This is a genomic window from Arthrobacter sp. P1_B11, assembly GCF_056406715.1.
Genome location: NZ_JBFTZQ010000002.1, coordinates 115,344 through 230,686, shown reverse-complemented (window position 1 = coordinate 230,686; position 115,343 = coordinate 115,344). Strand labels below are relative to the sequence as shown.

The following is a 115,343-nucleotide window of genomic DNA, read 5'->3' as shown; positions in this document are numbered from 1 at the left end:
ACCTCAGCGACACGGGCCGGGCGCTCAGCAGCAGGGCCTCCCGCATTCCCCAGCGCCTCGCGGAGGCTGCCGGCCTGACTCCCGATGAGCTGGATCAACTCCGGGAAACTCTCGGCAAGCTCACCGCTGCCCTCCATGACTCGCGCTGACACCCAAGACCACCGTCTCCGAAACGACCAGAACGGAACTACTTTGAAGACTCTTTACACTGCCGAGGCACTCGCTTCAGGCGAGGGCCGCGACGGCTCAGCCCGCTCCAAGGACGGCAGGCTCGACGTGAACCTGGCCAGTCCGGTGGAGCTCGGCGGAAGCGGCGAGGGCACCAACCCGGAGCAGCTCTTCGCCGCCGGCTATGCTGCCTGCTTCCACTCTGCCCTCCGCGTCGTCGGCCGCAAGGAACGGGCCGATCTCACTGACTCCGCCGTTGCGGCGAAGATCCACTTCGGTGCCCTCGACGGCGGTGAAGGCTACGGCCTGGCCGCCGAACTCGAGGTCGCCCTGCCCGCCCTGGACCGCGCCGCAGCCGAATCGCTCATGGAAAAGGCCCACCGGATCTGCCCCTATTCGAACGTGACCCGCGGCAACATGGACGTGGCCCTGACCCTGGTGGAGTTTGCAGCATGAGCACCAACGACGAGCGGGCTCTGCCCGTCACCACCCGTGAGATCCAGCTGGCATCCCGCCCGGTGGGACGTCCGGTTCCGGAGAACTTCCGCCTGGCTGAAACGCCGCTTCCCGAGCTTCAGGACGGCCAGGTCCTGGTCCGCAACCTGTTCATCTCGGTTGATCCGTACATGCGCGGCCGGATGAACGACGTCAAGTCCTACTCACCGCCGTTTGCCCTTGATAAAGCGCTCGACGGCGGGGCGGTGGGTGAGGTGATCGCGTCCAGGGCCGAAGACCGCAAGGTGGGGGACGCCGTCGTACATCCACTGGGCTGGCGGGAGTACGCCGTGCTGGACGCCGGCGCAACGACTCCCGCGCGCACGGAGCTGGCACCGGCATCCGCGTTCCTTGGTGCGCTCGGCATGACCGGGCTCACGGCGTACGCCGGACTGCTGAAGGTTGCCGAGTTCAAGGCGGGGGATGCCGTATTCGTCTCCGGCGCCGCCGGCGCCGTGGGCTCGCTGGTGGGTCAGATCGCAAAGGCCATGGGCGCCTCCCGGGTGATCGGCAGTGCGGGAAGCCCGGAAAAAGTTGCACGCCTGCTAGAGCTCGGCTTTGACGCGGCGTTCAATTACCGTGATGCGCCGGTCCGGGACCAGCTGAGGGAAGCTGCCGGCGAGGGCGGGATCGATGTGTACTTCGACAACGTGGGCGGGGACCACCTCGAAGCTGCGCTGTCCGTCCTCAACGTCGGGGGCAGGGTTGCCCTGTGCGGCGCCATCGCGCAGTACAACGCCACGGAACCGACCGCCGCTCCCCGGAACCTTGCGGTGGCCATCGGAAAACAGCTGACGCTGCGCGGCTTCCTCGTGGGCGGCCAGAGGCAGCATGCGGCGGAGTTCGCCGAGCGGATGTCCGGCTGGCTGGCAAACGGCACCGTCAGGTATGACGAGACGGTGGTGGACGGTCTCGAGAACGCTCCGCAGGCGTTCATGGATCTCCTCGACGGCGGCAACACCGGAAAGATGCTGGTGCGGATCTAGCTCCGAAAGCGCGAGCCCAACCACTGCGGGACGCTCCGACGGAGTGCGTGCACACCGGCGGGCTACTCATAGGTAACAAGTTCTCAACAATCTTCATTTTTCGCCTCGGATGTGTTATCCGGACGTGGCGCAGGCCACTACAGTGGCTTCATAAGTGCGCTTCGGCGCAGTGCTGCGAAACCATCAGTGAAAACAGAATTTCAGTGTGGAGCATTAGAAACGGACACTCATTGAATCTCCGTCGTGGCGCCTATCTCGTTCTTCCTGGAGGAAATTTGAAGATCTCACTGCGTGCAAACGTCAAGCGCGGTTCACTCGCCGGCGTGGCTTCCGTTGGTGCGGCGGCCCTGCTTCTGACCGGCTGCGGCCCGGCACCCCAAGCGGGCAGTCCGTCTGCCACGGCCAGCGACTACACCGGCTGCATCGTGTCCGACTCCGGCGGATTCGATGACCAGTCGTTCAACCAGTCGTCCTACGAAGGGCTCAAAAAGTCCGAGAAGGACCTTGGCATCAAGGTCAACCAGGTCGAGTCCAAGACCAACAACGACTTCGAGCCCAACCTTCGCGCCATGGTCTCGGCAGGCTGCAACCTGACCATCACGGTCGGCTTCCTCCTCGGTGACGCCACGAAGGCTCAGGCCGCGGCTAACGCTGACAAGCACTTCGCCATCATCGACGTCGGGTACGACAAGCCGATCGCCAACGTCAAGCCGATCATCTATGACACGGCGCAGGCTGCATTCATGGCCGGCTACCTCGCCGCCGCCTCCACGAAGACCGGCACCGTCGCCACCTTCGGCGGCATCAAGCTCCCCACCGTCACGATCTTCATGGACGGCTACGCCGACGGCGTGAAGTACTACAACGAGAAGAAGGGCAAGAGTGTCAAGCTTCTCGGCTGGGACAAGGCCAAGCAGGACGGCAGCTTTACCGACGACTTCGAAAAGCAGGACAAGGGAAAGCAGCTGACCCAGAACTTCCTGGACCAGGGCGCGGACATTGTCATGCCCGTGGCCGGCCCGGTGGGCAAGGGCGCCGGCGCTGCGCTGAAGGAAGCAAAGGCCGCAGGCAAGGACGTCAAGCTCATCTGGGTTGACTCCGACGGCTTCCTCACCGCCCCCGACTACAAGGACATCATGCTGTCGTCCGTCATGAAGCAGATGGGCTCCGCCGTTGAGACCGTCGTGAAGGAAGACAAGGACGGCAAGTTCACCAGCGAGCCGTATGTCGGCACGCTCGCGAACGACGGCGTGCAGCTGGCCCCGTTCCACGACTTCGATTCGGCCGTCCCCGCCGACGTGAAGTCCGAGCTGGACCAGATCAAGAAGGACATTGTGGACGGCAAGCTGAAGGTTGAGTCCGCAGCCAGCCCCAAGGCGTAACTTCCTCCGCTAAGCGCCACCGCCCGGATGGTCATTGACTGCACGGGAGGTGGCGCTTTTCGTTGGGCGTACCCGCTCAACCCATGACTGCAGGCACTAGGCTGGTGCTGCAGCCACATATCCCGTCCGGCCTTCACTACCGGACGCAACGAGATTGGTCAGAGTTTTGAAACTTGAACTCAAGGGGATCACCAAGCGCTTCGGCTCCCTGCTCGCCAATGATCACATAGATGTGGTTGTTGAACCCGGACAGATCCACTGTCTGCTGGGCGAAAACGGGGCCGGCAAGTCCACCCTGATGAACGTTCTTTACGGGCTGTACGAGCCCACCGACGGCGAAATCCTCATCGACGACGAGCCCGTCAGCTTCCGCGGCCCCGGAGACGCCATGGCTGCCGGCATCGGCATGGTGCACCAGCACTTCATGCTGGTGCCCGTGTTCACGGTCGCCGAAAACGTGGCGCTCGGCGCCGAATCCACCAAGGCAGGCGGCTTCCTGAACCTGGAGGACACCCGCCGCAAAATCCAGGAGATCTCGGACCGCTACGGGTTCGACGTCGACCCCGACGCCCTCGTGGAGGACCTCCCGGTGGGCGTCCAGCAGCGCGTGGAAATCATTAAGGCACTCGTGCGGGACGCCAGAGTACTGATTCTGGATGAACCGACGGCGGTGCTGACGCCCCAGGAGACCGACGAGCTGCTGGACATCATGCGCCAGCTCAAGGGCGGCGGCACCTCCATCGTCTTCATTTCGCACAAGCTGCGTGAGGTCAAAGCCGTTTCGGACATCATCACCGTGATCCGCCGCGGCCAGGTGGTCGGATCCGCGGATTCCGGTGCCTCAACCACGGAACTGGCGTCCATGATGGTGGGGCGCGCCGTGAACCTCACCCTGGACAAGGCCCCCGCGCAGCCGCAGGAGACCACCTTCGAGGTCAAAGACCTGACCGTGGTCGCGCCGAACGGCCACCACACCGTGGACGGCATCAGCTTCAGCATCGCCCGTGGCGAAATCCTCGCCGTCGCCGGTGTCCAGGGCAACGGGCAGACCGAGCTCACCGAGGCGATCCTTGGCCTGCAGGAGCGGGTCAGTGGCTCGATCCTGCTCGACGGCAAGGAACTCGTGGGGCGCAGCGTCAAGGACGTGCTGGATGCCGGCGTCGGCTTCGTGCCTGAAGACCGCAAGGTTGACGGCCTGGTGGGCACATTCTCCGTGGCCGAAAACCTGGTCCTCGACCTGTATGACAAAGCTCCCTTCGCCAGGGGCATCAGCATGAGCCCGGCCAAGGTCCTGGAGAACGCCAACTCCCGGATCGGCGAATTCGATGTCCGCACACCGTCCGCCGCAGCCGCTGCCGGAACGCTGTCGGGCGGCAACCAGCAGAAAGTGGTGATGGCCCGGGAGCTCTCGCGGCCGCTGCGGCTGTTTATCGCCTCGCAGCCCACCCGCGGTGTGGACGTCGGCTCCATCGAATTCCTGCACCGCCGCATCGTGGCCGAACGAGACACCGGCACCCCGGTCATGATCGTCTCCACCGAACTTGATGAAGTCATGGAGCTCGCGGACAGGATCGCCGTGCTTTACAAGGGCAAGCTCGTAGGAATCGTCCCCGCGGGAACAGGGCGCGACGTCCTGGGGCTCATGATGGCGGGACTTTCACCCGATGAGGCACACGCGGACAAGCTCCACCACCGCGACCCCGCCCTAGGAAACGACCCGGTACCCGGCAACAGCCCAGCCCTCGGCAACAGCCCTACGCCGACGTCCGCCTCCCGCGCCGAAGGAGGCGACCATGACTGACCAGACCCAGCCACACCACCCCGACGGCAATCCCTCGGGCCCCGACGCTGACAAACACGAAGCTGACAAGCACGACACCGACAAGCACCACACCGACAAGCACGCCGCTGACAAGCACGACGCCGGCAGGCCGCACACAGACAAGCCCCACGCGGACAGGCACCATGCGCCGAAGCCCGCGGACGAGGAGACCGCCGCCGTCGTGTCACTGGACACTGCCGGCGGAGCCATGGGACCCTCCGCCGTTCCGGCCACCGCCCAGAGCGGCAAGATCCCAGGCGGCCCGGAAACACTCGTCCGCAGGATCTTCACCGGCAGCGGCACCGTATCGGTCCTGGCCGTCCTGCTCGCCCTGATCCTCGGCGGCCTGCTGATCGCGCTCACCGACAAGCAGGTCGGCGCCACGGCAAGCTATCTGCTGGCACGTCCCACCGACTTCCTGTCGGCGGTCTGGAACGCCGCCACTCGTTCATATGTGGCACTGTTCCAGGGCTCGGTGTTCAATCCGCGCGGAGGAGGCATAGGCGGGCAGTTCGCCCCGCTCATGGAAACACTCACCATCGCCACGCCCCTGATCACCGCCGGCCTGGGCGTGGCCCTGGCCTTCCGCGCCGGGCTGTTCAACATCGGCGCCCAGGGCCAGATCATCATTGCCGGCATCCTGGCGGCATGGACCGGTTTCGCCCTGCACCTCCCGGTGGGCCTGCACCTGCTGCTGGTCCTCGTGGCCGGCATCATCGGCGGTGCCTTCTGGGGCGGACTGGTGGGTTACCTCAAGGCCCGGACCGGAGCCCACGAGGTCATCCTCACCATCATGTTCAACTACATCGCGCTGTACCTGCTGAGGTATCTGCTCAACACCCCCGCGTTCCGGCGGCCGGGGGAGTCCAACCCCATCTCCCCGATCCTGGACCCCAGCGCCGTCTACCCGCAGATCTTCGGCAGCCAGTACCGGCTCCACCTCGGCTTCCTCCTGGCCATCGCCATCACGGTCTTCGTGTGGTGGCTCCTGAACCGCTCCACCGTGGGCTTCGAGTTCCGGGCGGTCGGCGCCAACCCCAAGGCAGCGCAGACCGCGGGCATCAATGTCTCCCGCTCAACGATTCTGGTAATGGCCATTGCCGGCGCCCTCGCAGGCCTCTCCGGCGTGGCGCAGGTAGCCGGCACGGAAAAGGTCCTCACCGACGGCGTCGCCGCCACGTACGGCTTTGACGCCATCACCGTGGCACTCCTGGGACGTTCGACGCCGTGGGGGACGTTCGCTGCCGGCCTGCTGTTCGGCGCCTTCCGCGCCGGAGCGGTCCAGATGCAGATCCAGACCGGAACGCCGATCGACATCGTCCTGGTGGTCCAGTCGCTGATCGTTCTCTTCATCGCGGCTCCGCCGCTGGTGCGGGCAGTGTTCGGGCTGAACCCGCGGCGCAAGAAGCCGGTAACCGCCGGCAAGTCCAAGACCGCAGCCACCACGGGAGGTGCAGCATGAGCACAACAGCAACCTCGCCCCAACCGGGAAAACCGCAGGCGGGAACCCCGCCGCGGGCTGAAGAGCGCCAGCAGGCAACGTCTGAGAAGCCGGTGACCTGGAAGGTTCCCGTCCTCTTGTCGGCACTGGGCATCGTGGCCTTCATCTTCTTTGGCCTTATGGGACCCAACCAGACGGCACGGTTCGGCCTGTCCTCCAGCGGGGATTTCTTCCAGCTGCCCGCGCTGGAGGTCCCGGGCTTTCTGGGCGGCATCGTGCTGTCGGTCATCATGCTGGGCCTGGCCGGCTACGCCGTTTACCTCAAGACGAAGGACCAGGCTGCACCCCGCTGGCTGCCCATCGCCTTCATCGTCCTCTTCGTCGCTGCCTTCCTCATCTGGGTGGTGGGCGGTGCCCGCACCCCGAGCATCTCCCTTGCCGGCCTCATCGCCGGCTCCGTGACGCTGGCGGTTCCCCTCGTGTTCGGCTCGCTCTCCGGAGTGCTGTGCGAGCGGGTGGGCGTCGTGAACATCGCGATCGAAGGCCAGCTGCTGGGCGGGGCCTTCACGGCAGCCATGGTGGCCAGCATGACCAGGAACCCGTTCATCGGACTGCTGGCAGCAGCGGTGGCAGGCGCCGTCGTCTCCATGGTGCTGGCGCTGTTCAGCATCAAATACCTCGTGAACCAGATCATTGTGGGCGTGGTCCTGAACGTCCTGGTCTCCGGCGTCACCGGCTTCCTGTTCAGCACAGTGATGCAGGCTGACAAGGCGACGTTCAATTCTCCGGGGCGGCTCCCGATCATCGACATCCCCGTGCTGTCCGGCATTCCCGTGCTCGGGCCCATCCTCTTCAAGCAGTCCCTGGTGGGCTACCTGATGTACATCGCGGTGATCGTGGTGTGGATCGGACTGTTCAAGACCAAATGGGGCCTGCGCGTCCGTGCCGTCGGGGAACACCCGCAGGCCGCGGATACCATGGGCATCCGGGTGAACGCCACACGGTTCTGGAACGTCACACTGGGCGGTGCCATCGCCGGCATCGGAGGTTCGTTCTTCACGCTGGTGGCGATCGACAGCTTCACCAAGGAGATTTCCGGCGGGCGCGGGTTTATTGCCTTGGCAGCCCTGATCTTCGGACGCTGGAACCCGATTGGCGCGTTCTTCGCGGCCCTGCTGTTCGGCTTCGCAGACAACCTGCAAAGCATTGTGACCATCATCGGCACCCCGGTCCCCAGCCAGTTCATGGCCATGCTGCCGTATCTCGTGACCGTTTTGGCGGTGGCCGGCCTGGTCGGCCGTTCCCGGCCCCCGGCCGCCAGCGGCATCCCTTACGTCAAGGGCTGACCGCGGTGGACAAGAGCGTCTCGACAAGCTCGACCACCCGGGGCGAAAAGTCCGACGTCGACTGGCCGGCTTTGGAGGCCGCCGCCGTCGCGGCGATGAAGAACGCCTACGCGCCGTATTCCAGGTTCCCGGTGGGTGCGGCCGCCCTCACCGGGGACGGCCGGGTCGTGAGCGGCTGCAACGTTGAAAACGCAAGCTACGGCCTGACGCTGTGCGCCGAGTGCGCGCTCGTGGGCAACCTGCAGATGACCGGCGGCGGGCTGCTGCGCGCCTTCTATTGCGTTGACGGCGGCGGCAACGTGCTCATGCCCTGCGGGCGTTGCCGCCAGCTGCTGTACGAATTCCGGGCTCCCGGCATGGAGCTCATGACCACGCAGGGAATCAAGACCATGGACCAGGTGCTCCCCGACGCATTCGGCCCCCAACACCTGGAGGAAACACGGTGACCCAGAAGACCGAGGCGTTTGACGCCGTCGACATCATCCGCACCAAGCGTGACAAGGGCATCCTGAGCCCTGCACAGATCGACTGGACCATCGACGCCTACACCCGCGGCGTCATCGCCGAAGAGCAGATGGCCGCGCTGAACATGGCCATCCTGCTCAACGGCATGGACCGTGCCGAGATCTCCCGCTGGACCGCCGCGATGATCGCCTCGGGCGAGCGGATGGACTTTTCGAGTCTCCAGCGTCCCGACGGCGGCGTGAAGGTTACGTCCGACAAGCACTCCACCGGAGGCGTGGGCGACAAGATCACCCTGCCGCTGGCACCCCTCGTGGCCGTATTCGGGGTGGCCGTGCCCCAGTTGTCCGGACGCGGCCTGGGGCACACGGGCGGCACACTGGACAAACTGGAGTCCATTCCGGGCTGGCGCGCCGCGCTGAGCAACGAGGAAATGCTGGCTCAGCTTCAGAACGTCGGGGCGGTGATCTGCGCTGCCGGTGCTGGCCTGGCCCCGGCGGACAAGAAGCTCTACGCGCTCCGTGACGTCACGGGCACCGTCGAAGCCATCCCGCTGATCGCGTCGTCGATCATGAGCAAGAAAATAGCGGAGGGCACGGGATCGCTGGTGCTCGATGTGAAGGTGGGCAGCGGCGCCTTCATGAAAGATGAGGCCCGTGCCCGAGAGCTTGCCGAGACCATGGTGGCCCTCGGCAAGGACGCCGGAGTGAACACGGTGGCACTGCTCACCAACATGAGCACGCCCCTCGGCCTGACGGCCGGCAACGCCATCGAAGTGGAGGAGTCCGTGGAGGTGCTGGCTGGCGGAGGGCCCGAGGACGTGGTGGAACTGACGGTCCGGCTGGCTGAGGAAATGCTGGCCTGTGCCGGCGTGAAGGACGCCGATCCTGCCGCGGCACTGAAAGACGGCCGCGCCATGGATGTCTGGAACCGGATGATCAAGGGGCAGGGCGGGGATCCCCAGGCAAAGCTGCCGGTCGCGAAGGAGTCCGAAACCATCTACGCCCCGGCGGACGGGGTCCTCGTGGAACTGGACGCACTGGCCGTGGGCGTTGCGGCCTGGCGGCTTGGAGCCGGCCGCGCCCGCAAGGAGGACGTGGTACAGGCCGGCGCCGGCGTCCGGCTGCACGCCAAGCCTGGAGCCACTGTGCGGGCGGGGGAGCCGCTCATGACGTTGCTGACGGACACCCCGGAGAAATTCGCCCGCGCCAAGGAGGCACTCGAAAGCGCTGTCACCATCGCGCCGGAAGGATCGCGTCCGGCACAGCAGCTGATCATCGACCGCATCGCCTGACCCAATGCAGGCCATCAACGACTTCATCCTTGCTGCCGCCGGGCAGCCCTGGGTCCTGATCCTTGTCCTGGCCTGCTGCATCATTGACGGTTTCTTCCCACCCATCCCCAGCGAGTCCGTCGTGGTGGGGCTGGCGGCGGTCGCGGCCACCGCGGATGTCCCCAATCCGTGGTTGCTCATAGCCACCGCGGCGCTGGGGGCGTTCACCGGGGACAACACCGCGTACCTGATCGGCCGGGGCGTCGGCACGCGGCGCTGGCGCTGGATGCGGGGGCCCCGCATGCAGCGGGCCTTCCGCTGGGCAGGGCGTGAGCTCAGGAAGCGCGCGGCGTCGCTGATCCTCGTGGCGCGGTTTATCCCGATCGGCCGGGTGGCCGTGAACCTGACCGCCGGGGCCACGCACTATTCCCACGCCCGGTTCGTCGGGCTGACAGTGCTGTCCGCGTCACTGTGGGCAGCATATTCAGTGGGGATTGGGCTGTTCTTTGGCCAGTGGTTCGAGAACAATCATCTGCTCGGCGCCGCCATCGCGATCGCCTGCGCGATTGTGCTGGGCATCGTGGTGGACATCGTAATCAGCCGGATCCGGGGGCGCCTTCCGGACCCGGCAGGGGAGGGCGAGTTTTCCTGAACGGGCGTAGCGGACTATGCTCCGGCCATGGGACACTAAAGAGCGATTTGCGTCACTAATTGTTTTGGTCATTTTCCGCTAGGAGCAACACCCGCGTGGAGTTTATTAATGAGGCCGTGCTCCATGCAGCGGGTCAGTGGTGGATTTACCCCATCTTGCTCGTGTTCTTTTTCGTGGACGGCTTCGCCATGGTTGTTCCCAGCGAGACACTCATCGTGGCGCTGGCGGCGTTCTCCCGGCAAAGCGGCAATCCAAACCTTTGGATACTGGGGTTCACTGCGCTCGTCGGGGCGATGGCCGGCGACAACATGGCATATCTCCTCGGCCGGAAAATCGGACTGAACCGCTGGAAATGGATGCGCCGGCCAAAAGTGCAAAAGGTCTTCGGCTGGGCGCGGTATGAGCTGGAGAAGCGCGGCGCCGTGCTGATCTTCACGGCCCGCTACATCCCCTGGGGGCGAGTGGCCGTCAATTACGTTGCCGGAACCACAGGGTTTCCGCACCGCCGGTTTTTCGTCCTGGACGGGCTGGCCTGCTTTACCTGGGTTGGGTATTCGATCGGCATCGGTATCGTTGCCAGTTCGTTCCCCTGGCTGCACAGCAACCCTCTTCTCGGGGCGGGCATCGCCGTGGTGTTCGCCATCATCCTCGGCATCGCCATTGACCATTTGCTGCGCTGGTGGCACAAGCGGCTCGGCCGCCACGACGCCGTGCATGCGCCGGGAAGCACAACCGAACATCGGCCGGCACCGGAGGGTGCCCCGAAAGGACCCGACGCCGAAAGCCTCGCCGCCGAGCGGCCGGCCGCGGTGGCCGCCGACGTCGAATCGGCCCGCTGAGCTTAGCCCGCCAAACGCGGCCTCCGCATTGCCGTTGGCATTGCGCGCGGTCCAACCCTAGAGTTGGTACGTGACTGAGCCAATCGTTGACGCCGCCCCTGCCCTTGACTTCGACCTGAAGAGCCTTCCAAAGGTATCCCTTCACGACCACCTGGACGGGGGTCTGCGACCGGCCACCATCATCGACCTGGCGGAGGCCGTTGGCCACACCCTCCCTTCAACAGACCCCACCGCACTCGGGGAATGGTTCCGTGAGTCCGCCAATTCCGGTTCTCTGGTCCGCTACCTCGAGACCTTTGACCACACTATTGCCGTGATGCAGACCAAGGAAGGGCTGTTCCGGGTGGCGAAGGAATTCGTGGAAGACCTCGGGGACGACGGTGTGGTGTACGGAGAGGTCCGCTGGGCTCCGGAGCAGCACCTCCAGAAGGGCCTGACGCTCGACGAAGTGGTTGAGGCCGTCCAGGAAGGTCTTGAGGCTGGTGTGGACGCCGTGGCCGAGTCCGGGCGCGAGATCCAGGTGGGCCAGCTGATCACGGCCATGCGGCACGCCGACCGCGGCCTGGAGATCGCGGAGCTGGCCGTCCGCCACCGCGACAACGGCGCCGTCGGCTTCGACATTGCAGGTGCCGAAGACGGCTTCCTGCCGTCGCGCTTCCGCGACGCCTTCACTTACCTTGCGGAAAACAATTTCCCCGCCACGGTTCACGCGGGCGAGGCCGCAGGCCTTGACAGCATCCAGTCCGCCCTGGTGGACGGACGGGCACTGCGCCTCGGCCACGGCGTCCGCATCGCCGAGGACATCATGGTCGAGTTCGACAGCGACGACGCCGACGAAGACGATGACAACATCGGCCTCGTGACGCTCGGAAACCTCGCCAGCTGGGTCCGGGACCGCGGCATCCCCCTGGAGATCTGCCCGTCCTCAAACCTGCAGACCGGAGCCATCGCAGGCTTTGGGGAGGGCATCGAAAGCCACCCGCTGGACATGCTCTACCAGCTCGGCTTCAACGTGACCATCAACACGGACAACCGCCTCATGAGCGGCGTAAGCCTCACCGACGAGTTCGAGCTTCTGGTAGAGACGTTCGACTATGACCTCGACGACCTGCTTGAACTGACGCTCAACGCCGCCGAGGCGTCCTTCCTTCCGCTGGAGGAAAGGGAAGCCCTGGTGGAGTACATTAACGACGCCTACGGCGACCTTGGCTGAAAGCAGCGCCGGGGAGGTCTCCAGACTGCTCGAAATAATTGCAGCACTCCGCGAGCACTGCCCGTGGATGGGGGCCCTCACGCATGAGTCGCTCGTGGAGTACCTCCTCGAGGAGGCCTACGAGGTGGCGGAGACGATCGAGACCGGCGCCGACGAAGCCGAGCTGAAGGGCGAACTGGGCGATGTGCTGCTGCAAGTGGTGCTGCACGCCCGGCTCGCCGAAGAGCGCGGCACCTTCGCTTTCGGCGACGTCGCCCACGGCCTCACCGCCAAGATGATCCGGCGCAATCCGCACGTCTTCCGGCCGGACGGCTCCCTGCAAGACTCCTTTCCGGCAACTGTGGAGGAGATAGTGCTCAAGTGGGACGCCGTCAAAAAGGCCGAACGGCCGGAACGGGCCACCCACTTTGAGGGCATCCCCGAAGCGCTGCCGGCCTTGGCCCGTGCCCAGAAAACCCTCGACCGGGCCGCCCGGGCGGGTCTGACACCTCAAGTTGGGCATGCCCATCCGCTGGTTGAGCTTGTCGAAACCTGTGACTCCGAGAACCAGCTCGGTGACCTTCTGTTCGCGGTGGTCCGTGCTGCCCGCGGCAAGGGGTTTGATGCCGAACGCGCCCTCCGGGGCGCAGTCCGGCGGTACCAGAACTCAGCTCCGCCGGGATCATGACGTCCGGGTTCTGGATAGGTTTCCGTAACGTGCACCACTCTCGACTACGCTAGTCCCTGACGAGGACGTCGAGATTTTCCGCTAGTTTCCCAGTAAATCGCTTCACCATAAGGAGCATATTCATGGCGCTTATCGATGCCATCCACGCCCGCGAGATCCTCGATTCCCGTGGCAACCCGACCGTAGAAGTAGAAGTTCTGCTCTCCGACGGCCAGATCGGCCGCGCAGCGGTTCCCTCCGGCGCCTCCACGGGCGAGCACGAGGCCGTTGAACTCCGCGACGGCGACAAGGGCCGGTACCTCGGCAAGGGTGTCCAGAAGGCCGTTGACGCGGTCATCGACCAGATCGCCCCGGCCCTGATTGGCTTCGACGCCACCGACCAGCGCAGCATCGACCAGGCCATGATCGACCTGGACGGCACTGCCAACAAGGGCAAGCTTGGCGCCAACTCCATCCTGGGCGTGTCCCTGGCTGTTGCCAACGCCGCAGCGGCCTCCGCGGACCTGCCGCTCTACAAGTACCTGGGCGGCCCCAACGCCCACGTCCTTCCGGTGCCGCTGATGAACATCCTCAACGGCGGCTCGCACGCCGACTCCGACGTGGACATCCAGGAATTCATGATTGTCCCGATCGGCGCCGAGACCTTCTCCGAGGGCCTGCGCTGGGGTGTCGAGGTCTACCACAACCTCAAGTCAGTCCTGCAGGCCAAGGGCCTGTCCACCGGTCTGGGCGATGAGGGCGGCTTCGCGCCGAACCTGCCGTCCAACCGTGCCGCTTTGGACCTGATCCAGGAAGCCATCAAGAACGCCGGCTACACCCCGGGCAAGGACATCGCCCTGGCCTTGGACGTCGCCTCCTCCGAGTTCTTCACGGACGGCGCCTACCAGTTCGAAGGCAAGGCACTTTCCGCCACCGAGATGAGCGCCTACTACGCCGAGCTGGTAGCCGACTACCCGCTGGTTTCCATTGAGGACCCGCTCGACGAGAACGACTGGGAAGGCTGGAAGACCCTCACCGACGCCATCGGCGACAAGGTCCAGCTCGTGGGCGATGACCTCTTCGTCACCAACCCGGCCATCCTGCAGCGCGGCATCGACACCAAGACCGCGAATTCGCTGCTCGTCAAGGTCAACCAGATCGGTTCCCTGACCGAGACGCTGGACGCCGTGTCACTGGCCCAGCGTGCCGGTTACACCACCATCACCTCGCACCGTTCCGGTGAGACCGAGGACACCACCATCGCCGACATCTCCGTCGCCACCAACGCCGGCCAGATCAAGACCGGCGCCCCGGCCCGCTCGGAGCGTGTAGCCAAGTACAACCAGCTGCTGCGCATCGAAGAGGAACTCGACGACGCCGCACGCTACGCCGGACGCAGCGCCTTCCCGCGTTTCAACGGCTAGTAGCCGGATAAACAACTGACCGGTGGCTATGGTGGAAAGACCATAGCCACCGGTTTTTGTTTGAGGCCGTTGCCCGCTACGGCCGCTGCTCGTCAGGCCGGCCACCGTCCAGCGTTACCGTCCAGCGTTACAGCCCAGCGTCACGCGTTTACAGGAGTGTCATGGCTACCCGCCGTCCCAAAGTTCCCCGGGTGACCCCAGCATCCCGGCACCCCGAGACCGGATCCCCCGGGGGAGACGTCATCCAGGCGGACTTCGGCGGCCACCGTCCTGCTGACGCCGTCAGGGAAACGGGCACACGGGAAAGCGGTGCAGCGGGCGCCAGGGAATCGGCTGCGTCGAAAGCAAACGGCACCCACGGGCAGCCAGCCAAGGGAACGGCACCTGCTGGCGGACCCGCGCCCGCAAAGGGATCCGCCCCCGGCAAGGAAGCAGCCGGGAAAAACCGCGGCACATCCGGATCCTCAGCGGTTCAGGCGGCCGACGAAGCCCTCGACCCCGTTCCCGCCAAAGCCTTTTCCGGCCGCATGCTGGCACTGGCCGTCGTTATGATTGCCATCACCATCATGCTGGCGCCCACCGTAAAGATCTTCATCGACAAACGGGCGGAGATCGCGGCGCTGGAAGCGGACATCGCCGCCAGCAAGTCGAACCAGGACAACCTCAAGCGCCAGGTCTCGCGCTGGCAGGACCCGAACTATGTCAAGCAGCAGGCCCGGGACCGCATTAACATGGTTATGCCGGGAGAGACCGGCTACTGGGTGTTCGGCAGCGACCTGCCGGCCGGCGCGTCAGGCAGCCAGCCCGGTGCAGCAGCAGCACAAGACCCCGCCAACCTGCCGTGGGTGGATTCCCTCTGGGAGTCCATCAGGCGTTCGGCAACAGACTAAGAGCGGCGCCCGCCGCGGGACTGTCTCACACGCCTTTGAGACAGCCAGATCCGGGCAGGAAGGACGGCCGCGCCAGTGGACGAGAACACGGCAACAGTGCCGGAGGAATCCCGCCAGCCATCGGCACACGATCTTGAGGTGCTGAGCCGCCAACTGGGCAGGCCGGTCCGTGACGTCGTCGAGATCCCCGCGCGCTGCGTCTGCGGCAACCCGCTCGTGGCGGCCACGGCTCCCCGGCTCAGCAACGGCACGCCGTTCCCCACCACCTTCTACCTCACGCATCCGGTGATCACGTCAGCCGTGTCACGCCTTGAGGCGGCCGGGCTCATGAACGAAATGAACGACCGCCTCACCGCGGATGAAGCGCTGGCGGCAAGCTACCGCGGCGCCCACGAGGCATACCTCGCATCCCGTGCCGAAATCGGGGCCCGCTCCGGCATTGGCGGCGTGCCCGAAATTGACGGCATCTCGGCCGGCGGCATGCCCACCCGGGTCAAATGCCTGCATGTGCTCGTCGGCCAGTCGCTCGCCGCCGGCCGCGGCGTGAATCCCCTCGGCGACGAAGCCATCGACGCCATCGCCGAGTGGTGGACCGCCGACCGCTGCTACTGCGACGGCGCCTGGGACACCGACGGTGAAGCGCCGTCGAGGGACCTCAGCCGCCACGGTCCGCAGGGCCTGCCGGAAATCGTCGGGCGGCCCGCACCCGTCCGGAAGTCCAAGCAGGAGGCCGGCGAATGACCAGGGTTGCAGCCATTGACTGCGGTACCAACTCCATCCGACTGCTTATCGCCGACGTCGACCGCGGCAACGGCGCCACCAAACTCACCGACATCGTGCGGGAGATGCGCGTGGTGAGGCTCGGGCAGGGCGTTGACGCCACCGGCGAGCTCGCGCCCGAAGCGCTGGAGCGCACGTTCGCGGCCACCGCGGATTACGCCGCAATGATCCGTGAATACCGGGCTGAGAAGGTCCGCTTCGTGGCTACCTCCGCGAGCCGCGACGCCCGCAACCGCCAGGTGTTCGTGGATGGCATCCACGGCCTCCTCGGCGTGGAGCCGGAGGTCATCTCCGGCGATGAGGAAGCCGCGCTGTCCTTCGCCGGGGCCAGCAGCGTGCTGCCGCTCTCCGGCAGTGACCGGGTACTGGTGGTGGACCTGGGCGGCGGCAGCACGGAATTCGTGCTGGGTGACACCGGCGGCGTGATCGCCGCGAAATCCGTGGACATCGGCTGCGTCAGGCTGACCGAACGCCACCTCAAGAGCGATCCGCCCACGGCCGAACAGATCGCCGCGGCTGAGGCTGACGTAGATGCCGCGATCACCGAAGCGGGCCTGGACGTTCCGCTGGAACGCAGCACCGCCGTCGTCGGGGTTGCCGGTTCCATCACCACCATCACCGCGCATGCGCTGAAACTGCCGGAGTACCTGCCGGCCGCCATCCACGGTGCCGAGCTGTCCATCGAAACCATCCAGGCTGCGGCAAGCGACCTGCTGAGGATGACCAAGGCGCAGCGGGCCGAACTGCCGTACATGCACCCCGGCCGGGTTGACGTCATCGGCGCCGGAGCTCTGGTCTGGCGGCAGATCCTCACCAGGATGGGCGAGCTCACGGGCGGAGCGGTCATTACAGCCACCGCCAGCGAGCACGATATTCTTGACGGAATTGCCCTGAGTGTCAGTTAACTGAGTGTCAGCTAACGAGGCACCAGCCAACCGAGTATTGGATCTTGAATGACCAGAGCAACAGCCCGGTTCCGCCGGACGGTCTCCGCTCTGCTGTCTGCGGCGCTTGCCGGCGGCGTCGCTGCGGCAGCGATCGCAACAGCCCCCGCGGCGCAGGCAGACACCTGGCGCGACAAGGAATACTGGCTCAAGGAAGCAGGCATCACCAAGGCCTGGGAGATCTCCAAGGGCGCCAACGTCAAAGTGGCCGTGATCGACAGCGGCGTGGACGGCGACCACCCGGACCTGAAGGGCGCCATCGCCGGCGGCCATGACGTCTCGGGAGCGGGTACATCCGACGGGCAGAAAAGCATCGGTGCAAAGCCCGAGCACGGCACCCTCGTGGCCACCATGCTGGCGGGCCGCGGACACCAGCCGCCGCCGAAGAAGTCCAAGGCCGGCGCCAAGTCGACGCCCAGCCCGTCACCGTCGAAGACGTTGCCGGACGGGATCATGGGGGTCGCACCCGAAGCCGAGATCCTCTCCGTATCCACATGGCTGGGTTCAGCCAACCCTGGCGGGAAGAGCGATCAGGACCAGATCCCTGAGGCTGTCCGCTGGGCCGTGGACAACGGGGCCAAGGTAATCAACATTTCGCTGGGCAGCACATCGCCGGAATGGCCGCAGAGCTGGGACGCCGCCTTCCTGTACGCGGAACAGAAGGACGTGGTCATTGTGGCCGCGGCCGGCAACCGGGTCGGTGGAAACGTCCAGGTGGGGGCACCCGCCACCATCCCGGGCGTTCTCACCGTGGCGGGACTGGACCGTAACGGCAACGCCAGCACGGACTCCTCGTCGCAGGGCATCAGCATCGGCGTGGCAGCGCCCGCCGAGAAGCTTGCCGGAGGGCTCCCCGGCGGGAGCTACGCGGAATGGGCCGGCACCTCCGGCGCCACCCCGATCGTTTCAGGCGTGGCCGCGCTGATCCGCTCCAAATGGCCGCAGATGAGCGCGGAGCAGGTCATCAACAGAATTGTCACCACTGCCAAGGATGCGGGGGCGCCGGGCAAGGACCCGCTGTACGGTTTCGGGGTGCTCAATGCCGAGGCGGCATTGAAGGACAACGTCGCAGAGACGCAGACCAATCCGCTGGGGTCCATCTCGGACTGGATCCGCGTCCACCGCCGCGGAAACCTGGCAACGCCGTCCCCGGTTCCGCCTGCCGAATCCCACGTGGCCCAGCCCACCCTTCCCAAGGCCACGGTGCCGGTGGCGCAGCCGCCGTCGCAGCTGGACAGCGCCCTTCCTGCCGCCGTCGTCATCGGTTTCGGAGGCCTCTTCCTGGCCATCATCGCCGGCGCAGCCATTCAGCTGCGCCGCGCCTACCGGGCGTCCGGCGGAAGCGGCGAGGAGCCCGATACGGGTGTGCTGAACCGGGTGGATTCCGGCGATCCGCCTAGTTAGTGAAGATTTTCACAAACTACTGTATTCTGGATGCATGGCAACCACCCCTCAGCTCCAGGACCGTCCCCGGGTGCTCGTCGTCGGCGGCGGGTACGTCGGCCTGTACGTAGCACTCAAACTGCAGAAGAAGATCGCGAACGCCGGCGGCATCGTCACTGTCGTGGATCCGCTGCCCTACATGACCTACCAGCCCTTCCTGCCCGAGGTCGCCGGCGGCAACATCGAGGCGCGCCACGCTGTGGTCTCCCACCGCCAACACCTCAAGCAGACCGAACTTATCCAGGGCCGCGTCACCTCGATTGACCATGCCAACCGCACTGCCGTGGTTGCTCCGGCAGACGGCGGCGACAACTTCGAGATTCCGTACTTCGACGTTGTCCTGGCGGCCGGTGCGATTACCCGCACCTTCCCCATCAAGGGCCTGGGGGACAAGGGCATCGGGCTCAAGACCATTGAGGAAGCCGTTGCACTTCGCAACAAGGTCCTCGAGCGGATTGAGACCGGCTCGCTCATGACGGATCCCGCAGAGCGTGCCCGCGCCCTGACGTTCGTCGTCGTCGGCGGCGGCTTCGCCGGCATTGAGTGCATTACCGAGATGGAAGACCTCGCCCGCGCGGCGGTCAAGAACAATCCTCGCGTCAAGCAGGAGGAAGTCCGCTTCGTCCTCGTCGAAGCCATGGGCCGCATCATGCCCGAGGTCACGGCCAAGCAGGCCGAATGGGTCGTGGAGCACCTCCGCAGCCGCGGCATCGAGGTGCTGCTCAACACTTCGCTTGACAGCGCCGAAGGCTCCCTGAAGCTCATCAACCTCCCGGACAAGACCCCGGCGCAGGAATTCGAGTCGGACACCCTGGTGTGGACCGCCGGTGTGCAGGCCAACCCGATGGTCCGGTCCACCGACTTCCCGCTCGAGCCGCGCGGACGTGTGCGCACGCTCCCGGACCTGCGCATCGCAGGCGACGAAGGCATTGTCGACAATGCCTGGGCTGCCGGCGACGTCGCTGCCGTGCCTGACCTCACCGGAAGTGGACTGCCGGACGGTACCTGCGTCCCGAACGCCCAGCACGCACTTCGCCAGGCGAAGCGCCTCGCCAAGAACCTGTGGGCTTCCCGCTGGAACAAGCCGCTGGTGGACTACAAGCACAAGAACCTTGGCGCTGTTGCCGGCTTCGGCGAGTGGAAGGGTGTTGCCAACATCAATCTCCTCGGCCGCATCGGTCTCAAGGGCGGCCTCGCCTGGCTGGCACACCGCGGCTACCACGGCATGGCCATCCCCACGGTTGAGCGCAAGGTCCGCGTAATCTTTGGCTGGATCCTGAGCTTCTTCATGGGCCGCGACACCACGCCGCTCATGGACCTCGACAACCCCCGCGGTGCCTTTGTTGCGGCCGCCACCCCGGCTCCGAAGCCGGCCGCCGCTCCGGCTGCCCCGGTTGCCGGCAAGACCGCCGACGCCCCGCTGGGTGGTTCAAAGGACCCTGTTGTGGCGGAAGCCAAGTAAAGAGCTACAGCTGACGACGGCGGCCGTTCCCCCTGGGGGAGCGGCCGCTTTCGTCGTTGGCCTGTTTTCTTCAGTGCGGCTTCCGACGCAGCCGCGTCCCGGGAAGCGGCTGCGGTGAAGTCTAGACTGGCTGCATGACGGGTGAAAAGAACCTCCAGACGCTCCTGGCCGCCATGCATCCGGTGCTCCGCGAAGGCGAGTACGTGTATGTGCTCTGGCCGCACGGAAGGCCCTTGGCAGCCGGCATCGAGGCTGCTGTCCGTGAAGCCGAAGGGCTGACCGTGGTGCTGCCGCGCGCCGAGGCGGACGCCCTGGGACTCGATTACGACTTCGTGGCCGCCTGGATCACTCTGGAGGTCCATTCGGATCTGGAGGCCGTGGGCTTGACTGCCGCCGTGAGCCGGGCCCTGACAGACGCCAAAATCAGCTGCAACGTGCTGGCAGGCTTTCACCATGACCACTTGCTGGTCCCCGTGGGAGACTCTGCCCGCGCCCTCGAGGCGCTGGCCGAGCTTGCAGCGACGAACGCATCTGATCCTGAACCCGTGCGCGAGGTGAGGCTGCGCAACGAGAAACCCGAAGACCGCGAAGCCATCCTCGCTTTGGCGGCGGAGGCATTCTCGGTGTCTCCGGTCACAGGGCTGCCGGTCGAGGGCGAGCCCGTGGAGGTGGACATCCTGCGCCGGCTTTTCGAAGCGCGGGAGTACCTGCCGGAGCTCAGCGTTGTGGCTGAGCTGGACGGCGAAATCGTGGGACACGTGATCAGCACGCGGGCGTGGGTGGACGGCCTTGAGCTGCTGGGGCTGGGGCCCATCGGTGTGGCGCCCAGGCTACAACGCCACGGCATCGGCTCGGCGCTCATGCGTGAAACGGTAATCCGGGCCAACGCGGCAGGGGAGCGGGGCATTGCCTTGCTCGGCAGCACCGAATATTACCCGCGGTTCGGCTTCGTGCCTTCGGCGTCCATGGGCATAGAGGCGCCCGATAAAAAGTGGGGAGACAACTTCCAGTTCCTTCCGCTCGCAGTCTGGCCCGGAGGCGTGCACGGAACCTTCCGGTACGCGGAACCTTTCGCTGCCGTGGAAGGCGATACCATTGACCGGGCGCCCCAGTAGCCCAATTGGCAGAGGCAGCGGACTTAAAATCCGCGTGTTGTGGGTTCGAGTCCCACCTGGGGTACAAGTTTCCCGGTTCGTGAGGTGCCGTATGAACGGCCCGTATTCGGGCGCGGATAATGTCATTCCTTCAGGTGTCCCATATGCAACGAGTGTTATAAGGATGTGACCTTACTCACTTATGTTCGGGGCCCAATTGCACTAGCTTGAAGTTAGCTCAGGAACACCTGACCAATCGCATCAAAGGCCGTTCGCACCTTTCGATCGAGGAGACATTAAATGATTTCACTCCCCCAGACGGCGCCCCGAGTAGCTAAGCTCACAGCGCTTAGCATCGGCGTCGCCCTTCTGGCTACGGCTTGTGGTGGCAGCTCCACTCCAACCGCGACCACCTCAGCGGCCGGCGGGGCCGGCGGCATCGCGTGCCCTGCTGCCAGCGCGACAGCCGGAGGCTCCAGCTCAGCAGCCGCAGAAGCCTCCGTGCCCGCTTCGACGACGACCACCCCCACTCCGCTGAAAATCGGATCGCTCCTGCCGACAACGGGGTCGCTGGCGTTCCTCGGCCCACCCGAAATTGCCGGCGTTAACCTTGGCATCAAGGAGATCAACGCCGCTGGCGGCGTTCTGGGCAAGCCGGTGCAGGTTGTCCACCGCGACTCGGGCGACACGAAGACGGACATTGCGACGCAGTCGACTACGGCCCTGCTGGGCCAGGGTGTCAGCGCCATCATCGGAGCGGCTTCCTCCGGCGTCTCGAAGACCGTCATCAACCAGATCACCGGAGCCGGCGTCCTGGAATTCTCTCCGGCCAACACTTCCCCGGACTTCACCACCTGGGACGACAAGGGCCTGTACTGGCGTACGGCTCCCTCTGACGTCCTTCAGGGCAAGGTTCTCGGTAACTACATGGCCACTTGTGGAGCCCAGACCCTGGGCATGATGGTCCTCAACGACGCTTACGGCACCGGCCTGCAGAAAAACGTGAAGGAAGCCTTCACCTCCGCCGGCGGCCAGGTTGTGGCTGAGCAGCTCTACAACACCGGCGATTCGCAGTTCAGCAGCCAGGTCGATGCGCTGGTCGCCGCCAAGCCCGACGCCATTGCGCTGATCACGTTCGACGAAGCCAAGAGCATCATTCCGCTGCTGACCGGCAAGGGAATCAAGCCGGAACAGCTGTTCCTAGTTGACGGCAACCTCTTCGATTACAGCAAGGACTTCAAAGCAGGAACCCTTAAGGGCGCTCGCGGCACGCAGCCGGGAACCTTTGCTAAGGAGGACTTCAAGAAGTCGCTTCTCGCGATTGATCCCGCCCTGCGGACGTTCAACTATGCAGGCGAGGCGTACGATGCAACCAACATGACCGCGCTTGCGGCAGAGGCAGCAAAGAGCACCAAGGGCACGGACATTGCCAAGCAGCTCAAGGCAGTCTCTGAAGGCGGCGAGAAGTGCAACACCTTCCCGTCGTGTGTCACCCTGCTCCGGAACGGCAAGGACATCGACTACGACGGCCAGTCCGGTCCGATCACGTTCTCTGACGCCGGTGACCCCACGGAAGCCTACATCGGCATCTACGAGTACGACGACACCAACAAGCCGCAGCCTGCGAAGGAAGAATTCGGCAAGCTGTAGCCCCTTTCCTAGCCAGACCAGTAGCCCCCGTCCCACGAGGACGGGGGCTTCTGCGTGCCAGACCATTGGCTTGGCGCTGCGAAACGACCGGTGACGCGACAGTCTGCGCCGCGTGACGCCGTCGTGCGCCTCCAGTCGTGCGCCTCCAGTCGTGCGCCTCGCTGAGCGAGTGGTACGCCCGGGGCTAGACAAGAACCACGGGCACGCAGAAAGGGCCGCCACCGGAGGTGACAGCCCTTCTGGCGGTCCAGCGAAGCTTAGGCTTCGTCGGCGAGCGTTCCCAGGTACAGCTGGATGACCTTCGGGTCCTTCATCAGCTCCCGGCCTGTTCCTGTGTACGCGTCCTTGCCCTGGTCCAGGACGTAGCCGCGGTCGCAGATCTGCAGGCAGCGGCGGGCGTTCTGCTCCACCATGATCACGGACACGCCAGCGCGGTTGATCTCATGCACGCGAAGGAACGTTTCGTCCTGTTTCACGGGGGAGAGGCCTGCCGACGGCTCGTCCAGCAGCAGCACCGCGGGGTCCATCATGAGGGCCCGGCCCATGGCCACCATCTGGCGCTCCCCGCCGGACAGCGAACCGGCGCGCTGGGCCCTGCGCTTGCCAAGCTCAGGGAAAAGGTCGGTGACAAAGTCGAACCTCTCGGCGAAGTCCTTGGGGCGCTGGAACATGCCCATCTGCATGTTTTCCTCGATGGTGAGGGTGGCGAACACGTTGTTGTTCTGCGGCACGAAGCCGACGCCCTGCGTGACGAGCTTGTTCGCCTTGAGACCGGTCAGGTCCTGGCCGCGGACCACCACTGAGCCCGAGTGCACCTTCACGAGGCCAAACATGGCCTTGAGGAGTGTGGACTTCCCGGCGCCGTTCGGCCCGATGATGCCGATCAGCTCGCCTTTGCGGGCCTCGATGCTGCAGCCATTGAGGATGTTCACACCGGGCAGATATCCGGCCACGAGGTTCGTGACCTTGACGACGGAGTCGTCCGCTGCTGCGCTCTTTGCGGCCGGTGCCGCGCTCGTGGCACTCATGCTTTGTCCTTGTCTGTGCGGATGGTCTCCTGCATATCTGGCGCCACAACGTCCACGGCGATGATGCCGGCGTTTTCCGTGCCGACGATCGACTCCTCGTCGGCGACGAGTTCCTGCTCCAGGGCCTTGATGCCTTCAGAATCGCCCAGGTCGACGTCGTGGTGGGCACCCAGGTAGGCATCGATCACCGCCGGGTTCTTCATGACCTCGCCCGGGGGACCCTCGGCCACGATCTTGCCTTCAGCCATGACAACTACCCAGTCAGCGATGTGGCGCACCATGTTCATGTCATGTTCCACGAAGAGGACCGTCATGCCCTCTGCCTTGAGGTTCTTGATGTGGTCCAGCAGGGACTGGGTCAGCGCAGGGTTGACGCCCGCCATGGGCTCATCGAGCATGACGAGCTTGGGCCGGACCATGAGCGAGCGTGCCATTTCGAGCAGCTTGCGCTGGCCGCCGGACAGCGAGGCCGCGTAGTCGTCCTTCTTCGTGTCCAGCTTGAATTTCTCCAGCAGGACGTTCGCCTGATCCGTGATTTCCTTTTCCCGGCTGCCCCACATGCCCTTGAACAGGGCCTTGGAAAGCCGTTCGCCGGGCTGGTCAGAACCGCCCAGGCGCATGTTCTCCATGACCGTCAGCTTGCCCATGACCTTGGTCAGCTGGAAGGTGCGGACCATGCCCATGCGAGCCACCTTGTAGGAGGAGACGCCGGCAATGCTCTGCCCTTCAAACTGCCACTTGCCGGAGTTCGGGGTGTCGAAGCCGGTGAGCAGATTGAAGAGGGTGGTCTTGCCCGCACCGTTCGGACCGATCAGGGCCGTGATCTTGTGCCGAGGGATCTCCAGGTATTCGACGTCGACGGCGTTGATGCCCCCAAACGTGCGGGTCACGTTTTCGGCGACGACGATGGGGTCCCGCTTCTTGCAGCCGGGGGTGTTCTCTCCGACGGCGATCGCGCGGGCGTCCGTCATGTAGTCGACGCCGGCTTCCATTGATTCTTCGCTGTGCTTGCTCATGCGAACGCCAGCTCCTTCTTGTTGCCGAAGACTCCCTGGGGCCTGAAGATCATCAGCAGCATCAGGGCTACACCCACGAGGATGTAGCGCAGCTGCCCGGCCTGGACTGTGGTCAGCCAGGTCACCGCGCCCGATTCGATGAGGCCGTAGAGAATGCCCTGTGTCAGCGACAGGACCACCCAGAAGATCATGGCGCCGATGACCGGCCCCAAAACGGTGGCCATGCCGCCAAGCAGGAGGCAGGTCCACAGGAAGAACGTCAGCTCCGTGCCGTAGTTGGCAGGCTGGACTGCGCCGCGGGGGAGCGTGAAGACCATGCCGGCCAAGGCGCCCAGCACACCACCGATGACCAGCGCCTGCATCTTGTAGGCGTACACGTTCTTGCCCAGGGAGCGCACCGCGTTCTCATCCTCGCGGATGCCCTTCAATACGCGCCCCCAAGGGCTCCGCATCAGAAGCCAGATAATAACGCAGCAGATCACCGCGAGGCCCCAACCGATGACCCGGATGAAGAAGTCCCTGTTGTTCATGCCGAGGTAGTCGCCCTCGGGGAACGGGTTCATCGAGTAGAACCCGCCTTCGAAGGCTGCGAGTCCGTTGGCCGAGCCAGTCACCGACGTGAGCTGGTTGGTGGTGACGACGTAGCGGATAATCTCCGCCGCCGCAATGGTGACGATGGCCAGGTAGTCCGCCCGCAGGCGGAGGGTGGGGATACCCAGAACCAGCGCGAACAGCACAGAGCAGATGACAGCGATCAGCAATCCCACGAAGAAGGGGGCGCCGAAGCTAAGGGTGGAGATGGCGAAGCCGTAGGCTCCCACCGCCATGAAGCCGGCCTGGCCGAAGTTCAGCAGGCCCGAGTAGCCGAAGTGGACAGCAAGGCCCAGGGCGGCTAGGGCGTAAGCGGCAGTCGTCGGGCTGAAAAGCTCTCCGGCGGCGCTTGCAAGGATGAATCCGAAGTCCATGGCTGTCTCCTAACCCACGCGCTCGCGACGGCCCAGGATGCCCTGCGGCCGGAACAAGAGGACAACAATCATGATGAACAGCGCTCCCACGTATTTGAGGTCGGCCGCGAGGCCGAAGACGGTGGTCAACTCGACGAAGATGCCGACGATGACGGATCCGATCAGGGCGCCGAAGACGGTGCCGAGGCCACCGAGCGTCACGCCCGCGAAGATGAGCAGCAGGATCTGCGAGCCCATGTCGAACGTGACGCCGGGACGGTAGTAGGCCCAGAGGATGCCGCCGAGGGAGGCCAGCACGCCGCCGACAATCCAGACGAGACGGATGACGGAGTCCACGTCAATGCCTGAGGCGGCTGCCAAGGCGGGGTTGTCCGCCACTGCCCGGGTGGCCTTGCCCAGCCGGGTCTTGAGTAGGACGATGCCGATCAGGCCGATCACGATTGCGCTGATCACCAGCGACCACAGGTTGTTGGGTGAGATGGAGACCGGCCCGATCTGGATTTCCGCGCTCTGGGCAAAGGGCAGCTGCTGGGTGGCACCGCCAAAGTAGAACTGGATGACGTATCGGATGGCGAGGGCCAGGCCGATGCTGACGATCATCATGGGGACCAGACCGGTGCCGCGGCGCCGCAGCGGCCGCCAGAGGCCGGCGTCCTGGGCGTAGCCGAAGAGTCCTCCACCCAGGAGGGCCAGGAGGATGGCGAGCCAGAACGGCAGGTTCATGGCATTAAAGACGAATACGAGAACGGCGCCAAGCGTCACCATCTCACCGTGGGCGAAGTTGGTCAGCCCGGTGGTGCCGAAAATCAGGGACAGCCCCACGGATGCGAGGGCGAGCAGGAGCCCGAAGCTCAGGCCGGCGACCAGCCGGTTGAGCAGGTTCTGGCCGAAGTCCTGCTGTTGGACGACGATGCCTTTGCCGAAGGCGAAGATCACCGAGACGTTAGACGTCTGGCTGAACGTGATGCTGCGGGGGTTGGCCTGGCCCGCCGCGAGCTTGATGCCCTGCGGCAGGGTGGACTCGTCCAGCTGGACCTCGTAGGTGCCCTGGGACGGTACGCCTATGTTCCAGGCCCCGTTGGCACTCGAGGTTGCTGTTCCAGTGAAGTCACCGTTTTTGGCCGTGATCTTCACACCTTGGATGGGGGCGCGTGCATCATCGCGGAGGAAGCCGCTGATGTTGTTCTGGAACTGCTGGTTCGACGGGGATGGCGTCGGTGATGGCGTGGCCGCCAGCGATGCTGGTGCGGCGACGAGCAGGATTGCCACGGTGGCGGCGGCAATTGCCCCCATGACCTTCAGCAATCCGGCTGGCCGTCTGCGCGGCAGGCCTCTCGGTGTGCGTCTCAAATTCAAAACCTCCACATGGGGGTGGCGTGGGTTGCGATTGCTTCATTGCAGCCGCTGCGAACGGAGAAGGTGACAGGGGTGGTGCAATTTTTGGTGTAGCTGTTTACTGGATACTTGTGATGTTTGTCACCCTTCTTCGCTCATGTTACAGCGCAGGCAGTACAAACTTTGCGGGCAAACATGCTGCCTAGATCGCGATCAGGTAACAACTGTGAAGCTGGGTCCAATCCACAATTCAGTGTCGCTAATGAAAACTTTTGGTGTATCGGAGTATTCCTAAACAGTCCCTTCTGCGGCGGTGAAAACGCCGGGGTGCAGCCCGGGCAGGTCACGATTCCGTGTCGGCCGTGGCCGGGGCGGAACTTTACCCGCCGCCGGCGCGTGGGAATTGGTAGCTTGAATAGAAGAAACCACTAGCACCCCTCTGGAGGACACCCGCAATGGCACTTGGCGGAAACCCGATCTTCAACGGAAAGAACTTCCGTGGAGCCACCCAGGCGCCGCCTGTACCGCAGGCGTTCGGCCAAAACCACTACGGCCAGGCTCCCGGTCGTGCACCGGGCCAGGTCATCGACGCCCAGGGCGGCTGGATGGCCCAGCAGCAGAACATGACGCAGGACCAGCTGCAGCAGATGTACAACCGGCCGGCCGCCGGCCCCGCCGAGACCGGCCGGATGACCTATGACGACGTCATTGTCAAGACCGCTGTCTGCCTCGGCGTCGTGATGGCCGGAGCTGCCGTCACCCTGTTTGTCGGCCTTTCGCTGGCAGGCATGCTGATGATCGTTGGTGCACTGGGCGGCTTTGTCCTGGGCCTCGTCAACTCATTCAAGAAGCAGCCCTCGCCCGCCCTGATCCTGGCGTATGCCGGGCTTGAGGGCCTGTTCCTCGGCGGCCTGACCCGCATCCTTGACGGCTTCTACCCGGGTGTCGGGCTCCAGGCTGTCATCGGCACGCTCTCGGTGTTCGGTGTGACCCTTCTGCTCTTCAAGAGCGGAAAGGTCCGCGCCACCCCGAAGGCCATGCGTTTCTTCATGATCGCAATGATCGGCTACGCCGTGTTTGCCCTCGTCAACATGGTGCTGGTCTGGACCGGTGCGGTTAAGACGCCGTTCGGGCTCAGCACCAGCGTTGAGATCTTCGGCATTCCGCTGGGGGTCTTCATCGGGATCCTGGCCATCGGTCTGGCCGCCTTCTCGCTGATCATGGACTTCACCAGCATCGAGGCCGGCGTGCGCAGCGGCGCTCCCGAGCGCTTCTCCTGGACCGCGGCCTTCGGCCTTACCGTCACGCTGGTCTGGCTCTACGTGGAAATCATCCGCCTGCTGGCCATCCTCCGCGGCGACGACTAGAACGCCAGGCGGCCGCCGCCGTCGTGCTTAATCAGGAAGAGGGTCCCGCTCCGGCGGGGCCCTCTTCCGTCATTAAGCCTGTTCTTCCATACAGGTGGAGGGGCGTAGTCAGCTAAGGCGCTCCAGCACCAGTGCCATGCCTTGCCCGCCGCCCACGCAGAGCGTGGCCAGGCCCAGGGTTCCGTCCGTCGCGCGCAGGCCGTTGAGCAGCGTGCTGGTGATCCGGGCACCGGTCATGCCGAAGGGGTGGCCCAGGGCAATGGCGCCCCCGTGGACGTTGAGCTTCGCCGAATCGATCCCGAGTTCGCGGGCGCTGGCGATCACCTGGACCGCGAAGGCCTCGTTGAGCTCTACGAGATCGATGTCCCCGATGCCCAGCCCGGCAGAGGCCAGGGCCCGCCGGGTGGATTCCACCGGGCCCATTCCCATCAGTTCGGGTGACAGCGCGCTGACGCCTGTCGCTACAATGCGCGCCAGCGGCTCCAGTCCCAGTTCCCTGGCCCGGGCATCGCTCATGATGACCATCGCGGCCGCGCCGTCGTTGAGGGGGCAGGCGTTGCCGGCGGTGACCGTGCCCTCGCGACGGAACACGGGCTGCAGGGCACTGACGGCTTCGAGGGTGACGCCGGCGCGCGGCGAGTCGTCCCGGTCCACTACCGTGCCGTCGCGCCGTTCATAGGGTGTGATTTCCCTGGCGTAGAACCCGGAAGCGATGGCGGCCTCGGTCCGGTTCTGGCTCAGCACTGCCCACGCGTCCTGCTCTTCGCGGCTGATGCCGTAGGACGTGGCCACGTTCTCGGCCGTCTGGCCCATGGCGACGTAGATGTCCGGCATACGCCCGCCCAGCCGCGGGTCCGTCCAGGGCGTGTTGGACTCGGCCCGTGCTGCGGTGCGCTGGCGGGCCGGCCCGAACCGGGGGTTGTGGTTGCCGGCGTCGGTTTCTCCGGCCCCGGCCCAGCTCTGGTACCGGGACACGGCCTCGACGCCGGCCGACACGAACGCCTGCCCCTCGCCGGCCTTGATGGCGTGGTAAGCCATGCGGATGGTCTGCAGGCTCGAGGCGCAGAACCGGTTGATGGTCGCCGCAGGGACGGTGTCCAGGCCCGCCAGTATGGTGACCACCCGTGCCATGTTCGAGCCGGCTTCTCCACTGGGTTCGGCACACCCCAGATAGAGGTCGTCGAGCCCGGGACCGCTGTCCCCGGACGGGTCGAATGACGGCAGCTTCGCAAGCGCCGCGGCCACCATGGCCGCGGCGAGGTCGTCCGGCCGCTCGTCTTTCAAGGACCCCTTGAAGGCGCGGCCGATCGGGCTTCTGGCGGTTGAAACAATGACTGCTTCCGGCATGCGCCCAGCCTACGCCCGCGGCTACGCCAGCCGCATCGCCCCGGCGGCCGGGGTGACAGTGAAGATGTCCGGCGCGGTGTATCCCGCCTCGGCAAAGGCCCGTTCGACGGCGGTGCGCACCCGCTGTTCCTCCGCCACCGGGGTCAGGGCGATGGCCGCGCCGCCAAACCCGCCGCCCGTCATCCGGGCGCCGATGGCCCCGTTCGACCGGGAGGCTTCGACAGCAAGGTCCAGCTCGGCGCAGGAGATTTCGAAATCATCGCGCATGGAGGCGTGGCTGGCATCCAGGAGTCCGCCGATCGACGAAGGACCCTCCAGACCAAGAAGTTCCACGGTCTGCAGGACGCGGTCGTTTTCGGTGACGACGTGGCGGACCCGGCGGAATGTGACTTCGTCCAGGAGTCCGCTGGCCTCGTCGAGGTCGCCCGGTGCAACATCCCGCAGGGCCTTGACGCCAAGCACTTCTGCCCCCAGCTCGCAGGATGCCCGGCGGGACGCGTAACCGCCGTCGGCATGGGAGTGGGAAACCTTGGTGTCGATCACGAGCATGACCAGGCCGGCGGCCTCTGCCTCAAAAGGCACCAGCTCCACGCTTTGGTCGCGGCAGTCGAGGAACACGGCATGCCCTGCTGAGCCCCGCAACGAGGCGGACTGGTCCATGATGCCTGTGGGTGCGCCGACGAAGTCGTTCTCGGCACGCTGCGTTGCCAGGACCATTTCCTCGGGGCTGAGCCCGGCGCCGGTGATGTCATTCAGGGCGGAGACAACGGCGCATTCGATGGAATGGGACGAGGAGAGTCCTGCACCGAGAGGAACGTTGGAATCCAGGAGCAGGTCAAGGCCGGGAACGTCGATGCCGCGCTGCTGCAGCGACCAGATGACGCCCAGGGGGTACTTGGTCCAGCCCTTGGCCGTCCGGCCGTCCAGCGTGGCGGTGTCCGCCGTCGTCAGGCCCTGGTCCCCGTAGGTGGACAAGAGCCGCACCGTTGAGTCGGAACGGACGCCGACGGCGACACGCGCCGTCTTGTCGATCGCGAACGGAAGGACGAAGCCTTCGTTGTAGTCGGTGTGTTCGCCGATCAGGTTCACCCGGCCCGGGGCCTGCCAGACGCCGTCCGGTTCGCTGCCGAAGGCGGCTCGGAACTGTTCCGCGAGCTGGGTGGTGCTGGCGGCGGTCATGCGTGGGCTCCTTCGGTGAGTCCGGAGGCGGACGGGGCGAGTGCTTCAGCCGTCGAGGCTGGAACAGTGACAGCGCGGAGCCTCTCAGCCACAAGCTCGGGTGTGGTGTCGTTGATGAACGCGCCCATGGCGGCCTCCGATCCTGCCAGGAACTTGAGCTTGTCCGCAGCGCGGCGGGGGGAGGTGAGCTGCAGGTGCAGGTAGCCCGCCGGGCGGAGCAGGGTGTCCACCGGTGCCTGGTGCCAGGCCGAGATGTAGGGGGTCGGTGTGGGATACAGGGCGTCGAGGCGTTTGAGCAGGTCCAGGTAAACGTGCGCCAGTTCGTCCTTCTCTTCGCCGGTCAGTGCCGCCAGGTCGGGAACCTGGCGGTGGGGAACGAGGTGGATCTCAAGGGGCCAGCGGGCGGCGAACGGAACGTAGGCGCTGAAGCTGTCGCTTTCCATGACCATCCGGCTGCCGTCCTCCCGTTCTGCCCTCAGAAGCGAGCCGGTCAGCGTTTGCCGGCCGTCGGCGTCGTCATAGAACTTGCGGGCGGCGGCCCCCATGACGGCGGCCCGGGGTGTCACGTAAGGGTAGGCATAAATCTGGCCGTGCGGGTGGTGCAGGGTCACGCCGATGTCCGCTCCGCGGTTTTCGAACGGGAAAACCTGCTTGATGCCCGGCAGGGCGCTGAGGGCGGCGGTGCGGTGGGCCCAGGCTTCAACCACGGTCCGCGAGCGGGTTTCGGTCAGGCCGCTGAAGGATCCGGTGTGCTCGGGCGTAAACGTCACCACCTCGCACCTGCCGAACGCGGGTCCAGTAGTTCCCCAGCCTGGGTTGTCCGGAACCGGCCCTACCGCCGGGCCCAGGGAGGGGAAGCGGTTTTCGAATACGGCGACGTCGTAGTCCGGCGCCGGGATCTCGGAGGGGTTGGCGTCGGTGGTGGGGCAGATCGGGCATTGGTCCGCCGGCGGGAGGTGCGTGCGGGCCTGCCGGTGCGCGGCCACGGCCACCCATTCCCCGGTGAGGGCGTCGAAGCGGACCTCGCCCGGTTCCCCGCGGGCCGGGAGGTCCCGGCGGTCCTGCGTGGTTTCCACGGAACGGGGCCGGGCCGATCCGGCGTCGTCGAAATAGAGCAGTTCCCGGCCGTCGGCAAGGTGGGTGCTGGTGATGTGGGTCATGCGTCATGTCCTTTGAACGCGGTAACCGGCCGGTTCGGGCCGGCCGGGAGGTAGGGGTGGAGTTCGGCAGCAGAAGCGTGGAGTGCTCCGCGTGCGGGCCGTTCGTGATGGGGGCCGGCGGGCACGATGCGCACATCGCGGACCGTCTCCCGCAGCAGGTCCAGTGCGGAGCGGCCGCCGTAGCCCGTGCCGATTCTGGTGTCGGTGACCAGCGTGACGACGGCCGAAAGCGGCGCTATTCCGGCCAGCCCGACGAGTCCGTACTTTGTGGCATCCGCGAGCACGACCAGCTCGCCCGACGCAGCAATCATGGCGGCGTTCACCTCGGCTTCGAGGAGGTTGGGCGACGTGATTCCGGCATGCGGGTCGATGCCGTGCACTCCCATGAAGCAAAGGTCTGCGTGAAGGTTTTTCATGGCATGCATGGTGACCGGGCCGACGAGTGCTTCGGAGGGCGTCCGCTGGCCGCCAAGCACCAGGGTGCGGATGCCGCCGGGTTCACCGCCTGGGTGTTCCCGGTCTGACTGTCCCTGCCCTGACTGGGGCGACGGGGCCGGACCCGCCAGGGCATTGGCCACCATGATGGAATTCGTGGCAACCGTCAGACCGAGGCCGCGGGGGAGGAGCCGGGCGAACTCATACGTTGTGGTGCCGCCGGAGATGAGGAGCGTCATGTCCGGCCGCAGCAGGTTCAGCGCTTCGGCTGCGATGGCCCGTTTCGCCTCGGTTTCCTGGGCCAACTTGCTGACAAACTCCGGTTCGACGGCGCCAAAGGTTCCGGTCTTCGTGGCACCGCCGTGAACCCGCAGCAGCAGGCCTTCGGCGTCCAGGGCGTCGATGTCCCGCCGGATTGTCATTTCCGAGACGCTGAGCAGACCGGCGAGTGAGGTGACGCGGACGGTGCCTTGGGCTTCGAGTTCCTGGAGGATCCGGTGCTGGCGCTGGGTTGCAAGCAAAGGGTCCCTCCTTTCCGGCCTCTTCGGCGCCTGTGGTCCGGAGCGCCGCTCACCGGTGCTCCGTCTGCCCCGTATGCGGCATATCACCATTGTGGCATAAAACGATCAAAAACAAATACTTTCTAACAAAAGATAACAATCGGATCGGCTGACGACGGAAGGCCCGCACGTTGTACGGTAAGTTTCATGACTTCCGGCGCCCTTCCTGAACCCCGTGATGACCAGCACGAACGCAGGCGTTATGCCTCCGGCCGGCAGTACGAGCTGAGGCGCGGCGACGCGCTCGCAGTGGTGACCGAGCTGGCCGCGGGTCTGCGCTGGTACAGCCGCGGCGGCGTCCAGCTCACCGAGTCGTATGGCGACGCCGATATCCCGCCGGGAGCAACGGGCATAACCCTGGCGCCCTGGGCAAACCGGGTGGAGGGCGGGACGTGGCACCTCAACGGCACGAAGCAGCAGCTGGACATCACCGAGGTGTCGCGGAATAACGCCAGCCATGGACTCCTGCGCAACGCGTCGTACGCCCTCGTCTCCGAGTCGGAGTTTTCGGTGACCCTCGAAGCCCCCGTCTTCCCCCAGCATGGCTACCCGTTCCTGGTGCGGCACCGTGTGGAGTACTCCCTGGCCGAGGACCTGGGGCTGGTGGTGCGCCAAACCCTGATCAATGATTCGGAGGGTGACGCGCCGTTCGTCCTGGGGGCGCATCCGTACCTTCGGCTGGGCGACGTCCCCAGCGAGGACCTCACCCTGACCGTTCACGCAGATACGCGACTTGTGGCGGACAACAGGCTCATTCCCCGCAGTTCTGAACCTGTCAGCGAAGACACCGATCTGCGCCCGGGCCGGAAAGTGGGGGACCTCGACATCGACGTCGCCCTCACTGACCTGGAGTTCGACGGCGGGATTGCCCGTCACACGCTGTCGGCGGCAGACGGCCGCACCGTGAGCCTGTGGCAGGACGCCACGTGCCCGTTCGTGCATGTGTTTGTGACCCGCGAATTTCCCGGCCGGCCCAAGGCGGTGGCCATAGAACCGATGACCGGGCCGGCGAACGCCTTCAACTCCGGCCACGGCCTCGGGTGGCTGGCCCCCGATGAGTCTTTCACCATGACGTGGGGCATCAGCGGGAGCACCACCTGACTCTGTGCTTCGCTCCCGTTTCCCATAGCCGCGCAGCTAGGGAATTATGGGGCTATGACGCCAGCTAAGGACGCCACGCCCGAAGAACCTGTCAAGACAACCATCCTTCCGCCCCCGCGCCCACGGACGGAGCATGACCTCGAGCACGACATTCCTTACGGCGTGCGCATCGCGGCGGCGTGGGCATGGCGGCTGGGGCTGATCCTGCTGGTCATCGGCGGGCTCGTATGGCTGCTCAGCAAGGTCAGCTTCCTCATCATCCCGGTCATGGTGGCGGCGCTGCTGGCCGGCCTGCTCAGCCCCGTGGTGGGGTGGCTGCGCTCGCAGCGCCTTCCGAACGGAGCTGCCGTCGCCCTCACGGTCCTGGCGTTCGTCGGACTGATCGTCGGGGCGCTGGCACTGGTGGGGCGCCAGCTGGCTTTGGGCTTCCAGGAGCTGTGGAGCGAGGCACTGACGGGTGTCCAGCAGGTCCAGGACTGGCTGGCGGTGGGACCGCTGCACCTGACGGCCGCGCAGATTGACCAATACATTCAGGAAGCAACGGCTGCGCTGCAGAACAACAGCAGCAGCATACTCAGCGGTGCGCTTTCCTTCGGGAGCACTGCAGGACACTTTGCCGCCGGGATGGTGCTGGCGCTGTTCATCCTCATCTTCTTCCTCCTGGAGGGGGAGCGGATCTGGGGCTTCATGGTCCGGCTTCTCCCGCGGCGGGCACGCATTCCCGCCGATGGTGCCGGGCGGCGCGGCTGGACGTCGATGGTCAGCTACGCCCGGATCCAGATGTTTGTGGCCTTTGTGGACGCGGTGGGCATCGGAGTGGGTGCGGCCATCATCGGCGTCCCGCTGGCACTCCCGCTCGGCGTGCTCGTGTTCATCGGCTCCTTCATTCCGGTGGTCGGTGCCCTGGTGACGGGTGCCATCGCGGTGCTGCTGGCCCTTGTGGCCAACGGCCCCGTAAACGCGCTGGTCATGCTGGGCATCGTATTGCTGGTGCAGCAGCTGGAAAGCCACATCCTGCAGCCGCTCGTCATGGGCAAGGCCGTGGCCCTGCACCCGGTGGCAGTGATCCTGTCTGTCGCCGCCGGTTCCTACCTCGCAGGCATCCCCGGAGCCCTCTTCTCCGTGCCGATCCTTGCCGTAGCAAACTCGGCGATTCGGTATATTGCCGGCAGAACGTGGGAACATGATCAAGTGCTGGCTGCCGCGCGCGGCAGTGTCGCGGCGGGCTCAGCCGGCGCAGACCAGGACAACACCTTCAAAGACGTCCGTTTGCCGGGTGCGAATCCCGGCCACGGCAAGGACGCCGATCGTGCAACAGGTGCCCCGGGCGGCAAGGCCGCTCCGGGCTCCGAAGCTGAATTTCCCAAAGGAGAATAGTTCGTGAATACCCCTGAAAGCCTTCCCGTCACGCTGGACGATGTCCTTGAGGCGCAGAAGTTGCTTGACGGGATTATTACCCGGACGCCCGTGGAGTCCTCCCGGGCGCTGGGCAGCATGGTCGGCGGCCAGGTCTTCTTCAAGTGTGAAAACCTCCAGCGTGCCGGTTCCTTCAAGGTGCGCGGCGCCTACGTCAGGATGGCCCGCCTCTCTGAGTCGGACAAAAAGCGAGGAGTTGTGGCGGCCTCAGCCGGCAACCACGCGCAGGGTGTGGCAGTGGCTGCCAAGAGCCTGGGTATCAAGGCACGGATCTACATGCCGCTCGGCGTGGCCCTTCCTAAGCTGGCCGCCACGCGCAGCCACGGCGCCGAGGTGATACTGCACGGGCATAACGTGGACGAGGCACTCGCCGAGGCGCAGCGCTACGCCGACGATACCGGCGCGGTCTTTGTCCACCCCTTCGACAACGTTGACGTGGTGGCCGGCCAGGGTACCGTGGGCCTGGAAATCCTCGAACAGATACCCGACGTCGACACCATCCTCATGGGCGTCGGTGGCGGCGGCCTGCTGGCCGGCGTGGCCGTGGCCGTCAAGGCCAGAGCCAAGGAACTTGGCCGGGAAATCCGTATCATCGGCGTGCAGGCCGAAAATGCGGCCGCCTACCCGCCGTCGCTGGCGGCCGATGCCCTGGTGCCCTTGAAAAAGGTTTCGACCATGGCCGACGGCATCGCCGTGGGCCGACCCGGGCAGCTGCCCTTCAGCATCATCCGTGAACTCGTGGATGACGTGGTCACGGTCAGCGAGGACTCCCTGGCAAGGGCGCTGATCTTCCTCCTGGAACGGGCCAAGATGGTGGTGGAGCCGGCCGGGGCAGTGGGCGTGGCGGCCCTTATGGACGGCAAGATCGAAAACCCCGGCACAACGGCAGTCATCCTGTCCGGCGGCAACATCGACCCGATGCTGATGCTCAAGGTCATTCAGCGCGGTCTTTCCGCCGCCGGCCGCTACATGACCGTGCGCATGATGCTCGACGACCGCCCGGGTTCGCTGGCCACTATCGCGCGGATCATTGCGGAGAACGATGCCAACGTGACGGGTCTTGACCACACCCGGGTGGGCGGATCCATCAGCATGGGGGACGTTTCCATCACGGTGAACCTCGAGACCAAGGGCCACGAGCACGGTGAACAGGTCCTCGGTGCGCTGCGCGCCGAGGGTTTCCAGCCGATCGTGGTGCACTAGGAGCAGGCATGCTGGACACCCCTGGCGACTCTCCGGCCACGAGGGACACGCCGGCGTCGCGCGCCAAGGGCGGGCTGCTGGTGGTGGGGTCATTCGTGGCGCTCCTCTTTGCCATCGAGCTGGTGAACATGCTCACGCTCCACGCCCTGAACGGCATCTTCGGACTCCGGCCGCGCAGCGCGGACGGAATCCTGGACATCTTCACCTTCCCTCTGCTCCACGCCAACCTGAACCACGTCCTGTCCAATGCGCTGCCCCTGATCATCTTTGGCTTCCTGGTCTTCATGTCCGGGTTGCGGATCTTCCTTACGGCCGTGGCCTGCAGCTGGCTGGGCTCCGGCGCGGCAGTCTGGCTGATCGGCGGCGGCGGGATCACCGTGGGGGCGTCCGGCCTGGTCTTCGGGCTGTTCGCCTTCCTCCTGGTCCGGGGCTTTTTCAACCGCAACTGGTGGCAGATTCTGCTGTCTGTGGTGCTCTTCATGGCTTACGGCAGCATCCTCTTCGGGCTCATTCCAAGCGTGGCGGGCTACGTCTCGTGGCAAGCACACCTCGGCGGCGCCGCCGGCGGCGTCCTGGCGGCGGTCGTGCTACGGGCAAGAAGCGCGGCCCGCAGCGGCTAAGGCGAGTTAAAGCACGACGCCGGCCCTCCCGCAATGGGGGAGGGCCGGCGTCGTTCGTGGACGGTCGTGCGTTTTAGCACGACCAGCCGAAGCGAAGGGCGCGCCGCTTAGCCTGCGTAGGGCTTGGCGGACAGGATCTCCACGGGGATTTCCTTGCCGTTGGGGGCAGTGTAGCTGAGCTTGTCGCCCTCTTTGTGGCCCATGATGGCCGCGCCGAGCGGGGACTTCTCGCTGAAGACATCCAGATCGGAGTCGCCGGCGATTTCACGCGAACCAAGCAGGAACTTCTCCTCGTCCCCGGCGATCCGGGCAACGACGAGCATGCCGGGCTCGACGATTCCGTCATCTGCCGGGGCTTCGCCGACGTGGGCGTCGCGGAGCAGCGCGGTGAGCTGGCGGATGCGGGCCTCAATCTTGCCCTGCTCTTCCTTGGCTGCGTGGTAGCCGCCGTTTTCCTTGAGGTCTCCCTCTTGGCGCGCAGCTTCAATTTTCTGGACGATATCCGCCCGGCCGGCGCTGGAAAGGTGGTCCAGCTCTGCCTTCAGGCGGTCAAAAGCTTCCTGGGTAAGCCAAGCTGCAGGCGCGCTGTTGGTGGTAGACACGGACTTCTCCTCTAGTGGTTAAACAAGCAGGTCATACAAGCAAAGACCCCGCCACGGTGGCCACTTGTGGAACTCAGCAACCAACTCAGCGGGGTAAAGGTATTGGTCCATTGTAGTCAATCCTGTGGATAAAACCCAACGAGCAAGCGGTGTGGGTCACATACCTACTTGGCGGCGCCCGGGATCCAGCAGCCGTCCACGACCGCAGAGACGGACTGCGATTCTGTGCGCAGCACTTCGCGCCGGGAGATGGTGCGGCCGCCGTCAGCACCCTGTGCCTGCTGGGAATCCGGCTGGTCCGGCGGAATATCCACCACTTTCCAGCCCACGACGGCGAACTTGGAATCGAGCGCCTTGACCGCGCACTTCACGGCGGTGCCGGGCTCCCGTGTGACCTGGAAATCCAGCTCGGCCCGGGTTGCGTCGGTGGTGCTGTAGCCGAGGTCCTTGAACATGACAGACGACATGGCCGAGGACGTGGACACCCAGGCCAGGAATCCGATCCCGGCCACCAGGGCTGCAATCACTGCGCCCCGTTTGGCTTTTCCGGACAGCCCGCGCTTTGGACCGCCATAGCGATTGGCTAGGCTAATGTCTGCAGGCTGGGGAGTGCCCGACTTGTCCTCGGTAGTCACCCCTCCAGTTTAGTGGGGATCCGCCGGTGAAAAATCCGGAGCCAGCCGCCGCAACCGGCAACAGTAGAAAGAGGGGCAGTCCCAGATGACCGCGTCCACCAGCCAGTCACCTTCGCTTCGCCTGCTGACCGTCCATGCCCACCCGGATGACGAGTCGAGCAAGGGCGCCGCGACCATGGCCATGTACGCCGCTGCCGGTGTGGACGTCATGGTGGCCACCTGCACCGACGGCTCGCGGGGGGACATCCAGAACCCCGCCATGGAGGGGGAGCCCCACCCCAAGCGGGACATGGCCGGAGCGCGCAGGCTCGAAATGAGTGAGGCCGCGCGGATCCTGGGCGTAAGGCAGCGGTGGCTCGGCTTCGTCGATTCAGGGCTGCCGGAGGGCGATCCGCTCCCGCCCCTGCCCGCCGGATCATTTGCACTGCAGCCGCTTGAACGCGCCGCCGCACCGCTGGTACGTCTTGTCCGGGACTTCAAGCCGCAGGTGATCGTCAGCTACGACGAAAAGGGCGGTTACCCGCACCCGGACCACATCATGGCCCACCGCGTGGCGGTGGAGGCCTTTGAGGCTGCCGGGGACCCGGCCAGGTACCAGGGAATCGGCGAGCCCTGGGAGCCGAGCAAGCTTTACTACGACCGCGCCTTCAGTCCCGACCGGTTCCGCGCCCTCCACTTCGCGCTCGAAGAGGCCGGGCTCCAGTCGMCCTATGCCGAGCGCTTGGCTGCCTGGCTTGAGACCGACGCCGAAGGGCACACCCCTCCGCAGCCCACCCATGCGACCACCACCCAGGTGGACTGCGGTGACTTCTTCGAAGCGCGCGACGATGCCCTCCGCGCCCACCGCACCCAGGTTGATCCGCTGGGCTTCTTTTTCGCTGTCTCTCCCGATATGCAGCGCCGGGCCTGGCCGTGGGAGGACTACACGCTGATCCAATCGCGGGTGCCTGCCGAGCTCCCGGAGAAGGACCTTTTTGCGGGGCTAAGATAGAGACAACAGATCATTTCTATCCCGCGTAGAAAATGACGCGGTAGAAAATAACGCAGCCGAGAACGGCCAGGCGTCCTGCGCCCCAGTCCACCGAGAAGGTTCCAACCGTGCACCACTTGCTCATCGCCCTGGCATCGTCCCCGGCTCCCTCGCCTTCATTGCGCCCGGGCCTCTCGCAGGACCAGGTAACCCCCGGCCTGCTGGGGTTCCTGTTGACGGCGTTCATCGTCGTGCTGACGGCGCTGCTGATTGTGGACATGGTGCGCCGCATCCGGCGCGTGCGCTACCGCGCCCAGGTCGAAGAGGAGCGCATGGCTGCTGCTGAAGCTGCAGACATCGCCCACGACGATGCCGCTGACGGCAATGCAGGCAGAACAGACGCCTGACGCCGGCCCCGATGGCGGCACCACGGAGCCCGGGACAACGGAGCAGCCGGCCACCCAGCCGGTGGCCACGCAGCCGGGGGCGCACAACGCCCTGGGCGGGGAACCGTCCGCCTACTTGCGCCAGCACGCCGGCAACCCGGTGCACTGGCAGCCCTTCGGCGACCAGGCGTTTGCGTACGCGGCCGCCCGGAACGTTCCGGTGTTCCTGTCCATCGGCTATGCCGCATGTCACTGGTGCCACGTCATGGCCCATGAATCCTTCGAGGACCAGGCCACCGCGGACTATCTGAACGCGCATTTTGTCGCGGTAAAAGTGGACCGTGAAGAGCGGCCGGACGTCGACGCCGTCTACATGGCGGCCACGCAGGCCATCAGTGGCGAGGGTGGATGGCCCATGTCCGTTTTCCTGACGTCGGACGGACTCCCGTTCCATGCCGGAACCTACTTCCCGCCCCGGCCGATGCCCGGCCGGCCGTCGTTCCTGCAGCTGCTCGAGGCCGTGCGGGATGCGTGGGACGAGCGCCGCGACGCGGTGGAACAGAATGCCCGCTCCCTTTCGCAGAACATGGGCCACGCCCAGCTCTCCGCCGCTGTGGACCTATCAGGTCCGCCCGAGCTGCTCGATGCGGAGCTACTTCCCGCCGCGGTCCTGTCGCTGGCCCGGTCGGAAGACCCCGACGACGGCGGTTTCGGCGACGCCCCCAAGTTCCCGCCGTCGGCGGTACTTGAGTTCCTGATACGGCACGCGGCCGTGCCCTCAGAGACGGCCGGGGCGGCCCGGGACATGGCGGGGCGTACCCTGGCGGCCATGGCGCGTTCGGCGTTGTTCGACCAGCTCGACGGCGGTTTCGCGCGGTATTCCGTGACCCGCGACTGGTCCGTTCCGCACTTTGAAAAGATGCTCTACGACAACGCCCAGCTGCTCAGGGTTTACGTGCACTGGATCCGGCTTGGCGGCACGCCCGGCTTTCCCGCGGCGGAAGCGGCCGAAGTGTCGGGGCGCACCGCCGAATGGATGCTTGCGTCCCTGGGGCTCCCTGCGGCAGACGGCGGGCGGACGGCGCCGAGTGACGCCGTCGCGCTGGCGTCCTCGCTCGACGCCGACTCGGTGGTCGATGGAGAACACCATGAAGGCGCCAGCTACCTCTGGACCGTCGGCGATCTCGACCAGCTGCTGGATGCCGACGACGCTGCCGCCGTTGCCCGGATGATGAACGTGGGCGCCCAGGGTACGGTCTCGGAGTTCGGTTCGCCGCTGCATCCCGCCCGGGCCCTGACAGGCGAGGAGGCGGCGCTGTGGGCGGAGGTGCGGGCTCCGCTGCAGGCGGCCAGGGCTGCCCGGCCGCAGCCGGCGCGCGATGACAAGGTGGTGGCCGGCTGGAACGGGCTTGCGGTGGCGGCCCTGGCCGAGGCCGGCGCGGTGCTGGACCGGCCCGAACTGTTGGACGCGGCCGTGCGGATCGCTGGCTATCTGGAAGAAGTCCACTGGCGCGCTGCCACCGGGGAGCTGGTTCGCGTTTCACACTCCGGGACCGCACGGGGGATCGGCGGCCTGCTGGAGGACTACGCGTTCTGCGCAGAGGGCTTTCTGGCGCTGTTCTCGGTCACCGGCAGTGCCCACTGGTACCGGCTGGCGGAGTCGGTGATTTCTGCCGCCTGCGCGAGATTCATCGTGGACGGCAAACTGGCGGACTCAACCGGGGAATCCGAGCAGGTGTTCAATGCCCAGGGCCGCCAGCCGGGACTGGACCCCTTCGATAACGCCACGCCCAGCGGCGCAGCCGCGTTTGCAGGCGTCCTGCTGGGCTACGCGGCCCTGTCCGGCTCCGCGGAGCACCGGATCACGGCAGGCAACATCATGTCCCTGTTGCCGCCGATTGCCCCGCGGGCCCCGCGGGTGGCGGGCTGGCTGCTGGCCACCGCGCAGGCGGCGGCTGCAGGCCCGGTGGAGGCCGCCGTCGTCGGACCCCCAGGTCCGGCAAGGGACGCGCTGCACCGGGCACTGCTGGGGTCACCCAGCCCCGGACTGGTCGTGGCACTGGGCGATGACCCTGATTCTGGTGCCGGTGCTGCGGAGCATGCCCAGGGAGTGCCGCTGCTGCGCGGCAGGACGGCCGCCGCCGACGGGGTTCCGCTCGTCTACTTGTGCCGCGACATGGTGTGTGAGCGGCCGGTGGCATCCGTGGCCGAGGTTCTGGAAAGCCTCAGCCCGGACCGCATTAGCTGAGGACAGCTATGAGGATTGCCGCGAAGTGGGCGGCAAATGCGAGCACAGTGAACGCATGGAACAGTTCGTGGAAGCCGAAGTGTTGGTAGCTGAAGTTCGGCTTCTTGAGCGCGTAGAAGACAGCGCCCGCGATATACAGGGCTCCGCCGATGCAGATGAGCAAGGCGGCCGGCACGCTTGCCGCGAAGAAGTCCGGAAGGTAGAACAGCGAGCCGCAGCCCAGGGCGATGTAGATCGGGACGTAGAGCCAGCGGGGCGCGTTGGTCCACAGGAGCCGGAACAGCACGCCCAGGATGGCACCGGACCAGACCAGCCACAGCAGCAGCACCGCGGTGGGCCGCTCCAGCAGGCTCCAGGCCAGAGGCGTGTAGCTGCCGGCGATGACCAGCATGATGTTGGTGTGGTCGAGGCGTTTCAGGACAATCTTCACGCCGGGGGACCAGTTGCCGCGGTGGTACACGGCGCTGATACCGAACAGCAGGACGCCCGTGAGGGCGTAGATGGCGGACGTGACCTTGCGGTCCGGCGTGGGGGCCAGCACTACCAGCACGATCCCCGCGGCCAGGGCCAGGGGCGCGGTGACTGTATGGATCCAGCCGCGCCATTTTGGTTTGATCGTCAGCAGTTCGGCGATGCGGACGGCGGCGCTGTCCATGGCGTTCGGCTGACGCTCGGGCGCGCCCGAAGTCCCCTCCGGGGTATTGCTCGTCATGCCTCAAGAATAACCTACGCTTCAGTAAGTTACTTGCCGGTAACGGGAGGTGGCGTGACCTGCTGCAGGAGAAGACCGCGTCCACGGGCGCTGCTCCTGTGCGCGGGGGCCTCCTCCGGACGGTAGCCTAGGGTTTGCACGAAGTCACACAGCCAGGAAGTCAGGTGAATCTCCGGATGGAATTGCCCGGGTTCCTGTATGGCTTCTACGAGCGCAAACTCCAGCGGTCGCTGGATCCAGCACGCATTCCCAGGCACATCGGCGTCATGGTGGACGGCAACCGGCGCTGGGCCCGGCAGTTCAACGCCCCCACGAGCCAGGGACACCAGGCCGGTGCGGACAAGATCCACGAGTTCCTGGGCTGGTGCCAGGAACTGGGGATCAGGGTAGTCACCCTCTACATGCTCTCCACCGACAACATGAGCCGCTCCGGTGAGGAACTGGACCTGCTCATGGGCATCATCGCGAACACACTCGACCGCCTGGATGAGGCCGCCGACATTTCGGTGCACGCCATGGGTGCGCCCGAACTCCTCCCGGACTACCTTGCAGACCGGCTGACCAAACTGACCACGCGGACTCCGGTGCGCGAGAAGCTGCACGTCAATGTAGCGGTCGGCTATGGCGGACGTCGGGAAATCGTCGATGCCGTGCGGGAGTTGCTTCACGATGCCGTGGCCCGCAAGGCCGACATCAGCGAACTCGCCGACACCCTGTCCGTGGACGACATCTCACGTTTCCTCTACACCCGCGGCCAGCCGGACCCGGACCTGGTCATCAGGACCTCCGGCGAACAGCGGCTGTCAGGCTTCCTGATGTGGCAGAGCGCCTACAGCGAGTTCTACTTCTGCGAGGCGCTCTGGCCCGCGTTCCGAAAGGTCGATTTTCTCCGCGCCCTGCGGGACTACGCCGGCAGGCAGCGGCGGTTTGGCTCCTAGCCTTCCTTGGGCCGGTCCCGGCGTGACCGCGGACTGTCCGCGCCGTTCATCTTGAATTCACAAGATGGCAACAGGAATCGCCGGTCCAAGACTTTGGAAATTAGTCGGAGGAGATTTACGTTAAAACCATCAGCAGGCAAACCGCCGGCTGATCGGGGAGGCCAGTACATGGAGCGGAATTTTCGCACCGGTTGTATGGGAGGCCGAGCCGGCCTCTTTTGGCCGAGCCGCCTCACCAATAACAATTCCGGGCATGTGCCCCGGGGCTGGAGTCGATGTGGCTAATTCTGAACAACTGCCCGAAGTCATCACGGACCAGGGTGAGAAGGCTACCTCTCGCGCCAAGCGAGCAATTTCAAAGACCGGTGCGGCCACGAAAGACGCCGCGGCCGGTCTTGCTGTTTCCGGCCCAAGGTCAGAATCCCAGCCCGCCGTCTCGACGTTCGTCATTGACACCTCGGTGTTGCTGTCCGATCCCCGCGCCCTGCTCCGCTTTGCGGAGCACGAGGTCATTGTGCCCATCGTGGTCATCACCGAGCTGGAAGGGAAGCGGCACGATCCCGAGCTGGGCTACTTTGCCCGGACAGCCCTCCGTCTCCTTGATGACCTGCGCGTCCAGCATGGCGGGCTCGACCGGCCCATCCCGCTGGGAGACGCCGGCGGGATACTCATGGTGGAGCTGAATCACATCTCGTCCGAAGTGCTGCCGGCCGGTTTCCGCGGCGGTGACAACGACAGCCGCATCCTCGCCGTCGCCAAGAACCTCGCCAACGAGGGCCGCAACGTCACCGTGGTGTCCAAGGACCTTCCCATGCGGGTCAAGGCTTCGGCCATGGGTCTTCTCGCCGATGAGTACCGCAACGAGCTGGTCAAGGATTCCGGCTGGACCGGCGTCGCGGAAGTTGACGCCAGCGAGGAGGAGATTTCCACGCTCTACGGCCACGAGCCGGTCTTCATTCCCGCCGCCGCCGAGATGCCGGTCAACACCGGTCTCGTGTTGCTCTCCAACAGGGGCTCGGCACTGGGACGGGTAGGCCCGGACAAGCAGGTCCGCCTCGTGAAAGGCGACCGGGACGTCTTCGGCCTCCACGGACGCTCCGCCGAACAGCGGCTCGCCATCGACCTGCTGATGGACCCGGCGGTAGGCATTGTGTCGATCGGCGGCCGCGCCGGCACCGGCAAGTCAGCCCTCGCCCTGTGCGCAGGACTGGAGGCCGTGCTGGAGCGCCGGGAGCACCGCAAAGTGATTGTCTTCCGCCCGCTCTACGCCGTCGGTGGCCAGGAACTGGGCTACCTGCCGGGCTCTGAGGCGGAGAAGATGAACCCGTGGGCACAGGCTGTCTTCGATACCCTCGGTGCCCTCGTCAGCCAGGAAGTCGTGGAGGAAGTCATGGACCGCGGCATGCTGGAGGTCATGCCGCTAACCCACATCCGCGGCCGTTCCCTGCATGACGCCTTCGTGATCGTGGACGAGGCACAGTCCCTGGAGAAGAACGTGCTGCTCACCGTGATGAGCCGCATCGGGCAGAACTCGAAGATCGTCCTCACCCACGACGTCGCCCAGCGTGACAACCTGCGGGTCGGCCGGCACGACGGCGTTGCCGCCGTCGTCGAGATCCTCAAGGGCCACCCGCTCTTCGGCCACATCACCCTCACCCGTTCCGAGCGCTCGCCCATCGCCGCGCTGGTGACGGAGCTGCTGGAAGGGGCTGAGATCTAACCTGCGTGCCCGAGGGCCGTGGCCGGGTTCGCCGGGCCACGGCCCTTCGCCGTCGCTTAGACACGACGCATATGGACCCGCTCTGGTCGCTGGGCGACCTCCGCGGGTCCGATGCGCCGCGATGCGCTCCTACGCGAAGGACCGCGTCCCGGCGAGGGCCGCTGGTTGGGCTTGTTGAAACCTGGGATGCCGCTGGTTGAGCTTGTCGAAACCTGGAGTTCCGCTGGTTGGGCTTGGCGAAACCCGGGATGCCGCTGGTTGAGCTTGTCGAAACCTGGAGTTCCGCTGGTTGGGCTTGGCGAAACCTGGGCGGTCTCGGCCGGTCAGAGGCCCAGGAACTTGGCCGTGGGGGCGTGGCCTTCTACCTTGAGCTGCCAGTCGGGGCGCTTGAAGGATTCAGGGGTGAGGCGGACGCGCTGGACTGCCTCGGGCTTGCCGCCCCAGGACATCCGCGTGACGCCGTTCAGCTCGTAGCCGAGGGACCGGGAAACTCCCAAGGACGCGGCGTTCCACTCCGCCGCTTCGGATTCCGCGGCGTCGGCGTTCAGCCAGTCAAAGGCGTAAAGCGCGACGGCGGCACGCATCTCCTTGCCGAAGCCGCGGCCGTGCGCGCTCCTCCTCAGCCACGAGCCGGTGGTCACGGTCTTGAGGATGGCAAAATCCTTGGCGCCGACGTCCTGGCATCCCAGGAAGGTGCCGCCGTGYCAGATGCCCAGGATCAGGGCCCAGGACTGCGGCGTGGTGCCGGCCCGGCACTGCCAGTACCACTGGGCCATGTTCTGGCCCAGCTCGTCCGGAGGAGATTCGGCCCAGGGCGTGCTGAACGGGCTGCGTCCGCGGTCGTGGATGCCGCTGGCCGCAGCCTCCACGGCGGCGGGGATGTCGTCGTCCCGGAGAGGACGAAGGATGAGCCTGGGAGTGGTCAGGGCGAGGGCGAAGGGCGGCCAAACGGAGATCAGCTCGGTCATGAGGGAAGCCTAGCCGATGGGACGTTACAGCGGCCGGACGAGAACGCCGGTCGAACGGGACGACCGAACCGGCGACGGCCCGAGCGTGGGTTAGCTGCCGGTGTGGTGCGACAGCCCCAGGGACAGCCGCGTTCCGCCGGGTCCCTTCAGGACCAGGGCGATGGACTTGTCCGGCAGCTCGAAGACCATGGTCGCGTTGAGTGAGTCGCCCTGGCGAACTTCAGCCCGGGGGTTTGACGTCCACAGCGGCTTTACGTCACTGCCGCCCAGGCCGGTGACCACATACTGGGACGAATCCAGCGTGATGCCGGCGCCTTCCAGGGCGGTGAACTGCACCAGTACGCGGACCCGGTGGGTGCCCGCGGACGCGCCCTCCTCCAGGGCCTGCACATGCTCCGGCGGCAGCCAGCCGTCCTTCTCGAGCGGGACAACTCCGTTCACCCTCGCCATTCCGCCAGGGACAGCGGCACTCGCGCCCAACGGCACGCTTGGCTCCGGCTTCGCACTCAGGAACACATAGCCGAAGAACAATGCCAAGGCAGCGATGAGGGCCAGCGGTATCAGCATCATGCGTCTGCGCCTGCGTTTGGACGTCATTGCGGCGGGCGGCTGTTCGGTGGCAATCGAGGACATGCCCCGAGTCTGCGATGCCCAGCTTGGGAAAACCCTGCACGGGCCCCCGCATCCGGGCGGCTCCGGAGCGTTCCCTACCGGGCCGGTGGCTGCTCAGGCCCGGTTGGGGCGCGGCGGCCACTGGATATGCTCGCGCACATCCGTCAGGTTCACGGGCTCGGCCACGAAGAGATCATCGAGCATGTATTCGTCGACGGCCAGGATACGGATCCAGTGGCCGGGCTGCTGCGCCCCGCCGTCGAGGGCTTCGCTGGCCACGCAGACGCCGGTTCCGGCGTCCACCCGGATCCTTGTCCGGCCCGGTCCGCACAACGGCCGCGCCGGATCCAGCGGGCGGTAGCTGGCGTTTGGCGAAACCACAGTCTCCAGCGCGCTGCGGCCCTCGTGCTCCACCTCGCGCACGGGCTCAAGCAATTCCACGGCATTGGCACGGGGGAATTCCAGGGGAACGGGCGCATTTCCCGCGAGCTCCACCGGGTCGAGGGCCGCTCCGAAGCGGCTGTTGCCGAACGACGGTTCACCGTATGCCGCTTCCGGGCGGCGCCTGACCAGCCCGCCGTCGTCGTAAACGGGGGTGACCAGATGCGCCGGCAGAAGCCATGACCGCCTGGTGGCGCTGACGTACAGGCCGTCGCGCGAGTCGTTGATGCCGGTGGTGCTGTGCAGAAGGGTTCCGTCCGTGGACTCAAGACGAAGGGCGCCAGGGCGGCGCAGCCAGGCGCGCACAGGGACCGTGCCGCCGCCCTCGGGCGTTTCGCGGTATTCGAACCTGAGGGACTGCCACTTCCAGGGGGACGAGCGGCAGAGGTTCCGGAAGGATGCGACGGAATCCGAGGGCGTCGAGGCCCCGCCGTGTTCCTGCCGGTGCTTGGCGTCCCAGGTCCCCATATCCACAGTTTACCCACGGGTCCAGCGGCGGACCGGGCAAATCCAGTAGCATCCGAGAGTGATCCAACGACTTGGCGAACTCTGGGAAGCAGCACCGCCGGCCTTCTGGCTGGTCCTGGCCGCGTGCGCTTATTTCGCTGTGATGGCCGCCCGGCTCACGGTGATCGATGTCCGCCACCATCTTTTGCCGAACCGGATCGTCTTCCCGTCGTATGCGGTGGCGGGCGCGCTCCTGCTCGGGGCCGTGATCAGTCTGGCCGTGTCGGCTCAGGGCAGCGGGAGCGTTCCGGCCGCCGCCGCGCAGCTGTTCGGCGTGCCTGCGCTCCGGATCCTGGCCGGGGGAGCGGTGCTGTGGCTGTTCTACTTTGTCCTGCGGCTGGTGTATCCGCCGGGGATGGGATTCGGTGACGTTAAGCTGGCGGGGGTGCTGGGCATGTACCTGGGGTATCTGGGCTGGCCGCACATTTTCGCCGGCACCTTCGCCGCCTTCCTGCTCGGGGGTTTGTGGAGCATCGGCCTGCTGGCGTCGCGGCGCGGAACGCTCAAGTCGGCCATTCCGTTCGGGCCCTTCATGCTCGGAGGAGCGGCCGCCGCAATGGTGCTGCTGCCGGCTTGAGCAGCCCCTGGGAGGGAACGCACATTTGAGCACCCCCTCCTCGCGACAAGCGGGACTAAAAGGCAGGGCCGCCGCAACCCCAAAAGACTGCGACGACCCCGCAACTTCCCCCGGACTATTGCCCGGCGGAGGGTCGGCTGCGCTGGCCGGCCAGCTCGCCGTCGTCGTTCTTGGCGTTGCCGGCCGGCTCACTGTCAGCGGGAGCGTCCAGCGCCTCCGCGGATGCCGCGATGCCGACGACGGCGGCTCCACCGGCACCGTGCCGTGCAGTCTCCAGCCGCGCAGCTTCCAGCCGCTCGGCCTCCTCGCCGCCCACAGCTTCGCCGCGGGCCACCATGCCGGCCGTGTCCGAGAGCGGGATCTGCTTCAGGGTCAGTGCCAGGATCAGCGCGATGCCCAGGAACGGCAGCAGGTACCAGAACACCGGTGCCAGCGAATCGGCGTAGGCGTTCACGATGGCGTCCCGGAGCTGCTCCGGGAGCCGGCTGAGGGCCTGCGGGTCCAGCGTCCGGGTGGACTGCGTGGCCTGCTCGGCTGAGGCGCCGGCACCGGTGAAGGCCTTGCCAAGGGACTCAGACAACCGGGACGTGAAGATGGAACCGAACACGGCCACGCCCAGGGACGCGCCCACTTCGCGGAAGTAGTTGTTGGTGCTGGTGGCGGTTCCGATCTGGTCCGCCGGGACGGAGTTCTGGACCACCAGGACGATGACCTGCATGATGGAGCCCAGGCCGGCGCCGAACACGAACAGCTGGACGCAGATGACCCAGATCGGGGTGTCTGCCGTCAGGGTCGTCAGCCAGAGCATGGCACCCATGGTCAGGACAGCTCCCAGGATGGGGAACATCTTGTACCTGCCGGTCTTGGAGATCCGGATCCCCGAATAGATGGCCATGCCCATGAGGCCCACCATCATCGGAAGCATCAGCAGCCCGGACTCGGCGGCCGAGGTCCCTGAGGACATTTGCAGGAACGTGGGCACGAACGCGATGGCGGCGAACATGCCCAGGCCCAGCGTAAAGCCGATGGCCGTCGAGTTGACGAAGATCCGGTTCCTGAACAGGCTCATCGGGATAATGGGGTCCTCAGCCCGGCGTTCCACCATGACGAACGCGGCAGCAGCCACAACCAGGCCGGCACCGAACGCCCACGTGAGGGGCGAATCCCAGCCTTCGTCCTTCTTGCCGCCGAAGTCGGTGAAGAAGATCAGGCAGGTCGTGGCTGCGGAGAGCAGCAGGACGCCCAGGACGTCGATCCGCTTCTCGGCCTTCTTGTTCGGCAGGGTCAGGGTGAACCAGGCGATGGTGAACGCGGCGATTCCGACGGGGATGTTGATGTAGAAAGCCCATTCCCACGTGAGGTGGTCCACGAAGTAGCCGCCCAGGAGGGGCCCGGCAACGGCTGAGAGACCGAAGATGGCGCCCAGCGGGCCCATGTACTTGCCGCGTTCCTTGGCCGGGACGATGTCGGCGATGATGGCCTGCGAGAGGATCATCAGGCCGCCGCCGCCGAGGCCCTGGACGGCACGGAACACCACGAAGCCCCAGAAATCGGTGGCGAATGCGCAGCCGACCGAGGCGAGCGTGAACAGCGCGATGGCCACGAGGAACAGGTTCCGGCGGCCAAGAACGTCACCAAACTTGCCATAGATGGGCATCACGATGGTGGTGGCGAGCAGGTACGCGGTGGTGATCCAGGCCTGGTGCTCCACGCCGCCGAGTTTACCAACGATGGTGGGCATGGCGGTGGACACGATGGTCTGGTCCAGGCTGGAGAGCAGCATGCCGGCGATGAGCGCGGAGAAGATGATCCAGATGCGCTTCTGGGTCAGGAGCAGCGGTTCGGCTGCTGCCTTGGGTATGACGGCGGTGCTCATTTGCTTCCTTCTGTGGAGGGTGATGGGGTGTCCGCGGACGGGGATGCGGGGCGGGAAAACGGCTGGGACAGCAGTAGCCTCGCACCCTCGAGATTTTCGATCAGGAGGTCCCGGTAGGGGCGGGTGTTGCCCTCGGAGAAATAGGCCATGCTGGCGTGCCTGGCGATGCTGCCCATCACCACAACAGCCATCCTGACCACCGGATGGTCCGGGGCTACGCCTTCCCTGGCGGCGACGACGCGGGCGAAATGGGCCTCCCGTTCCTCGGTGGCGCCGATGATTTTCAGCATCAGCTGGGGTTCTTTCTTGATGACGCCGATCAGCTGCCGGGTCTCTTCTTCGGAGGCGCTCATCCTTTCAGACAGGTGCAGCGACAACTCCGCAAGATCCTGAAGCAGGCTGGCCGAGATCTCTCCCGCGGGGGACGTGCTACCGCCCCGGATGAAGTCTTCGAAGAATTCCTCGGGGTGTTCATCGTCAACATGCCCCAGGATCGCGTCTTCCTTGGTGGGGAAGTAGTTGAAGAACGTGCGCCGGGAGATGCCCGCCTGTTCGCAGACGTCCTCCACGGTGTAGCCGTTCAGGCCGCGTTCCGCAGTCAGGGAACGCGCGACGGCGGTAATCGCCGCCCGGGTTGCCGCGCGCTTCCGCTCGCGAAGGCCGCCCTCAATAATTGCACTCTTGGTCACATAGTAAATTTTTGCACTACTTCATCTAGAGTGCAACTTTTGCGATATTATCGGTGGCCGTACCTAGCCTGTTCCTGCCCAGCACTATCGCTGGCACCAGGTGGCACCGGCGGGACCGGGGCCGGAAATGGGGAAGCATGACAGACACAGGGCTTACACACGTTTACGTGCTCAGGCCGGTGCCGGCTGTCCCTCGCCCAGTTCGACGACCCCTACGAGCGGGTGTACGAATCTGTGGACATCCAGGATGTCCCGCCGCTTGTTCTTCAGCCCAGGGGATCCACTGCCCTGCACGATGTCATGGTGCGCCTGATCGGTGAAGCCGGGGCGGAGCTTGCGGCAATGCCGGCACACGAGCGTCCGGGGACTGTGCTGGTGGCTGTCCTGACCGACGGCCATGAGAACGCCTCCCGGGAAGCGAACGGAGCCATGGTCAAGGGCCTTGTGGAACGGCAGCAGATGCAGTGGGGATGGCAGTTTACCTACCTCGGCGCGAACCAGGATGCCGTTCTGACGGCCCAGGGCCTGGGGATCAGGGCCGAGGACGCGCTGACCTATGCAGCTGGAAATGTGGACGCCGCCTTCAGCGTCCAGTCTGCCAAGACGCGCAGGCTGCGGGAGGCACGGGTCTCCGGAGCCACGCTGGAGCAGGCAGCTGCCGCGGCGTCCTACACTCCGGAGGAGCGGAGAGCGGCAGGAGGGCCGGGGGCAGACGCATAGCCGGACTGCGTGGGCCGGGGGAGAACGACGCCGGCCGGCACCTTCCACTGGAAGGCACCGGCCGGCGTCGGATGCGTGGCTCTGGTAGCGGAGACTATGCCTTGTGCGGCGGGCGGGTCATGGACATGACGTCCAGGGCGGTGTCGAGCTGCTCTTCCGTCAGCTCGCCACGCTCCAGGAAGCCCATGGCTACAACGGTCTCGCGGATGGTCAGTCCCTCGGCGACGGCCTTCTTGGCGATCTTCGCTGCGTTCTCGTAGCCGATGTACTTGTTCAGCGGAGTAACGATGGACGGCGATGCCTCGGCGAGGAAGCGGGCCCGGTCGACGTTGGCGGTAATGCCGTCGATCATCTTGTCGGCCATGACGCGGCTGGTGTTGGCCAGAAGGCGGACAGATTCGAGCAGGTTCGCGGCCATGACGGGGATGCCCACGTTCAGTTCGAAGGCGCCGTTCGTTCCCGACCAGGCGATGGCCGTGTCGTTTCCGATCACCTGCGCGCACACCATGATGGAGGCTTCACAGATGACGGGATTGACCTTGCCCGGCATGATCGACGAACCCGGCTGCAGGTCCGGAATGGCGATTTCGCCGAGTCCGGTGTTGGGGCCGGAGCCCATCCAGCGCAGGTCATTGTTGATCTTCATGAAGGAGATGGCAATGTTGCGCAGCTGGCTGGAGGCTTCGATGAGGCCGTCGCGGTTGGCCTGCGCCTCGAAGTGGTCGCGGGCCTCGGTCAGCGGCAGGCCGGTGTCGGTGGCGAGCAGTTCAATGACGCGCTCCGGGAAGCCAGCCGGCGTGTTGATGCCGGTGCCCACGGCGGTGCCGCCGAGCGGGACTTCGGCAACCCGGGGGAGGGAGGCATTGATGCGCTCGATGCCGTAACGGACCTGTGCGGCGTAGCCGCCGAATTCCTGGCCCAAGGTGACCGGAGTGGCATCCATGAGGTGCGTGCGGCCGGACTTGACCACGTCCTTGAACTCCACGGCCTTGCGCTCCAGCGACTCGGCGAGGTAGCCGAGGGCGGGAATGAGGTCGTTGATCAGGGCCGAGGTGGCGGCCACGTGCACCGACGTGGGGAACACGTCGTTGGAGGACTGCGAGGCGTTGACGTGGTCGTTGGGGTGGACCACCTTGTCGCTGCCGGCAGCCTTGAGGGCCCTGGAGGCAAGCTCGGCAATAACCTCGTTGGTGTTCATGTTCGAGGACGTGCCGGAGCCGGTCTGGAAAACGTCGATGGGGAAGTCGCCGTCGTACTTGCCCGCGGCCACCTCATCGGCAGCTTCGGCGATCGCCTTGGCCAGCTCGCCGTCGAGCACGCCCAGTTCTGCGTTGGCCTGGGCAGCGGCCTTCTTTACCCGCGCCAGAGCCTCGATGTGGGCACGTTCAAGGGTTTTGCCGGAGATCGGGAAGTTCTCGACTGCACGTTGCGTCTGCGCGCGGTACAGGGCGTTCACGGGGACGCGGACTTCGCCCATCGTGTCATGTTCAATGCGGAACTCTTCAGTGGAAGTCATGGGGCTAGCTTAGGGCGATCAGGGGCCGCACCGAAAACCGTGAACTGCTTGCTACGGGCCTGCTGACCGGGCGCTCCCGGCGGGGTTTTAGAGCTCGCCGATTCCGGAAACAAGGTCCGCGCGGCCCTCCGCGAGGCTGTAAGAGAGGCCGATGACCGCCGCCCGCCCCGTTTCGATTGCGTCGGAAATCACACGGGAGCTGTCCACGAGCCGCTGCGAGGTCTGCTTGACGTGTTCCACCACCATGTCGTTGACCTCGGTTTCGCCATTGCGCAGGGACGTCAGGACGGACGGCGTGATGCGCTCGACGAGGTCCCGCATGAAGCCCACGGGCATCTGGCCGGTTTCCACGGCCGACTTCGTGGCACTGACCGCGCCGCAGCTGTCATGGCCCAGCACCACGATCAAGGGCACGCTCAGCACGCTGATGCTGTATTCAAGCGATCCGAGCACGGCGTCATCAATGACCTCGCCGGCGGTGCGCACCACGAAGGCGTCGCCGAGGCCCAGATCGAAGATGATTTCTGCCGCGAGCCGGGAATCGGAGCACCCGAAGATCACCGCGAAGGGGTGCTGGTTTTCCACCAGGGAGGACCGCCGCGAGGCGTCCTGGTTAGGGTGCGAGGATTCACCGTTAACAAAGCGCTCGTTGCCTTCGCGCAGACGGCGCCAGGCCAGGGCGGGAGTCAGGTAGGTTGCCACGGCCCCTACCTTACGGCTTGGGGCTCGGTGACGGTGAAACTGTGACAACCGGGTTACTGTCGAGGGACTTTACGACGGCGGCGGCCAGTACCGAAAACTCGTCCAGTTGCGCACTCCCACTGAGGACAACGGTGGTCCCCCGGTGGTTCAGCACCATACTCCGCTCACCCTTGCCGGTGTCCCGCAGTTCCCATTCCTGCCCGCCGGCATTCCGGTTTCCGGTCACTGGGGCATTCTTCGTCTGCTGCAGGAGCCAGGTCGGGTTGGCCTTCCGCGTCTGGACCAGCCCGATGAACGCTTCTTTCGGGGTGAGGTATCCAACCTCCCAGGTGGGGACGCCTGTTCCGGTGCCGGCTTCCCAGCGGGCGTAATTTGGCTTGAATGTGTCGCCCGTTTCTGGGGCGACGGGTGTGAATCCCGCCACATCCACCGCGTGTGTGGCGACCGCGCTCACATCGATGTTGGGGCGGTAGCCGTCAGTCTTGGGTGACGGGTTCATGAGGACGATCGGCAGGAAGGCGGCGATGCTGACCACCAGCGCGACAATCATTCCGATGACGGACGCATTGGCCCGCTTGGCCGCGGCGGCGGGGATTACCGGCTTGACCGCCTGGGTAGCCGGAGCCGGGGAAGAGCCGTGGCCGGCTGCCGGGCTGGTGGGGGCGGACTGGTCCTGCGTTTCACTCACCCCTCTATAGTCGCCCATGCGGGCGCCGAACTCACATTCCCCGTGCCCGGCGGTGAGGAGTAACACGTGTTTCGCGTGGTGGTCATCCCATGACCTGGGACGCATAGCCCGACTATGATCAGTAGCAGAGGAATCACCGCAGAAGCCTCCTTCGGCACTGCGGGTCCAATGATCGCCACTCGAAGAAGAGGTTCACGTGTCACCAGCGTCAATGACCCAGAAGTATTCCACGCTTTCCCCGTCGCTCGCCGTCGGGATCGACGAGCCGGACCGCAACCTCGCACTTGAGCTTGTCCGCGTCACCGAAGCCGCCGCGATCGCCGGCGGCCACTGGGTTGGATTCGGCGACAAGAACAAGGCAGACGGCGCGGCCGTCGACGCCATGCGTTCCTTCCTCCAGACCGTCCACTTCAACGGCGTTGTGGTCATCGGTGAGGGCGAAAAAGACGAAGCTCCCATGCTTTTCAACGGTGAGCGGGTTGGGGACGGCACAGGCCCAGAGTGCGACGTCGCCGTCGACCCCATCGACGGTACGCGGCTGACCGCCCTCGGCATCAACAATGCACTGGCCGTCCTGGCCGTCGCCGAACGCGGCTCCATGTTCGATCCCTCCGCCGTGTTCTACATGGAGAAGCTCGTCACCGGTCCCGAGGCCGCCGACATGGTGGATCTGCGTTTACCCGTCAAGCAGAACCTGCACCTGATCGCCAAGGCCAAGGGCGTCAAGGTCAACCAGCTCAACGTCATGATCCTCGACCGTGACCGCCACCGTCCGCTGGTGGAGGAAATCCGCGAGGCCGGCGCGCGCACCAAATTCATCATGGACGGCGACGTCGCCGGCGCCATCGCAGCTGCCCGTTCCGGAACCGGCGTTGACGCGCTCATGGGCATCGGCGGAACGCCGGAAGGCATTGTTGCCGCCTGCGCCATCAAATCGCTCGGCGGCGTCATCCAGGGCAGGCTGTGGCCCACCAGCGACGACGAAAAGCAGAAGGCCATCGACGCCGGCCACGACCTTGAGCGGGTGCTGTCCACGAACGACCTCGTCTCCAGCGACAACTGCTACTTCGCTGCCACGGGCATCACCGACGGCGACCTCCTCAAGGGTGTGCGCTACTCCAAAGACAAGGTCCTGACGCAGTCGATCGTCATGCGCTCCAAGTCCGGCACGATCCGCTTCGTGGACGGCGAGCACCAGGCCAGCAAGTGGGAAGGCTACGCCCGCAAGAGCTAGTCCACCGACTCCATAGCGCGAAGCCTAAGTGTTCGTCCGCGCGAGGGTTTTGCGGAGTCTTTCGCGGAGCTTGCGGGCCACCTGGTAAGCCGCGTAGCGGGGCTTGTTGACGGGCAGGTCCCACGTTCCCGGGTAGGCGATTTCCCGGCCCCCGAAGGACTTCTTGAAGGCGGTGAAGCCGGCCCACTTGTGATCCGGCTGGTCAGCCGGCGCCACGCCCCAGAGGTCCACGTGCTTGAGGCCCTTGTCCTTGGCATCGGCCATCAGCGTGACCAGGAGCGGAATGCCGGCGCTGAGCTTGCGGTGGGTGTCGTCCATGGCAGCGTGGGCGTAGGTGCGCGTGTCTGCGGAATCATAGGCCAGCGCCGCCGCAATGGGGCCGCCGTGCAATTCGGCGACGAACAGGGTGGCCGCCCCGGCAGGCATCAGCGACGCCGCGACCCGGGTCAGGTACTCGTCGCTTTGCGGTTTGAAGCCATTGCGCCTGGCCGTCATGTGCAGGAAGTTCAGCAGGATGCGGATGTCGTCGGGATCCTGCGAGGCGTGGAACGTCACACCCTTCTTGTGGATGTTCCGGTAGAGGTTCCGGTTGACGGGCTTCATATCGGCCAGCACGTCCTTGAAGTCCCTGTCCAGATCCACGATCCAGCTCAGCTCGGGCTGCTGGTTGACGGGCGCAGGCTGCAGCCCGCGGCTCTTCAGTGCACCTGCGGCGGTCCCCGGTTCCAGGCCAGCCGTCACCGGCTCGATCCGGACGAAAACGGCACCGCAGGATTTCGCCACGTCCACGAGCTCAGCCAGCGCGGCGTCAAACGCGTCGACGGACTCAGCCACGGGACCATAGGGCGCATACAGCACTTTCCCGGACGGGTTTTTCTCCTCAACGGCCAGGAAGCTCCAGCCCTCGCCGGACCGCCGGTGAACCGTACGGCCGAGGGACCGCTGGAAGTCGGCCCACGCCTGGCTCTGCAGGAAGTATTCCACGGCGGTCAGGCTTTCATCGACGTGGTCACGGCGAAGGCCACGGCGGTGTCCGCGGCGCCCGAAACGGGGTGGACGTTGACAGGGGCGTGGGCTGCCGGAAGGAAGGCACTCGCGCCGCGGTTCAGCCGAAGGTCGCCCTTCGGCGAGTCCAGATAGACGGAGCCGGCAGTGACGATGATCACCGCGGCCCCCGATTGCGCCAGTGGCACCGGGCTTCCGTCCGGGAGCAGCTCGATCCTTTGGAGCTGGAATTCCCGGAAGGGCGGCTGGTACAGCTCCTGGCCGAGTTCTGAGACTTCGGCGCGGAGCATGGGCACACCCACCGACTCGAACGCGATGGTCTTCAGCAGCTCCGGCACATCGACGAACTTCGGCGTCAGGCCCCCGCGCAGCACGTTGTCCGAGGAGGCCATGACCTCCACACCCAGGCCGTGGAGGTAGGCATGCACATTGCCGGCGGGGAGGTACACGGCCTCGCCAGGCTCCAGCGAGAGCCGGTTGAGCAGCAGGGAAATCAGCACGCCGGGATCGCCCGGGTATTCGCTGTTCAGGCTCAGCACCGTGGACAGTTCCGGCTGGTACGGCGCCATGGGCGCGCCGGAGGTCAGCGCCGCGACGACCCTTAAGGTCGCCTCCGTGACGCCATCACCGCCCGCGATCAGCCGCTCGAACGCCGACCGGAGCGCCGCACGCTCCTCGGGCTGCGACAGGTCATCGATGACCTCGGTCAGGATTTCCGGAACGCCTGATCCGGAGAGCTCCAAGCACCCCGCCAGGTGAAGGAAAACGTCCCGGGACTTGGCCGGCTCGCGGAATCCGCACAGCGCGTCGAACGGCGTCAGCGCGAAGATCATCTCCGGTTTGTGGTTGTCATCCCGGTAATTCCGGTTGGCCGCGCCGGCGGGGACGCCGTCGGCATTCTCGCGGGCAAAACCGGCCCTGGCCTGCGCAAGGCTGGGGTGGACCTGCAACGAAAGGGGCTTTGCTGCGGCGAGCACCTTGGCGAGGAACGGGAGCCGGGGCCCGAATTCCGCCACCGAGGCGTCGCCCAGGAAATGAGCGGGGTCCTCGGCGATAAGTTCATTCAGGGCCACGGCCGTGCCGTCGGGCCTGCTGGCCAGGGAAGGTGAGTCCGGGTGCGCGCCGATCCACAGCTCCGCTTCCGGGCCGCCCGACTCCGGCCTGCCCAGCAGGCCGGCGATCGCCGTCGTAGATCCCCAGGGGTAAGGCCTGAGGACGTTATCGATTTCGTACACAGCCGGGTGTCCTTCTTTCTTGAAGCAGGTGTTTGTCACAAGGGTGCGCATTGGCCGTTGGTGGCCACGAGATCGCGGATAGCCTGCTCGTTTCCCTCGCGCTTGAGCTGGTTCAGCATCTTTTCGGTGATGGGCTCACCTTCCGGCGTGGTGGTCACCGGAGTGAAGTCCGACGACGACGACGACGGCGACGACGGCGACGGTTTGGTGACCGGTACGGCCGGTCCGGCTGCCGTCAGCCCGCTGCCGCCAACTGCGTATTGCAGCTGCAGCGCGTCGTCGGGCGCCGCGGCAGGTGACGGCTCTGAGCTCTGGTCGCTGAGCAGCTTCTTGACCCGCTGATGGATAACGTCAAAGTCTGGCACGGTGGAGAAGGATGCGGCAAAGTCCGGCGGCCCAATGGTGAGGCGGCTAACGTCMTTGCCTTTGGCTTTCATGGCAAGATCCACAAAACTGCCCAGCTGGCTTGAGGAAATGTTGGATTCCACCACCTTGGTTCCGGCGTTGGCGATGTCCTCGAACTTCGAGAGGAGGGTCGCAGGATCCAGCTGTTTGAGCATGGCCTGCTGGACGCACTGCTGCCGCTGGATCCGCGCGTAGTCGTCGACGAACTCCCGGGATCGCCCGTACCACAGCGCATGGAAGCCATCCAGCTTCTGGTCGCCGGCCGGAATCCAACCCAGCGGCATGCCGTGGATGCCGTTGGCCTCATCGATCATGTCGCCGCTGATCGGCACCCAGCCGCCGGCCTTGATCCTGATTCCGCCCATCGCATCAATGAGTTTCGCGAAGCCGTCCATGTCCACGAGCACGTAGGCCTGAACGGTGATGCCAAGGGTCCCCGATACCGCTTCCAAGGTGGCCTGGGCACCAGGGTCGGCAACGTCCGGATAAAGATCCTTGTACTTGTTGGTGACCTCGGTATTGATGGCGTTGATAAGGCATTCATCGCCGCAGTTGTAGCCCTCGGGGTAGATCTTCAGCATGGGGGAGCCCTCGCTGAACCGGGCGTTCTGCAGGTTGCGGGGGACCGAGATGATGGCCGTCTTGCCGGTCGTGGCATCAACGCTGAGGACAGACAGGCTGTCGGGGCGACGGCCCGTGCGGTCCGCGCCCGCGTCGCCGCCCATCATCAGGAAGTTGTAGCGGCCGTCCACGGGGTCGATGGCCGGGCCGTTGGCGTTGAAAATGCTGCCGATGGCGTTGCGGCTGACGTTGAGCAGGTACGCCGCGTAGCCGAGGGAGCCGCTGCTGGCAACCATTGCGAGAGCCAGCGCGACGCCGACCACGGGCCTCATGCGCGGCCGCAACAGCACGGGCCGGATCAGCCGCAGGGTGTTGATGAACAGCACCGCCCAGCCCACCGCCAGGGCGGTCAGGACCAGGACGATCAGCAGGGATGCCACGGGATTGGTGACAATGTTGATGAGCAGTGTCCGGTTGGTGAACAGCAACACCAGGGCGAGGATGACCAGTGCCCACACAGTCAGCGTGACCCGCAGGGCAATGCGGCCCAGCTTGCGGTCCCCGGCGGCGATCTGGGCGCTCCCCGGAACGAACAGGGTGAGGAGGATCAGCAGAAAGGCGCGCTTGGTACGGACGGGCGCAGGCGCGCTCGCCGGATGCCGGACGGGGTCCGTCAGGAGCCCCTGGGATGGCAGATCAGTGTTGGACATGAGAGTTCCTTAACGGCTGCCCCGGAGAACCACGTTTCCTTCGGAGAAGACTTCATTGACCTTCTGCCGGAGGTTGGCGCCTTTCCGGCTGGCCACGTCATTGAGTTCCTGTGCGAAGTCCAGAAGATCGGTGCGGAGGCGGACGGCGAGATCGTCCGTTCCCGAGGCCAGCATCCGCACGGCGAGCAGGCCCGCGTTCCGGGCACCGGCGATGGCGACGGTGGCGACCGGTACGCCCGCCGGCATCTGCACGATGGACAGCAGCGAATCCATGCCGTCCAGGGTCTTGAGCGGGACCGGAACCCCGATGACGGGTAGCGGCGTGACCGAGGCGAGCATCCCCGGAAGGTGGGCGGCGCCGCCGGCTCCTGCAATGATGACGCGAAGACCGCGCTCATGCGCCGTCTGGCCGTACCGGATCATCTCGGTGGGCATGCGGTGGGCCGAGACGACGTCGGCCTCGAAGGCGATGCCGAACTCCGCAAGGGCATCGGCGGCGGCCTCCATGACGGGCCAGTCCGAATCCGACCCCATGACGAGGCCGACCAGTGGGGACGGGCTGTCCGTTCCGGGCGTGGCGGCGGGTTCGGGGCTCATGCGTTCTCCTCGGTGTTGCCTGGTCCCGCGTCGGCAGGCAGCCTGCCGTCACGGATGATGTTTGCCACGGTGGTGGCCCGTTGCCTCAGGGACTGCACATCCGCCACGGAGGCGCCCACGAGATTGACGTGGCCGATTTTCCGGCCTGGCCGCACCGATTTCCCGTAGCAGTGGACTTTCGCGGCGGGTTCCGCGGCCAGCGCTACTGGATAGGCGGAAAACAGGTCCTGGTTCTCGCCGCCCAGGAAGTTCTTCATCACCACGACCGTGCCGAGCATGTCGGTGGCTCCCAGCGGCAGGTTCAGGACTGCGCGGAGGTGCTGCTCAAACTGGCTCGTGACGGAGCCGTCCTGCGTCCAGTGGCCGGTGTTGTGCGGGCGCATGGCAAGTTCGTTGATGAGGAACCCGGCCCCGGACCCCGGTGTTTCGAAGAGCTCCACGGCCATGACGCCGGTGACGCCCAGTTCGTTGGCGATCCGCAAGGCCGCATCTTCGGCGGCCGCGGCGACCTCGAGGGGGATGCCTTGCGCCGGAGCGATCACTTCGTCGCACACGCCGTCAACCTGGATGGTGTGGACCACGGGCCAGGCCCGGGATGCGCCGTCCGGCGTGCGCGCCACAAGCGCAGAGAGCTCACGGCTGAACTCCACCTTGGCTTCCGCCAGCAGAGGGCTCATGGCCTCGAACCAGTCGGCGCTGTCCGCAGCCTCTTGGGGCGATCCGACGATCCGCACGCCCTTGCCGTCATAGCCGCCCCGGGGCGTCTTGAGCACCACGGGCCACCCGGTCTCGTCGCCGAAGCGGACCAGGGCGTCCACGTTGTCCACGGACGCCCATGCCGGGTTCGGCAGTTCGAGGCGGTCGATGGCGGCGCGCATCACAAGCTTGTCCTGGGCATTGATCAGCGCGTCCGGGCCGGGCTGGACGTTCACTCCCGCCGCAATGAGGGCGTGCAGGTGGTCAGCCGGCACGTGCTCGTGGTCGAAGGTCATGACGTCAAGGCCCTCGGAGAACTCCAGCAGGGCAGCCAGATCCTTGTAGTCGCCGACGGGCGCGTTGGGCACGGCCGATACTGCGGAGACGTCTTCACCTTCGGCGAGGACGCGGAGTTCGAAGCCTAATGCTGTGGCGGCGGGGGCCATCATGCGCGCAAGCTGGCCGCCGCCAACCACGCCGATTACTGGAAAAGTCACAAGTCTCAGCCTACAGAAAAGGAACGGGGTTACCGGCTTTCATGGCAGTGAAGCCCGGGAAAGTCCCGAAATTCTACGGCGGGACAGGGCAAGGGGGAGCCGCTGGCTGCAGCCCGGTTGGGGCCGCTCCCAGCAATCCGGGCTAAAATGGGACTTTGGCCCATCGGCCCCACTATTCATACGGCCACGGAGGGTCATGATTAACACACTTGCAGAGCGCATCCGGGGACTAGCCTCGCTTTTCTGGCGCGAGGTGGCGAAATTCGGTGCCGTCGGCGGTGTGGCGTTCGTCATTGACAACGGCCTGACCTTCTACCTGATGCACGGTCCCATGACGGACAGCGAGGCCAAAGCCCGGTTCGTGGGTGCCACCGTTGCCACAATCTTTTCCTGGATTGCCAACCGCCTGTGGACTTTCCGCCACCGCCGCCAGGCCAATGTCCTCCGGGAATTCCTGATGTTCATCCTCATTAACGGCATCGGCATCGGCATCTCCACCGGCTTTACTGCCTTGGCCAAGTATTCGATGGGCGTCACCGACAAGAACATGCTGTTCGCGGCCGGTGTGGTCGGAATCCTGGTGGCAACTGTGGTCCGGTTCTTCGCCTACAGGTTCCTTGTGTTCAACCAGGAGCTGGACCAGGAGCCGGAGTTCTCGCACGACCACGAGCTCATCGAAGGCCACCACCATGCCAACCATCCGGCTGCGGGGCAGCCCGAGCCGGCGGCAGAGGATCCGGAAGTCTCCGCCCGGCAGGATTAAGCAGCGGGGGATTAGACGGCGCCGGACCAGACGGCCGGCGCTTTTCCCTCAGTCCCCGTGGACCCGTTCCGCGGCGAGCAGTTTGTCAGTGAGTTCCACGTCCCCGTGCACCAGCACCACTGAGCCGTCGTTCTTCCATGCACCGAGCGCGTTGGCCAGGGCCGCCTCCAGCCCGTCGTTTGCGCGGACGAGCAGTCTGGTGCCGGACTCGTGGCCGGCCGCGAAACTGTCCAGTAGTTCCGCGTGGCGCACGGCCGCCCCGCTCGAGCTCCGGACTGCCGGATGCCCCGGATCGGGGTCGTTGTGCGCCATGAAGACGTCACCGTGTGACCGGACCTCCGCCGCGTAGTCGATCACACCGGAGGGCAAATCACCGGGCCACCTCATTGCCAGGGCGGGAAGCGGCACAGCAACCACGGCGTCGAACCCTTCTCCGGCCTGTGCCGGATCGTCAGTTGCGAGCAGGTCCGCGCCGTTGTCGTCCAGAACGACCTCCATCCCCAGCTGCCAAGCGGCGAGGGCCCAGATGATGGATTTCCAGTGCGCCGGGAGGTCCAGCCGGAGACGCATGCCGGGTTCGGCGTCGAGGTCGTCCTGCAGCAGGTTGCTCGTCTTGGCCACCCAGTTATCCAGAACACGGCCGGAGAGTTCCACGCGTTCCGCGTCCGGGCCGTACCAGGTCAGGCGGGGTGACGTTGAGTGGCCCGAGCGCAGGGCCGTCATCAGATCAGTGGCCGGGATATTCATGGCTTCATCTTGCCACGCACGTCGCCCGTGTCCACCGGGTGCGCGGTGCTTTCCGGGCACCACCGAAGACGTCAGGTTCAAGACGATCTATGATCTGCGACACATAAGACTTTCTAACGTCATTTGCGTTAACCCGTATTCATCTCCCGTTTTCCGCGGAATTGCGCAGATTTTATGCCAGGTAGTAAGCTCGCTGTCAAATTTCAGGCGTGTCGGCCATGGACTGCGGAAAAAATTCCCGGGCGTGGCGCGGCACCTGATCGGGTCCGGAGTTGATTATTATTCCTCGCGGCTTGACTCCCCCTAGTTACACGCGTGTAATTAGTTATCGAAAGCCACCGCGAAGTCTCGGGCACACAAACCTAGTGCCCTGAGTGTCCGGCAGGCTGCACAATTCAGGAGGGGACGCCATGGGGCAAGAGCGTATCCATGAAGATGCCGTTGTGGCCGGCCAGGCCACGGCAAAATACCGTTCACGCGGCGTGCCAAGCGATTGGTACGTAGATCCGGCTGATCCGGACGCCGCCGAGCGGTATAACCTGGACACCGCCTCGTCCCTGCAGGACCAGGCCACCGCCTTCCTTGCGGCGCACGAGGCGCTGCTGGGTGGAAGCCCGGAGCAGGATGAGGATCTCAACGATCCGCCCATGGAGCTCCGGAACCCCGGCGCCGGCACGCTCGCACAGCCCGTGTGGATCGGTCTGCCCCTTCAGCAGGACTTCGACGACGAAGGCGAGCTCGGCTGGCAGACGGATGCGCTGTGCGCGCAGACTGATCCTGAAGCGTTTTTTCCGGAGAAGGGCGGCTCCACGAGGGACGCGAAGAAGGTTTGCGGCGCCTGCAACGTGCGGTCGCAGTGCCTTGAATACGCTTTGGCGAATGATGAGCGTTTCGGTATTTGGGGAGGCCTCTCCGAGCGTGAGCGCCGTCGGCTGAGGAAGCGGGCAGTCTAATTCTTCAGGAAGTACACGTCACTGCCGTTGTGGTTGCCCACAACGGCAGTGCCTATCTCCCCAGGACCCTGGCGGCACTGGCAGGTCAGACCCGGCCGGCAGATCTGGCCATCGGCGTTGATACCGGTTCGCAGGACAATTCGGCTGCCCTCCTTGAACGGGCGCTCGGCGCCCCCAACGTCACCGGCATCAGTGCGGGCAAGACGGGAATGGGCGTCGCCGTCACGGCCGGGCTGGCCGCCCTGGCGCCGTGGAACGCGGAAGCCCCGGATGCGGCCTCAGAATGGATCTGGCTGCTGCACGACGACGCCGCACCCGCCCCCGAGGCGCTGGCCGAGCTGCTCCACGCCGTGGAGCGTGCGCCGTCAGTCACCGTGGCCGGCTGTAAGCAGCTGGACTGGGACGCAAAACGCAGGCTGATCGACGTCGGCCTTTCCACGAGCCGTTGGGCCGAACGCCTCACCCTGATCGAGGCCGATGAGCTCGACCAGGGCCAATACGACGGCCGTTCTGACACTTTCGCTGTCAACTCTGCCGGCATGCTGGTCCGGCGCGACGTCTGGGAGCTCCTGAAGGGGTTTGATCCCGCCCTGCCCGGTACCGGCGACGACGTCGACTTCTGCTGGCGTAACCGCCTTGCCGGTCACCGGGTGGTAGTGGTTCCGAGCGCGAAAATGTTCCACGTGTCGCACCGCCCCCACGCTCTGGGCAATGCCTCGGCTGCGCGCCGGGCGCAGGTTCATCTCCGGCTCAAGCACGCCCCGCTGTGGCTGGTTCCCGTGCATGCGGTGGCCGCACTCCTCGGCAGCATCTTCAAACTGGTCTTCAGTATCGCGGTCAAGGACCCAGGGCACGGTTTCTCCCAGCTCGTGGCCACGGCCGCCGCGCTGGGCCGTCCGGCAGCTGTTTTCCGCGGCCGCCGGAATGCCGCACGCACGCGCCGTGTCCCGCGGTCTCTGGTGAACAAACTGCAGACGGAACGGCGCGAGGTGTGGAGCCACCGGCGCTCCCTCATGGAGGCGTTTGGCGCTGACGACGCACAGGCTGAGGGAAACGTAGCCGATTCGCTGGCGGAGCAGCCCACCGGCGACTCGACCGACGACTTCGCCGCACTCTCCACCAACGAACGGGGCTGGATAGGCAACGGGGCCCTCGCCGCCGTCATCCTCGCCAGCGCCGCGTCCTTTGCAGGTTTGGCAGGGCTCTTCCGGGCCGACGCCGTGGCCGGCGGCGCCCTGCTGCCGGTTTCATCCCGGCTCGAAGACATCTGGCACCGGGCATCCGGCTGGTGGATCGGGCTGGGGGCCGGGCTGCCCGGCCACGGCGACCCGTTCGGCTACGTCCTCTGGGTTTTGGGCGTGCTGGGCGGCGGCAACGCCAACGGCGCCATCGTCTGGCTGCTCCTGCTGGCCATGCCACTGTCCGGGCTCACTGCCTGGTTCGCCGCCGGCGCCCTGACCTCACTCCGCAGGTTCCGGCTGGCGGCCGCCTTGGTATGGGCAGGCGCCCCGGCCCTACAGATTGCACTGAACCAGGGGCGCATCGGGGCCCTCCTCGCTCACCTCATGCTGCCGCTGCTTGTCCTCGCGCTGCTGCGAGCCACGGGGACGGCCCTTGGACGCGGCCGCTTTTCCCTGCCCGCCCCAACCGACCGGCGTTTCATGGAGAAGCCTCCGCTGAAGCCGGGCATCAACGGGACGCCGTCGTGGACGGCGGCGGCAGCGGCCGGACTTTCCCTGGCGGTAGTTACCGCTGCGGCGCCGTCCCTGCTGGTGCCGGCCGTCGTCGTCATTGTCCTTGCGGGCTTCCTGCTGCGGGGGAGGGGTCGTACCCTGTGGTGGGCTCTCCTGCCCAGCGCCGCGCTCTTCATACCCTTTGCCCTGTCCACGCTGGACCGTCCCCGCGCCCTCCTTGCGGATCCCGGACTTCCGCTGGGCTTCGATGCTGCTCCGCTCTGGCAGCAGGTTCTTGGCCAGCCGCTGAGCTTTGAGGCAGCGGACGGGCTGTCAGGGCTTGGACTTTTCGCGGATGGCCCCGTGCCGTGGGCCCTGTTGCTCGCCCTCCTGGTCGGGGCTCCCGTGCTGGYGCTGGCCGTGGCCGCACTGGTTATTCCGTCCCGGCGCACCCGCGTTGCCCGCGCCCTGTGGGTGGCTGCCCTGATCGTGCTGGCGGGCGGCTGGCTGTCCGCCCACGTGGCCACGGGCGCCACCGCGGAGGCACTCGTGGCGCCGTTCCCCGGTCCGGCGGTCTCGGCCGCCATGTTCGCCTTCCTGGGCGCTGCGCTCATCGGCGGGGAAGGGCTCTTCTCCGTCTCTGCGCATTCCAGTCCAGCCGCGGGCTTCACGGCCGGCCAGGCTGCTCAAGGCCGCGGAAGACGCGCAGTCCTGGCGCGTTCCGCAACCGCACTGGCCATGGTTCTCCTGCTGGCCGGACCGCTGGCCGGACTCGCCGCGTGGACAGCCCAGAACGTGCTCCAGCCTGCGGCCACGGCCACGGCCGCGGGCGTGGCGGAGACGCCCGGCCTGGGAACTCCCCGGAGGGTGGATGCTGCCGATCCGCGGACGCTGCCGGCCACGGCGATTGACCGGGGCGAGGGGCCGGAGCAGACACGTACATTGCTGATCAGCATCGGCGAGGACGAAAGCTACGACGCCTCGCTCATGCGGGGCGGAGGCACCACCCTCGATGGCCTGTCCGCCATCGCGTCGGCCCGCAACATCCGGGGCAACCCGGGCGAAGAATCGGTCCGCGATGATGACGAGGTGACCGCCGCGCTGCGCACCACCGTGGCCACAGTGGTTGCCGGCCACGGAGTGGATCCGCGGCCCGAACTCGAACAACTCGGTGTGGGATTCGTGGTCCTGCGGTCTGCCGACACCGCAGCCCAGCTGACAGCGAGCCGCATGGACGCCGTTCCCGGCCTCGTGGCTGTGGGCCCGACGGACTCCGGCTGGCTGTGGCGGGTAAGTCCGCTGAACCAGGCCGTCCTGCAGCCAGCCGACGTTGCACACCGCGTGCGCGTCGTTGACGGCAAGGGCGCCACCACCAACCTTCTTCCGTCCGGGCTGACCGGCGTGGACACGGCCGTGCCGAAGGGGCCGGAAGGCAGGCTGCTGGTCCTCGCCGAACGCGCGGATCCCGGCTGGACCGCCTGGCTCGACGGGCGGAAACTGACCTCCACAACATCCGGCTGGTCGCAGGCCTTTACGCTGCCCCCGCAAGCCGGTCACGTGACGGTCCGCTACGACAACCCCTGGGCGCTCTGGGCGGGTATCATCCAGGCCGGGGTGATCGGCCTGACCGTCCTGCTGGCGCTGCCCATGCCGGCCCGGCGCCCCCACACCGGCCTGTCCAGGGACGAAGGCTCCCTGCGTAAGGAAAACCAGAATGCTTAACACAGAGAACGACGGCGGCACACCGGCAGCGCCGGCACCTGCACCTGAGTTCACAGAAGGTTCCGTAGCCCGAACCGGGGAGAGGCCCGCGCCGGCGAAAAAGGGCGAACCCAAACCGGCGAAGGGCGGGCCCCAGCAAGCGAAAAAGGGCGGGCCCAAACAAGCGAAAAAGGGCGGTCCCAAACAAGCGAAAAAGGGCGGCCGGCCCGCCCGCCGGGGAATGGTGGCCGGCTTGCTGTCGGCGGCAGCGATTGTTGCGGCCGGGGGCGGCATGGTGGCGGCAGCCTCGCTTGCGCCGCAGCCTGCAGGCAACCGGCAGCTGGAAGTTCCACTGGCGTCCGTTCCGGCCGGAAGCAGCCAGGACGTTTGCCCCGGCCCGGCGAAGCTGCTCGAGGGGACGCCTGTGGGTACCGACCCGCAGTTCAGGCCCGAGTCCGCTACGGCAAGGAGCAGTGTATCCGCGGCGGTTGTCGGTGCGGCGGGGGCACTGCTCCCGGGCAGCAGACTGTCGGCACTGGATGGCTCCGAGCTGGTGCGGATCGCGAAAGACCCCGGCTCCGCAACGGCTCCCGCCGGAGCCTCGGCGCAGCTTGCCGGAACCATCGCCCAGCGGAGCGTGAAGGACGTCAGTGTCCTGAGCGCCGACGCCCTGGGCAACCGGCAGGCAGCTGCCGCCGGAGTGATGAGCTACTCGGCAACGGACGGCGATCTCCAGGGGCTGGCCGCCGCCGCGTGCCAGGCGCCGCTGAATGACCTTTGGCTGGCAGGCGCCAATACGGCGGTGGGTCGCAGCAGCGTCCTCCATCTCACCAACGCGTCAACGACTCCGGCCACGGTCAGCCTGGAACTCTACGGCAAGGACGGGCAGATCAAGGCTCCCGGCAGCCGCGGGCTCCTGGTCGCACCGGGAACCACGCGGTCCATTGTGCTCGCCGGCCTCGCTCCCGGCCAGGAGCGGCTGAGCATCCACGCCCGCAGCACCGGCGGCCCCGTGAGCGCCTTCATCCAGCAGAGTGTGTTGCGGGGGCTGACGCCTGGCGGGGTCGATTTCATAGCTCCGGGTGCGGCACCCTCATCCCTCCAGGTCATGACGGGAATCGACATCCAGGATCCTGGCGGACTGGAATCGCTCACGAAGTCCCGTGGCTTCGGCGACGCCGCACCGTCCCTGCAGATCACGGTGCCGGGACCCGTGGACGCCGTGGTTGAAGTCAAGCTCTTCGGCCGCGGCGGACAGAAAGCGCTGCCTGGCGGCGGAGTTGTCACCGCCAAGGCAGGCACCGTGACTGAGGTCCCGCTGGCCGGCGTTCCGGCGGGGCAGTACACGGTCTCCGCGAGTTCGGATGTGGCCATCGCGGCCGCGGCGCGCGTCAGCCGCGGGCTGAAGACCGCCCAGACGTTGGATTTCGCGTGGGCTCCGTCAACCGGCAGGCTCGGCAGTCAGCACATAGTCCCGGTTCCCGGTGGCGGCGAGCGGTTCCTGGTCTTCGGTGCGCTGGAAGACCGCGCCACCATCTCCTACACACCCATTACGGCCGACGGTAAAGTCCGTCCGGCGGCTACCGCGGATATCGCCGGCGGAACCACCACGTCCCTGACGGTGCCGGACCGGATTGGGAAGTCGCCGGTCGTCGCCTACGTGGTTTCGGCAGCCGGCGGTGCAGCCTACGGCACCGTGCTCCTCGAACAGGAAGACAGGAACGACGTCGCCACTGTCGCCATAACGCCAGGTGCAGAGGGCCAGGAAAAGGTGCCGGTCAAGCTGGGATACTAGTCGGAACGGGGCCGGGCCGCGTGCCTGCGCCGTTAAGGGTCAGTAGCGCCGCCGGTAGACGGGGTCCAGGGTTTCCGGCGCCACACCCAGCATTTCGGCGGTGTGTTCCACCACGACATCGTGCACCAGGTCCTGCAGCTCCTCCCGGACCGGGCACCCCTGCTCGACAACCCGGCGGTACAGCGTGATGACCGGCCCTTCGTCCTCCGTGGCGGGCGTGTAGCAGCCCATCGGAGCGGGCGAACCGTCGGCCACCAGCTGCTCCAGGTTCGGCGGGATTTCGTCGACCGCAAACCGCACGCCGTCGAGCGTCTTTCCCCAGATGTCGTGGAGCCGCTGGGCGGAGTCCATGACGAGTTCGTCGAACCGGTCAGAGCGCGTCCGGTAGGCGGGAAGCGTGGGCAGCAACAGCTCGCCGCGAAGTCCCCGTCCATGGCGGTTGCGCCTCCGCCGCGCAAAGCTCCGCCCGGCGGCCGGGCCGGCGGCTTCCTTGGGAGCCCCGGGGTCAGCCAACCGGACCGTAAAACCCGAATCATGGTGCGATGACTGCATATACCGACTCTAAACCCGCCGGATGATTTGCGCGACATAATCCACGCCGGGCGGCACGGCCGTGGCGCGTCCGCCGTCAATGTCGGAATTCGCGCCGCACCCGGAGTAGTCTGTGATGTCGTGGGTGCTATCCGTCAATGTTCCAGGTCAGCCTGCCGCCAGTCCGCGGTGGCCACTTTGACGTACGTATACGCGGATTCCACGGCGGTCCTTGGACCGCTTGCCACCTACGCCGAGCCGCACTGTTACGACCTCTGCGCGCAGCACGCGGGTTCACTGACCGTTCCGCGGGGCTGGGAAGTCCTGCGCCTTGCCATGCCGTCCCAGCCGCCGCAGCCCGGGCCCGACGACCTGCTTGCCCTGGCCGACGCCGTGCGTGAGGCGGCATCCCGGCCGGCTGCCTCCGGAACCTCGCAGGGGCAGCGCGGCGCCCATTCCGCGCTCGAGGCGCCCGCCGGGGCGGAGGGCGTGCGCCGCGGCCACCTCCGCATACTGCGCGAACCGTCCTGAACCGCAACTGGCGGTAGGCTGGAAGCTGCAAATCCGTCAGCCACAGCGCGCCTTCGCCCAGCAGGGAGCATCAACCATGCCAAAGATCAGTCCCGAACTGTTGTCCGTCCTGCGGTGCCCGGTCACAGGCTCGGCCCTGACGCAGGAGGGCGAGGAACTCGTGTCGACGGCGGCGGCAGAGGGCGGCGAAAAGCTGCGCTACGCCATCGAGGACGGCATTCCGCTGCTTCTTCCCCCGGAACTGCTCGCCGCGGCGAACGCCGCCCGGTCAGACCAGCATGACGGCCCCGCCCCCAGCCCCGAAACCGCCAGCCCCGAAACCGCCAGCCCCGAAACTGCCAGCCCCGAAACTGCCGGCCTCAAGACTCCGGCCGCGCCCCCAGCCTGAAACTCCAGCCCGCACCGCAGAAGGCAAGACGCCGGATACAGCAAAGGACTCCCATGACTCTCGATTACAAGGTTGCCGACATCTCCCTGGCAGAGGCCGGCCGCCACCAGATCCGCCTCGCCGAGCACGAAATGCCGGGGCTCATGTCGCTCCGCAGGGAATTCGGGCCGAGCCAGCCGCTGAAGGGTGCGCGGATCGCCGGCTCGCTCCACATGACCGTTCAGACCGCCGTCCTCATCGAGACCCTCACCGCACTCGGGGCAGAGGTCCGCTGGGCATCCTGCAACATCTTCTCCACCCAGGACGAGGCCGCCGCCGCCGTAGTCGTGGGCACGGGGACCGTCGAAGCCCCCCAGGGTGTTCCGGTCTTTGCCTGGAAGGGCGAAACCCTTGAGGAATACTGGTGGACGGCCGAGCAGATCCTCACCTGGCCGGGCGCCGACACGAACCCCGAGCTGGGTCCGAACATGATTCTCGACGACGGCGGCGACGCCACGCTGCTGGTGCACCGCGGCGTCGAGTTCGAGGCAGCCGGCGCCGTTCCGGCCGCCGCAGCGAACGACCCCGAGGAATACGCCATCGTCCTGGATGTCCTGCGCAGGACCCTTGCCGAGGACCCGAAGAAGTGGACCCGGCTCGCCGCCGGCATCCACGGCGTCAGCGAGGAGACCACCACTGGCGTGCACCGTCTCTACCAGCTGGCGGAACAGGGCAAGCTGCTCTTCCCGGCCATCAACGTCAACGACTCCGTGACCAAGAGCAAGTTCGACAACAAGTACGGCATCCGCCACTCCCTGCCGGACGGCCTCAATAGGGCCACCGACGTCCTCATCGGTGGCAAGGTCGCCGTCGTCTGCGGTTATGGCGACGTCGGCAAGGGCGCCGCCGAGGCGCTCCGCGGCCAGGGAGCCCGGGTGATCGTCACCGAGATCGACCCCATCTGCGCTTTGCAGGCCGCCATGGACGGCTACCAGGTGGCCAAGCTCGAGTCCGTCCTGGCTCAGGGAGACATTTTCATCACCACCACGGGCAACAAAGACGTCATCATGGCCGAACACATGATCGGAATGAAGAACAAGGCCATTGTTGGCAACATCGGCCACTTCGACAACGAGATCGACATGGCCGGCCTCGGCCGGGTGCCCGGAATCAAAAAAGTTGAGATCAAGCCGCAGGTCCACGAGTGGGTGTTCGAAGGCGACGCCCCGGCAGGTTCCGATGCCAGGTCCATCATCGTCCTTTCAGAAGGCCGGCTCCTGAACCTGGGCAATGCCACAGGCCACCCGTCGTTTGTCATGAGCAACTCGTTCGCCAACCAGACGATCGCCCAGATTGAGCTGTTCACCAAGAAGGACCAGCCTGAGGGGGAGCGGGAGTACGCAAACAAGGTTTACGTCCTGCCGAAGATCCTTGACGAGAAGGTGGCACGACTGCACCTCTATGCCCTGGGCGTCGAACTGACGGAACTGTCCAAGGACCAGGCGGACTACCTCGACGTGGACGTGGCCGGCCCGTTCAAGCCGGAGCACTACCGGTACTGAGACTCGAACCGGTTCTGATTGCCCGGTCGTTCTGATTGCTGGACCTTCGTGCCGGGAGCCCTGAGCGGGCCTCCCGGCACGAAGGCCTGCCGCGCCGCCCGGACGGGCGCGGCCCTCCTGTGCGATAAAATTGACTGGTCAGCGTTTCTGCTGGGCACAGGGATGGACGCCGATTGGCGGCCCGGCGGGGGACATGGAGAACCAGTCATGACGGAAAAGAGCACCCGTAAGATCGGCAAGATCCTCGCGGTCGCTGCGATTTGCGCTGCTGTCGCGGCCGGCGGAATCGGCGTCGCCACCGCGCCAGGGTGGGCCAACCCCGCGCCGGAATCCGAGGCCTCCACCCCGGTCCGCAACGAGCCGGGCCTCGCTGCCCCTGTGGTCAAGGCCGTGGAACTTGGTGTGACCCCCACCGACGGCGCGAAGAGCGTCAATCCCGCCGTGGCACCCTCAGTCAAAGCCGTAAACGGCAAGGTCAAGGACGTTGTCCTGGCCGCGACGGCGGGAGGCGCGCCGGTCAAAGGAAGCGTGAGCGCCGATGGCACCACCTGGACCACCCTGGATCCCCTCCAGTTCAACACGGCGTACAGCTACAGCTTCACGATCGTTGACCAGGCGGGCCGGGAGACCAGGAAGGCGCAGACGTTCACCACCGTCGAAAGCGCCAACGAGGCGGATGCCGCCGTGTACCCGGAGAACGGCACCACCGTCGGATCGGGGCAGCCCATCGACATCGTCTTCAGCGAGCCAGTTGCCAACAAGGCGGCCGTGGAGAAGGCCGTCAAGATCACTGTTTCGTCCAAGCAGCCCGTGGCCTGGCACTGGTACTCGGACCAGCGCGTGCGCATCCGCCCCGAAAAGTTCTGGGCGTCCAACAGCCGGGTCGCCCTGGACATGAAGCTCTTCGGCGTTGATTTCGGCAACCACATGATTGGCAACTTCAATGCCAAAGTGCAGTTCAAGGTGGGACCCCAGAGGCTGGCCGTGGTGGACGACAACACGAAAACCATGAAGGTGTACTTCGACGGGAAGCTCGTGAAGACAGCTCCCGTCACCCTGGGCGGTTCCGACTGGCTGTCACCTTCCGGCTTCGCGGTGATCATGGAGCAGGAACGCCGCTCCAAGTTCAACGCCGGGAGCATCGGCCTCAAACCCGGCGACAAAGGCTACTACCCGCCCCTCACCGTGGAGTACGCCAACAGGCTCACATCCTCCGGGGTGTACGTCCACCAGGCCCTCGAATCTGCGTGGGGTTACGTGGGAGTGTCCAACGTGTCGCACGGCTGCGTGGGCCTGCTGCCCGCAGACGCCGTGTGGTTCTTCAACAACATGAAGACAGGGGACGTGGTCCAGGTACTCAACACCGGCGCGGCACCCGTTGAACCGCTCGAGGGTTACGGGGACTGGAACATTCCCTGGGCGCAGTACTCCAAGCGCTAGCCGACGGCATCCGCCGCCAGGCAGCCTCGCGGGTTATAACGAAATAGCGGCATGATTCCGGCTGCGCGGGTGTCACCTCGCCGTGCCGGAGTGCCTGACGGTAGGCTCTTCAGGAGATACACAGCGTTGCCTGGTCTCGACCCGGAGCGCGGACGCCTACGGAAGTGAAGCTGCAGTGAACGACAATACTCCGACCCCGTCCGGACGGCTCGATCCGCAGCTGGATCCGCAGCCGGGAGCCGACGATCCTGCGATTGATCCTGCCAACGATTCAGACGAGCCGGCGTTCGAATGGATGACGGCTGCCCCGTCGTCCCGGCCGGCCGACGGGCGCGGCCTCTCGGACCGCGGGAATGAAACCCGCAACGACGCAGTCCCCGCGAACGCAGCCATGGACGACGCAGCCACCGAAGGCAGCAGCCGCCGTGAAGACCAGGCGCGGGACGAACCAGCCCAGCCAGGCAGCAGGGCCGACCGCAAAGCAGCCGAGGCTGCCGCTGCGGACAATGCCACGGCTGAGGCGCCGGACACCGCCCCACCAGCATCCGGGCCCGCCTCAGGCGCCCACTTCAGCGAACCGCTGCCAACCTCGGCCCTCCAGATCCGCCCTCCGCGCGAAGACGTGGAGCGGCGCAACGCGGAGCGCGAGCAGGCGGCGAACGCCAAGCCGGTGCTGCCGCGCGTCATGCAGGTCCTGCTGGCTGTTTTCTACCCCGTGATCCTCCTGGTCCTTGCCGTGCGCGCAGTGACAAGTCCTCTCTTTCTCTGGGCGGAGTACCACCGCCCGGGCTTTCCGGGCGACGGCTATGGCTTCAATTCCGACGACCGCATGACCTACGGATCCTACGCCGTGGATTACCTGAGTAACTGGTCGGGGCCCCGGTACCTGGGCGAGCTGGTGAACCGCAGCGGGGAGAAGCTCTTCAAGGACGGCGAAGTCAGCCACATGGCCGACGTCAAGCTCGTCATCCTATCGGCGTTCGGCGCCGGAGCGCTCCTGGCGCTGGTCAGCATCGCAGCCATCATTTACCTTCGCCGCCGCAGCACGGGCGGGGTTCGGCGCGGCCTGTTCGCCGGTTCCATCGTCACGCTGGCGATCATCATCGGCCTCGGCGTGCTGGCCGTGCTGGGGTGGGAACAGTTCTTCACCGAATTCCACCGGATTTTCTTCGCCAACGGTACCTGGACGTTTGCCTTGGAGGACACGCTTATCCGGCTGTTCCCCGGACAGTTCTGGGTCGACGCCGGCATCGTCATCGCGGGGCTTGTCCTGGTCGCTGCGGTGGTTACGCTGATCCTGACGTGGCCCACGCGGCGCCGCCGCGGCCTGCCGAAGGCCGTCAAAAAGTCCCGGAAAAACGATGCCGCGGACCCGGAAACAGACGCCGAAACGCCATCAGGTGAAGACCGGCCAGTTCGACTCTAAGGCTTTCAGCAGCGAGGCCAGTCAGCCGTACAGCTGCTCGAAGCAATCGTGCCTCAGATCCAGGAAGGCATCCACATCCTGATCCGCCAGTCCTGGTACGAGATGATCTCGGCAGTCCACACGGGATAGAAGAAGGCCGAGAGCAGCACCGCCCCGACGACAAACAGGACCACCCCGTAGAGTCCTGACCGCCTGCGCCACAGCGGGTCAGTCCTTCGGCCCAGGACCAGGCCGAGGCAGTACACGAGGGCGAGGATCAGGAACGGCTCGAAGGACACGGCGTAGAAGAAGAACATGGTGCGTTCCGGATACAGGAACCACGGGAGGTAGCCGGACCCCACCGCCGCCAGCACGGCGCCGGCCCGCCAGTCCCTGCGGCCTGCCCACCAGAAGAGCAGTACCGCCAGGGAAACGGTGGCAGCCCACCAGATCAGCGGGTTTCCCACCGAAAGGATGGCCGATGTGCAGTGGGCAATATCGCAGCCGGGGGAGCCTTGCTTGGGGGATTCATAGTAGAACGACGTTGGCCTGCCCATCACCAGCCAGCTCCACGCGCTCGCCTCGTAGGGATGCTCCGAGCTGAGCCCCTGATGGAACTTGTAGGCCTCCAGGTGGTAGTGCGCGAGGGACCGCACGGAGTCCGGGAGCCAGCCCCATTCAGCGCTGGGATTCGTTCTGGCCCATTGCCGGTAGTATGCATCTGTAGACCGGAACCATCCCGTCCAGGTGGCGGCGTAGGTCACCGCGGCCACCGGGACGATGCTGAGGAACGCAAAGAGGCCGTCCTTGATGATTCCCGCGCTGATCCAGCTCCGGATGCCCGCGGTCCGGCGCGCACTCAGGTCCCAGAAGACGGTCAGGAGGCCGAAGCCGGCGATGAAGAAGAGCGCCGACCACTTGGTGCCGACGGCGAGGCCGAGGCAGACACCCGCGAGGACACGCCACCACCGGATACCAAGCCAGGGCCCGCTCAGGAGCTGCAGCCGGGACGGTCTCCCGAAGGGAGAGGCGGCCGCCTGCCGGGCCAGGCGGACCGCCAGCCGGCGGCGGCCGTCGTCGCGGTCCATCAGCAGCGCCCCGAAGGCAGCCAGGATCCAGAACATGAGGAAGATGTCCAGCAGCGATGTGCGTGACATGACCAGGTGGTGGCCGTCGACGGCGAGCAGCAGCCCCGCTGCTGCCCCCAGCACCACGGACCGGAAGAGTTTTTGGGCGATCAGCGCGAGCAGCGCAACGGACAGCGTGCCCGTCAGCGCCGCTGAAAAGCGCCAGCCCAAAGGGTTGTCCGGGCCGAACAGCCACATGCCCGCGGCGATCATCCACTTGCCCACAGGCGGGTGGACCACGTATTCCGGGGTAGTCAGGAGCACCCCCGGGTTGCCCGCGACGAATGAGTCGTTGGCTTTGTCCGGCCAGCTCCGCTCGTAGCCGCTGACCAGGAGCGAGTAGGCGTCCTTGACGTAGTACGTCTCATCGAAGACCAGGCTCCGCGGCATGTCCAGGCGGTCGAACCGCAGGACTCCGCCCACCGCGGCGGTCAGTGCCGGGACCAGCCAGAACCAGAGCCTGAGGGACGGCGGGTAATCGCGCCAGCTGCGGATGCCGCCGATAAGCCGTTGGCTCAGGGCTTCGACGTTAAACGCCTCCGAGGGCCGGCTGATCCAGCCGTGACCCTCGAGGCCGCGGCCCTCGGGTGCGGCGGAAGCCGGTGTACTGGCTGAACCGGCCGCGTCAGGCCGCACGGAGGTCTGCGTCACGTGCCCATGCTACCTTTTGCTGCCTTCTGCCGCCGTGCGTCTTCTGCAGGGGTCATTTTGCCAAGTCGTTCTGCAGGGTCTTCCTTCCGCGGGGACTTGTGCCGCGGGGCCGCTGGCCGGCAGTAGGCTGGACATGTGGACCACGAACCGAGCAAGCCGCAGACCAGCACCTCCGAACCGGCCGCGGACTCGGGGCCGGACATTTCCAGCGACCGTCACGGGCGCATCATCCTGGCGGCCACGCCCATCGGCAACGTGGGCGACGCTTCGGCCAGGCTCATCGAACTGCTGGGCTCCGCCGACATCGTTGCCGCCGAGGACACCCGGCGCCTGCACCGGCTGGTGCAGAGCCTTGACGTCACCGTGAGCGGACGGGTCGTCAGCTACCACGAGCACAACGAGGCCACCAAGACAGCAGAGCTACTGGACCAGGTCCGTTCGGGCAAGACGATTGTCATGGTGACGGACGCCGGCATGCCGGCGGTTTCCGATCCCGGGTTCCGCCTGGTTGAGGGCGCCGTGGCGGCGGGGCTCACGGTCACCGCCGTTCCCGGCCCCTCCGCGGTGCTCACCGCGCTGGCACTCTCCGGCCTCCCCACCGACCGCTTCTGCTTTGAGGGGTTCCTCCCGCGCAAGGCAGGGGAGCGGGCATCGCGGCTGGCGGATCTCGACGCCGAACGCCGCACCATGGTCTTCTTCGAAGCACCCCACCGGCTGGAACCCATGCTCCGGGCGCTGCATGAACGGTTCGGGCCGGACCGTAAAGCAGCCGTGTGCCGCGAGCTGACGAAGACGTATGAGGAAGTCATTCGCGGATCCTTGCGTGAACTGCTCCAGTGGGCGGAGACCAACGAGGTCCGCGGTGAAATCGCCGTGGTTGTGGGTGGCGCGCCGGAGCAGGCTCCGGGAACACCGGAGGATAATGTGGCCGCCGTCAACGAGCTGGTTTCGCAGGGCCTCCGGCTCAAGGACGCCGTGGCCGCCGTGGCCGAGGAGGCTCGAGTCAGCAAGCGGGAGCTTTACGCAGCGGTGCTCGCAGCGCGCTAATTCCAAGGCGGCTTGGGCTGTGCAGGTGCACAGCGGATGGGCTCACCTGTAGTGCGCGCATGCGTAGACATTGGAGAGACGCGGGCAGTACCGTGGCATTAAACCAGCCAAGAAAGCCGAAGGCAGCGGGCACCACGTCCGCTGCAGGAGCTGAACAACCCGCAACCCCAATTGCTGACGAGGGAGTCACCGTGTCTGTTATTGCACAGTCCACTGTTACCGCAGAGCGCGAAAGCGAACTGCTCGCATCTGTTCCCACTGGCCTGCTCATCAACGGCGAGTGGCGTCCCGCGGCGTCGGGCAAGACCTTCGACGTCGAGGATCCTTCCACGGGCAAGGTCCTGCTGAGCATCGCTGACGCGGGCCCCGAGGACGGCATGGCCGCCCTTGACGCGGCCGCCGCCGCGCAGGATTCCTGGGCGAAGGTCCCTGCCCGTGAACGCGGCGAGATCCTGCGCCGGGCGTTTGAGCTAGTTACCGAGCGGGCCGAGGACTTCGCGCTGCTGATGACCTTGGAAATGGGCAAGCCGCTGGCCGAGGCCCGTGGCGAGGTCACCTACGGCGCCGAATTCCTGCGCTGGTTCTCCGAGGAAGCCGTCCGTGCGTTCGGCCGATACTCGGTGTCCCCGGACGGGAAGTCCCGTCTGCTGGTCACCAAGAAGCCTGTGGGTCCGTGCCTGCTGATCACCCCGTGGAACTTCCCGCTCGCCATGGCCACGCGCAAGATCGCCCCGGCCGTTGCCGCCGGCTGCACCATGGTCCTGAAGTCCGCGAACCTCACCCCGCTGACGTCCCAGCTGTTCGCCGCCGTCATGCAGGAGGCCGGCCTGCCCGCCGGTGTCCTGAACGTGATCCCCACGTCCACGGCCGGTGCCACCACGGGCCCGCTGGTCAAGGATGCCCGGCTGCGCAAGCTGTCCTTCACGGGCTCCACCGAAGTTGGCCGCCGCCTGCTCTCGGACGCCTCCGAGACGGTGCTGCGGACCTCGATGGAGCTCGGCGGCAACGCCCCGTTCGTGGTGTTCGAGGACGCCGACGTGGATGCCGCCGTCGCCGGGGCCATGCTGGCGAAGCTACGCAACATGGGTGAGGCCTGCACGGCAGCGAACCGCTTCATCGTGCACGAATCCGTCGCGGACGAGTTCGCCGAGAAATTCGCCGCGAAGATGGCGGACATGACCACCGCCCGCGGCACCGAGGCGGACTCCAAGGTGGGCCCGCTGATCGACGCCAAGAGCCGGGACAAGGTCCACGAACTCGTCACCGATGCCCTCGCCTCCGGAGCCACTGCCGTCGTCGGCGGAGCTCCCGTCGACGGGCCCGGCTACTTCTACCAGCCCACCCTCCTCAAGGGCGTCACCGAAGGCACCCGGATCCTGTCCGAGGAAATCTTCGGACCAGTGGCCCCCATCATCACCTTCGGCACCGAAGACGAGGCCATCCGACTGGCCAACAACACCGAGTACGGACTCGTTGCCTACGTTTTCACCAAGGACCTGAACCGCGGTATCCGGATGGGCGAACGCCTTGAGACCGGCATGCTCGGCCTGAACGCCGGCGTCGTATCCAACGCAGCGGCACCGTTTGGCGGCGTCAAGCAGTCCGGCTTGGGACGCGAGGGCGGCCTCGAGGGCATCGAGGAATACCTCTACACCCAGTACATCGGCATCGCCGACCCCTACGCCGGCTAGCCTTCGCGCAACCGCCGCAGGCCGTCGCGGGCCCTGTTCCAGGAGCCCGCGGCGGCGCGTCCGGCTTTTGCCGCGACGCGGCCTGCGGCCCGGAAGGGCGCACCCGCGATTCTGCCGAAGCGGGACATGACCGACGGCGGCAGCCAGTCCGCGCGAAGCCGGCCGGGAAGGCCGGCGTTGCGGCGCAACGCCTTTCGCACCGCACGGATCTTGTCTGCCGCGGAGGGGTCCGGCAGCCGGACGGTCTCAGCGGGACCGGCCGTCTCAACCGGGCTGCCCGGCCGTCCGTACTGATGGCGTTCGAAGGCGCCAGTGAGGTCCGTCACCGCTGCCTCAGCCGCGCGATGCACCAAATCCTCCGAGGCTTCGGGCCCCGCTTTGTCGGACCGGATCAGTGCCGGTGAACCCCGGAAGCGGGCAGAAAAGGTGCGGGGCGTTTCACTGGGTACTGGCCGTACGCCATAGTCCGTGGCGAGGTCCTGAAGCTCAGCCCACGCGAGCGGTGCCATTGCCTGCCCCTTCTGCGCTGCCTGCCCGTTCCTCGCAGCCTGCCCGTTCCGGGCCGGTCCCCTCAGGCGCCGCCGCCGCAGGCTGGTTCGGAAGAGCCGCGGGGTAGCGGCAACCAGGACCAGCAGGAGCGCGGCTGCCGTACCGTAGAGCGCCGGAACCAGTTGGCTCCCGGAAGTGGTTCCCCCCGTCCCTGGAAGGGGGAGGGGTGCCGGTCCGGGCGCGGGAGCGGCAGTGGCACCACTGGTGGGCAGCAGGCCGTCGTTGTTCCCATCATTCGTGCTGGCCCCCCCGGAGGACGAAGAGTCCTGGGCATACGGCGGCACCACACCGCGCGACGGAGTGGGCTCGAACGGAACCCAGCCGAGTCCCTGGAAATACAGTTCCGGCCAGGCATGTGCGTCGCGGGCGTCCACCTCGAACTCGGGAAGTGCTCCCTGGCCCGCGACGGACACCGTGGCCCCGGTCAGTCTGCCCGGGGCATAGCCCACCGCGATCCGGCTGGGGATCCCCTCGACCCTGGCCATCACGGCCATGGCAGACGCGAAGTGGATGCAGTAGCCGCTCTTTTGTGTCAGGAAGTCCGCAAGCACGGACAAGCCGTTGCCGTCATAGCCGCCCTGGACCGGCGATTCCAGGGAATAGGTGAAGTCTCCGGCACGCAGGTACCTCTGGATTGCCATCGCCTTTTCATACGCGGTTCTGCCGTTTTGCGTTATGGAGTCGGCGGTTGTCCTGACGATGTCCGGCACGTTGGCGGGTGGTCTGATGAACTCGTCGGGGATCCCCCGCACGGGGGCCGAAGACTGGTCCAGAAGCTCCGTCGTCAGTTTCGGGGCCGAGGACCGGACCAAGTACTGCTGGTTTCTCGAGTTGGTGTCCGTGCCCTTGATGCTCAGTGTGGCAGGATCCCAGCTCCACCTGCCGGTCAGGCCGTTAACCGCCTCAGGGGCGTAGGGCACCGGAAGGTAAGGGCTGGTGAAATCCCCGGTATTGACAGCCGTGACCTCGCGGACCTGTTCCGGCGCCAGGATCTCATGGCCCACCTCCATGCGGCCGGCGCCCGCCCGTCGGGTCGAATCGCGGTCATCGGGTGACCAGGCATCGCCGTCGAACCGGTCCACGGTCACGGAGCGCAGATAGAGCGGGGTGGTCGCATTGGTGGCATACGTGATCCGGCCGTCGCCTGTCGGCTGGCGCAGGCTGTTCCCCAGGCTGATCATGGGGTTAAGGCCATTGGATGAGGCCCACGGATTCAGCCGTGAACCCTGGGGGAAGGTGCCCTCGTCGAAGCCCGGGATGACCAGCTGCAGCAGCAGTGTGGCCACCAGCGCAACGGCGCCGGTCATTGCGGCGCGCTTGACCTGGCCGGGATTCCGGGCGGTGTCAGCCTGGATGCGTGAATCCGGAGCGAACCACTGGCTGCAGGCGAGAATGAGCAGGAACCCGGCACCCGTTGCGAGGAATCCCGCCAGACCGACGCTTTGCGGCTTGATCATGGCCGGCACCACGAGTACGGCCAGCAGGCCCAGGCCGCTTGTGGCCGGCATGCCCAGTGGCAGGGCAAGCGCGTCCACGAGAATGACCACCAGCCCCAGGGCGGCGCAGGTGACGAGAACGATGCCGGCGTTCGGAGCCACCGGCGAGCTCTCGGACAGCACCGTCTCGCTGGCCCGGCGGAGATACCTGCCCAGCGCGGCCATGGTGGCGTCGGACGGGATGAAGCCCACAATGCTGTCCCGCCGGAAAAACGTGAAGGTCAGGATGAACACCAGCGAAACGAAGGCCCCCAGGGTGACCAGCAACGGCTGGGACCTCAGGGCGCGGAGTCCGGCCACGGCCAGGGAAACCACCACGATGGTCGTGAGCACGGGCAGGTACCAACCCCAGCCCCTGAGCACGCCGTTGAGGGACAGTGCCGCCCCGGCCACGGCGAACGCCACGGCTCCTGACATGGCCCACGGGTAGGCGCCGGCACCGGGCCGCCGCGGGCTCCGGCCGGGCGAGACTGGGGACGGCCGGGAACTGGCGTCCGTCTGGCGCTGGGGGGCAAGCGTCACCGCGCCACCCCCGCACCCCGGCGTACGTCGGCAGCCGCGGCTGAAAGGGCCCCTCCGCCTTCATCGAAGAAGGTCCACGCGGCGGGCAGTGATGTGGAGGCATCCACTGCGACGGCTCGCCAGCCGCCGAGGCGCAGGGCCTCAAGTGCATCGTGGGACTCCGCGGGCCTGTCGCTGATCACGATGGCGAAAGCGTTTGCGGCGTAGCCCGCGGCGGGCGCCAACGACCGGGCCTCGGCCAGCGTAATTTTGCCGAGGACCGCCAGAACCGGACCGCGCATTCGGTGGGCTGCGAGCTTGTCAATGAGCCGGTCGTCGAAGACAGCCTGCCCGTATTCGGTGCTCCCGGCATGCTCCCTGCGGGCCGTGTCATGGTCCCGGCGCATGTGGTGCGGGCCGGACAGCTGGATGGCGGCCAGGCTTTCGGCGATGGACTGGAGTCCGCCTGCTCCGCTGTATTCCTCATTGTCGGGTTCGGGTGCGGAGGGTGAGCGGTGAAAGGCAGGTTCCCCCGCGGCGTCCAGGAACCGGAGGGCGTAATTGCGCTCGGCGAGGTGCGCGCTGACGGACATGGTGGCCGTGACAGCCCACTCGAAGGTGTCACTTGTGATGAGGTCGTGGCCGTCATCACCGCCGGCACCGCTGAATACCGACCCGAAGCCGGTGGAGTACGCGATGAACCGCTGGTCCAGGATGATCGTCGCCTCCGGCGTGGTGACCGATTCCTCCTGCCTGACCATCAGAACGCCGTGGCGTGCGGTCGCGGGCCAATGGACCCGCCGCATCGGATCACCGTGCCGGTACTCCCTGGTCATGACGTCGTCGTCACTGGGATTGGCCCGGATCCGGGTTGCCGTGATGCCGTCGTTTCCCCGGGCCCCGGCCAGTCCCGTCGCAGGAAGTTCGACGGCGGCCGGCGTCACGGTAAGTGTGTCGCCGTCGTCAATGGTGTGCCTGTGCAGCGACAGCCCGAACGGATCTGTGAACTCGGCCGTCACCGGGCCGATCAGGAACTGCCCCCGCTTCCCGGAGCGGAGCCGGTACTCGTAGCGGCTCGTTCCGCCGCTGGCGGACCTGGCGGGAAACCGGAACGCCGGCGATTCCCCAAATCTCGTCGGAAGTCGTTCCTCCATGATCACCCTGCCAACTCCCGGGCCTGTCCTGGCAACGGCCAGCCGCACGGTGGTGATGGAGGCTGTTTCGACAGTGGACGGGCTGAACTCGCGGTACACGCGGAACCGGGGCTTGACCAGCCTGATGCCGGCGAGGGAAATAAGGGGCAGCACCACCAGCAGCACGCCCAGGGCGAGGAGATCCCGGCGGCCCATGAGTTGGGCGTAGAGCAGGGAAATGACACCGGCGGCGAGGAGTCCCCAGCCGCGGGAGCTGAAAAGGTGGCGGGGGAGGCTGTCGAGCAGTGCCACGGCGAATCCTGACTAGCGGCTGGGCCGCAGTTCGGGGGACGGCCGCGCGGTAGGCGCGCCCGGGGATCCGGCCGCCCTGGCTTGCCGGGAGGCGTGGGCGGACTCGGTCATCTCCTGACTGACGGGAAGCTTGGCGAGTACTCCGCGGATCACGCTCTGCGGCGTCTCGCCGGTGCTGGCTGCTTTGCGGTCGAGGATGATCCGGTGCGCCAGCACCGATTCTGCAACGGCGACGACGTCGTCCGGCAGCACGAAGTCCCTGCCGTCCAGCGCCGACGTGGCCTTGGCCGCGCGAAGCAGCTGAAGCATGGAACGCGGGCTGGCCCCAAGGCGCAGCATGGCGCTGTCCCGGGTTGCCCGCCCCACTGCAACGGTGTACTCCTTGACGGACTGCGAAACGTACACCCGCTGGACCGTGGCAATCATCGCGGCGACGTCCGCGGACGTAACCACGGAAGACACACGGGCCAGCGGGGACGTGGCCTGGTGCGTTTCCAGCATTTCGATTTCGGAGTCCTTGTCCGGGTAACCCATGGAGATCCTGGCCATGAAGCGGTCCCGCTGGGCTTCCGGAAGGGGATAGGTCCCTTCCATCTCGATCGGATTCTGGGTGGCCACCACCATGAATGGTTCAGCGAGTTTGTATGACTTTCCGTCCACCGTCACCTGGTGCTCCTCCATGCATTCGAGCAGGGCGGACTGCGTCTTTGCCGAGGCGCGGTTGATTTCGTCACCGATGACGATATTCGCGAAGACCGCGCCGGGACGGAACTCAAACTGGCGCGACGACTGGTTATAGATGGACACGCCGGTAACGTCGGAGGGAAGAAGGTCCGGAGTGAACTGGATCCGGCTGACTGAGCAGTCGATCGTGCGCGCCAGCGTCTTGGCGAGGAGCGTCTTGCCCACGCCGGGCACGTCCTCCAGGAGCAGGTGGCCCTGGGCGAGCAGGACCGTGAGTGCGAGCTTCGCTGCCTCGGCTTTGCCGTCGATCACCGTATTAATGGCGTCCAGGATGCGTTCGGTCGCGGCGCGGAAGGCCGCGGCGTCCAGGGCTGACTGTTTGTGGCCGTTAAGCTGGTTTCCGCCCTGCGCAGCAGTTCCTGCGAAGCCTTGCCCGCCCGGGAGTACTTCATCCATCGTGGTGCGTCGGTGCGGTTCCATCGGCAACCTTTCATCCCTGGGTGGCGCGCGGAACGGAGCGGCGGAAGTCTGCCGTTGCCCGTCTTGGGCGTTAACATCTGTCCGTACCAGCGTACTAACACAACTGCCGTACCTGACAGAGAGTTCCGGGTAAATCTGCACCCGCTGCCTGGACGGCCCGGGGCCGCCTCGGCTCTTCCGCGGGCTTACGTCCGCCGCAGCTAGGCTGGAGGGATGTGTAACTCCCTGACTCCCCGCCCCTATCGCGAGCCCGGCAGCGACGGTTCCGGCAAGCAGGGCTACCCGCCTGCGCCCGCGCCCCTGCCCGTTCCCGTGATGGACAACCACACGCATCTCGACTTCCCAGGCGCCGACATCCAGGTAGAGGTCGGCGCTGCCCTGGACGCCGCCGAGGCGGTAGGGGTCCGCGGTGCCGTGCAGGTTGGCACCGACCTGGAATCCTCCAGGTTCACGGTTCGTGCCGTTGACATGGATGCCCGGTTGCTCGGTGCCGTGGCGATCCACCCTAACGATGCCCCCGAGTATGCCCGGCGGGGTGAGTTGGAGGCTGCGCTGCGGGAGATCGAGGATCTCGCCTCCCATCCCCGGATCCGGGCGATTGGGGAAACCGGTCTGGACTTCTTCCGCACCGAGGGAGAGGGGCTGGTCCACCAGCGCTATTCGTTCCGGCGGCATATCGACATTGCCAAACGGCTGGACCTGACCCTGCAGATCCATGACAGGGACGCCCACGAGGACGTCGTGCAGGTCCTGCGGGAAGAGGGCACCCCGGACCGGGTGGTGTTCCACTGTTACTCCGGCGACGAAGACCTGGCCAGGATCTGCAACACGGAAGGGTGGTTCATGTCCTTCGCCGGAACGCTCACCTTTAAGAATGCGGGAAACCTCAGGGCTTCACTGGCTGCTGCGGATCCCGAACTCGTCCTGGTCGAAACCGACTCGCCCTTCCTCACCCCGCACCCGCACCGGGGACGGCCCAACGCGAGCTACATGGTCCCCTACACAGTGCGGGCCATGGCCGAATTGACAGATTCGGACCTCGCCGGCCTGTGCAGTCAAATCAGCGCCAATACCCTGAGGGCATATGGATCCTGGGACTGACCGCTCGGCCTGAAGAAGCCCCCTTCTGCATACGCGGTATGTGATAATTTGGCCGCTTTATAACGGATCGATTACAGTGAAGAACTATTAGCCGGGGTCGGGGAAGGCCTCCGGATGATGTCACTCACTTTTCAGGCAGGGCGCCTCTGGTGCCCTGCCCTGTGAGTGTGGCGGCGCACATGCCTGCTGCAGACCTCCGGCCTGTCCGGATCCACCCTTGGGGTGACTGCCGCGGAGAGCTCTGTGCGTTTTTCCCCGTGCCCGGATGGTTCAAAAGATACGGGCAATCGTGATCAAGTTCTTCACGTCGGACGGCAAGTTCAGTTTCGTCAAGGTAGCCGCCCAAATGGTGGTGCTCTCGGCGCTCGTGCTGGGGCTGGTTGCCTTTGTGGGCAACAACAAAACAGTCACCCTGAACGTTGACGGCAAAGTGAGTTCCGTTCAGACGTTTGGCGGCACCGTGGCCCAGGTGGTCAGGGGCGCCCAGGTGGAGCTGCACGCCGCCGACCGCGTGTCACCGTCGCCGGAGGCGCACGTTGAGAACGGCTCGGTGATCAACGTCAACCTGGCCAAGGCAGTGAAAGTGAGCCTGGACGGCGCTGAAAAGACTGTCAGCACCACTGCCCCGGACGTTGCCGGACTCGTAACCCAGCTCGGGGTGGCCAGTGCTTCCGAACTTTCGGTTCCGAAGAGCGCCCACCTGTCCGTTGACGGCTCCTTTGTCGCCATCTCCACGCCGAAGACGGTGAGTATCCTTGCCGACGGCAAGGCCGCCAAGACCACCACCACGGCCACTAACGTTGGAGAGGTGCTCAAGGACGCCGGCGTGAGGCTGGCAGCCGCAGACCGCACCTCCCAGCCGGCCAACGCGCACGTGGTCAACAACATGGTGATTAAGGTTTCCAGAGTGGACACCAGCAAGACCGCCACCGTCACCGAAGAAGTTGCCTTCAAGACGCTGACCGTGGAAAGCGCCGACGTTCTCAAGGGCGAAGAGGAAGTCACGCAGGAGGGCGTTCCCGGGACCGTGACGAAGAAGTTCAAGCTCGTGCTGGTCGATGGCCGCGAAGCCTCCCGCACGCTTGTCTCCACGACGGCAACTCTTGAGCCGGTAACGGAAAAGATCACCGTGGGCACCAAGGAGAAGCCCAAGCCCGCAGCCGCCGCGAAGACGGAAGCCGCCAACTCTGGTGCGGCGGCCCCCGCCATGATGAATGAAGCCATGTGGGACAAGATCGCGCAGTGCGAATCGACCGGCAACTGGTCGATCAACAACGGCAACGGTTACTACGGCGGCCTGCAGTTCGACATCCAGACCTGGATCGGCGCCGGCGGCGGAGCCTACGCCCCGAACGCCAGCCAGGCCTCGAAGGCGCAGCAGATCGACGTCGCCAACCGCGTCTATGCAGAGCGCGGCCTCTCGCCGTGGGGCTGCGGCTGGGCAGCCGGCAGCTGACCACGGCCGCTGAGGCCACGAAAGGCCGGGTCCGGAGTCTCCGGGCCCGGCCTTTCGTGGCCTGCCAGCTGCCGAACCGCGGCGGCACCCGCCGCGGGATAGGATACCTAGGTGACTGACCCGACTCCTTCCGCCCCCGGTACCGCGCCTGCTCCTCTGTTTGGTGCGTCAGATATCCGCAGGCTGGCCGAGGAAATCGGCGTCCGTCCCACGAAGACGCTGGGCCAGAACTTTGTCATCGACGGCAACACGATCCGCAGGATTGTGGCGGCAGCGGGCGTCGGGCCGGACGAAACGGTCCTCGAAATCGGGCCTGGTCTCGGTTCGCTGACGCTGGGGCTGCTGGATGCCGCGAAGTCCGTTGTCGCCGTCGAAATTGATCCTGTGCTGGCGGCCAAGCTGCCTGAAACTGTCAGGCAGTGGAGGCCGGAGGCTGCCAGCGAATTCCACCTCGTGCGCGCCGACGCCATGAAGGTCACCGAGCTCCCGGTGGAGCCCACGTCGCTCGTGGCGAACCTTCCGTACAACGTCGCTGTTCCCGTAGTCCTTCACCTCCTGCAGCATTTCCCATCGATCCGTCATGGTCTGGTAATGGTTCAGGACGAGGTGGCGGACCGTCTTGCCGCCGGTCCCGGTTCCAAAATTTACGGTGTGCCGTCCGTCAAGGCCGCGTGGTACAGCACCATGCGCAAGGCCGGAGTGATCGGCATGAACGTGTTCTGGCCGGCCCCCAAGATCCAGTCGGGGCTCGTGGCCTTTACCCGCCGGGAGCCACCGGCCACCACCGCCAGCCGGGAGCGCGTCTTTGCCGTGATCGATGCGGCCTTTGCCCAGCGCAGGAAAACCCTTCGCGCGGCCCTGGCCGGGTGGGCCGGCAGTGCGGCCGAGGCGGAGCGCTGCCTCGTCGCGGCCGGGGTGGACCCCACGGCCCGCGGTGAGGTCATCGACATTGCCGCTTTCGCCCGGATCGCCGAGGCCCGCCAGGCCGCGGACGCTTGACCGGCCGGGGCAAGCGGCCGGCGACAGCGTCCCTGGGTGACGCCAGGAGGCCGCGTCCTTCTTGGAGCCGGGCGTCGCCATGCCCTAGCTTGGAGTCATGAACGCAGTGAGAGGGCGCTTTGCGGCAAGGACCGTCCGGGTCAAAGCTCCGGGCAAAGTGAACGTCTCGCTGGACGTGGGGCCCTTACGGGCGGACGGGTATCATTCCGTGGCCAGCGTGTACCTGGCCGTCTCGCTGTATGAGGAAGTGGCCGCCACCAGCACCGCCAATGACGGCATCACCGTGAGCATCAGCCCCGCCAGCACACTTGACCTCGACGGCGTGGACATCCCGCTCGACGAACACAATCTGGCCTACAAGGCTGCCGCCATCATGGCCGAAGTGTCCGAGCACTCCACCGGAGTGCACCTGGAAATCACCAAGCGCGTGCCGGTTGCCGGCGGCATGGGCGGCGGATCCGCCGACGCCGCGGCCACGCTGCTGGCCTGCGACGCGCTGTGGAACAGCGGACTGTCCCGGGATGAGCTTGCCCATCTGGCCGCGGAGCTGGGGGCGGACGTCCCCTTTGCGCTGCTCGGAGGCACGGCCGTGGGACTTGGCGTGGGAGACGACCTCTCCCCGGCCCTGGCCAGGGCGCAGATGGACTGGGTCCTGGTCACTGCAGAGTTCGGGCTTTCGACGCCGGAGGTGTTCCGGACACTGGACCGGTTGCGGGACGCCGAAGGGGTGGAGATCGATGAACCCACGGCGGTGGATCCGAAGATCCTGCAGGCCCTGCGCAGCGGTGACCCCGATGCACTGAGCCGGGTGCTTGTCAACGACCTCCAGCGGGCCTCCATCGAACTCGCGCCCAGCCTCCGCGACACCCTCGGCCTGGGGGAGTCCTGCGGAGCCATCGCAGGGATCGTTTCGGGCTCCGGCCCCACCATCGCCCTCCTGGCGCACAACCCGGAGGCTGCCGAGGGACTCGCCGAGGAGCTGCAGCACAAGGGCCTCACGGCGTTGGCCGTCCATGGACCCGTTCCCGGTGCCCGCATCATCTCCGATACCCTCCTTTAATACCCTTCCAACTTTCTGACCCCCCCGTTTGCAGAAGAAAGCAGTTCCCAGTGGCACACCTGCTCGGCGGCGAGAACCTCATGGTCTCGTACGCAACCCGCACCGTTCTCGATGGCGTAACTCTCGGACTCGAGGAGGGCGACCGGATCGGCATGGTGGGCCGGAACGGCGACGGCAAGTCCACGCTCATGCGCCTGCTGGCGCTGCGGTCCACGCCTGATTCCGGCCGGGTCACCAAGCGTGGGGACGTCAACATCGGCTACCTGGATCAAAGCGACGTGCTCGACGGCGACCTCACGGTCGGTGCCGCCATCGTCGGCGACCAGGCGGACTACGAATGGGCCCGCAACCCGCAGATCCGCGAGGTCATGGGCGGGCTCGTGTCGGACGTCGACTGGCACGCCAACGTCCACGCGCTCTCCGGCGGCCAGAAACGGCGCGTGGCGCTGGCGAAGCTCCTCATCGAGGACCACGACGTCATCATGCTTGACGAGCCCACGAACCACCTCGACGTCGAAGGCGTCGCATGGCTGTCCCGGCACCTGAAGACCCGGTGGCGGGCGAACCAGGGCGCGTTCCTCGTGGTCACCCACGACCGCTGGTTCCTCGACGAAGTCTGCACCAAGACGTGGGAAATCCACGACGGCATCATGGACCCGTTCGACGGCGGTTACGCCGCCTACGTGCTGGCCCGCGCCGAGCGCGACCGCTCCGCATCGGTGGTGGAAAGCAAACGCCAGCAGCTCGTCAAGAAGGAACTGGCCTGGCTCCGCAGGGGCGCCCCGGCCCGCACGGCCAAGCCCAAGTTCCGGATCGAGGCCGCCAACGCCCTGATTGCGGACGTGCCCGAACCGCGTGATTCGACGGCGCTGAGTAAGATGGCCACGGCGCGCCTTGGCAAGGACGTCCTGGACCTTGAACACGTGTCACTGGATTTTCTGGGCGGCGACGCCGGCCAGAAGCTGTTCGACAACATCACCCTCCGCCTCGCGCCGGGTGAGCGGCTGGGGCTCGTGGGCGTCAACGGGGCCGGCAAGACCACCCTGCTGAAACTGCTCAACGGCGAGATCCAGCCCAGCTCCGGGAAGGTCAAACGCGGCAAGACGGTCGTCACCGCGGTCCTCACCCAGGAAGTCAAGGAGCTCGACGACGTCTCGGACCTGCGCGTGATCGAAGTGATCGAGCGCGAAAAACGCTCCTTCAACGTCGGCGGCAAGGAATTCACCGCCGGCCAGCTTGTGGAGCAGCTCGGTTTCACCAACGAGAAGCAATGGACCCCGGTCAAGGACCTCTCCGGTGGCGAACGCCGGCGCCTCCAGCTCCTGCGGCTGCTGGTGGGGGAGCCGAACGTGCTGATGCTGGACGAACCGACCAACGACCTCGACACCGACACCCTCGCCGCCGTCGAAGACGTGCTCGACGGCTGGCCCGGCACGCTCGTCGTCGTCAGCCACGACCGCTACCTGCTGGAGCGAGTCACGGACCACCAGATGGCCCTGCTGGGCGACGGCAAGATCCGTGCCCTGCCGCGCGGAGTGGACCAGTACCTCGAACTCCGCGAGTCCGCCCTCGCCGGTTCCACGGTCACCGGCGGCGGAAACCCTGTCACGTCGGCCAGCTCCGCCCCGGCCCAGGCCGTCTCGGGAGCTTCGGAAGCCGAAAAGCGCGACGCCCGCAAGGCCAAGAACCGCATCGAACGGCAGCTGGGCAAGATCACCCAGCAGGAAGAAAAAATCCACGCCCAGATGACGACGGCTTCCGCGGACCCCTCCGCCGTCGGTCAGCTCGCGGAACTGAACAAAAAGCTCAAAGACCTCTCCGCAGACCGCGAAGCCCTGGAGCTCGAATGGCTCGAGGCGCTCGAAGTCCTGGGGGAGTAGCTCCGGGCGGGGTGCAGCTTGGGCGCCGGACGGCGGCCCTTCCGCGTCGCTTAGACACAGGGCAAAAGGGACGCTTCGGTCGCTGGGCGACCTCCACGTCCCGATGCCCTGCGATGCGCTCCTTTCGGAAGAACCGCCGTTCGGCCGTTAAGCGTCCAACTCACCGGACGTCCCCGAACGGAACGATCGGCAATAGTGGTGCGGGGGACCTTCGCGTAGGAGCGCATCGCGAGCCATCGGGCCCTCAAGGTCGCTCAGCGACCGTTGGGCCCCTATGGCTCGTGTCTAAGCGACGGCGAAGGGCCGCTGCAGCGCGGAGGTGACCACGGCGAAGGCTCACGGCTCGCTGCGCAGCTCGGGTTCCTTCTTGAGGCCGGTCAGGCCGTTCCAAGCGAGGTTCACGAGGTGCGCAGCCACAGCGTGTTTGTCGGGCCGCCGGCCGTCCTGCCACCATTGGCCGGTCATGGCGACCATGCCCACCAGCATCTGGGCGTACATGGCGCCGTCGGCGGCGCTGAATCCGCGGCGGGCGAATTCGTCGGACAGGATGTGCTCCACGCGCTCCGTAATGTGGGACAGCAGGGTGGAAAAGGCGCCTTCCGGCTGCGACGGGGGAGCGTCGCGCATGAGGATGCGGAAGCCGTCGGTGCGGTCCTCGATGTACGTCAGCAACGCCAAGGCAGCACGTTCCACCAGGACCCGGGGCTTGGCTTCGTCGGCGAGGGCGTCGTTGATGGAGGCCAGCAGGATCCTGAACTCAAACTCCACCACCTGGGTGTACAGACCTTCCTTCGAGCCGAAGTGCTCATAGATCACCGGCTTGGAGACACCTGCGGCAGCGGCGATTTCCTCGATCGTGGTGCCGTCGAGGCCACGCAGCGCGAACAGTCCGCGCCCCACGTCGACCAGCTGGGAACGCCGTTGGGGTCCGGTCATCCGGGACCGCGGGATGCGCGCCGGAGCGGCATCCGCCTTCGCCATCGGGTTCCCCGCGCCCTCGGCTGTCACTGTGCTGTTGCTCACCGTCCAATCATGCCTTACGCCAACACGGACGCTGGTGGTCCTGGGCGGGTGCTGCCCGCTGTGCAGGCCGCCTCTTTGACGGGGCTGGCGGCACGCGTTGGCCGAGGTCGCACGAGCCTCGGCGTTCGTGGCAGAATTGGTTCTCGTGCCTTGGCTTCGTGCCTGGCATGATCCGCCCTGGTGTAATGGCAGCACCCCGGCCTTTGGAGCCGTGGAGTATAGGTTCGAATCCTATGGGCGGAACTGCTGCATCAGAGGTGTCCAGTAGGATAAGCCTGTTGCCGGCTCCGGGCACAGGCTCGGACGACGCCGCGCATGTAGTACCGCGCAATCGACCAAGGAGAGCCTGTACGTGAGCCCCGAGAAGTCCGGCCCAGCCGCCGTAATCGTCTTAGCTGCAGGTGCCGGTACCCGGATGAAGTCCCGTACCCCCAAGATTCTCCACGAAATCGGCGGCCGTTCGATGGTGGGACACGCACTGCTGGCCGCGCGCAGCATCAGCCCGCAGCGGCTGGCCCTCGTGGTCCGTCACGAGCGGGACCGTGTGGCCGCCCACCTCGCAGAGCTGGACCCGAGCGCCCTGATCGTCGACCAGGACGAGGTTCCCGGCACCGGACGGGCCGTCGAAGTCGCGCTGGAGGCCCTGGATGCTGCCGCCCCTGTCGCGGGAACCGTTGTGGTGACCTACGGCGACGTGCCGCTGCTTACCGGCGAGATGCTCGCCGAACTTGTTTCAACCCACGAGTCCGAAGGCAACGCCATCACGGTCCTGACCGCGCTGCTCGATGATGCCACGGGCTACGGCCGCATCCTGCGCGGAGCCGACGGAACGGTGACCGGCATCCGCGAGCACAAGGATGCCTCCGACTCCGAGCGCGAAATCCGTGAAATTAACTCCGGAATCTACGCCTTCGACGCAGCAGTGCTGCGGGACGCCCTCCGGCACGTCACTACCGACAACTCGCAGGGCGAGAAGTACCTGACCGACGTCCTCGGGCTGGCCCGCAAGGCCGGCGGCAGGGTTGCCGCGGTGGTCACCGCCGATCGCTGGCAGGTCGAAGGCGCCAATGACCGTGTGCAGCTTGCGGCCCTCGGCGCAGAGCACAACCGCCGCATCGTGGAAGCATGGATGCGCTCCGGCGTCACGGTGGTGGATCCCGCCACAACCTGGATCGATTCCACCGTCACCCTGGCTGAGGACGTCCGGATCCTGCCCAACACGCAGCTGCACGGCAGCACCACCGTGGCGAGGGACGCCGTCGTCGGCCCAGACTCCACGCTGACCGATGTCCGCATCGGCGAGGGAGCCAAAGTGACCCGCACGCACGGTTCCGGTGCGGTCATCGGCGCGGCGGCCACTGTGGGTCCGTTCACTTACCTGCGCCCCGGCACTGTCCTGGGGGAGACCGGCAAGATCGGCGCCTTCTACGAGACGAAAAACGTCACCATTGGCCGCGGCTCCAAGCTGTCCCACCTGGGCTACGCCGGTGACGCCGAAATCGGCGAGGACACCAACATCGGCTGCGGCAACATCACTGCCAACTACGACGGCGAGAAGAAGCACCGCACGGTGATCGGCTCGGGCGTCCGCACCGGTTCCAATACAGTATTCGTCGCTCCTGTCACGGTGGGGGACGGCGCCTACAGCGGCGCCGGTGCCGTGATTCGCAAGGACGTTCCCGCAGGCGCCCTGGCGCTGTCCATGGCCGCGCAGCGCAATGCCGAGGGTTGGGTTACCGCCAACCGTCCTGGCTCGCTCTCCGCGGACCTGGCGGCGGCAGCCGGCAAAGCCAGTAACGACTCCTCAATTTCCCCGGCATCTACAGAAGAGGGCAAGCAACCATGACCGAAATTACGGCTCGCGGCGAAAAGAAGCTGGTGCTCGCCGCAGGGCGTGCGCACCCGGAGCTTGCCCGGGAAATCGCCAAGGAGCTGGGCACGGAGCTGCTGCCCGTGGACGCCTACGATTTCGCCAACGGTGAGATCTACGTCCGCGCCGGTGAAAGCGTCCGCGGAACCGACGCCTTCGTCATCCAGGCACACCCGGCACCCCTGAACAACCACCTCATGGAACAGCTGATCATGATCGATTCGCTGAAGCGGGCGTCCGCCAAACGGATCACAGTGGTTTCGCCGTTTTACCCGTACTCCCGCCAGGACAAGAAGGGTCGCGGCCGGGAACCGATCTCGGCCCGTCTGGTGGCGGACCTGTACAAGACGGCCGGCGCTGACCGCATCATGAGTGTGGACCTGCACACCTCGCAGATCCAGGGCTTCTTCGACGGACCGGTGGACCACCTCATGGCCATCCCGCTCCTTGCGGACTACATCCGTACGCGGGTCGCCGCGGACAACATCACAGTTGTCTCGCCGGACACCGGCCGCGTCCGCGTGGCCGAACAGTGGGCTGAGCGCCTCGGCGGTGCGCCGCTCGCGTTCGTGCACAAGAGCCGTGACCTCACTGTTCCGAACCAGGCCGTGTCCAAGACAGTGGTGGGGCAGATCGAAGGACGCACGTGCGTCCTGATCGACGACATGATCGACACCGGCGGAACCATCTCCGGCGCTGTCCAGGTGCTGAAGAACGCGGGGGCCAAGGACGTCATCATCGCGGCGACCCACGCTGTGTTCTCCGATCCCGCGGCCCGCCGTCTGTCCGAGTCGGGCGCCCGCGAAGTGGTAGTCACCGACACGCTGCCCATCCCGGCCGACAAGCGCTTCCCTGAGCTCACCGTACTGTCCATCGCACCCTTGATTGCCCGCGCCATCCGTGAAGTGTTCGACGACGGTTCCGTCACCAGCCTGTTCGACGGCAACGCCTGACTTCCCGCCTTAGGGCGCTGGTGGGGCCGGCGTTGGGCCCGTTTTCAGGAATCGGGCCCAACGCTGGTAGGATTTTCCCGATACCTTGGCGAGGGAGAGCACCTCCGGACATCCGGACTGCTGGTCTCCGTTATCGACTGGGTCTGTACCTCCCTTCTGGAAGGGCCGCCGACAGGCGCCCGGCGTTGAAGGTCGCTTCAGACCTCCGCCCTTGCTGAACACCGAAAAGCCTCCAGGAGATGCACATGTCTGAGCAGAAGCTCGCAGCAGAAGTACGTACCGAATTCGGCAAGGGTTTTGCCCGCCGCGCCCGCATGGCCGGCCTGATTCCCGCCGTCATCTACGGCCACGGCGCCGAGCCCATCCACATCACGCTTCCGGCCAAGGCCACCACGCTGGCCGTGCGCACCGCCAACGCCCTGCTGTCCCTGGACATCAACGGTGAAGGCCACCTCGCCCTCGTCAAGGACATCCAGCGCGACCCCATCAGGCAGATCATCGAGCACATCGACCTCCTGACCGTCCGCCAGGGCGAGAAGGTTACCGTTGACGTTCCCGTTCACCTCGTCGGCGAACTGGCTCCGGGCAACGCTTACAACCAGGAGATGACCGTCATCTCCCTCGAGGCCGAGGCAACCCACCTGCCCACCGGCATCGAGGTCGACATCGAAGGCCGTTCCGCCGGTCAGCACATCCACGCGTCCGACCTCGTGCTGCCCAAGGGCTCGGTTCTGCTTGCGGACGCTGACGCTCTCGTCGTCCACATCTCCGAGGCCACCGAAGTTACCTCGGAAGAGGCCTCCGAGGAAGCCACCGCCCAGGCTTCCGTGGCCGCAGCCGAGTAATTACGGTTCCTTATTCGCGTACCGCGTTTACCGCATCGCACCAGTGGCCGGGCCCCGTTTGGGCCCGGCCACTGGTGTTCCCGCTCACTAGGATTGATCCATGACTGATACCTGGCTCATCGCAGGCCTTGGAAACCCCGGGCCCGAGTACAGCCGCAACCGGCACAACGTGGGCCAGATGGTCCTCGATGAACTCGCCGCGCGCATCGGCGGAAACTTCAAGGCCTCCAAATCCCGCGCCCAGGTCCTCGAGGGGCGGTTGGGAATCGGTGGACCGCGCCTCGTGCTGGCCAAACCTGCCACCTACATGAACGTTTCCGGCGGACCGGTGTCTGCCCTGGCCAGGTTTTACGACGTTGACCTGTCCCGGGTTGTGGCGGTCCACGACGAAATCGACATTCCCTTTAATACTGTGAAGCTCAAGATCGGGGGTGGCGAAGGCGGCCACAACGGACTCCGGGACATCTCCAAGGCGCTCGCCACCAAAGACTACCTTCGGGTCCGGGTTGGGGTCGGCCGGCCGCCCGGACGGATGGACACCGCGGACTACGTGCTCCGCGACTTCACCCCGGCGGAAAAGAAGGAACTGCCCTTCCTGCTCGACGATGCTGCGGATGCAGTGGAGCTGCTGGTCCGGGAGGGACTGACCGCTGCCCAGCAGCGCTTCCACTCGGCCAACGCCTGACGGCGGGTGCCGAGCATACTGCTGCAGACGCGCTTTCACGCCTCTTTCCGCCGCGCGTGTCGGGAATTAATCCAAACAATTTGATAATCCGCCAGCCAATTAAGGATCTCGACGAAATGTGAATGGTTTGCCCTGTTTCAGGGCCGGGGTGACGGGGTAGTCTTTCACCTAAGCGGGGGAGGCGATGGGGCCTTGATCCTGCAAAGCGGGATGTAAGGAAAAGTTCATGTCAAATGAGCCACTGAGCTGGGGACGTGGGTCTACAGCGGGCGTGCTGGCCGGGCCCGCGGCTGCCACTGGCGGAACGGACCTTCAACGATGGTCCGTTCCGGCGCGCAGCGCAGACCTTGAAGCCATCCGCAATGGTCTGACGGATCCTGATTCCCTGGGCGTAGTTATTACCGGCTCCCGCGGCGTGGGCAAATCGTCGCTGGCCCGGACCGCGGTGGCAGAACTCGGACCTGATGTCTGGGCGCTCCAGCTTCGCAGTCCCCTGACCGGCTCGCAGACCTCCTACGGGTGTCTGGCGTTCCTCTTGGCGCGGCTTCCCCAATCGGCGATGGGATCGCCAACCGCCATCCTCCAGGGCATCACGTCCCTCATCCGAAGCGACGCCGCCGGCAGGGACTGCATCATCACCCTGGACACCACGGGCATGATCGACGACATGAGTGCCGGTGTCCTCCTGAACATCATGCTGACCCGCACCGCACGCGTTATCGCGATCGCCCCAGGTACAAGCGACCTGCCGGCAGACTTCCATTGGCTGCTCACAGACCGCCGTCTCACTGAGGTGCGGCTGGAAAACCTGAACGAACTGCAGACCCGGCAGGTGCTGCTGACCCTGCTGGGCCACCGCGTATCGGCCTCACTGGTGAGCACATACCACAGCATCGTGGGCGGCAATCCGCTGCTGCTCAAAGCACTTGTTACGGAGCAGCAGCAGTCCGGAAACCTCGTGCTGTCTGACTCTGTATGGACATTGCGGGACAAGGTCGTCCTCGACGGTGCAACGGGACTGGACGATATTGTCCGCTCGCGCTGGTCCCGGGAATCTCCGGAAAGCCGCGAGGTCATGGAGATGCTGGCCTGCGCGCGCAGAGTGTCCCTCTCGCGGTTGACCGACATCTACGGCACTGAAATCGTGGCCGATATGGAGGATGCCGGACTGCTCAAGGTGGGTGACACCGAGGCCCGCTGGGTGTCCCTGCGGGAGCAATACCTTGGGGACGTTGTCCGGTCCTGGTTGAGCATCGCGCGGAGGCGGGAGCTCCGGAGCCAACTGCTGGGCGAAGCGGAACCCGAGCTTTCGAAGCTAAGTCTGGAAGAGCGCATTGAGTTTGCCGCTTGGACTCGTGAGTGCCAGGCCGAGCTTAGCCCTGCCATGGCTGTGGCCGCCGCCGAAGCGGCCATACAGATGTTCGATCCCCGCTTTGCGCTCAGCTGTGTCGACGGGCTTAAGAGGACTGACGCGGAGTGGGTGGTGGGACAGCAGCACAAGGGGACGGCCTACCTGCTGCTGGATCTGCCCGTGCAGGCCATGGACGCCCTGGACGACATTTCCCAGGCGCAGCTGGACCAGCTCGGTGCAGAGGACTTCGCCAGGATTGTAGCCGCCAAGTGCAGGGTCATGGTGTGGCTGCCTGAGCAGTGCGACAAAGTCCCGGATGAGATTGCCAAGGCGCGCCAGCGTCTGGGTGTCGCTCCGGGCGCCGCGAGCACTTGGCCTGATGCCCTGGGCGCTGCCGCGAACGTCATCACGCTGGCGGAATTCGAGTACCGCTCCTTCATCGGCGACTATGCACCTATGGTTGCGGCTCTGGAGGAAGCGGCCGATCCGGCGCTCAACAAAGACACCGGGTTCCGCATCCAGGCTGCCCTGATCCTGATGCCTGTTCTTTCGGCTGTCGGCAGGGAAATGGACGCGCTTCAGCTGATGAGGAGGGTAGGCGGCCAGCTCTCGGATTCGGGCCACATGACCGGTCTGCGGGAGCGGTTCGCCATGACGGCGGTCAACGTGCTGCTGCAGGCTGGCCAGTGGCGGAGGTGCCTGGACCTCGTCGGGCCGCCGAAAGGGCATGAGGAACGACGCCTGGCTCACCGGACGTCCGCCATGGAGCTGGTTACCGGCATCGCGTACGTCTACTCGGGCCGCGGCGCCGTCGCCCTGGATTCGCTGCTGTCCGCCGTGGCCCAGCTGGAACTCCGTCCGGTCGTGAACATGCTCCAGGCGGCCTATGCCGCCACGGCGTTCGCCTACGCACAAATCGGCAACGCAGGCCAGGCGCACAAGTACCTTGACAAGCTGCGTGGGGCGCGCGGGCACTGTAATTTCCGCACCCAGAACATCACGGATTTCTGCGCCGACATGGCAGGGAGATGGCTGGGAGACACCGATGCCGTGAGGCGGCTCCTGGACTCAGCCCGCGTCGACATTGCGGCAGGGCGATACACCCTCGCCGGGATCAGTCTGCTGGGTGCCACCGTGAACGGTACGGACGACGACTTCCGCCTGATGGAGGAGGTCGCGGGCCACCGGCAGGGAAAGCTGGCCGAGATTTCCCGCCTCGTCGCTGTCGGTAGCCGCACCAAGGACGCAAAGGTGCTTTTGGAAGGCGCGCATCTGGCCGCAGAGCTCGAACTGGATGCCGTGGAAGCCCGGTGCGTAGCGCTCGCGGTGGACTTTGCGAGGCATTCCGGGGACTCCGCGTCGGCCCGCGTCGCCCAGGCCCGGCTGGACACCCTCACGGCCACCGTTCCCAGTCTCCCGATCGTCCCGAGCAGCGGCAGCCCGCTGCTGACCGCACGGGAGCGCCAGATCTCCCGCCTGGCCGGGCGGGGAGTATCCAACCGGGACATCGCCCTGGAAATGGGTGTTTCCGTGCGGACAGTGGAAGGGCACCTGTACCAGGTCTTCACGAAGCTTGGTGTGACGTCCAGGGGTGATCTGCCTGGACTCGTCTAACGGCCGCCCACAGACACCGGAACCGGAGACTGACGACCGGCAGCTTACGGGGCGGCGTGAAGTAATAGACCACGTCTGCAGCATCATCCGCAGCCGTGCGAGCCAGGCTGTGTTCCTCATGGCCGGCCCGGGGATCGGGAAGTCTTCCGTGACGGACGCCGTCAGCGAGGAGATGAGCACTGAGATGACAATCCTTCGGATCCACGGGAGCTCATCGCTGGCCAAGGTCCCCTACGGCGTGCTCGCCCCGTACACGGCGGACCTCCCTCCAGAAGAAGCAGACTCGCCCGTCGCAGTGCTCAGGGCGGTCTGGACCTATTTCCAGGAACTCAAGGCCGGCAAGGACGTGCCCTTGCTCCTGGTAGTCGATGACGCCCACCACCTCGATGAAGCCACCGCGAACATGGTGGTCGACATGATGTCGGCGGGATGGGCCCGCGTGCTGGCATCCGGGCGCCCGCGGCCCGGACTGCCGCAGGCACTGAACCAGCTGTGGTACGACGGCCAGGCCGAGCGGATCGATCTGCGGCCGCTCAACGGAGACCAGGTGACGGAGGTCGTGGAGCACACACTCCACGGGACAGTCCCCGCCAGCACGGTGCAGTCTTTGTGGTCTGCCTCCGGCGGCAACCCCCTGCTCCTGAACTGCCTGCTGGGTGATGCGGTCGAAGCGGGCATACTGGCGAAGCGAAACGGGATCTGGCTGCTCCTGGGCCTCCTTCCGGCTGACGGCCCCAGGCTTTCCGACGTTGTTATCAAAGACCTCCTCCGCAGGACCACGGAAGAGCAGGACGCGTTGAGGCTCATCGCCTTGGCTGAGCCCGTCCACCGCAGCCTCATCGAAGATGTGTGCGGGGGCGCGGTGGTCCGGTCCCTCCTGGACCACCAGATGGTCCGCGAATCCACCGGACGGCACACGGAATTGCGGATTTGGCACCCCATCCTCGGCGAATCCATGAGGCACCAGGTGTCTGTCTCCCGGAGCCTGCAGCTCCGGCAAAAACTGGACAACTACCTCGACACGCGGACGGCAGGCGCCGAGGGCAGGCTGCGGATGGTGGAGTGGTCGCTGGAATGCGGTTTGGAAGTGCCTGATCTCGAACTGCTTGACGCTGCCCTGCTGGCAGTGACGATGTTCAACAACTCAGGTGCGCGGCTCATGGCCGGGCATGTCCGGGCGCCGGAACTGCAGGCCCATGCACAGTCGATCACCGCGAGGGCGCTCTTCAACGAAGGCAAGTACCGGGAGGCTGCGACTCTCCTGGACGGTTGCTGGCTGGAACTGGCCGGGGAACCCGAAGCCCCGCACATTCTCATGCTCAGGGCGTCGGCGCATCTCGCGCTGGGGAAATCCACCGGGTTGCTGCGGGCCGAATCCCGCCACCAGCTCGCGGACGCCGGGAAAGAGGTCGCGGCTTCCTGGCAGGACAGGATCCACCATTTGCTTGAGATGGCCGATGCCGGCGATCACGAGGGGATAAGGACTCTTATAGCCTCAACCGGAGAAGCGATGGCCGGGGCAGCCGAACAGGGTGAGACGGTCCTGCAGCGCGCCCGGGCAGACCCCAGCACGGCAACTGTGGCCGAAGCCACTCACGCCGTGGCACACGCGTTGCTCGCCCAGACCCTGGTGTCTGCAGGTCAGGCCCACCAGGCGCACACCGCCGCCCTGGGCGCAGCGCCGTCCTTGCCGGCGCTCCAGGACGGTCTGTACTTCTTCAATGAGTTCGTCCTGACGCGCCTTGTGTCGGCTTCGCTCGCCGCCGGTAACTGGGAGGCGGCGGAACATGAGCTGGCCAGCTACCCCACGGAGGTGAACGAGGGGGCAGCCACTTTTGGCGGCGGCATCCAGGTGCTGCGCGGTCTGGGCTTCCTCCGCCAGGGACAGCTGGAACGGGCCTACCGGATTCTCCTGCCAGCTGTTGAAGCCCTGCGCGTCAATGATCCGCTCCAGCAGTTCCGGTTCGGTTCGTCCCTCGCCTTCTACGCCGCCGCGCGCCTGGGGGATGGAGCGCAGGCCCAGCGCCTCGAACAGGATCTGATCGCCGCCAGGCACGCCAGCGGACCCGGGTGCGAACTGCTCGCCGAAGGGTACGCGGCCGCCGCGGCTGAATATCTGGACCGCAAGGGCAGCGGCCTCGCCAAGCTTCGTGAGCTGGCCGCGTCACCGCCGGTCGCCGCGCAGCCGGGAACCAGCATGGAGTGCCTGATTCTTTGTTCCGATCTTGGCGACCGCTCGGTAATTGAAGAGCTCGCATCACTTGCGGACGCCGTCGAGGGCCGCTGGGCAGCAGGCTGGCACCAGGTAGCCCAGGCGTGGGCCACCGGGGACGCAGACGTGCTCATGGAAACCGCCGCCGGGCTGGAGGAGGCGGGCCTGATCAACCTCGCCCGCGAGGCGTATGCCCAGGCGGGCGCCATCTGGGACGCTGCGGGGGAGCGGCGCCGCGCCCGGCAGGCAGTGGCCCACCGCGAGAAATGTGACCAGGAGCTTGGTGAGCGGTTCCGGGAGAGTCCCTTCATTGCCTCGGTGCCCAGCGTCCACCTGACACGCCGGGAGCGGGACATCGTGGAGCTGGCCGTACAAGGACTCTCTGACCGGGAAATCGCCCAGCAGCTGATGGTGTCGGTCAGGACTGTTGAAGGGCATCTGTACCGAAGCTACGTCAAGCTTGGAGTGCGCCGGCGGGACGAGCTCGCCCTGGCCCTTCCCAAAAAGTAAGCACTTCCCAAGAAGTAAGCGCTGCCCAAAAAGTAAGCCCTTCCCAAAAGTACGTGCTCAATGCCGCCGTTTTTAATGCCGTGCCCGCCGGGAAACTTGAGCTTTTCCGCGCCAGCATGACCACCTGCGGAAACCAGTAGTCGAGTACCTGAAAAAACGAGTACTCGGTACTCGTGCTGTGGGTTCCAGTACGCGATTAACTATTAGTGGCAGCGGAATGCGGAGGAGGACTCCATCGCCGAAGCTGCCGCCAGCACATCAGGTCTCGCACACGAACTTCCGGCCCCAGGGACCGGGTTCAGGCGGGGCCGGCGACGTCAGAGCCTTCTGAGACCGAGGCTCTCCCCCCAGCCGTCGCCGGCCCTTACAAGTAGTAGAACAGCCGGCACGCGCCGGCACCGCGAGGGCGGCCCTCCAGTTGGACGGGCCGCTTTCGCTGCCGTTTGGACAAGGCTGCTCTGTGGGACAATTGAGAGGTACCTCAAGGCATCCCAAGGAGTCCCATTGGCCGTAATATCAACGCCAACCACGCTGGAGCGCGCCCTTCCCGCGATGGATAATGCCGAGGTCCTGCGGATCCGGAACGACTTTCCCGTCCTGGACCAGCTGGTCAATGGCCGACCGCTCATTTATCTGGATTCCGGTGCCACGTCGCAGAATCCGCTGAGCGTTATCGAGGCCGAGCAGGAATTCTACGAGCAGCGGAACGCCGCGGTACACCGGGGCGCACACCACCTTGCCGTCGAGGCCACGGAGGTATTCGAGGACGCACGGCAGACGGTTGCCGATTTCGTCGGCGCTCAGTACGAGGAAATCGTCTGGACGTCCAACGCCACAGAGGGCCTGAACCTCATCAGCTATGCGCTGTCCAACGCCAGCCTGTGGGCTGCGCAGGGGCGCGGTGATGCGCGGCTCCGGGAACTCGGGCTCGGCCCGGGGGACGAGATCGTGGTCACCGAGATGGAACATCACGCGAACCTGATCCCCTGGCAGGAACTTGCCTACAGAACCGGAGCCACGCTCCGCCACATTCCGGTGGACGACGCCGGGGCGCTGCACCTGGACCAGGCGGCGGAAATCGTGGGCGGACGGACGCGGCTTCTCGCCTTCACGCATGCGTCCAACGTACTCGGCACGATCAATCCGGTACACGAGCTCGTGGCGCTGGCCAGGCGGGCCGGCGCCCTGGTGGTGCTGGATGCGTGCCAGTCGGCGCCGCACCTGTCCCTCGACGTCAAGGAGCTGGACGTCGACTTTGCCGTGTTCTCGGGCCACAAAATGCTGGGCCCCACCGGCATCGGCGTGCTGTACGGCAAGCAGGAGCTCCTGGACGTGCTGCCTCCTTTCCTGACCGGCGGTTCCATGATCACCACCGTGACCATGGACCGGGCAGAATACCTTCCGGCACCGCAGCGGTTCGAGGCCGGGACGCAAAAGATCTCCCAGGCCGTGGCCCTCGCCGCAGCCGTCAGCTACCTGACCGAGACCGGCATCGACCGTGTCCACCGCTGGGAATCCGAACTTGGCCAGCGCATGGTGGCAGGCCTTGAAGCCATCGACGGCGTCCGTGTGCTTGGCCCGGGGGCCGGCAAGGAGCGTATTGGCCTGGCGGCGTTCGATGTGGCGGGCGTGCATGCGCACGACGTCGGGCAGTTCCTCGATGCGCGCGGAATCGCCGTCCGCGTGGGTCACCACTGCGCCCAGCCGCTGCACCGGCGCCTCGGCCTGACGGCCACAACGCGCGCCAGCGCCTATTTGTACAACACCACCGACGACGTCGACGAATTCCTGGACGCAGTGTCCGGGGTCCGCGCCTACTTCCGCGCCTAGTGCCGGGATCCATGAAGACAGGTACCGCAGCATGAGCCTCGACCAGCTTTACCAGCAGATCATCCTGGACCATTCCAAGGCCCGGCACGGGAGCGGTCTGTCAGAAACGGCAGCACCCGAGGGCGCGTCCACCGGGCAGTCACACCAGCTGAATCCTGTCTGCGGTGATGAAGTCACCCTGCGTGTCGCCGTGGACCACGGCACCGTTGCGCAGCTGTCCTGGGACGGTGCAGGCTGTTCCATCTCCATGGCCTCCGCTTCCGTATTGAGCGAGATGGCGGAAGGCATGTCTGTGGACGAGCTGCGCTCGGTGATCGGTAACTTCCGGGAGGTTCTCCGCTCGCGCGGAAAGGTCCACGCGGACCCCGAGGTGCTTGGCGATGCCGCCGCGTTTGAAGGGGTGGCCCGCTATGCAGCGCGGGTAAAGTGCGCCATGATCTCCTGGGTTGCCGCGGAGGACGCGCTCAACCAGGCGGCCTAAGCCACCGGACCGCGGCCTACCCGTCCCTCTCCGCGGCGGGCTCGAACACGTCAGGGACGCCGTCGCCGTCGTCGTCCCGCTTTTCCTCCGCCTCCACGCGGCGGTAGTGGCGGTTTCGTGCCTTAAGCACGACGGCGGCAATCGCCGCAGCGGTCACGGAACCGGCCAGGATGGCAACCTTTGCGTGATCGTCGTGGGCCGATCCCGCCCCGAAACTCAACTCGGCGATCAGCAGCGAAACGGTGAATCCGACTCCGGCGAGGATGGACAGTCCGGCGATGTCGATCCACTTCAGCCCGGCGTCAAGCGTTGCCCGCGTGGTTTTGGTGATCAGGTAGGTGGCCCCGAAAACGCCGAGGGCCTTGCCCGCAACCAGCGCGGCCACGATTCCCACGGCCACGGGGTCGGCCAGGGCGGATGCCAGCCCAGCGCCTCCGCCGATGGCCACACCAGCGGAGAAGAACGCAAAGACCGGGACGGCGAATCCCGCAGAGAGCGGCCGCAGCCGATGCTCGATGCGTTCTGCCATGCCCTTTTCATCCATGCCCCTTTCTGCCAGGGCCCGGTTCGCCGTGGCCTTGTCTGCCGTGTCCCTTTCCATGGCACGTTCGGCCTCCTGCCGGGACGCGAGCACGGGAACCGTGAATCCGAGCAGGACGCCCGCTACCGTGGCGTGGACGCCCGAGGCGTGGACCAGCGCCCAGGTCGCTGCCGCCAGCGGCACCAGGAGGTACCAGCGGCCGATGTGCTTCTGGGCGAGCACGGCAAAGAGCGCCAGCGGGACCAAGGCCGCCAACAGCAGGACGGGCTGCAGGCCGGCCGAGTAAAAGAAGGCGATGATGCCGATGGCGATCAGGTCATCCACCACGGCCAGGGTCAGCAGGAACGTCCGGAGCGCGGCCGGGAGATGCGTGTTGATGACGGCCAGCACGGCTAGGGCGAAGGCGATGTCCGTGGCGGTGGGGATCGCCCACCCCCGCAGTGCCTCGGCGCCCTGGCCCCAGTTAATGGACGCGTATATGAGGGCCGGCAGGACCACCCCGCCCACGGCCGCGGTCACCGGGACAACCGCCTTGGCCGGCCTCCGGAGTTCCCCGGAAACAAACTCCCGCTTCAGCTCGAGTCCGGCAATGAAGAAGAAGACCGCAAGCAGGCCGTCCGACGCCCAATGGCCCACGCTCAGCCGCAGATGCCAAGGCTCAAAACCCACTTCCAGGTCCCGCAGGCCGAAGTAGGTGCCCGCAGCGGGGGAGTTCGCCCAGATCAGCGCCGCCGCTGTCACAATGAGCAGGAGGGCCCCGCCGACGGTTTCGAGCCGGAGGATGGCGGAAATCCGCAGGTACTCCGGGTACGTGGAACGGCTGAAGACTGCGGACTTGCGGGAGCGGGCAGGGGGTCGGCTGGGCATCTCGGCTCCTGGCTTGGGGTCGGCAAACATGTTGCCGACCAGACTTCCCGGCGCACCCTAAATACAGCTGGTCCCAGCTTAGCCGAGGACGGCGGCCTCACCCGGAAAATGCTCACTCTGGACGCTCAGCCCGGAAAATGCTCAACCGGGAAACGTTCAGCCCAGAAGCCCGGCGATCCCGATGCCGGCCGTGGCGGCGCCCAACACCATGGATACTGCCACGAGGACCACATGGACGGTGAGGAACTTGGTGGCCTTGCCGCCGGCGTCCCGCGCCCGCGGGTCTTTCATCACCCGGCGCAGGAACTGCGGCCACACCACGAGCGACCAGAAACCCGAAAGGACCAGGACCCACGCCAGGACGGCGGGAACTTCCATCGCCTAGTGGCTTTCGAGCCAGGCCTGCGCCTGCTGGGACTGGATGTTCAGGGCCTTGCCGACCATCGGCTCGGCTGCTTCGGCGATCTTGCCGCCCAGGAAAGGCACGGACGAGGTGACGTTGCCTTCTAGTTCAACCCGCGTGCTGCCGCCGTCTGCGACGAGCCGCTGAACGGCCGTGACATCGATGGGTGCGCCGGCGATCTTGAGCGAGATGGTGCTCTGGCGGGAGCCGTCCGCAGAGGGAGCGTCCCAGTTCTCCACCTGGGTCACTTTGAGGGTGTCGCCCACGAACTTGCGCGCGATTTCCGGCAGGCGGGTGGTGGGCAGGGTGCGCACGGAGGTGGTGCTGAAGGCCCCTGCAACGTCGCCGTCGACAGTGAAGGACTCGAGGCTGCCGCCCACATATTCGCTCGTGTGGCGCTGGAATTCCTCGTTCGTGAAGACTGCTGTGATGCTGTCGACGGCGTGGGGAAGGGTAGTGGAAGCACTCAGTGCCATGGATCCTCCATTGTTGCAGGGTCAAAACATTGTTGCGGGGTCAGAACGCTTTTTGCTCCCCACATCCTACGGGGTGGGCACGGACTCTTCCGCACTGGCGATCTTCCGGGCCGCCGCTGTGATGTTGCGGGACATGGCGGGAAAGATCAGGCTGTGGAATGGGAGCACGGCCAGCCAGTAGAGCCTGCCGCTGAGCCCTTTGGGGAAGAAGATGGCCCGCTGCCGGTACCGGCTGCCGGCTCCGTCCGGCTCCACGCAAAGCTCAAGCCAGGCGCGTCCCGGTGCGCGCATTTCCGCACGCAGGCGGAGCAGTTTGCCCCGCTCGATCCGTTCCACCCGCCACCAGTCCACTACCTCGCCGGCGACGAGATTGTGGGGATGCCGGCGGCCCCTGAGCAGGCCGGCTCCGCCGGAGAGCTTGTCCAGCCAGCCGCGGACGCTCCACGCCAGCGGCAGGGAATACCAGCCGTTGCGGCCGCCGATGCCCTCGATGATGGTCCAGACGTGCGAGGGCTCCACATCGCTGTGGAAGGTTCGCTCGTCCACATAGACCTTGTGCCCGGCCCACTGCGGGTCGCTGGGCAGCGGATCGGCGTCCGCCCCGGCGTTGGCCCAGGTGGTTTCCACTTGCCCGTCGCGTTCCTTGCCAAGCGCCAGGGCCACTGCCTTGCGGTAGCCGGTGAGGCCGCCGTCGGGCTGGTTGATGTAGTTGTCGATGTCGTGTTCGGCGGAGACGGCGTCGTGCTGCAGCGACTGGACCAGCGGCACGGACATGGACAGCGGGATGGGGGTCACGAGCGCCACCCACAGCCCGGCAAGCCTGGGCGCCGGTACGGGAAGCGCCAGGACCAGGCGCAGCGGCAGCCCGGCTTCGGCTGCATATTCCTTCATCATGCCGGCGTAGCTCAGGACGTCCCGGGACCCGATGTCGAACGTCCGGTTGAGTCGCTCCTTCAGTGAGGCTGCGCCCACCAGGTAGTGCAGCACGTCCCTGACGGCGATGGCCTCGATCCGGTTCCGCACCCAGCTGGGCGCCGGCATGACAGGCAGGGTTTCGGAAAGGTGCCGGATCATTTCGAAGGACGCCGAGCCTGAGCCGATCACCACTCCGGCCTGGAAGACGATGGCGTCCACGGGCCCGGACAGGAAGACTTCACCCACCGCTTCGCGTGAGCGCATGTGGGTGGACAATTCGGTGTTGCGGGGGTGCAGGCCGCCCAGGTAGACGATCCGCTGCACCTCAGCAGCCGCGGCAGCGGCGGCCACGAGCTCCGCCATGGACTTTTCCTTGGCTTCGAAACCGGACCCGGCAGCCATGGAGTGAACCAGGTAGTACAGGACGTTCACGCCCTTCAGTGCTTTTTCCACAGCAGCGGAATCATCGAGGCTGCTGCGCACCACCTCGACTTGGTCGAACCACGGCACCCCGGCGATCTTTTCGGGGGAGCGGACCAGTACTTTGACGCGGTGCCCCGCGTCGAGCAGCCGGGGGACCAGCCTGCCGCCGATGTAGCCAGTGGCTCCGGTGACCAGCACCGTCCGCCCGCTGGTGAATGCGCTGCTGTCATTTCCGGTCTGGTCGCTCACGGGAGTCTCCTTAGGATGGCGGCATTTCTGGGCCCAACATCACCTGCCAAGCAAGCTTAGCAACGGGCCCGGCCTCCCCTCCGGACGCGTGCCCCGACGCCGCTCCAAGCGCGTGCCGCGTTGTCGCCGATCGCGTGCCGCGTCTCCGCCGGATGCCGCCCGGTCACTGGCAGGGGTAGGCTGGGATGACCCGGCATTCTCGCGAATTTCGGGTTTTCGTGTTGCCTGCGTTCGAAGTGAATACCCCAGGAGATCCTGCCATGAGCCCCACCGGCCAGCCAATCAAAGGCCTGCCCCTCAGCGGCCTGCGACGCGTCCTAGCCGCAGACAAGACGTTCGCCCGTGTGCAGGCTGAGGCGTCCAGGACCTTCAGCGTCCGTGGTGAGGACTACCAGATCAGTGCCCCGGCGGGCCTGCGCCCTGTGCTGCTCGCGGAGATGGCGGACGGGCTCGCGAAAGCCGACGGCGGCCGGCCGGGGATGGTCCTGGCCGTCACCGCGACGGGACGCGAGGCGGAGGATCTGACCGCCGCCCTGCGCGCGTACCTGCCAGCCGATTCCGTGGCGGAGTTTCCCAGCTGGGAAACGCTCCCTCACGAGCGCCTGTCGCCGCGTTCGGACACCGTTGGACGGCGGCTCTCCGTACTGCGCCGGCTGGCGCACCCGGAGACCTCGACGGCGGGACCCCTGCGTGTGGTGGTGGCTCCGGTCCGCGCCGTGGTCCAGCCGCTTGTGGCCGGCCTGGGCGAACTGGTTCCGGTCACGCTGAAGGTGGGCCAGGAGGTCCCCTTCAGCAGCGTCGTAAAGAACCTCGCCGACGCCGCCTACGCCCGCGTGGACATGGTGACACGCCGTGGCGAGTTCGCCGTCCGCGGCGGCATGCTCGACGTCTTCCCGCCCACCGAGGACCACCCCATCCGGGTCGAGTTCTTTGGCGACGAGGTGGACCAGATGCGCTGGTTCGCCGTCGCCGACCAGCGCTCGCTGTCCTCTCCGGGCCTGCACCACCCCACCGAACTCCATGCCCCGCCGTGCCGCGAAATCCTGATCACACCGTCGGTGATGTCCCGGGCGGCCACGCTGAAGTCACAGCTCCCCGCCGCAGCAGACATGCTGGAGAAGATCGCCGGCGGCATCGCCGTGGAAGGCATGGAATCGCTGGCCCCCGTACTGGTGGACGCCATGGTTCCGCTCATGGAGCAGCTGCCGGCAGGTTCCATCTCCGTGGTGATCGAGCCGGAGAAGGTCCGCACCCGGGCCCACGACCTCGCCGCCACGAATGAGGAATTCCTGGAGGCAGCGTGGTCCACCGCGTCCGACGGCGGAACCGCGCCGCTGGACCTCAGCTCCCAGGCGTCAGCGGCCCTGCACTCCGCAAGCTTCCGCTCGCTGACCGATACCCGTTCCGCAGCCTTGGGCCATGACGTGTCCTGGTGGTCCATCACCTCGCTGGCCACCGATGAGGAACTCACCCCCGACATCAACGTGCTCAACCTCCATGCCCGTGAACCGCGGGGGTACCAGGGCGACGTAGCCGAAATGATGGACTTCATCGGTTCCCACGTGCGGAACCAGTGGCGCATCGTGGTGGCCACGGAAGGGCCCGGGCCGGCGCAGCGGCTCGCCGAGCTGTTCCACGACGCCGACATCCCGTGCGCGCGGGTGGACTCCCTGGACCGCGAACCCCAGGCGGGAATCATCGAGGTGACCACCGCCGCCGTCGGACGCGGATTTGTCCTGGACGGGCTGAAACTCGGCCTGCTCACGGAAGCGGACCTGCTGGGACGCACGTCGGCCGGGTCCACGAAGGACATGCGACGCATGCCGTCCAAACGGCGAAATGCCGTGGACCCGCTGCAGCTGCTGGCTGGCGACCACGTGGTGCACGAACAGCACGGCATCGGCAGGTTCGTGGAACTCATCCAGCGCAAAGTCGCCGGCGGCGGAGACGGCGTCCGCGAGTATCTGGTTCTGGAGTATGCGCCGTCCAAGCGCGGGGCTCCGGGGGACAGGCTCTTCGTCCCCACCGACCAGCTGGACCAGGTGACGCGCTACGTGGGCGGTGACACCCCCGTGCTGAGCAAGATGGGCGGCTCCGACTGGGCCAGCACCAAGTCCAAGGCGCGCAAGGCCGTCAAGGAGATCGCAGGCGAGCTCATCCGGCTGTACTCGGCGCGCATGGCCTCCCGCGGGCATGCGTTTGGCCCGGACACCCCCTGGCAGCGCGAGCTCGAGGAAGCCTTCCCGTATGTGGAGACGCCGGACCAGCTGACCACCATCAACGAGGTCAAGGCTGACATGGAGCGTGAGATCCCCATGGACCGGCTGGTGTCCGGCGACGTGGGCTACGGCAAGACCGAAATCGCCGTCCGTGCCGCCTTCAAGGCCGTGCAGGACGGCAAGCAGGTGGCCGTGCTGGTGCCCACCACCCTGCTCGCGCAGCAGCACTACGAGACGTTCACTGAGCGGTTCTCCGGCTTCCCGCTGAAGGTGAAGCCGCTGTCCCGCTTCCAAGCCGCCAAGGAAGCCAAGGAGACCGCCGAGGGCGTGAAGAACGGGACCGTGGACGTGGTGATCGGCACACACCGGCTGCTCTCCAAGGACTTCGCCTTCAAGGACCTGGGCCTGGTGATCGTGGACGAAGAGCAGCGCTTCGGTGTTGAACACAAGGAGGCGCTGAAGAAAATGCGCACCAACGTGGACGTGCTCGCCATGAGCGCCACGCCGATTCCCCGCACCCTCGAGATGTCCCTGACGGGCATCCGCGAGACGTCCACCCTGGCCACGCCCCCGGAGGAACGGCACCCGGTGCTCACTTACGTGGGGCCGTACACGGACAAGCAGACCTCGGCCGCGGTCCGGCGCGAGCTCATGCGCGAGGGCCAGGTGTTCTTCGTGCACAACCGGGTTTCCACCATTGAACGGACGGCCGCGAAGATCCGCGAGCTCGTGCCCGAAGCCAGGGTTGAAGTGGCCCATGGGCAGATGTCCGAAAGCCGCCTGGAACAGATCATCGTGGACTTCTGGGAGAAACGCTTCGACGTCCTGGTGTGCACCACCATCATTGAGACTGGCCTGGACATCTCCAATGCGAACACGCTGATCGTGGACGGCGCGGACAAGTACGGGCTGTCCCAGCTCCACCAGCTGCGCGGTCGCGTCGGGCGCGGCCGTGAACGGGCCTACGCCTACTTCCTGTACCCCTCTGAGAAGCCGCTGGGCGAGGTGGCGCTGGAGCGGCTGAAGGCGGTGGCGACGCACAACGAGCTCGGCGCCGGCATGCAGCTGGCCATGAAGGACCTCGAAATCCGCGGCGCGGGCAACCTGCTGGGCGGGGAACAGTCTGGCCACATCCAGGGTGTCGGCTTCGACCTGTACATCCGGCTGGTGGGTGAAGCCGTGGCGGATTATCGCGGCGAAGCCGAGGAAAAGGCCGCCGAAATGAAGATCGAGCTGCCGGTCAACGCCCACCTGCCGCACGACTACGTGCCCGGGGAACGCCTCCGCCTCGAGGCCTACCGGAAACTGGCCGGCGCGCTCACGAACGAGGCAATAGACGAGGTCCTTGCCGAACTCGTGGACCGCTACGGCGAGCCGCCACTTCCCGCGCAGAACCTGATCGCCGTGGCCCGCTTCCGGGTCGGTGCCCGCGAAGCCGGCCTCTCCGACGTCGCCCTGCAGGGGAACTTCATCAAGTTCTCTCCCGCGCAGCTTCCCGAATCGAAGACCATGCGGCTCAACCGCATGTATCCGGGCGCGCAGACCAAGCCGGCTCTCGACGCCGTGCTCATTCCGAAGCCGAAGACGGCAAAAATCGGAGGCCGGGACCTGCAGGACGCCGAGATCCTGGAATGGGCGAACGGCGTGATCCGCAATATCTTCTCCGACGCCCCGCTGACAGTGGGCTAGGCGTGATGGGAGGACACCACGCCGCGTCAGGAGCCGCGGCGTGGATAGCTGTTGCCTCGACGGGACCGTACGCCCTGGGCTGGTACCCCCTGGATGCCACCGGCGTACTGATCGGCGGCATGGCGACCGCGGGGACCGCCCTGGTGTGCGACTGGGACCACCGCTCCAGCACCATCGCGCACTCCCTGCCGCCGCTGTCCAATGCAATTGCGGTGGGCATCGAGAACGCCAGCGGCGGGCACAGGCAGGGCACGCATTCGGTGCTGGGGGCAGCCTTCTTCGTGCTTCTTGCAGCCATGGCCGGCCAGATCCAGCTGCAGACGGGCTCTGGGGTACTCTCGGTGGGCGCCGGCGTGCTGTGCATGTTCATGATCAACATCGCGGCCAAGGCCCTGAAGCTTTTTCCGAAGTCCGGCTGGATCACCAACTGGGTCTTCGCCCTCACCATGGCAGGGCTGGTGACCTGGTTCGCGCCGGACCAGTGGACCTGGCTGCCGGTGTCCATGCTGACCGGCGTCGTGGTCCACATCGTCGGGGACCTCGTGACTACCGGGGGAGTGCCGCTCCTCTGGCCGCTCGTGATCAGGCCACCGAAGTTCTTGCGCCGCCTGCCCGTGCTGAAGAGCTTCTGGCGGCCGAACGGGGCGCTGTCCATCCCTCTCTTGGGACGGGCTGGATCCCGGCGGGAATGGCTCGTGCTCATTCCGGTCAGCGCCTACGCCATGGTGGGCATGTGCCTCGCAGCGTTGACCCTGGCGGGCACCCACTTTCCCGCCGCCCTGGCCCTCGCCGGCAGACTCGCCGACAGCCTGCCGGGCCTGCCCTGACAGTTGAAGCCGCGTTAAATACCCGAAGCTCCGGAAAGTTCCGGAGCTTCGGGTATTTAGGCTGCGGCCGGGCGGGTCAGTGCTCGCCGGCGGAGTCCGAGCGGCCGAGGATGGTCTGCGGGATCCAGAAGGCGAGGGCGAACAGGCCCAGGCATACGGCCATCGGCCAGGGGTTCTCCAGCGACAGGAAGGACAGCGAGTAGATGGCTCCCAGGAAAAGGGCCATCATCACTGCGAAGAGGACAACGCTGGTGACCAGGCTGTTCTCGTTCTGGGGTGTCTGCGTGTCGATCTTGCTGGACATTCGTTCCTCCTCGGCCCCGTGGGGCTCAAACTGTGGCGGCCGCCGGCGGATCAGTAAGCGGACGAACCCTGTTCGCCCTTGACGATCGCAATTCCGGAGCTGGCACCAATACGTGTTGCACCTGCAGCAATCATAGCCTGAGCGTCCGCCAGGGAACGCACCCCGCCGGAGGCCTTGACGCCGAGGCCGGGACCGACCGTCCGGCGCATCAGGGCGACATCTTCCACGGTGGCGCCGCCGCCGTTGAAGCCTGTGGATGTCTTGACGAAGTCGGCTCCGGCCTCGACGGCTGCCTCGCAGGCCAGGATCTTCTGGTCGTCGCTGAGCAGGGCGGTCTCGATGATGACCTTCAGGATTGCCTCGCCGGCGTGGACGGCCTCGGCCACCGCCTTGATGTCGTCCACGAGCGCGCCCTTGTCTGCGGCGCGGGCGTCGGCGATGTTGATGACCATGTCGATCTCGTCGGCACCGTCCAGCACGGCGCCCCGCGCCTCGAAGGCCTTGACGTCGCTGGGGGTCGCTCCGAGCGGGAATCCGATCACCGAGCAGGTCAGCACGCCGGAGCCCTTGAGGGCGGTTTTCACGGTCTTGACCCAGACGGGGTTGACGCAGACCGACTTGAACCGGTACTCGGCAGCCTCGGCACATACCTTGAGGATCTCCGCCTCACTGGCTTCCGGCTTGAGCAGCGTGTGGTCGATATAGGAGGCGATGTTGGACGGTTCAGCACCGACGACAGGGGTTCCTGCGGGGCTTGTTGCAGTGCCCGCTCCCGGGCTGGCTTCGTTGCTCATGCTGGTCCTTTCCATGGGCCTCGTGGGCCGCAGTCTCCGCGGTTGTCGCGGTTCCTTGAGTGACCATCTTGCCATAGCCGGCCGCCTCTGCCGGAGGCTATGCGGCAGCAGCCAGCCGAACGTCCGGGACTGCTGTCATCAGCTCTGCCGCGCAGACGCCCGCGGCGGAATCTGAGGCCACAAGCAGGCCCAGCCTGACGCCGTCGAACGACGCCGCGTCACCGATTGCCCAGATGCCGGGCACTGACGAGCGGAAGTCCCTGCCGACGGCGACGCCGCCGGACGCGGCAGTCTGGACCCCTGCACTGGCTGCGAGACGGTCCCGGGCGATCCGGTCTTCGGCGAGCACCACGAGGTCGCCGTTCATGCGGCTGCCGTCATCGAAAACAATGCCGGCGGCCGGCAGTACGGAGCCGGCCGGGGAGGGGACGACGGCGGCTGGCCGGGCGGTCGTCCGGACGGGTCGGACACCCCTGGCGCGGAGCACGGCCTCGGCCTGCCCTGCGGCAGCGCCGGTGCCGACGAGGATTCCGAGCGGCCGCCGGCCAAGGACCCTCGTGACCACCTTGACGGCGTCGCCGATCTTCGCGGCGTCATCGATGGTGGAGTAGCTGAGGCACCGGCTGGAGCCCTCAACCAGCGAGTGGGCGGGCGTCGAGCCGGTGGCGATCACCAGCTGGTCATAGCCAAAGTCCATACCGTCGGCTGTGGTGACCACACGGGCTGCGGCGTCGATGTGGCTTGCAGGCTGGCCGAAACGCACGGAGACAAACGGCAGGGCCGCGAGTTCCAGCAGCTCATCGGGCGCGTCGTCACGGCTGCTCAGCACGGTGACAGTTCCCCGGAACCTGGCCGTGGCGAGCTGGCGGACCAGCGCCTGGGCGGCGGGGCCTGCGCCGGCGATGACAATCTTTGGCGCCGAAGCAGGCGAACCTACGGGAGATGCGGATGCGGATTCGGAGGCGGGTGCGGTGGCAAATGGCGGAAACTGTGCCGGAGCGGACATGTGGGGGCCCTTTCAGATGCTGCACCAGGC

General features: G+C 66.2%; 98 protein-coding genes and 2 tRNA genes (1 of these 100 only partly in view). 62 read left to right on the top strand and 38 right to left on the bottom strand.

Features of this window, described 5'->3' with window-relative positions; genetic code table 11:
• From AC1D14_RS03185 to AC1D14_RS03080, 22 genes are all read left to right on the top strand, one after another.
• A protein-coding gene (locus tag AC1D14_RS03185; RefSeq protein WP_230117122.1) for a MarR family winged helix-turn-helix transcriptional regulator crosses the window boundary here: on the top strand, nt 1-149 show its final stretch. It extends 286 nt beyond the left edge of the window; only the last 149 of its 435 coding nucleotides appear in the window; its start codon lies off the left edge, out of view; the stop codon is at nt 147-149.
• A gap of 43 nt (nt 150-192) precedes the next feature.
• On the top strand, nt 193-624 hold the full coding sequence (locus AC1D14_RS03180) for an organic hydroperoxide resistance protein (protein ID WP_230117123.1): 432 nt from the start codon (nt 193-195) through the stop codon (nt 622-624).
• Nucleotides 621-1,649, top strand: a complete 1,029-nt coding sequence (locus tag AC1D14_RS03175) for an NADP-dependent oxidoreductase (RefSeq protein WP_230117124.1) — start codon at nt 621-623, stop codon at nt 1,647-1,649. Before AC1D14_RS03180 ends, AC1D14_RS03175 begins: the two co-directional genes overlap by 4 nt.
• Before the next feature lie 275 nt (nt 1,650-1,924).
• Nucleotides 1,925-3,031 (top strand): BMP family lipoprotein, encoded by a 1,107-nt coding sequence (locus tag AC1D14_RS03170; protein ID WP_230117125.1) that lies wholly within the window; start codon nt 1,925-1,927, stop codon nt 3,029-3,031.
• A gap of 166 nt (nt 3,032-3,197) precedes the next feature.
• Nucleotides 3,198-4,832, top strand: coding sequence for an ABC transporter ATP-binding protein (locus tag AC1D14_RS03165; protein WP_230117126.1), 1,635 nt, complete (start codon nt 3,198-3,200; stop codon nt 4,830-4,832).
• Nucleotides 4,825-6,315 (top strand): ABC transporter permease, encoded by a 1,491-nt coding sequence (locus AC1D14_RS03160; protein WP_230117127.1) that lies wholly within the window; start codon nt 4,825-4,827, stop codon nt 6,313-6,315. The genes AC1D14_RS03165 and AC1D14_RS03160 overlap by 8 nt, the downstream gene beginning before the upstream one ends.
• Nucleotides 6,312-7,640, top strand: a complete 1,329-nt coding sequence (locus tag AC1D14_RS03155; RefSeq protein WP_230117128.1) for an ABC transporter permease — start codon at nt 6,312-6,314, stop codon at nt 7,638-7,640. Before AC1D14_RS03160 ends, AC1D14_RS03155 begins: the two co-directional genes overlap by 4 nt.
• Before the next feature lie 5 nt (nt 7,641-7,645).
• Entirely contained in the window at nt 7,646-8,086 is a 441-nt protein-coding gene (locus AC1D14_RS03150) for a cytidine deaminase (protein ID WP_230117129.1), read from the top strand.
• Entirely contained in the window at nt 8,083-9,396 is a 1,314-nt protein-coding gene (locus AC1D14_RS03145) for a thymidine phosphorylase (RefSeq protein ID WP_476968045.1), read from the top strand. The genes AC1D14_RS03150 and AC1D14_RS03145 overlap by 4 nt, the downstream gene beginning before the upstream one ends.
• 4 nt (nt 9,397-9,400) lie before the next feature.
• Nucleotides 9,401-10,027 carry a DedA family protein gene (locus AC1D14_RS03140; protein WP_230117131.1) on the top strand — a complete coding sequence of 209 codons (627 nt, stop codon included), beginning with the start codon at nt 9,401-9,403 and terminating at the stop codon, nt 10,025-10,027.
• 95 nt (nt 10,028-10,122) lie between these two features.
• Nucleotides 10,123-10,866 carry a DedA family protein gene (locus AC1D14_RS03135; protein WP_230117132.1) on the top strand — a complete coding sequence of 248 codons (744 nt, stop codon included), beginning with the start codon at nt 10,123-10,125 and terminating at the stop codon, nt 10,864-10,866.
• A 70-nt stretch (nt 10,867-10,936) separates the two neighbouring features.
• Entirely contained in the window at nt 10,937-12,079 is a 1,143-nt protein-coding gene (locus AC1D14_RS03130) for an adenosine deaminase (RefSeq protein WP_230117133.1), read from the top strand.
• A gap of 67 nt (nt 12,080-12,146) precedes the next feature.
• Nucleotides 12,147-12,746 (top strand): MazG nucleotide pyrophosphohydrolase domain-containing protein, encoded by a 600-nt coding sequence (locus AC1D14_RS03125; RefSeq protein WP_230117190.1) that lies wholly within the window; start codon nt 12,147-12,149, stop codon nt 12,744-12,746.
• A 122-nt stretch (nt 12,747-12,868) separates the two neighbouring features.
• Nucleotides 12,869-14,149, top strand: coding sequence for a phosphopyruvate hydratase (eno, locus tag AC1D14_RS03120; RefSeq protein WP_230117134.1), 1,281 nt, complete (start codon nt 12,869-12,871; stop codon nt 14,147-14,149).
• Between the two features lie 161 nt (nt 14,150-14,310).
• Nucleotides 14,311-15,039, top strand: a complete 729-nt coding sequence (locus AC1D14_RS03115; protein WP_230117135.1) for an FtsB family cell division protein — start codon at nt 14,311-14,313, stop codon at nt 15,037-15,039.
• 75 nt (nt 15,040-15,114) lie between these two features.
• Nucleotides 15,115-15,780 carry a DUF501 domain-containing protein gene (locus tag AC1D14_RS03110; protein ID WP_476968044.1) on the top strand — a complete coding sequence of 222 codons (666 nt, stop codon included), beginning with the start codon at nt 15,115-15,117 and terminating at the stop codon, nt 15,778-15,780.
• On the top strand, nt 15,777-16,724 hold the full coding sequence (locus tag AC1D14_RS03105; protein ID WP_230117137.1) for a Ppx/GppA phosphatase family protein: 948 nt from the start codon (nt 15,777-15,779) through the stop codon (nt 16,722-16,724). Before AC1D14_RS03110 ends, AC1D14_RS03105 begins: the two co-directional genes overlap by 4 nt.
• A gap of 48 nt (nt 16,725-16,772) precedes the next feature.
• Entirely contained in the window at nt 16,773-18,167 is a 1,395-nt protein-coding gene (locus AC1D14_RS03100; RefSeq protein ID WP_230117138.1) for a S8 family serine peptidase, read from the top strand.
• Between the two features lie 34 nt (nt 18,168-18,201).
• The gene (locus tag AC1D14_RS03095; protein ID WP_230117139.1) at nt 18,202-19,668 is read left to right on the top strand and encodes an NAD(P)/FAD-dependent oxidoreductase; all 1,467 of its coding nucleotides are present in this window, start codon (nt 18,202-18,204) and stop codon (nt 19,666-19,668) included.
• 134 nt (nt 19,669-19,802) lie between these two features.
• Nucleotides 19,803-20,783, top strand: coding sequence for an N-acetyltransferase (locus tag AC1D14_RS03090; protein WP_230117140.1), 981 nt, complete (start codon nt 19,803-19,805; stop codon nt 20,781-20,783).
• Nucleotides 20,774-20,847 (top strand) — tRNA-Leu (locus tag AC1D14_RS03085). The genes AC1D14_RS03090 and AC1D14_RS03085 overlap by 10 nt, the downstream gene beginning before the upstream one ends.
• Before the next feature lie 215 nt (nt 20,848-21,062).
• On the top strand, nt 21,063-22,412 hold the full coding sequence (locus AC1D14_RS03080) for an ABC transporter substrate-binding protein (protein WP_230117141.1): 1,350 nt from the start codon (nt 21,063-21,065) through the stop codon (nt 22,410-22,412).
• Nucleotides 22,413-22,669: 257 nt separating this feature from the next.
• Here AC1D14_RS03080 and AC1D14_RS03075 read toward each other — a convergent pair whose 3' ends face one another.
• From AC1D14_RS03075 to AC1D14_RS03060, 4 genes are read right to left on the bottom strand one after another with little or no spacing between them, the layout of a single operon-like run.
• The gene (locus tag AC1D14_RS03075; RefSeq protein ID WP_230117142.1) at nt 22,670-23,440 is read right to left on the bottom strand and encodes an ABC transporter ATP-binding protein; all 771 of its coding nucleotides are present in this window, start codon (nt 23,438-23,440) and stop codon (nt 22,670-22,672) included.
• Nucleotides 23,437-24,456 carry an ABC transporter ATP-binding protein gene (locus AC1D14_RS03070; protein ID WP_230117143.1) on the bottom strand — a complete coding sequence of 340 codons (1,020 nt, stop codon included), beginning with the start codon at nt 24,454-24,456 and terminating at the stop codon, nt 23,437-23,439. Before AC1D14_RS03070 ends, AC1D14_RS03075 begins: the two co-directional genes overlap by 4 nt.
• Complete coding sequence (locus tag AC1D14_RS03065) at nt 24,453-25,421, bottom strand: branched-chain amino acid ABC transporter permease (RefSeq protein ID WP_230117144.1); 969 nt, start codon at nt 25,419-25,421, stop codon at nt 24,453-24,455. Before AC1D14_RS03065 ends, AC1D14_RS03070 begins: the two co-directional genes overlap by 4 nt.
• A 9-nt stretch (nt 25,422-25,430) precedes the next feature.
• A complete protein-coding gene (locus AC1D14_RS03060; RefSeq protein WP_476968043.1) occupies nt 25,431-26,714 on the bottom strand; it encodes a branched-chain amino acid ABC transporter permease in 1,284 nt (427 codons plus the stop codon).
• Between the two features lie 497 nt (nt 26,715-27,211).
• On the opposite strand from AC1D14_RS03060, the gene AC1D14_RS03055 reads away from it, so the two are divergent.
• Entirely contained in the window at nt 27,212-28,123 is a 912-nt protein-coding gene (locus AC1D14_RS03055) for a Bax inhibitor-1/YccA family protein (protein WP_230117146.1), read from the top strand.
• A gap of 108 nt (nt 28,124-28,231) precedes the next feature.
• On the opposite strand, the gene AC1D14_RS03050 is transcribed toward AC1D14_RS03055, so the two are convergent.
• The 4 genes from AC1D14_RS03050 to AC1D14_RS03035 are packed head-to-tail and all read right to left on the bottom strand — an operon-like array spanning nt 28,232 to nt 32,765.
• Nucleotides 28,232-29,470 (bottom strand): acetyl-CoA C-acetyltransferase, encoded by a 1,239-nt coding sequence (locus tag AC1D14_RS03050; protein ID WP_476968042.1) that lies wholly within the window; start codon nt 29,468-29,470, stop codon nt 28,232-28,234.
• 21 nt (nt 29,471-29,491) lie between these two features.
• Nucleotides 29,492-30,649, bottom strand: a complete 1,158-nt coding sequence (gene galK / locus AC1D14_RS03045) for a galactokinase (RefSeq protein WP_476968041.1) — start codon at nt 30,647-30,649, stop codon at nt 29,492-29,494.
• Nucleotides 30,646-31,809 (bottom strand): galactose-1-phosphate uridylyltransferase, encoded by a 1,164-nt coding sequence (gene galT, locus AC1D14_RS03040; RefSeq protein ID WP_230117149.1) that lies wholly within the window; start codon nt 31,807-31,809, stop codon nt 30,646-30,648. Before galT ends, galK begins: the two co-directional genes overlap by 4 nt.
• Complete coding sequence (locus tag AC1D14_RS03035) at nt 31,806-32,765, bottom strand: DeoR/GlpR family DNA-binding transcription regulator (protein WP_476968040.1); 960 nt, start codon at nt 32,763-32,765, stop codon at nt 31,806-31,808. Before AC1D14_RS03035 ends, galT begins: the two co-directional genes overlap by 4 nt.
• Nucleotides 32,766-32,951: 186 nt before the next feature.
• On the opposite strand from AC1D14_RS03035, the gene AC1D14_RS03030 reads away from it, so the two are divergent.
• Genes AC1D14_RS03030 through AC1D14_RS03015 form a run of 4 tightly spaced genes read left to right on the top strand, consistent with a single transcriptional unit; the run spans nt 32,952 to nt 37,144 of the window.
• Nucleotides 32,952-33,905, top strand: a complete 954-nt coding sequence (locus AC1D14_RS03030) for an aldose 1-epimerase family protein (protein WP_476968039.1) — start codon at nt 32,952-32,954, stop codon at nt 33,903-33,905.
• A gap of 54 nt (nt 33,906-33,959) precedes the next feature.
• Nucleotides 33,960-35,282, top strand: a complete 1,323-nt coding sequence (locus AC1D14_RS03025; RefSeq protein ID WP_230117152.1) for an AI-2E family transporter — start codon at nt 33,960-33,962, stop codon at nt 35,280-35,282.
• A gap of 3 nt (nt 35,283-35,285) precedes the next feature.
• Complete coding sequence (gene ilvA / locus AC1D14_RS03020; RefSeq protein WP_230117153.1) at nt 35,286-36,524, top strand: threonine ammonia-lyase; 1,239 nt, start codon at nt 35,286-35,288, stop codon at nt 36,522-36,524.
• Nucleotides 36,525-36,532: 8 nt separating this feature from the next.
• Complete coding sequence (locus tag AC1D14_RS03015) at nt 36,533-37,144, top strand: rhomboid family intramembrane serine protease (RefSeq protein ID WP_230117154.1); 612 nt, start codon at nt 36,533-36,535, stop codon at nt 37,142-37,144.
• A gap of 107 nt (nt 37,145-37,251) precedes the next feature.
• Here AC1D14_RS03015 and greA read toward each other — a convergent pair whose 3' ends face one another.
• The gene (greA, locus tag AC1D14_RS03010; RefSeq protein ID WP_230117155.1) at nt 37,252-37,746 is read right to left on the bottom strand and encodes a transcription elongation factor GreA; all 495 of its coding nucleotides are present in this window, start codon (nt 37,744-37,746) and stop codon (nt 37,252-37,254) included.
• Nucleotides 37,747-37,910: 164 nt separating this feature from the next.
• Nucleotides 37,911-38,381 (bottom strand): DUF4307 domain-containing protein, encoded by a 471-nt coding sequence (locus AC1D14_RS03005; protein WP_476968038.1) that lies wholly within the window; start codon nt 38,379-38,381, stop codon nt 37,911-37,913.
• 85 nt (nt 38,382-38,466) lie between these two features.
• Between AC1D14_RS03005 and mca the strand changes: the two genes are divergently transcribed.
• From mca to AC1D14_RS02990, 3 genes are all read left to right on the top strand, one after another.
• Entirely contained in the window at nt 38,467-39,372 is a 906-nt protein-coding gene (gene mca / locus AC1D14_RS03000; RefSeq protein ID WP_476968037.1) for a mycothiol conjugate amidase Mca, read from the top strand.
• A 107-nt stretch (nt 39,373-39,479) separates the two neighbouring features.
• A complete protein-coding gene (locus AC1D14_RS02995) occupies nt 39,480-39,758 on the top strand; it encodes a hypothetical protein (RefSeq protein WP_230117158.1) in 279 nt (92 codons plus the stop codon).
• Nucleotides 39,736-41,985 carry a thioredoxin domain-containing protein gene (locus tag AC1D14_RS02990; RefSeq protein WP_476968036.1) on the top strand — a complete coding sequence of 750 codons (2,250 nt, stop codon included), beginning with the start codon at nt 39,736-39,738 and terminating at the stop codon, nt 41,983-41,985. Before AC1D14_RS02995 ends, AC1D14_RS02990 begins: the two co-directional genes overlap by 23 nt.
• Here the strand turns inward: AC1D14_RS02990 and trhA are convergent.
• Nucleotides 41,978-42,640, bottom strand: coding sequence for a PAQR family membrane homeostasis protein TrhA (gene trhA, locus AC1D14_RS02985; RefSeq protein ID WP_354962123.1), 663 nt, complete (start codon nt 42,638-42,640; stop codon nt 41,978-41,980). The genes AC1D14_RS02990 and trhA overlap by 8 nt on opposite strands.
• A gap of 233 nt (nt 42,641-42,873) precedes the next feature.
• Here trhA and AC1D14_RS02980 point away from each other — a divergent pair, with 233 nt between their 5' ends.
• Together AC1D14_RS02980 and AC1D14_RS02975 are read left to right on the top strand one after the other, a co-directional pair.
• The gene (locus AC1D14_RS02980) at nt 42,874-43,635 is read left to right on the top strand and encodes an isoprenyl transferase (protein ID WP_230117191.1); all 762 of its coding nucleotides are present in this window, start codon (nt 42,874-42,876) and stop codon (nt 43,633-43,635) included.
• 277 nt (nt 43,636-43,912) lie between these two features.
• Complete coding sequence (locus tag AC1D14_RS02975; protein WP_230117161.1) at nt 43,913-45,355, top strand: PhoH family protein; 1,443 nt, start codon at nt 43,913-43,915, stop codon at nt 45,353-45,355.
• Nucleotides 45,356-45,678: 323 nt separating this feature from the next.
• On the opposite strand, the gene AC1D14_RS02970 is transcribed toward AC1D14_RS02975, so the two are convergent.
• From AC1D14_RS02970 to AC1D14_RS02960, 3 genes are all read right to left on the bottom strand, one after another.
• Nucleotides 45,679-46,323, bottom strand: a complete 645-nt coding sequence (locus AC1D14_RS02970; RefSeq protein ID WP_476968035.1) for a GNAT family N-acetyltransferase — start codon at nt 46,321-46,323, stop codon at nt 45,679-45,681.
• Nucleotides 46,324-46,413: 90 nt separating this feature from the next.
• Nucleotides 46,414-46,956, bottom strand: coding sequence for a hypothetical protein (locus tag AC1D14_RS02965; protein WP_230117163.1), 543 nt, complete (start codon nt 46,954-46,956; stop codon nt 46,414-46,416).
• Between the two features lie 93 nt (nt 46,957-47,049).
• On the bottom strand, nt 47,050-47,844 hold the full coding sequence (locus AC1D14_RS02960; protein ID WP_476968034.1) for a hypothetical protein: 795 nt from the start codon (nt 47,842-47,844) through the stop codon (nt 47,050-47,052).
• Between the two features lie 58 nt (nt 47,845-47,902).
• Between AC1D14_RS02960 and AC1D14_RS02955 the strand changes: the two genes are divergently transcribed.
• Nucleotides 47,903-48,460: a prepilin peptidase gene (locus AC1D14_RS02955; RefSeq protein WP_230117165.1), complete on the top strand. Its 558-nt coding sequence runs from the start codon at nt 47,903-47,905 to the stop codon at nt 48,458-48,460.
• Nucleotides 48,461-48,575: 115 nt separating this feature from the next.
• Here AC1D14_RS02955 and AC1D14_RS02950 read toward each other — a convergent pair whose 3' ends face one another.
• On the bottom strand, nt 48,576-50,336 hold the full coding sequence (locus AC1D14_RS02950; RefSeq protein ID WP_476968033.1) for an MDR family MFS transporter: 1,761 nt from the start codon (nt 50,334-50,336) through the stop codon (nt 48,576-48,578).
• Nucleotides 50,333-51,025, bottom strand: a complete 693-nt coding sequence (locus tag AC1D14_RS02945) for a TetR/AcrR family transcriptional regulator (protein WP_476968032.1) — start codon at nt 51,023-51,025, stop codon at nt 50,333-50,335. Before AC1D14_RS02945 ends, AC1D14_RS02950 begins: the two co-directional genes overlap by 4 nt.
• 222 nt (nt 51,026-51,247) lie before the next feature.
• Between AC1D14_RS02945 and AC1D14_RS02940 the strand changes: the two genes are divergently transcribed.
• Entirely contained in the window at nt 51,248-51,745 is a 498-nt protein-coding gene (locus tag AC1D14_RS02940; RefSeq protein ID WP_476968031.1) for a VWA domain-containing protein, read from the top strand.
• Nucleotides 51,746-51,839: 94 nt separating this feature from the next.
• Here AC1D14_RS02940 and AC1D14_RS02935 read toward each other — a convergent pair whose 3' ends face one another.
• The 3 genes from AC1D14_RS02935 to AC1D14_RS02925 all read right to left on the bottom strand — a co-directional run bounded on the left by AC1D14_RS02935 (nt 51,840) and on the right by AC1D14_RS02925 (nt 54,669).
• Nucleotides 51,840-53,261: a class II fumarate hydratase gene (locus AC1D14_RS02935; protein ID WP_230117169.1), complete on the bottom strand. Its 1,422-nt coding sequence runs from the start codon at nt 53,259-53,261 to the stop codon at nt 51,840-51,842.
• 87 nt (nt 53,262-53,348) lie between these two features.
• On the bottom strand, nt 53,349-53,963 hold the full coding sequence (locus AC1D14_RS02930) for a carbonic anhydrase (RefSeq protein ID WP_230117170.1): 615 nt from the start codon (nt 53,961-53,963) through the stop codon (nt 53,349-53,351).
• Nucleotides 53,964-53,973: 10 nt separating this feature from the next.
• A complete protein-coding gene (locus AC1D14_RS02925; RefSeq protein ID WP_230117192.1) occupies nt 53,974-54,669 on the bottom strand; it encodes a DUF4245 domain-containing protein in 696 nt (231 codons plus the stop codon).
• A gap of 193 nt (nt 54,670-54,862) precedes the next feature.
• On the opposite strand from AC1D14_RS02925, the gene glpX reads away from it, so the two are divergent.
• Nucleotides 54,863-55,885 (top strand): class II fructose-bisphosphatase, encoded by a 1,023-nt coding sequence (gene glpX, locus AC1D14_RS02920; protein WP_230117193.1) that lies wholly within the window; start codon nt 54,863-54,865, stop codon nt 55,883-55,885.
• Between the two features lie 24 nt (nt 55,886-55,909).
• On the opposite strand, the gene AC1D14_RS02915 is transcribed toward glpX, so the two are convergent.
• From AC1D14_RS02915 to AC1D14_RS02895, 5 genes are read right to left on the bottom strand one after another with little or no spacing between them, the layout of a single operon-like run.
• Nucleotides 55,910-56,869: a lipid II:glycine glycyltransferase FemX gene (locus AC1D14_RS02915; protein ID WP_230117171.1), complete on the bottom strand. Its 960-nt coding sequence runs from the start codon at nt 56,867-56,869 to the stop codon at nt 55,910-55,912.
• A gap of 5 nt (nt 56,870-56,874) precedes the next feature.
• Nucleotides 56,875-58,125 carry a mannose-6-phosphate isomerase, class I gene (gene manA / locus AC1D14_RS02910; RefSeq protein ID WP_476968030.1) on the bottom strand — a complete coding sequence of 417 codons (1,251 nt, stop codon included), beginning with the start codon at nt 58,123-58,125 and terminating at the stop codon, nt 56,875-56,877.
• 35 nt (nt 58,126-58,160) lie between these two features.
• Nucleotides 58,161-59,801, bottom strand: coding sequence for an LCP family protein (locus AC1D14_RS02905; protein WP_476968029.1), 1,641 nt, complete (start codon nt 59,799-59,801; stop codon nt 58,161-58,163).
• Between the two features lie 9 nt (nt 59,802-59,810).
• Nucleotides 59,811-60,398 (bottom strand): 5-(carboxyamino)imidazole ribonucleotide mutase, encoded by a 588-nt coding sequence (purE, locus tag AC1D14_RS02900; protein ID WP_476968028.1) that lies wholly within the window; start codon nt 60,396-60,398, stop codon nt 59,811-59,813.
• A complete protein-coding gene (locus AC1D14_RS02895) occupies nt 60,395-61,543 on the bottom strand; it encodes a 5-(carboxyamino)imidazole ribonucleotide synthase (RefSeq protein ID WP_476880999.1) in 1,149 nt (382 codons plus the stop codon). Before AC1D14_RS02895 ends, purE begins: the two co-directional genes overlap by 4 nt.
• Before the next feature lie 244 nt (nt 61,544-61,787).
• Between AC1D14_RS02895 and AC1D14_RS02890 the strand changes: the two genes are divergently transcribed.
• On the top strand, nt 61,788-62,354 hold the full coding sequence (locus tag AC1D14_RS02890) for a GtrA family protein (RefSeq protein ID WP_230117175.1): 567 nt from the start codon (nt 61,788-61,790) through the stop codon (nt 62,352-62,354).
• Nucleotides 62,355-62,402: 48 nt separating this feature from the next.
• On the opposite strand, the gene AC1D14_RS02885 is transcribed toward AC1D14_RS02890, so the two are convergent.
• Nucleotides 62,403-63,101, bottom strand: coding sequence for a TIGR03089 family protein (locus AC1D14_RS02885; protein WP_476968027.1), 699 nt, complete (start codon nt 63,099-63,101; stop codon nt 62,403-62,405).
• A gap of 410 nt (nt 63,102-63,511) precedes the next feature.
• On the opposite strand from AC1D14_RS02885, the gene AC1D14_RS02880 reads away from it, so the two are divergent.
• From AC1D14_RS02880 to AC1D14_RS02870, 3 genes are read left to right on the top strand one after another with little or no spacing between them, the layout of a single operon-like run.
• On the top strand, nt 63,512-64,054 hold the full coding sequence (locus AC1D14_RS02880) for a WhiB family transcriptional regulator (protein WP_230117177.1): 543 nt from the start codon (nt 63,512-63,514) through the stop codon (nt 64,052-64,054).
• Nucleotides 64,055-64,083: 29 nt separating this feature from the next.
• Nucleotides 64,084-67,449 (top strand): glycosyltransferase, encoded by a 3,366-nt coding sequence (locus AC1D14_RS02875; RefSeq protein ID WP_476968026.1) that lies wholly within the window; start codon nt 64,084-64,086, stop codon nt 67,447-67,449.
• Nucleotides 67,442-69,223 (top strand): DUF5719 family protein, encoded by a 1,782-nt coding sequence (locus AC1D14_RS02870; RefSeq protein WP_230117179.1) that lies wholly within the window; start codon nt 67,442-67,444, stop codon nt 69,221-69,223. Before AC1D14_RS02875 ends, AC1D14_RS02870 begins: the two co-directional genes overlap by 8 nt.
• A gap of 39 nt (nt 69,224-69,262) precedes the next feature.
• Here the strand turns inward: AC1D14_RS02870 and AC1D14_RS02865 are convergent, their stop codons facing one another.
• Complete coding sequence (locus tag AC1D14_RS02865) at nt 69,263-69,775, bottom strand: metallopeptidase family protein (protein WP_230117180.1); 513 nt, start codon at nt 69,773-69,775, stop codon at nt 69,263-69,265.
• Between the two features lie 120 nt (nt 69,776-69,895).
• Here AC1D14_RS02865 and AC1D14_RS02860 point away from each other — a divergent pair, with 120 nt between their 5' ends.
• The 5 genes from AC1D14_RS02860 to AC1D14_RS02840 all read left to right on the top strand — a co-directional run bounded on the left by AC1D14_RS02860 (nt 69,896) and on the right by AC1D14_RS02840 (nt 75,080).
• A complete protein-coding gene (locus tag AC1D14_RS02860; RefSeq protein WP_253073894.1) occupies nt 69,896-70,285 on the top strand; it encodes a DUF3499 domain-containing protein in 390 nt (129 codons plus the stop codon).
• Between the two features lie 76 nt (nt 70,286-70,361).
• The gene (locus AC1D14_RS02855; RefSeq protein ID WP_476874973.1) at nt 70,362-70,673 is read left to right on the top strand and encodes a Trm112 family protein; all 312 of its coding nucleotides are present in this window, start codon (nt 70,362-70,364) and stop codon (nt 70,671-70,673) included.
• A gap of 53 nt (nt 70,674-70,726) precedes the next feature.
• Complete coding sequence (ahcY, locus tag AC1D14_RS02850) at nt 70,727-72,214, top strand: adenosylhomocysteinase (RefSeq protein ID WP_476874972.1); 1,488 nt, start codon at nt 70,727-70,729, stop codon at nt 72,212-72,214.
• Between the two features lie 207 nt (nt 72,215-72,421).
• Entirely contained in the window at nt 72,422-73,654 is a 1,233-nt protein-coding gene (locus AC1D14_RS02845) for a L,D-transpeptidase (RefSeq protein ID WP_230119856.1), read from the top strand.
• Between the two features lie 175 nt (nt 73,655-73,829).
• Nucleotides 73,830-75,080 (top strand): TIGR01906 family membrane protein, encoded by a 1,251-nt coding sequence (locus tag AC1D14_RS02840; protein WP_230119855.1) that lies wholly within the window; start codon nt 73,830-73,832, stop codon nt 75,078-75,080.
• A gap of 53 nt (nt 75,081-75,133) precedes the next feature.
• Here AC1D14_RS02840 and AC1D14_RS02835 read toward each other — a convergent pair whose 3' ends face one another.
• The gene (locus AC1D14_RS02835; RefSeq protein ID WP_230119854.1) at nt 75,134-76,837 is read right to left on the bottom strand and encodes a dolichyl-phosphate-mannose--protein mannosyltransferase; all 1,704 of its coding nucleotides are present in this window, start codon (nt 76,835-76,837) and stop codon (nt 75,134-75,136) included.
• 201 nt (nt 76,838-77,038) lie between these two features.
• Between AC1D14_RS02835 and rsmI the strand changes: the two genes are divergently transcribed.
• Nucleotides 77,039-77,884 (top strand): 16S rRNA (cytidine(1402)-2'-O)-methyltransferase, encoded by an 846-nt coding sequence (gene rsmI / locus AC1D14_RS02830; protein ID WP_230119859.1) that lies wholly within the window; start codon nt 77,039-77,041, stop codon nt 77,882-77,884.
• 191 nt (nt 77,885-78,075) lie between these two features.
• Complete coding sequence (locus AC1D14_RS02825) at nt 78,076-79,575, top strand: NAD-dependent succinate-semialdehyde dehydrogenase (RefSeq protein WP_230119853.1); 1,500 nt, start codon at nt 78,076-78,078, stop codon at nt 79,573-79,575.
• Here the strand turns inward: AC1D14_RS02825 and AC1D14_RS02820 are convergent.
• Genes AC1D14_RS02820 through AC1D14_RS02810 form a run of 3 tightly spaced genes read right to left on the bottom strand, consistent with a single transcriptional unit; the run spans nt 79,572 to nt 84,730 of the window.
• Nucleotides 79,572-82,142, bottom strand: a complete 2,571-nt coding sequence (locus tag AC1D14_RS02820) for a transglutaminase TgpA family protein (RefSeq protein ID WP_476968025.1) — start codon at nt 82,140-82,142, stop codon at nt 79,572-79,574. The two genes, AC1D14_RS02825 and AC1D14_RS02820, sit on opposite strands and share 4 nt — an antisense overlap.
• Entirely contained in the window at nt 82,139-83,566 is a 1,428-nt protein-coding gene (locus AC1D14_RS02815; protein ID WP_476968024.1) for a DUF58 domain-containing protein, read from the bottom strand. Before AC1D14_RS02815 ends, AC1D14_RS02820 begins: the two co-directional genes overlap by 4 nt.
• A 12-nt stretch (nt 83,567-83,578) precedes the next feature.
• A complete protein-coding gene (locus AC1D14_RS02810; protein ID WP_230119850.1) occupies nt 83,579-84,730 on the bottom strand; it encodes an AAA family ATPase in 1,152 nt (383 codons plus the stop codon).
• A 213-nt stretch (nt 84,731-84,943) separates the two neighbouring features.
• Here AC1D14_RS02810 and AC1D14_RS02805 point away from each other — a divergent pair, with 213 nt between their 5' ends.
• The 5 genes from AC1D14_RS02805 (at nt 84,944) to AC1D14_RS02785 (ending at nt 91,226) form a co-directional block, all read left to right on the top strand.
• The gene (locus tag AC1D14_RS02805) at nt 84,944-85,831 is read left to right on the top strand and encodes a TatD family hydrolase (RefSeq protein ID WP_230119849.1); all 888 of its coding nucleotides are present in this window, start codon (nt 84,944-84,946) and stop codon (nt 85,829-85,831) included.
• A 289-nt stretch (nt 85,832-86,120) separates the two neighbouring features.
• On the top strand, nt 86,121-87,287 hold the full coding sequence (locus tag AC1D14_RS02800) for a transglycosylase family protein (RefSeq protein WP_476968023.1): 1,167 nt from the start codon (nt 86,121-86,123) through the stop codon (nt 87,285-87,287).
• Nucleotides 87,288-87,398: 111 nt separating this feature from the next.
• Nucleotides 87,399-88,286 (top strand): 16S rRNA (adenine(1518)-N(6)/adenine(1519)-N(6))-dimethyltransferase RsmA, encoded by an 888-nt coding sequence (gene rsmA / locus AC1D14_RS02795; protein ID WP_230119847.1) that lies wholly within the window; start codon nt 87,399-87,401, stop codon nt 88,284-88,286.
• A 97-nt stretch (nt 88,287-88,383) separates the two neighbouring features.
• Nucleotides 88,384-89,346, top strand: coding sequence for a 4-(cytidine 5'-diphospho)-2-C-methyl-D-erythritol kinase (locus tag AC1D14_RS02790; protein ID WP_230119846.1), 963 nt, complete (start codon nt 88,384-88,386; stop codon nt 89,344-89,346).
• Nucleotides 89,347-89,396: 50 nt separating this feature from the next.
• Complete coding sequence (locus AC1D14_RS02785; RefSeq protein WP_230119845.1) at nt 89,397-91,226, top strand: ABC-F family ATP-binding cassette domain-containing protein; 1,830 nt, start codon at nt 89,397-89,399, stop codon at nt 91,224-91,226.
• A gap of 336 nt (nt 91,227-91,562) precedes the next feature.
• On the opposite strand, the gene AC1D14_RS02780 is transcribed toward AC1D14_RS02785, so the two are convergent.
• A complete protein-coding gene (locus AC1D14_RS02780) occupies nt 91,563-92,207 on the bottom strand; it encodes a TetR/AcrR family transcriptional regulator (protein WP_476968054.1) in 645 nt (214 codons plus the stop codon).
• Nucleotides 92,208-92,420: 213 nt separating this feature from the next.
• Here AC1D14_RS02780 and AC1D14_RS02775 point away from each other — a divergent pair.
• From AC1D14_RS02775 to sufU, 9 genes are all read left to right on the top strand, one after another.
• Nucleotides 92,421-92,492 (top strand) — tRNA-Gln (locus AC1D14_RS02775).
• 109 nt (nt 92,493-92,601) lie between these two features.
• Nucleotides 92,602-94,095, top strand: coding sequence for a bifunctional UDP-N-acetylglucosamine diphosphorylase/glucosamine-1-phosphate N-acetyltransferase GlmU (glmU, locus tag AC1D14_RS02770; protein WP_230119844.1), 1,494 nt, complete (start codon nt 92,602-92,604; stop codon nt 94,093-94,095).
• Nucleotides 94,092-95,072: a ribose-phosphate diphosphokinase gene (locus tag AC1D14_RS02765; RefSeq protein WP_230119843.1), complete on the top strand. Its 981-nt coding sequence runs from the start codon at nt 94,092-94,094 to the stop codon at nt 95,070-95,072. The genes glmU and AC1D14_RS02765 overlap by 4 nt, the downstream gene beginning before the upstream one ends.
• A 245-nt stretch (nt 95,073-95,317) precedes the next feature.
• Entirely contained in the window at nt 95,318-95,917 is a 600-nt protein-coding gene (locus AC1D14_RS02760) for a 50S ribosomal protein L25/general stress protein Ctc (RefSeq protein WP_230119842.1), read from the top strand.
• A gap of 100 nt (nt 95,918-96,017) precedes the next feature.
• Entirely contained in the window at nt 96,018-96,602 is a 585-nt protein-coding gene (pth, locus tag AC1D14_RS02755; protein WP_230119841.1) for an aminoacyl-tRNA hydrolase, read from the top strand.
• Between the two features lie 226 nt (nt 96,603-96,828).
• The gene (locus AC1D14_RS02750; RefSeq protein ID WP_476880943.1) at nt 96,829-99,567 is read left to right on the top strand and encodes a LuxR C-terminal-related transcriptional regulator; all 2,739 of its coding nucleotides are present in this window, start codon (nt 96,829-96,831) and stop codon (nt 99,565-99,567) included.
• On the top strand, nt 99,545-102,289 hold the full coding sequence (locus AC1D14_RS02745) for a LuxR C-terminal-related transcriptional regulator (protein ID WP_476880942.1): 2,745 nt from the start codon (nt 99,545-99,547) through the stop codon (nt 102,287-102,289). Before AC1D14_RS02750 ends, AC1D14_RS02745 begins: the two co-directional genes overlap by 23 nt.
• A gap of 504 nt (nt 102,290-102,793) precedes the next feature.
• On the top strand, nt 102,794-104,119 hold the full coding sequence (locus AC1D14_RS02740; protein ID WP_230119838.1) for a SufS family cysteine desulfurase: 1,326 nt from the start codon (nt 102,794-102,796) through the stop codon (nt 104,117-104,119).
• A 31-nt stretch (nt 104,120-104,150) separates the two neighbouring features.
• Nucleotides 104,151-104,600, top strand: coding sequence for a Fe-S cluster assembly sulfur transfer protein SufU (sufU, locus tag AC1D14_RS02735; RefSeq protein ID WP_230119837.1), 450 nt, complete (start codon nt 104,151-104,153; stop codon nt 104,598-104,600).
• A 16-nt stretch (nt 104,601-104,616) separates the two neighbouring features.
• Here sufU and nhaA read toward each other — a convergent pair whose 3' ends face one another.
• The 4 genes from nhaA to AC1D14_RS02715 form a co-directional block, all read right to left on the bottom strand.
• Nucleotides 104,617-106,008 carry a Na+/H+ antiporter NhaA gene (nhaA, locus tag AC1D14_RS02730; RefSeq protein ID WP_476968022.1) on the bottom strand — a complete coding sequence of 464 codons (1,392 nt, stop codon included), beginning with the start codon at nt 106,006-106,008 and terminating at the stop codon, nt 104,617-104,619.
• A gap of 156 nt (nt 106,009-106,164) precedes the next feature.
• On the bottom strand, nt 106,165-106,386 hold the full coding sequence (locus tag AC1D14_RS02725) for an SCO4848 family membrane protein (protein ID WP_230119835.1): 222 nt from the start codon (nt 106,384-106,386) through the stop codon (nt 106,165-106,167).
• Nucleotides 106,387-106,389: 3 nt separating this feature from the next.
• Nucleotides 106,390-106,887 (bottom strand): DUF2505 domain-containing protein, encoded by a 498-nt coding sequence (locus tag AC1D14_RS02720; protein ID WP_230119834.1) that lies wholly within the window; start codon nt 106,885-106,887, stop codon nt 106,390-106,392.
• 66 nt (nt 106,888-106,953) lie between these two features.
• Nucleotides 106,954-108,474: an SDR family oxidoreductase gene (locus tag AC1D14_RS02715; RefSeq protein ID WP_230119833.1), complete on the bottom strand. Its 1,521-nt coding sequence runs from the start codon at nt 108,472-108,474 to the stop codon at nt 106,954-106,956.
• A 260-nt stretch (nt 108,475-108,734) separates the two neighbouring features.
• Here AC1D14_RS02715 and mfd point away from each other — a divergent pair, with 260 nt between their 5' ends.
• Nucleotides 108,735-112,382 carry a transcription-repair coupling factor gene (mfd, locus tag AC1D14_RS02710; protein ID WP_230119832.1) on the top strand — a complete coding sequence of 1,216 codons (3,648 nt, stop codon included), beginning with the start codon at nt 108,735-108,737 and terminating at the stop codon, nt 112,380-112,382.
• A gap of 5 nt (nt 112,383-112,387) precedes the next feature.
• Nucleotides 112,388-113,209 carry a metal-dependent hydrolase gene (locus tag AC1D14_RS02705; protein ID WP_230119831.1) on the top strand — a complete coding sequence of 274 codons (822 nt, stop codon included), beginning with the start codon at nt 112,388-112,390 and terminating at the stop codon, nt 113,207-113,209.
• Nucleotides 113,210-113,285: 76 nt separating this feature from the next.
• Here AC1D14_RS02705 and AC1D14_RS02700 read toward each other — a convergent pair whose 3' ends face one another.
• From AC1D14_RS02700 to AC1D14_RS02690, 3 genes are all read right to left on the bottom strand, one after another.
• Nucleotides 113,286-113,513: a hypothetical protein gene (locus AC1D14_RS02700; protein WP_230119830.1), complete on the bottom strand. Its 228-nt coding sequence runs from the start codon at nt 113,511-113,513 to the stop codon at nt 113,286-113,288.
• 50 nt (nt 113,514-113,563) lie between these two features.
• Entirely contained in the window at nt 113,564-114,307 is a 744-nt protein-coding gene (deoC, locus tag AC1D14_RS02695; RefSeq protein ID WP_230119829.1) for a deoxyribose-phosphate aldolase, read from the bottom strand.
• Between the two features lie 97 nt (nt 114,308-114,404).
• A complete protein-coding gene (locus AC1D14_RS02690) occupies nt 114,405-115,313 on the bottom strand; it encodes an FAD-dependent oxidoreductase (protein ID WP_230119828.1) in 909 nt (302 codons plus the stop codon).
• Nucleotides 115,314-115,343: the final 30 nt, after the last annotated feature.

Bases quoted from the DNA above. Each gene is read 5' to 3' on its own strand.
- AC1D14_RS03175 (WP_230117124.1), top strand. From the start codon at position 621: ATGAGCACCAACGACGAGCGGGCTCTGCCCGTCACCACCCGTGAGATC.
- AC1D14_RS03160 (WP_230117127.1), top strand. From the start codon at position 4,825: ATGACTGACCAGACCCAGCCACACCACCCCGACGGCAATCCCTCGGGC.
- AC1D14_RS03155 (WP_230117128.1), top strand. From the start codon at position 6,312: ATGAGCACAACAGCAACCTCGCCCCAACCGGGAAAACCGCAGGCGGGA.
- AC1D14_RS03140 (WP_230117131.1), top strand. From the start codon at position 9,401: ATGCAGGCCATCAACGACTTCATCCTTGCTGCCGCCGGGCAGCCCTGG.
- AC1D14_RS03125 (WP_230117190.1), top strand. From the start codon at position 12,147: ATGGGGGCCCTCACGCATGAGTCGCTCGTGGAGTACCTCCTCGAGGAG.
- eno (WP_230117134.1), top strand. From the start codon at position 12,869: ATGGCGCTTATCGATGCCATCCACGCCCGCGAGATCCTCGATTCCCGT.
- AC1D14_RS03115 (WP_230117135.1), top strand. From the start codon at position 14,311: ATGGCTACCCGCCGTCCCAAAGTTCCCCGGGTGACCCCAGCATCCCGG.
- AC1D14_RS03105 (WP_230117137.1), top strand. From the start codon at position 15,777: ATGACCAGGGTTGCAGCCATTGACTGCGGTACCAACTCCATCCGACTG.
- AC1D14_RS03100 (WP_230117138.1), top strand. From the start codon at position 16,773: ATGACCAGAGCAACAGCCCGGTTCCGCCGGACGGTCTCCGCTCTGCTG.
- AC1D14_RS03095 (WP_230117139.1), top strand. From the start codon at position 18,202: ATGGCAACCACCCCTCAGCTCCAGGACCGTCCCCGGGTGCTCGTCGTC.
- AC1D14_RS03090 (WP_230117140.1), top strand. From the start codon at position 19,803: ATGACGGGTGAAAAGAACCTCCAGACGCTCCTGGCCGCCATGCATCCG.
- AC1D14_RS03080 (WP_230117141.1), top strand. From the start codon at position 21,063: ATGATTTCACTCCCCCAGACGGCGCCCCGAGTAGCTAAGCTCACAGCG.
- AC1D14_RS03075 (WP_230117142.1), bottom strand. From the start codon at position 23,440: ATGAGTGCCACGAGCGCGGCACCGGCCGCAAAGAGCGCAGCAGCGGAC.
- AC1D14_RS03070 (WP_230117143.1), bottom strand. From the start codon at position 24,456: ATGAGCAAGCACAGCGAAGAATCAATGGAAGCCGGCGTCGACTACATG.
- AC1D14_RS03065 (WP_230117144.1), bottom strand. From the start codon at position 25,421: ATGGACTTCGGATTCATCCTTGCAAGCGCCGCCGGAGAGCTTTTCAGC.
- AC1D14_RS03060 (WP_476968043.1), bottom strand. From the start codon at position 26,714: ATGGGGGCAATTGCCGCCGCCACCGTGGCAATCCTGCTCGTCGCCGCA.
- AC1D14_RS03055 (WP_230117146.1), top strand. From the start codon at position 27,212: ATGGCACTTGGCGGAAACCCGATCTTCAACGGAAAGAACTTCCGTGGA.
- AC1D14_RS03050 (WP_476968042.1), bottom strand. From the start codon at position 29,470: ATGCCGGAAGCAGTCATTGTTTCAACCGCCAGAAGCCCGATCGGCCGC.
- galK (WP_476968041.1), bottom strand. From the start codon at position 30,649: ATGACCGCCGCCAGCACCACCCAGCTCGCGGAACAGTTCCGAGCCGCC.
- galT (WP_230117149.1), bottom strand. From the start codon at position 31,809: ATGACCCACATCACCAGCACCCACCTTGCCGACGGCCGGGAACTGCTC.
- AC1D14_RS03030 (WP_476968039.1), top strand. From the start codon at position 32,952: ATGACTTCCGGCGCCCTTCCTGAACCCCGTGATGACCAGCACGAACGC.
- AC1D14_RS03025 (WP_230117152.1), top strand. From the start codon at position 33,960: ATGACGCCAGCTAAGGACGCCACGCCCGAAGAACCTGTCAAGACAACC.
- AC1D14_RS03015 (WP_230117154.1), top strand. From the start codon at position 36,533: ATGCTGGACACCCCTGGCGACTCTCCGGCCACGAGGGACACGCCGGCG.
- AC1D14_RS02990 (WP_476968036.1), top strand. From the start codon at position 39,736: ATGCAGGCAGAACAGACGCCTGACGCCGGCCCCGATGGCGGCACCACG.
- trhA (WP_354962123.1), bottom strand. From the start codon at position 42,640: ATGGACAGCGCCGCCGTCCGCATCGCCGAACTGCTGACGATCAAACCA.
- AC1D14_RS02980 (WP_230117191.1), top strand. From the start codon at position 42,874: ATGGAATTGCCCGGGTTCCTGTATGGCTTCTACGAGCGCAAACTCCAG.
- AC1D14_RS02965 (WP_230117163.1), bottom strand. From the start codon at position 46,956: ATGTCCTCGATTGCCACCGAACAGCCGCCCGCCGCAATGACGTCCAAA.
- AC1D14_RS02960 (WP_476968034.1), bottom strand. From the start codon at position 47,844: ATGGGGACCTGGGACGCCAAGCACCGGCAGGAACACGGCGGGGCCTCG.
- AC1D14_RS02950 (WP_476968033.1), bottom strand. From the start codon at position 50,336: ATGAGCACCGCCGTCATACCCAAGGCAGCAGCCGAACCGCTGCTCCTG.
- AC1D14_RS02935 (WP_230117169.1), bottom strand. From the start codon at position 53,261: ATGACTTCCACTGAAGAGTTCCGCATTGAACATGACACGATGGGCGAA.
- AC1D14_RS02925 (WP_230117192.1), bottom strand. From the start codon at position 54,669: ATGGGCGACTATAGAGGGGTGAGTGAAACGCAGGACCAGTCCGCCCCC.
- glpX (WP_230117193.1), top strand. From the start codon at position 54,863: ATGACCCAGAAGTATTCCACGCTTTCCCCGTCGCTCGCCGTCGGGATC.
- purE (WP_476968028.1), bottom strand. From the start codon at position 60,398: ATGAGCCCCGAACCCGCCGCCACGCCCGGAACGGACAGCCCGTCCCCA.
- AC1D14_RS02895 (WP_476880999.1), bottom strand. From the start codon at position 61,543: ATGATGGCCCCCGCCGCCACAGCATTAGGCTTCGAACTCCGCGTCCTC.
- AC1D14_RS02890 (WP_230117175.1), top strand. From the start codon at position 61,788: ATGATTAACACACTTGCAGAGCGCATCCGGGGACTAGCCTCGCTTTTC.
- AC1D14_RS02885 (WP_476968027.1), bottom strand. From the start codon at position 63,101: ATGAATATCCCGGCCACTGATCTGATGACGGCCCTGCGCTCGGGCCAC.
- AC1D14_RS02880 (WP_230117177.1), top strand. From the start codon at position 63,512: ATGGGGCAAGAGCGTATCCATGAAGATGCCGTTGTGGCCGGCCAGGCC.
- AC1D14_RS02870 (WP_230117179.1), top strand. From the start codon at position 67,442: ATGCTTAACACAGAGAACGACGGCGGCACACCGGCAGCGCCGGCACCT.
- AC1D14_RS02865 (WP_230117180.1), bottom strand. From the start codon at position 69,775: ATGCAGTCATCGCACCATGATTCGGGTTTTACGGTCCGGTTGGCTGAC.
- AC1D14_RS02855 (WP_476874973.1), top strand. From the start codon at position 70,362: ATGCCAAAGATCAGTCCCGAACTGTTGTCCGTCCTGCGGTGCCCGGTC.
- ahcY (WP_476874972.1), top strand. From the start codon at position 70,727: ATGACTCTCGATTACAAGGTTGCCGACATCTCCCTGGCAGAGGCCGGC.
- AC1D14_RS02845 (WP_230119856.1), top strand. From the start codon at position 72,422: ATGACGGAAAAGAGCACCCGTAAGATCGGCAAGATCCTCGCGGTCGCT.
- AC1D14_RS02810 (WP_230119850.1), bottom strand. From the start codon at position 84,730: ATGGAACCGCACCGACGCACCACGATGGATGAAGTACTCCCGGGCGGG.
- AC1D14_RS02805 (WP_230119849.1), top strand. From the start codon at position 84,944: ATGTGTAACTCCCTGACTCCCCGCCCCTATCGCGAGCCCGGCAGCGAC.
- AC1D14_RS02790 (WP_230119846.1), top strand. From the start codon at position 88,384: ATGAACGCAGTGAGAGGGCGCTTTGCGGCAAGGACCGTCCGGGTCAAA.
- AC1D14_RS02780 (WP_476968054.1), bottom strand. From the start codon at position 92,207: ATGGCGAAGGCGGATGCCGCTCCGGCGCGCATCCCGCGGTCCCGGATG.
- AC1D14_RS02765 (WP_230119843.1), top strand. From the start codon at position 94,092: ATGACCGAAATTACGGCTCGCGGCGAAAAGAAGCTGGTGCTCGCCGCA.
- AC1D14_RS02760 (WP_230119842.1), top strand. From the start codon at position 95,318: ATGTCTGAGCAGAAGCTCGCAGCAGAAGTACGTACCGAATTCGGCAAG.
- pth (WP_230119841.1), top strand. From the start codon at position 96,018: ATGACTGATACCTGGCTCATCGCAGGCCTTGGAAACCCCGGGCCCGAG.
- AC1D14_RS02750 (WP_476880943.1), top strand. From the start codon at position 96,829: ATGTCAAATGAGCCACTGAGCTGGGGACGTGGGTCTACAGCGGGCGTG.
- sufU (WP_230119837.1), top strand. From the start codon at position 104,151: ATGAGCCTCGACCAGCTTTACCAGCAGATCATCCTGGACCATTCCAAG.
- nhaA (WP_476968022.1), bottom strand. From the start codon at position 106,008: ATGCCCAGCCGACCCCCTGCCCGCTCCCGCAAGTCCGCAGTCTTCAGC.
- AC1D14_RS02725 (WP_230119835.1), bottom strand. From the start codon at position 106,386: ATGGAAGTTCCCGCCGTCCTGGCGTGGGTCCTGGTCCTTTCGGGTTTC.
- AC1D14_RS02720 (WP_230119834.1), bottom strand. From the start codon at position 106,887: ATGGCACTGAGTGCTTCCACTACCCTTCCCCACGCCGTCGACAGCATC.
- mfd (WP_230119832.1), top strand. From the start codon at position 108,735: ATGAGCCCCACCGGCCAGCCAATCAAAGGCCTGCCCCTCAGCGGCCTG.
- AC1D14_RS02705 (WP_230119831.1), top strand. From the start codon at position 112,388: ATGGGAGGACACCACGCCGCGTCAGGAGCCGCGGCGTGGATAGCTGTT.
- AC1D14_RS02700 (WP_230119830.1), bottom strand. From the start codon at position 113,513: ATGTCCAGCAAGATCGACACGCAGACACCCCAGAACGAGAACAGCCTG.
- deoC (WP_230119829.1), bottom strand. From the start codon at position 114,307: ATGAGCAACGAAGCCAGCCCGGGAGCGGGCACTGCAACAAGCCCCGCA.
- AC1D14_RS02690 (WP_230119828.1), bottom strand. From the start codon at position 115,313: ATGTCCGCTCCGGCACAGTTTCCGCCATTTGCCACCGCACCCGCCTCC.